Genomic DNA, 115,343 nt, shown 5'->3' with positions numbered 1-115,343 from the left:
TGATAAGCTTTTGAAAGATTTTCGACTTTAATTACCGTGGCCATTATACAGTATCAATAAAGGTGCGTTCAACACGGTTAAAAATTATTATTCCCGCTAAAAGTATACCGACAGTTATTAGTGTGGTGATACCCAGCGATAGCATGGTAAATGTTCCTTTGCCCAAAAAACCGTATCTGAAAGCTTCTATAATAGGCGTCATGGGATTGTACTCTACCAGCCAGGCATATTTGGGGTATTTTGCTTTTACCGCAGATAGTGGGTATATAACCGTAGTTCCATACATCATCAGCTGGATGCCGAAGGTGATCAAAAAGCTCAGGTCGCGGTATTTTGTGGTTAATGCAGATATGATCATCCCAAGTGCCAAGCCCAGCATAGCCATTAACACAAGCAAAAACGGAAACAACAAGAGGTAAATATTAGGATGTACGTTTGAGCCGTGAATAGAATAAAAGATCATGGTTAACAAAAAAAGCACCATTTGAACAGCAAAACGAATGAGGTTAGAAACCACTATGCTTAGTGGAATAATTAACCGGGGAAAGTAAACCTTGCCAAATAAACCAGCATTGGCTACAAACACTGTAGATGTTTTGGTAAGGCAATCGGCAAAATAATTCCACGCGGTAATGCCGGCCATATAAAACAAAGGTTTGTCTAAATTATCGGCAGATATATTGGCCAGGTTTCCAAATACAAAAGTATATATGATAGTGGTAAACACCGGCTGAATAAAAAACCAAAGCGGGCCAAGTATAGTTTGCTTATAAAAAGAAACAAAATCGCGCCGTACCAGCAGTATAAGCAAATCTCGGTAATGCCAAACGTCATTAAGTTTTAAATCGAGTAAGCTGCTGTGCGGGGTTAATTCAATATCCCATTGTTCGTTGGTAGGTGTGCTCATTCGTTTAAAAGTAATAGTAGCTTTTGCATGTAATCTGTTTCGTTAAAATACATCAGGCATTTTTTTTGTAAGTTTTCGCGTTTAAGCGGTGTTAAAGGAGTCTCTAGAAATTCGGTAATACATTTGTATAGCTGGGCAGCGTCATCGGTATTAATGGCTCTGCCCAGTTCGCCGTTTCTGATGGCATCAATGCTGCCATCGGCATTGCCGCAAATAACAGGCAGGCCACATGCCAGCGCTTCAATAAACACAATGCCAAACCCTTCTTTTTTGCTTGGCAGTACAAACATATCAGCAAGTAAAAAATGATCAGCAAGCTCGTGCTCCTCAATAAAACCGGTTAATATTACCTGGTTGGCTACATCATGTTGCTCTATTAGTTTTTTTATCCTGATTTCTTCTTCGTCATCGTATTTTCCTGCCAGGATATATTTAATATCAGGGTAGCTGCTTTTTATTTTACTTACCGCCAATATTACGTGCTCGTAACCCTTGTATTGCTCGGTAGATGCCAGGCGGGTTAGCGTAAAAATTACTGGTTGGGTTGGGTTTAAACTATAACGTGCCAATAAATACTTCGGCTTTTGAAAATTGGCGGGCAATTTCATAAAAGGGTCAATGGCATTATTTAAAACAACGCAAATAGCGGGATTAAGGTTATGCCTTACTATCATTTGCCCACGGGTAAAATTACTTACGCATACTACCTTGTCGCAGCGTTTTAGCAAATATTCTTTAACCAGCGAAAGCGGCCGCCAAACTTCAATGCCATGCGCAATAACCCATACCTTACATTTGGGGTTAATCAACTTTATAAATAAGCCGACAACCGCAAGGTTGATATGGCTTAAAATGATTATATCCGGTTTTACAGATCTGCTTATGGCTTTTAAAACAAAACCTATCCGGTTTACACCAAAGCCTTTAAAAGCACTGGCAGGCAGGTATTGAGGCATCAAATCATCCGGCCTGTCGTACGCCGACCATAATTCAAAATGCAAGTTAATATTTTGCGATAACTGATATAAGGAATGCCCCAATGTACGGGTCATTTTTTGGATACCACCTGTGGTACTAAACGTCTGCAATGTAAATAAGATTACTTTTTTAGACATAAGGTTGTATCTGGTAAAGTGCAAAAGCTTTTGACCAGTGGATTTGGTTGTTGTTAAAGTTTTTTATCGCGTTTTGTGCAAGTTTTCCTTTGTATAACGTACTATCGCTTATTGGCTTATATTCGGCCATCCAGCGTTGTAAAGGAAAACTGAAGCCCATTTTTTGCCTGTTCCAAACGGCCTGTGGCAGCAAATCGTGAAAGCTATCGATGAGTAGCTTTTTGGGTTGTTGCCCGCTAAAGCGCACCGTAGGCGAAATGTGTTCGGCAAGGTTTGTAAAATCCTCATCTAAAAAGGGCACCCTTACTTCAAGGCCATGGTTCATGCTCATTACGTCGGTATCTCTTAATAACTGATTTTGCATGTAAATGTTTGCTTCAAACCATGATGCTTGTTTTGCGTCATAATTATACTCTTTAGGCAAATCGGTACTGCCAAAAAGCACATCTTTTACCTCGTTGGTGCTGATGTCAAGTGCACGGGCGATGTCGGCGGGCGAAAATAGCCCCCTCAACAGAAGATAGTCGGCTATCGGGTGATCATTTGCCAAAAAGGCAAGTTTTTTGTATGGGTCGGGTAGCAAGTCATGACCGGCAGAGAAAAGAATCGGCGGGATCCTTTTTAAGTGTTTTATGTGCCTGATTCTGTTAAATGAAGGATAACCGCCGAAGTATTCATCGGCGCCTACACCCGATAATACTGCTTTTAAACCATCCTCGTGAGCGTATTTACTGATAAACCAGCTATTGATGCCATCTGTAGTTGGCATATCCATAGCGCTGATGATTTGTGGCAGGTGGTTTTCAAAATCCTGTTGCTTTACCAGGTGCGAGAAGTTTTGCCCGCTTACCTTATCCAGCACAAGGCGCTGATAGGCTTGTTCATCATAGCTTTTTTCATTAAAAAAAATAGATATGGTTTTAAGCTGCTCCTTTTTTTCTTTATCTGCCAGTAGCGTAATCAGGCTGGAATCGGTGCCGCCACTTAAAAATACGCCCAATGGAGCATCAGCTATCAGTTGGCGGTATACTCCCTTTATCAAAGCTTTTTTAATCAGGTGCCGTGCTTCGTCAGGATCGGTTATCTGATCTTTAGGTTGTCCTGTTATTTTGTAAGCATTTATAACATGGGTAGCAGACGCGTGGTCCCAGCATAAATAATGGCCTTTGGCAAGGCTGAACACATTTTTTAGGGTAGTATAAGGTTCGGGCACATGACCAAAAGCTAAAAAACGGATTGGCCATGCGGCCTCATTTTCTGTTGCTATGCCTGCAGCAATAAAAGCCCTGGTTTCTGATGCAAAACTTAACTGGCCGGGCCTGGTAAAATAATACAAAGGTTTTATGCCGGCGGTATCACGTACAAGATAAGTAAGCTTTTTAATGCTGTCAAATAATGCAAAAGCAAACATTCCCCTAAACCGCGCAAAGGCATCAGTACCCCATTGCAAGTAGGCGGCTATTATAACCTCGGTATCAGTAGCCGAAGTAAATTGTGCTCCAAGCTTTAAAAGCTCACTCCTCAGTTCAAGATAGTTGTAAATTTCGCCGTTAAAAGTTATCCATGTTTTTTGCTTTACATCGGCCATGGGCTGGTGTCCGTTTGCGCTCAGATCAATAATAGATAACCGGCGGTGACCAAAAACAAGATTGTTTTTTTCGTCAAAAAACATACCCTCATCATCGGGGCCGCCATGTTGCAGTGCCTGGCACATGGCCTTAACCTGCCCTCTGATTAATTGAGGGTGTATATGGTTGTTAATTACTCCTGCTATCCGGCACATTGTTAGTTTGATCTGTTCATAGCTTCGCCCCGTAAGTCACAGGGCATATCTGTAACTTATTATAAAACAGCTGTTTGTTTTTCACTTAATATAAGCGGCCGTTGCCATGTTTACCTGTTTGCAACTGCCGGTTTTACTCTTTATTTAAAAATAAATAATTTCAGTTAAAATCTTTCAATGTATGATGCTGCAACGTGAACTATTATAGAGCAGCCAATGCTTTCGAGCCTTAATATTAATTGCTTTTGAGACCGTTGCGATATTATTTCACCTGTCATCCCTTTTAGCGGCCCGGCTTTTATCATGATTTTTTCCCCGGTCTGCAGGTTCTCCTCGGTTATTTCTAACTCATAAGGGCTGGCCATTAATAACTTTAGCTCGGTTATTTGGCGGTTGGGCATTGATGCAGGCTTCCCCATGAAATATAAAAACCTCGATATACCTTTTGTCATTAATATATCAGCCTGCTCATGTTGGGCAATGTTAACAAATATGTACGATTTAATGAAGGGTTCTTCAACCCATTTTTTGCGGTCGCTCCATTGTTTTAACTGGCGGTGCAACGGTAGGTAGGCTTCAACACCCTTATCGGTTAATGCCTGGAATGCTTTTTTTTCGGCCCGTGGCTGAGTATAAACCGGGTACCAGTTTTTTGTTGAACTTGCATTTAAATTCATCCTTTTTAAATAAGCAAATTTTTATTTAAACCATTGCCGTATATCCCACCATTTATTTTTTTTGTCGTCCACGTAATATCCGGATCCTGAATAGCCATTATAATCCGCATAATAGTAGTATCTGGTTCCCGTATTATCGCCGCCAAATTTGGTCGTATAATATCTTGAATGTAAAAGGTCCTCTTCAAAGGCATTAAGCACTATCACGGTGTTATCAAGGTGATATTCCAACGCAATTCGCTGTGGAACGGTAGCGGCATAAAATTTTGATTTGCCCGACCGGATTACAAAAACATTAATATCGCTTACCCTGATCAACGGGATGGCGTCAGATACCAGGCCAATAGGCGCGGTATCAATCATTATTATATCATATTTTAATTTTAGCTGGCTTATCAGGGTCATCATCCGGTCGCTGTGTAGCAACTCAGACGGATTAGGTGGTACAGGACCCGAAACAATAAAATCAAGATTCTCCTGGTCGGAATGTAAAATAATGTCATCCAACTCACTTTGATGAGCAAGATAGTTGCTTAAGCCCCGGTCATTTGGCACATGGAAAGTTTTATGTAATTGTGATCGTCTTAAATCGGCCCCGATAAGGATTACTTTTTTATCAATAAGAGATAGGGTGCTTGATAAATTTAGCGCTACAAACGATTTGCCCTCGCCGGCAACTTCAGATGTGATGCAAATTACTTTGCTCAGTTTTTCTGAGGCAAGAAAACTCAGGTTAGTACGCACAGAACGTACAGATTCGGCAAAAATAGAACGAGGCTTGCTTAGCGCCAAAATCTGTTTGCTATTTTCATTAATTACTTCGGGATATTTTCTGATAATACCTAATATTGGTATGGCGGTAAGGCTTTCGATGGTTTCCTTGTCATAAATATAAGGATTTAAAACGCGTATCAAAATAATAAGCCCCAGGCCAATTGCCAGGCCAAAAATTATTGCCGACCGATGGATATCATGTTCATTTGGCGATACTGCGTTAAAGTTGGGCTGGGCAAATTCAATTACTGTAGCGCCAGGCAAAATTCCGGCACGGCTTATCTGGGCTTCAAGTTTTTTCTCAGATAAAAAGGAGTATACCTTGTCATTGATTTCAAAATCCCTTTGTAAGCTTACCAGGTCGCGTTGGGCAGCAGGTAAAGCCATTATAGTTTGATTTATCTGCGATAACTGGCTATCCAAATAAACAATGTTTTTTTCAATACTGCCACGAATGCTCTTGATATTATTTAGTGCGGTGAGTTTGGTTTGTAAAATTTGCTGGTTAACGTCCTGTAGTGGCTGCGAGTTTGGGGTGAACGTTTTTAATAAGGTCGATCTTTCTGATATCAGTCCATCTAACTTATTTATGAGCGCATTAAGTGCAGGTAAATCTGTTCCGCCAGCGCTGAAATTTAACGTCACATTATCTTTTTCTTTTGTAATTTGATCTTTAAGCTGATCAAGCGAAATAAGTTGAATTTTTAATAATGATCTGTTCGATTCAATTTCGGCAGCCTTTGTGGCAGACGAAGTTGACGCTGAGTTCACGTCAAGTATCTTATTTTTGTTTTTATACTTTTCTATAGAACTTTCGGACCCCTTTACCTCGTTTGACAGGAATGATAGCTGGCTGTCAATAAAATCGATCATTTGCGAAGCCGATTGCGCTTTTTGGTTACGATCGAAAATTACGTACTCTTTCATGATATTATTAAGTACGTCGGCCGCAAATTGCGGGTTCGAGTCGGTTTCCTGGATAAAAAGTATATTGGTGTTTTTTCCGGTTTCGCCAGCTCTTAAGCCACCCTGCACCCTGCCAATGTAATCCTCCGGAATGTTAAAGTTAAAGATGTAAATGGTGCTATTGTCAATAGCGCCCGGATATTTTATATTGAAGCTTGTATTACCAATTGTAATAGGGCTGTTATACTGGTAGTTGTTTTTTATTTCTTTATCGCCGGCTTTATAACTCAGACTAAATGTTTGCCGGTCAATCGGTTTATAGCTAATTTGTTCATGAAAAAAGTTTAAGCTATCAAATTTGATCAATTGAATGTTAAGGGGTTTGGATGGGTAGGTTTCTGTAGTGCGCACACGGCCCGACAGATAAAAACTTACCCGGTAATCAATGTCCTTAATGGCGCTAAGTATAACGTTGCGGCTTTGCAGTACCGATGTGATGCTTTGTATTTTTGAGGGCCCACGCTCGGGCACTGTCATAACAGTTATAAGGTCAGATACTTCAGATTTTTTTTCTTCAATTTTAAGCGTGCCTGATGTTGCGTAGGTTTTTGGTGTATACCATAAATAGGTATAGGATATAATTACTGCAATACATACAGATGCTGCTATCCAGTACCAGCGGCTAAACAATATTTTGCCGATCTTAAAATAATCAATTTCTTGATTGGGGAGTTTTCTTTGAAATTTTTCTGTCTCTTCCATTAGCGGCGTGAAAGCGATAATATTACTAAGGCCGTATTAAATAAAAGTAATATGGGCTGTACAAGGGTTGATACATTTTGTAGGTTTTCATTGCGTATTGAACGCTTGTTCTGGGATACATAAACAATATCGCCGTTTTGAAGTATGGCTCTGGGGTCGTTTATTGATTGTATATCTCTTAGGTTAATGTAGGTCACCTGCGGATTCAGTTGGTCGCCGCGTATAATTTTTATATTTGTTTCATTCGCCTTGTCTGAAAGGCCCCCCGCTTGTCCAATCATTTCAACCAAAGTAGTCCTGTCTTTTACCAAAGGAAAGTTTCCCTGTCCTTTAAATTCTCCAAGTAAAGTAACCTTCAAATTCGTAATTTTTAATTCAATTATTGGGTCTTTAAGCAGGCTTTTACGGTAAAGGTCCTCAATAAGTTTTGCGGCTTGCACGCGGGTAAGGCCTGCCACAGCTACATGGCCAATAACAGGCAGGGCTACCGAGCCGTCTTCATCTACCTGGTAAACCTGGCCGGTACCGCCGCTTCCGCCACCAGCGCCCGATGTCGACGGGGTTTCATCAACTACATATTTGATGTTTTGCAGGTTTCTGATCTGCAGCATATCCTGTGGTTTTATATGATAGTTAGCCAAATCATTATTCCTGCTTCGCGATGTATCTGTATTAGCCACCTTTTGTTCAAAAAACATCTGATATTGTTTGCCCGAGCATGAGGTTAAAACAAGCGTTATTAAAATGAAATAAAAAAAGTAGATTATTATACGCATCGCGACGATAACTTATGCTTAATATGTTATAATTGTATATAATTTCAAAATTACACAATTTGCGGGTATAACCACGGTGTATTTTTTCAATTTCAGGGTTTGAAGATATCAATAATCACAGTTGTTTATAATGCCCAGGATACAATTGCCAGATGTATCGAATCCGTCATCAGCCAAAAACACTCCGATATTGAATATATAGTCATCGATGGCGGATCAACTGATAATACGCTTCAAATAATCAACCGGTACCGCTCATCAATCAACCTTTTTGTTTCCGAACCGGATAAAGGCATATATGATGCCATTAATAAAGGGATTAAACTGGCTACCGGTCAAATTATAGGAACACTGAACGCCGACGACTGTTTGGCTGATACGGATGTTTTATCGGCAGTATCTCAAGTATTTACAGAGCTTAGCGCGGAAGTAGTTTATGGAAATTTGATATATGTGCATCCCAACGGCACAATTAAACGTAATTGGAATTCTAAACAGTGTAGCGTTAATTCCTTTAATCGGGGATTTATGCCCCCGCATCCTACATTTTATTGCAAAAGGGAATTGTTTGAAAAATTGGGGTTTTACAGTCTTGAATACGGGTCTGCTGCCGATTACGAATTGATGGTAAGGTTTATGCATCAACATAAAACAGAAAGTTTTTTCTTAAATAAAGTGATGGTAGTTATGCAGGATGGGGGCGTAAGTAATAGAAGTTTAAAAAACAGGTTTAAGGCCTGGGGTTTTGATTTAAAAGCCATGAAGAACAATAACATCTTAATTCCCGTGCTTGCGCTTGCATTAAAGCCCCTCCGAAAGATTTATCAATTTTTTTAATTTGAAATTAAACCTTTGTTAGGCGCTTGCGTATAACGGCTTAACAATGAAAATAATAATCAAAATTCCCCTACACAATGATTGAACTTTTACATTCGTCACATCTTATTTACGATATTTTGATAGTTCTGTTTTCAGGATTGATCACACTATTATGTATCCCTTCAATTTTACATGTGGCACGATCAAGGCACCTTTATGACGATGTTGGCCATTTCAGGAAACAGCATGATCATGGTATTCCGCGTTTGGGTGGCGTGGCTATTTTTGTAAGCTTTACCATAACTATCCTGTTATTCAGTGTAATTGATAAAGCGCTGCCCATCAGTTACCTGCTTATTTCCTGCATTATCCTTTTTGCAATGGGGCTTAAGGACGATCTTTCGGGCGTGAATTCAAGTACTAAGTTTTTGATTCAATTTGTGGTAGCGTTTATATTGGTAGTGCTTGGCGATATTCGAATAACTAGTATGTATGGTGTGTTTGGCATTACGCAATTACCATACATACCAAGCGCGGCATTGTCCATACTACTCATTATGCTCATCGTAAATTCTTTTAATTTGATAGACGGAATAGATGGTTTGGCTGCTACTACGGGCATTATTGTAAACAGCGCTTTTGCTTTTTTATTTATGTATATAAGACAATATGAGCTTGCGGCTATTTCGCTGGCTATGGTAGGTGCAATTATTGGATTTTTGAAATATAATATTACTCCTGCTAAGATATTTATGGGAGATACCGGCGCATTGCTCATTGGCTTAATATCGGCGGTAATGGCTATTAAATTTATCGAGGTTACAAAAATTGCGCATATAGGAGTGCCGGCTTTAAGTAGCGCGCCTGCATTAACCATAGCCATATTAATAGGCCCTGTGTTTGATACTTTACGTGTGTTTACGTTGCGTATAGCAGGTGGTAAATCGCCTTTTGAGGCCGACAGAAACCATATTCATCACCGTATATTGAGGTTAGGGCTTAATCACCTGCAGGCAACCTTGTGCTTGTCGGCAATAAATTTATTGTCAATAGGCATGGTGTTTTTGTTCAGTACTGTAAGCAATTCTTTGCTTATAGTTCTAATCCTGTTAATTTCAATAATTGCTAACTGGGTTATTACATTTAGCCTGCGCTCAAAGGAGCGCGAGCATTTTGCCCTTCGCAATTTTTTTGCTTGATTACGCCTGTTGTACCGTCTTTTGTAAAGTAGTTTTAGCGTCACTAAATCGGGGGGGCTATAAATAGCCATTCATCTTCATTAACTTTGCGCCCTTTATAAAACACAAAGAAGATGAAGATTGCTATAAATGGTTTTGGCCGGATCGGGCGTATATTTTTGCGCAACATCCTAAACCGGCCAGGTATTGAGGTTATGGCTATTAATGACCTTACCGATACTGAAACCCTTGCCCACCTATTTAAATATGATTCGGTTCACCGCGGTTTTAAGGGCGAGGTACATTTTGATAGTAGCAATTTGTATATTAATGGTAAAGCCATAAAAGTTTTGGCCCAGAGTGATCCTTTGGCATTACCATGGGAAGACCTGCATATCGATCTTGTAATTGAATCGACGGGTAAATTTACGTCAAAAGATGGCGCGCAAAAGCATATAACTGCGGGCGCAAAACAAGTTATCATATCGGCTCCCCCAACTGGTAAAGGTGTGCCAACAGTGGTATTGGCTGTTAATGATGGCGAGGTTGATTTATCGTCGCCTATATTATCAAATGCTTCATGCACCACCAACAATGTAGCAACCATGGTGAAAATACTCGACGAAAATTGGGGTATTATTGACGGCTATATTACCACAGTACACTCCATGACCGGCGATCAGAATTTACACGATGCGCCACATAAAGATTTAAGGCGCGCCCGCGCAGCATCAGCCTCTATAATTCCAACCACTACTGGCGCAGCCAAAGCAATAACGGCTATATTTCCGCACTTAGACGGTCATTTAGGAGGGGCAGGCATCAGGGTTCCGGTACTTAACGGCTCGTTAACAGATTTTACCTGTAGTTTGAAAGAGCAGCCTACCGTTAGTGAAATTAACCTTGCATTTAAACATGCGGCCGATGGCCCAATGAAAAATGTATTGGAATACACCAACGATCCGATAGTATCAACAGATATATTGGATAATCCTCATAGCTGTATTTTTGATGCCCAACTCACCTCAATAGTAGGAGGGCTGGTAAAGGTTGTGGGTTGGTACGATAATGAAATGGGCTACAGCAGTCGTCTTGCCGATCTGGTTGAAAAAATAGCTCAATTCAAAAAAACATAAGTTGATTTACTTTTTGATACAACAAGGCTGATGGTTGTTGTACATGGTGAAAAATGTACCCTATTGGCACTTATTTTTAAACATGATAAAATTTATTGACGTTGAAGCATTGCTGCCTATCCGGAATGAAATATTGCGTGAAGGGCGCCTTACCCCAGACGAGTGCCGTTTTCCTACCGATAACATAGCAGGGGCTTTTCATTTGGGGTACTATAAAAATGATGAGTTGGCTTGCATTGTATCTTTTCACCCCCAAAATTATGGCGAATTTATTGGCACAGGTTACCAGTTAAGGGGTATGGCTACAATTGAAAAATACAGAGGACAGGGGCTGGGCAACCAACTGGTTAATTTTGCGCTTACCTACCTGCGTGGGCAAAAGGCAAACTATGTTTGGTGCAACGCCCGCAAAAAAGCAGTGCCGTTTTACCATAATACTGGTTTCGAGATTGTTTCGGCCGAGTTTGAGGTACCCGGAATAGGGCCGCATTTTGTGATGTACGTTAAGTTAATGTGAAATATTGGGTGAAATAGACCGGCTTTTTACTTTTTTAGTTAAGAATTTAGAATAAAATGCTGAATTTGCGCGCCTTACCATTAAACGACCCATATAATTATATGAAAACCGTAGATCAAATTAGTTTTGCAGGCAAAAAAGCCCTTATCAGGGTTGATTTTAACGTGCCTTTGGATAAAGATTATAACATTACCGACGATAACCGGATGACGGCAGCATTGCCAACTATAAAAAAGATTTTGAAAGATGGCGGCAGGGTTATCCTGATGTCGCACCTGGGTAGGCCAAAAGATGGTCCGAACGAAAAAGACTCTTTAATACACGTAGTTGCTCACCTTTCTGACCTGTTGGGCCAGCAGGTTCAGTTTGCCAATGATTGTATTGGTGAAGAAGCTGTTAAAAAATCAAAAAACCTGGGCAATGGCGAAGTGCTGCTGTTAGAAAATCTTCGTTTTTATAAAGAAGAGGAAAAAGGTGATGTAGCTTTTGCCGAAAAGCTTTCAAAATTAGGCGATATATATGTAAATGATGCTTTTGGTACAGCTCACCGTGCACACGCTTCAACATCAATCATCGCTCAGTTTTTTCCGGATGCCAAATACTTTGGTTACCTGATGGCAGGCGAATTGGCTAACGCCGAAAAAATCCTGAATGGCGCTGCAAAACCTTTTACGGCTATCATGGGAGGGTCTAAAGTATCTGACAAGATTCAGTTAATTGAAAAACTATTGGATAAAGTGGATAATCTTATCATCGGTGGTGGTATGGCTTACACTTTTGCCAAGGCAGATGGTGGTAATATTGGTACCTCGTTAGTAGAGGCCGATAAACTTGATCTTGCTATCAGCCTGAAACAAAAGGCTAAAGATAAAGGCGTAAATCTTTATTTGCCAGTAGATAACGTTATTGCCGACGCTTTCTCAAACGATGCTAAAACCGGCGTTGCCAAAACCGGCGAAATTCCTGATAAATGGATGGGATTGGATATTGGCCCCGAAACTGTAAAATTATTCAGCAAAGTGGTTGAAGAATCAAAAACCATTTTATGGAATGGCCCGATGGGTGTATTTGAAATGGAAACATTTTTAGTAGGAACCAAAGCTATTGCCGAGGCGGTGGTAAAGGCAACCGAAAACGGTGCGTTCTCCCTGATTGGTGGTGGCGATTCCGCAGCTGCTGTTGCTAAATTTAACCTGACTGATGAAGTTAGCTACGTATCAACCGGTGGTGGCGCATTGCTGGAATACATGGAAGGTAAAGAGTTACCGGGTGTAAAAGCTATCAACGAATAAAAATAAAGAAACATAAAATGAAAAGTTCGGCCGCTAAACGGCCGGACTTTTTGTATTTTAATTAACCATGACTCAATTGGAAGTAAGGGATTTTATAGACGATGACCGCGATACCCTTAGAAACATTTACCTCATAAGCCGAAAACAAACATTTACCTGGTTTGATACCTCTGGATATAGCCTGGATGATTTTGACAGGGATACCGAAGGAGAACAGATCCTGGTAGCCGACTATGAAGGTGCTGTAATTGGTTTTATATCCTACTGGTTCCCCGATAATTTTATTCACCACCTGTTTTTGCATCCTGCTTATACAGGCCATGGTGTAGGCAAAGCATTGTTAAAATCGGTTGTAGAAAAATTGAGTAGGCCTGTTACGCTGAAATGTTTAACCCGTAACGAAAATGCTTTAGCATTTTACAGATCGCAGGGCTGGCAAATTCAGGAGAGGGGAGAAGGTAGGCCGGGAGATTATTTTTTGATGAGCTACAATTAGGTATCTAACAAACGAGCGGGGCTTTTCCAAAAGAAAAGCCCCGCTTTGTTTTTAATTTATCTTAACCGATGATACTACATCATTGGCATTTGGCGATAGGGTTGTAAAGTTGGTGGTATTGGCAGTTATTGTCCACGATGTACCGGCAAAATTATCATTGCTATACATGGTAATAGTCCATCCTGACGGTACTTTTATAGACGATGCCCAGTCGTTTACAAAGCCGTAAGCCTGCAACTGCGCTAAAGTATAATTGCCTTTAGGTATGGCACCTGTTGCAGTACCGGCGTAATTAATATCCTGGTAAAAATTAACGCCTGCCGCAGGCGTTCCGGTATTAAAAGTGGTGGCCTTGCCATAAAGTGCGTTAGATACGCTGGTTAAATAAGTATGTGTATCGGCGTTTGGCAGGTTATAATACAAATAAACGCCATAATTATTATTTACAGTTTGGGTAGCCAATGATGCCGCCGTTGATGCGCTGGTGCTTTGAATGTCAATGGCCGCGGGCCCAAGGTTAGCAGCAGCAAGTCCGGACACGTTGGGTACCGAATAAGTGCCATAAATGGCATTCCAGCTATAATCAACTTTCGACCCTACAGTTACGCCATTAAAGCTCAGTCGAGATGCCGCGGGGCCGTAATCGTAAAAGGAAATGATTTTGTTAGGCATTAGCTGGCGTAAAGCAGTTACCAGGTAAACAAACGAACTTGAATTTGGCTGCCCGGTGTTGTTGGTGCCATAATCGGCATATTCGTCGTCAAAGTCAATTCCATCTAAGCCATAGGTTGTTACAGCATTGCTAAGTATTTGCGCGTAGGCCTGCGCCGAAGCCTGGTCTGGAAAATTGCAGATGCCCGCGCCCTGGTGGTTGCCTAAAATGGATAGTAAAACTTTAATACCCTTGGCCTGGAGTGGTTGTATATAAGTTGCTTTGTTGCTAAGTACATTAGTTACCTGGGTATTAAAAAATAGCTCGGCTTTTTGTGTTGTTGTGTTGTAGTTGATATTGGCCGCAAAAATAATAGCAATATCAAACAACTGTTGCCCGGTTGACAGGTAGTAATTGCCCACATTCCGGATATCATTGTTGTTTACCTCTACATAGCAAACGCCTTTTGGGCCGCTTACGCCTATGGCATTGGTGCCTGTTTTTGAAGCGTTGTTTGATTTTGACGATGCGAGAGGAGCGGGTGCCTGGTCCTTTTTGCAGGCAGCAATCATAAGCATAAGCGAACCGAATAAAACTGTTAAGTTTTTGGTTAGGGACACATTAAAATTTGTTCTCATAGTGTTGTTTTAAATGATGAATAAATAGATATATAAAGGTCTTGTTCCCTCGCCGTGCAGCCAGGAATTAGTGAAATATCAATTTTATTTATCTTATCAGGTTGCCTGTGTATAACCGGGGAATTTATACTTCAGGTTATTGGTTTATAACAAAAGGACAATTTAATTGGCGATATCGCTTACAAATATTGCTTATTATTTTATTAAAATAATATATTGATTAATATAAATTATCTCGATGGTTTAATTCGAAAAAGAGGCATCGCTTTTTGTAACAAATACACGCATTTTATAAAATGCCAGACCGCCGGGTTGCCCAATTTATTTTATTCGACTATTTTAGGGCAACTATTAACATGATATGAAAAAATCTCTCCTCATCGCTTTATGCTTTGTTTTTTCGGCCATTTCGTCGCAAGCCCAGCCAAAAGGCCCCGATGTTGATTATATAAAGGCTAATTATACCAAGTACGAGTACAACGTGCCCATGCGCGACGGCAAAAAGCTGTTTACATCGGTATATGTACCAAAAGATCAAACCCAAAAATACCCCATCATGATGGATAGGACGCCTTACAGTGTAGCGCCTTATGGTGTTGATGCCTACAGGGGCGCCCTTGGTCCGTCGTCGTTATTTGTGCACGATGGTTATATTTTTGTTTACCAGGATGCACGCGGCCGATGGATGAGCGAAGGCATTTTTGAAGAGATGACTCCCGAAAAGGAAGTGCACAAAACCAAAAATGATGTTGATGAAGGTACTGACACCTATGATACTATTGACTGGTTGCTTAAGAACATTAAAAACAACAACGGCAAAGTAGGCGTCTGGGGCATTTCTTACCCCGGGTTTTATACAACGGCAGCATTGTTAAGTCGTCACCCTGCCCTGGTAGCTGCATCGCCGCAGGCGCCAATGGCCGATTTGTACCGCGATGATGCTTTTCATAACGGCGCATTTATGCTTACCGCGAACTTTGGTTTCTACCCATTTTTTACCAACCGCCAGGATGATAAACCTACACAGCGCCGCGGCAACGGATTTAATGCCGGCACAAATGATGGTTACGCCTTTTTTATGAGGATGGGGTCGGTAAAAAACTCCAACGATAAATACTATAAAGATACCATCCGTTTATGGAATGAGATGCTCGATCATCCCAACTATGATCAGCACTGGAAAGATCGTAATGTACTTTACCACCTGCACGATATTAAAACCGCAGTACTGGTAACCGGCGGATGGTACGATGCCGAAGATTTGTACGGCGCTATCAACACATACAAAACACTGGTTAAGGAAAATCCTAAAACCCCGGTTTACTTTACCATGGGCCCCTGGGTGCATGGTGGCTGGGCGCGTGGCGACGGCGATCATTTAGGCGATATCGGTTTTGGCGGCCCTACAGGCCCGTTTTACCGCGAAAAAATTGAATTTGCTTTTTTTAGCCATTACTTAAAAGGTACCGACCTTAAACTGGAACCGGTTTCTACGTTTGAAACGGGTGTAAACCAATGGAAAACTTATAAAACCTGGCCTCCAAAAGAAGCCGTTGATAAAAGCCTGTACCTGCTGCCCGGGGGTAAACTTTCATTTGACGCTCCCGCGGCGGGTGGTAATTTTGATGAGTTTGTATCAGATCCCAATAAACCGGTGCCGTTCATCAGCACGATTGAAAACGACATGAAGCGCGAATACATGACCGCCGACCAGCGCTTTGCAGCGCAACGCCCGGATGTGCTGACTTATGAAACCGATGTGCTTGACAAAGATGTAACCCTTGCAGGCAACATATGGGCCAACCTTAAAGTATCAACCACCGGCACAGATGCCGATTGGATAGTTAAAGTTATTGACGTGTACCCCGATTCAACTAAGAACGACAAGTTTACGGGTAAAGACGTATACCTGGGTGGTTATCAGCAAATGGTACGCAGCGAGGCCATGCGCGGTAAATTCCGTAATGGCTTTGATAAACCCGAGCCCTTTGTACCAGGCAAAGTAACCCCTGTTAATTTTGAACTACAGGATGTGCTGCACACCTTTAAAAAAGGCCACCGCCTGATGGTGCAGGTGCAAAGCAGCTGGTTCCCGCTTATTGACCGTAATACCCAGCAATTTCAGGATATTATGAAAGCTAAGGACACCGATTTTAAAAAGGCAACCCACAAAGTTTATACATCTAAAGATGAACCAAGCTTTTTGAAGGTTAGGGTGATAGAATAATGGCAGAGCTTTTGGTGAAATCGGTATTTACCATTACTTCGAGAAACTTAATTGGCATTATCGGCATACCCCTAAGTGGCGAAATTAAAGTAGGAATGTTTCTTTTTTCCGCGGATGGTATACAGCGTTGTCAAATCGCCACAATTGAGGGAGTAAGATCTGATAATCATGCCGATGTTGGTTTTCTGGTAAAATATGAAAGCCCCGAAAAGCTGATCTACTTAAAAGAAATGGAAAATAAAATTGTCAGAGTTGATATTTTGTCCTGAGAATTGTTTTAAATTTAAAAAAGGCATCTTGTTAATTTCAGCAGGATGCCTTTTTTTTCTGTTGTATCATTTAGTTTTTATCATCCGTAATGCTTTATAAGCAATTTATAAACCGTCATCATGATGAAGCAAATATTACCACTCCTGTTAATCGCATTCTGTTTCTCCTGCAAAAACAACAAGCAAAGCAACGGTTGTGGTATGCAACCCTGTACCGCCAGCTTCGCCTACCTGGGTATCCGGCTTATCGATAACCAAGGCCATGCTGTAACGCCTAAAAATTTTAGCGCTGTTAATTTACGTACCAGCAAAACTTTAACGCCAATGCAATATCCACCGGCCATTGATTTTGTTGCTGGTTTTGTGCTAATAACCTCGGATGCAAACATCAAAGATTTTTCGACCGAAGGCGACGATGTAAAAATTACCGCTACAGATTCCCTTACTAATCAAACTAAAACGACCACTTTAAAAATTGCCGGTGGTTGCAATTGTCATATATCTAAAATATCCGGGCCGGATACAATTGAATTTGATTAAGAGCATTTGCCATCGGCCCTATCGTTTTGTTATAGTGGCAGGTGTGTTGGTTTTAACCTGGTAAAGTACATAATCGCCTTTTTTATCATGCATCAAGCTAACATCAACAGCTTTGCCATTTTGGGTAACTTCGGCATTTTTCCACCCGGAGGGCAAGTAAGTTTTGAGTGTTAGCGGTATATTGTAAAAACGCTTATCAAGCGGGTGGCTTACTTTAATTATCAGTCGGCCATTTTGCACGCCGGTGGTAAGGTTTGCACTTTGGCGTTCGCGCATGTATTTGGTAACGTCACCAAAGGTGGCAATCCAAAGCTTGTCGTCGTGGTTTTTGATGTAGGTAAAATATTCATCCAGCTCGGTAGCCGGCAAGGCCTCCCAACCAATGCCCTGCACACCATGGTGGGTAAGTACCAGCCATGTATCGTGCCTGTTCAGGGTGGTATCAACCCAGGCTTTCATCATGGGCAGGGGCGTTTTGGTGGTGGCGCCGCGCTGATACTGCACATACGCTTTGCCGGTATTACCCGGAGTATCTTTATTACCCCGGCTAATCTCTTTCAGCCACGGTTCGGGCATGCGGTTGCGCAGGGCCGGGTAAATCCTGCTTAGGTACGATACCGCCCGCTCGTTTTCGGTGCCAAAGGGCCCTTCGGCGCTAAAAGTGTATCGCAGGCCAAGCTTATGCAAAATATCGAGCCGGCTTTTCTCCATCTCATAAAGCATATTGGGCTCGTCGAGCGCGGCCAGGCGGGGGTGGGTAACCATGTGGCTGGCAAATTCGTGCCCCTGCGCTGCGTATTGTTTAATTTGGGCCCAGGTGGTGCCATGCGCGTCATTGTATTCGGTATTATGCTCAACGCCCGGTTTAAAATCACCATGCCGCACTTTACTGTATAGTTCGTCTATCACCTTATAGGCCGCTTCGGGTTTATTATCGTCAATTAATGAGCCGGCTTTATAATGATATTCGAGCGTACCAATCAATCCCAGGTGCCCCGCTGCCGATGCACGTTCGTAAAAATTATCCTTGTTGGTAGGTGTTGTGGCGGTTTCGGCAATTATCTGTTTCAAAGGCCTCCCGATAAATTTCGCCTGGTATTGCGACCCGGGTATTTGCCCCGTAATAATAAAAAACGTGCTTTTAATCCCCAGCCTGTTTAAAATGGGCAGCGCAACTTTAAACTGGTTAATGGAGCCATCGTCCCAGGTGATAGATACCGCGCCATTGCGGCCGTATTGCCATTTAGTTATCTCGGTTTTACCCGGCTGCGCCTTTAAACAGTTTATAAACAATGCCATGAGCAACAGGGCAACAACAAGCTTTTTCATTTGAGGAAGGTTTACACCTGCTAATATATGCAGATGCCTGCTCCCTTTGGTGTTGTAACGAAATAGTTATGCGGTTCAGCTCTTGCCTTATTTAAACTAATTCTAAATAAAAGTTGTGAATTAAAATTGAGTTGTTATTTTTGCGCTTAATTAGACTTAATCTAAATAGAATGTTGAATCCTCTACAGAATTACCTGCAAAAATTTACGCTCCTCTTTCTTTTCGTATTTATAAATATTTTAACCCTTAAGGCCGATGATGATGGCAATAGCGGCAAAATTAACGGCTTTGTAAAAACAACGGATGGTAAACCTGCAGCATACGTAACCGTAGCTATCAAAGGCTTAAACAAAAGCACCACTACCATTGATGATGGTTCGTTTACCTTTGTTAACCTTAAGCCGGGAGTATATACTTTAGTTACCAGCTTTATGGGCACTAAAGCCGAGCAGCAAACGGTTACCGTTGTAGCCAATCAAACTACCCAGGTGAATTTTACCTTAAGCGAAACTTCGGCACAACTGGATGAGGTACTTATTTCTTCAACAAAAACCATCAACACCAAAAAGCTTACTATTGGTAAAATGAATGTGGCGCCTATGGATTTGCCGCAGAGTGTTACGGTTATCAGCAGCAATACGCTTGCGCAGCAGCAATCTATCAGGTTAAGTGATGTAATCAGGAATGTTAATGGCGTTTACCTGTATAGCGCCCGCGGCAATACCCAGGAAACTTTTGGTGCGCGTGGCTACAATTTTTCGAGCACCAATATGTTTAAAAACGGTTTCCGGGTAAATTCGGGTGTTGTGCCTGAAGTGAGCTCGCTTGACCGTATCGAAATACTAAAAGGCAGCGCGGCTTTATTATATGGCAACGTAGCACCCGGCGGTATTTTAAACATGGTAACTAAAAAACCATTGTTTGAGGCCGGCGGTAAAGTATCTATGACCTATGGCAGCTATGATTTGTACCGCCCCTCGTTTGATGTTTACGGGCCTATCACCTCAAAACTGGCCTACCGCTTAAACGGTACTTACGAAAAAGCAAACAGTTTCCGCGATAATGTAAAATCCGAAAGGGAGTATATTAACCCATCGTTCCTGTATAAAATAAGCGACAAAACAACTGTTATTGTAGAGGGCGATTACCTGAACTACGATTTTACACCCGATTTTGGAACCGGGCAAATAAACAACGTAATAGCTAATGTGCCGCGCAACCGCTACCTGGGTGCTTCATGGTCAACAGGTAATACCAAGCAGTCAACAGGTACGGTTACCATTAATCATCAAATTAACAGCTTGTGGCAAATAAGCGGCGGCTTAAATTACCAGCATTTTAACAGGCAATACCAAACAACCGAGCGTGTACTACCCAATGCAAACGGCGATTGGGGACGTACGCTTAACCGCGCAAAAACATTGGAAGATTATTACACCGGCCAGTTTAATGTAACCGGCCAGTTTAACACCGGCGCCATAAAGCATAATATTTTGGCCGGTATTGATGCCGACAGGTACAACAACACGGCTTATACCTACGTAGCCACCGTCAATAAGGTATCAAGTTATTGGGATAATGGCACATCATTAAAATCTGCCGTTTACGATACCATCAATATTTTTAATGTAAATAAATACACCCTGCGCAGCGATAAGCCGCAGATGAACCCTTTTTACAGCATCCTTACAAAAACCAACCGCTTTGGGGCTTACTTTAATGATCTGATAAGCATATCAGATAAAGTTAAGGTGTTGGCAGGTATCCGCTGGTCGTACCAATACATTGCGCCAACGCAGGTAACCAATTATTATCTGCCGGCTTTAACCACCCAGGCGGCAGGTAAAGAGGATAAGGCATTTTCGCCCCGCGTTGGTATAGTTTATAAGCCAGCGGCCAATACGGCTTTATTTGCAAGTTATTCCAACTCGTTTATCACCAACACGGGTGTAGATGTTAATAATAAACCGCTTTCGCCATCATTGGTAGATCAGTACGAGGCCGGGGTTAAAAACGATTTCCTGAATGGTAACTTATCGGTAAATGTAACTGCATACCGTATCATTAATAATAACCTGGCCCAAACAGCGCCGTTTTTGGCCGATGGCACCACAGTGAACATTAACACCAATATTAAAGAGCTTGTTGGCCAAACCAAAAGCGATGGTGTTGAACTTGATATTGCGGGCCACCCCGTAAAAGAGCTTGATTTAATGGCGGGTTACAGCTATACCAACGCGCGTTATTCAAAAACGTCAACATCGGTTGGCAGTAATATAGCCGGTCAGCCATTAATTAACGTACCTAAGCACACCGCCAATGCCAGCGCCTTCTACAACTTTTACAATGGCGATTTGAAAGGCTTTAAAGTAGGAGCTTCTGTGTATTACCTGGGTAACCGTACCGCCGGGAATGCCAATACGGTTGGGCAAACCCAAACCATATCAAGGCTGGTTAATGTACCGGGCTTTACCACAGTTGATGCCTCGGTTGGTTACACCTATAAAAAGGTTTCCATTATTGGTAAAATCTCCAATATAGGCAATGTACTTAATTACAATGTGCACGAAAATTACAGTATTAACCCAATAGCGCCAAGGCAGTTTTTAACTACCGTAAGCTATAGCTTTTAATACATTAACGTCGTGTCAACGATAAATTGAAGGATAGTCTTAAGCCTAAAGTTCTAAGTAAAAGAGAAAAAATCAACTTTAGACTTACGACTTGGCACTATTGACTTACTAATACATATTTTAATAAACAAACCGGGATATGCCTTAGTATACCCGGTTTTGTAATGAAAGCCATGAAAGTATTTTTCCGTACCATACATCTTTATTTGAGCCTTGCGGCAGGCATTGTTATTTTTTGCTCGTGCCTCACGGGCACCATGCTGGTTTTTGAAAAAGAAATTGAGCATACCCTGCACCCCAAACTTTATTACGTGCAGGCCGCAGCTACACGGGTACCGCTGGAGCAAATGATTAAGGCAGCCCTTAAACAGGTGCCCAAGGCAAAGCTGGCCTCGGCAATGGTTTATAATGATGTTGCCAGAACGGTTGAGATTGGCTTAATTGTACCCGAGAAGAAAAGTAAAAAAGGTAATATTGCCCAGGCCGAAATGGGCAGGCCCGCAAAGACGCAGGGCGATAAAGATAAAAAAGGTAAGGATGCCGACCGGGCAAATTTAAGCGTGTTTGTAAACCCCTACACCGGCCAGGTAACAGGGCAATACAGCCGCAGGCAATCGTTCCTGTACTCGGCCGAGATGTTTCACCGGTTTTTACTGGCAGGTAAGGATAGCCTGGGCGATTGGGTGGTGTCAATCTCGACACTGCTTTTCCTGTTTATATTAATAACCGGGGTAATACTGTGGTGGCCTAAAACCAAAAACATTATGAAGCAGCGGTTAAAAATAAAATGGGGCGGCAGTACCAAACGGCTGGTACATGATTTGCACCTGGTTACGGGGTTTTACACTTCGATATTTTTAATTGTGATTGCGTTAACGGGTTTAATCATGACGTTTAAGCTGGCTAACCAGGCGTTGTTTGCTATAACCGGTTCAAAGCTGGTAAAAGAGCAGCCTAAAGCACCGCAATCAAAATACCAGGCCGGCGCCGAAGCTTTAAAGGTAGATGCCGCATTGCAGGCGGTAACAACACAAACCGCATTGGCAGATTATTATACAGTAAGGGTGCCTAAAGACTCACTGGCCGTTTACAGCATAAACATTTTACCTAAGGGTGCAGTTGAAACCACCGCCGATACCTATTACGTTGACCAATATAGCGGCGGCATAGCAGGCGCGCAATTGTTTGCCGCCAAAAGCTTAGGCCAGCGGGTAAGGGCTTACGTAAAACCGGTACATACCGGCTCTGTTTACGGCCTGCCTACCAAAATAATCAGTTTTATTGTGTGCCTTTTATCGCTCATATTCCCGGTAACAGGGGTAATGATGTGGCTTAACCGTACCCGTAAAAAAACTAAAACCTATAGGAAGATGGAATTGGTTTAAATTATTTGATAGTTTGTATGTTTACAACTCAGCAAAATAATAAAATATGCCAGCCAGGATCCTCGAAGTATGCGCCTTTACTATTCAAACCTGTATTATAGCCGAACGCGCCGGTGCTGCGCGGGTTGAGTTATGTGACAACCCTATTGAAGGCGGCACCACGCCAGGTTATGGCACCATAAAACAGGTGCGTGATAAAATAGGTATCGATTTGTTCCCCATCATCAGGCCGCGGTCTGGAAACTACTTTTACAACGAGGATGAATACGCTATTATTAAGCACGACATACAAATTTGCCGCGAGCTGGGCTGCAATGGCATTTCTGTGGGTACACAAACCATAGATGCCGAAATTGATACCGAATGGCTGAAACGCATTGTTGAATGGGCCGGGCCAATGAGCGTTACCTGCAACCGTGCGTTTGATGGTACGCCCGATCCTTTTAAATCGTTAGAAGAACTGATAGCTTGCGGATGCCGGCGGGTACTCACCTCCGGCCAAAAAAGCGCGGCGCCTGATGCCGGCCAGTTGTTAGGTAAGCTGGTTAAACAGGCCGCCGGCCGCATTACCATTATGCCCGGCGCCGGTGTTAAATCAACCAATCTGCAAAAGCTGGTAGCCGAAAGTAATGCAACAGAATTCCATTCATCAGCACGCGCTATAGCGCCAAATCCTTTAACTTATATTAATAAAGAAGTAAGCGATTACGGCAATGTATATATTGCCGATGAGGATGAAGTAAGGGCGATGGTGGCAGTTTTGAAGGGAAATTGATTTTAAGTTTACAGAGAAATGTAATAAACTTTGCTTTATTGGGCCATCATTAGTTTCTTAAACGTTCAATAAGCTGCTCTATACCAAGCCTCCAAACAGGATATAATTCTTCATTTTCTGCCCAAAGTTCATTTAATTCTGAATTATCGTTTAAAACTTTTTGTAAAGCCAAAACCGATTTTTCTTTAAGATCTGTAAAATCCAAATCGGGGTGCCTGTTTGGAAACGAGTCTACTTCTAAAGGGTCTTCATCAGCCGGCGACGAAAATTTTGTTCCATTGATTTGTCCATCCACGTAGGCTGCCGAAACAATGACTGCATTTGCTTCAGAAAATTCTAAATAGTCAACACTTATAGCGAAATCAAACGCATCGTTGAAAATTTTCTTGGGATCGTCAGATTCTTCCACTTCCGCCATAAAATCAAAAGCTGTGTCATCTTCAAAATGTCCATGTCCCCAGGTGCCCATAATATTCTGTTTTATTATATGCTAAAGATGGTAACAAAAATTGAAAAAATAGTAAGCAGCATTGATATAAAATAGAGAATATCCATCAATACTTGTTGAATTATATAGTTAATAGTAAACTTTTTTGTTCAATTAAAAGGTCACGCTTAACGACATCAATCCGGCTTTTGAATCTGGATTTTGCCGTTTTGGGATTTGCCGCATAGCGTCAAAAGCCACCAAAAATGTTGAAAACTTTTTGGTGGTAAAAAGTGGTAATTTGTGGTAAAAGAAAATTACTTTTACCTATTAAATTAAGCCATAGTCTTATAATGCCGCATTTAACCGGAGAATTTGAATGTAAACTGGATGCCAAAGGGCGGATGATGATCCCTGCGGGCCTCAAAAAGCAGCTTCCTGAAGCTGACGGCGAGGGCCTTATGATCAATCGCGGCCTGGAGAAGTATCTGGTTATTTACACAAAATCCGAATGGGACAAAAGACTTGACGAATTGAGCAAACTTAACGAATATGACCGGCAAAATCTGCGTTTTATTCGTTATTTCACCGGCGGCGCCACGGCTTTGATGCCCGATTCGGCCGGCAGGGTACTTTTGCCAAAGAGTTTGCTTGATTTTGCCGGCATTGGTAACGATGTTGTTTTAACCTGTGTATTAAACAAGATTGAAGTATGGGATAAGGCTGCCCATACCGAAATGATAAATAATGAGCCTGATAATTTTGCCGAATTGGCCGAAGCGGTAATGGGTAGTAAAGCAAGGAGGATAGATGAGTGAGTACCATACACCGGTTATGCTGCAGGAATGCATTGATGGCCTGGCTATAAAAAAGGATGGCACTTATGTGGATGTAACCTTTGGCGGCGGCGGGCATTCGCGCGAGATTATGAAACATTTGGGGCCCGAAGGTACTTTACTGGCGTTTGACCAGGATACCGATGCGCAGCAAAATATAATTGACGATGAGCGCTTTGTTTTTATAGATCAGAATTTCAGGTACCTGAAAAACTTTGCCCGTTTGCACGGTGCTATCCCGGTTGATGGCATACTGGCCGATTTAGGCGTATCATCATACCAGTTTGACCAGGCCGAGCGTGGTTTTTCAATTCGCTTTGATGCCGAGCTGGATATGCGGATGAACCAGGGCGGCGAGCTTACGGCCAAGGATGTGGTAAACAATTATACAGGTGCCGAACTGCACCGCATTTTTGGCGTTTACGGCGAAATTCAAAACGCCAAATCATTGGCCGAAACTATAGTTACTGCCAGGCTTAATGCCCCGATAGTAACCATAGCCGATTTGAAGAACGCTATTATTAACCGTATCCCGAAGGGGAAAGAAAATAAGTACCTGGCACAGGTTTTCCAGGCGCTGCGCATCGAAGTGAACCAGGAGTTGGAAGCTTTGAAGGAATTTTTGGTACAGAGTGCCGAGGTGCTGGCTGTTGGCGGCAGGCTGGTAGTCATGAGCTACCACTCGCTGGAAGACAGGCTGGTAAAAAACTTCATTGCCAAAGGCAAGTTTAGCGGCGAGGTAGAAAAGGATTTATACGGCAATAATAAAAGGCCGCTTGATGCTGTAAGCCGTGGGGCTATAACCGCATCGGCAGATGAGATAAGTAACAATAACAGGGCACGGAGCGCTAAATTAAGGATAGCTGTAAAGATATGAGCAATCGTTTACGTACAGAAATTCAGGAGGAGGAAGAAGAGGAAGAGCTTATTGTTGAGGATAAACCCCGAAAAAGGGAGATCCCGGATAATTTCTTCACGCAATTTTTCACCAAACGTTTTATTACAAGCGAGAAGGCTACCAACGCCCTGCCTTTTGTGCTGTTCATTGCTTTTTTGGGTATGGTATATATTGGCAATATGCACCTGGCCGAAAAAACCATCCGCGACATTGATGACCTTACTAAAGAAGTAAAAGAACGCAGCTGGGATTTTAAAACCACAAAAGCCGATATGGCTTTTAAAAGTACATTAATTGAAGTGGCCAAACGTGCCGATACCCTTGGAGTGAGGCAAAGCGTTGAGCCGCCAAAAAAGATAACGGTGAAGGAGGATGATGATGAAAATTAGGACTAACATATTGCTTAGGGTATATATTGCCTTTGGCCTTGTTGTGCTTTTTTCGTTCGCGGTTGTGGTACAGCTTTGCCGGGTGCAATTTATACAGGGCGCAAAATGGAAAGCCAAAGCAGTAAACATGACAGCCCAGTTCAGGGATGTAGAGGCCGCGCGGGGTAACATTTTTTCGGTAGATGGCAGCCTGTTGGCAACATCGGTACCCGAGTATGAACTGCACATGGATATGTTGGGTGCCGGCCTTGCCATTGATAGTGTTTTTAATGATAATGTAGAAGTGCTGTCGGCAGGTTTATCGCAGTTATATGGCGATAGAACGCCACGCGAATATGCCAGGTTACTGCGCGATGCCCGTAAAGATGGCTCGCGTTACCAGCTTTTACGCCGCAGGGTAACATACCAGGAATTAAAAAAGATTCGTGAGTTCCCGGTGTTTAAAAACAGGAAAACTAAAAACAGCCTGATTGTATTGCAGCAAAACAAGCGCATTTTGCCTTTTCATGCTTTGGCCGCGCGTACTATTGGTTATAAAAACGAAAACATTAAAAACCCGGTAGGGTTGGAGGGTGCTTACTCGTCATTCATCAATGGCGAAAACGGCAGGCGCTTAATGCAGCGTATTCCGGGCGGAACGTGGATGCCTGTAAATAATGATGAAGACGAGATCCCGGCAAAAGATGGCGCCGATATCATGTCGACCATTAATGTAAATTTCCAGGAGATAGCGCAGGCGGCTTTGTTAAGGCAGCTTGATTCAAGCGCCGCCGATCATGGCTGCGTGGTGTTGATGGAAGTTGCTACCGGCGAGGTGCGTGCTATAGCCAATTTTACCCGTTCAAAAGAAAATACTTTTAAAGAGAGCTTTAATTATGCCATCAGCAATGCAATTGATCCGGGGTCTACCTTCAAGCTGGTATCTTATATGACCCTGCTTGATCAGCATAAACTGGATACCAATACTATAGTGAATGCCGAGGGTGGTAAATACAAGTTCCCAAAGGGGCCAACCATTACCGATACCGAGCATGACAACTATGAAATGACGGTAAAAAAGGCTTTTGAAGAATCATCAAACGTGGCGGCAGCTAAGCTGGTATACGGTCATTATAAAGATAACCCATGGCAGTTTATCAATAAGCTGTACAGCTATCATTTAAATGATAAGCTGGGCTTGCAGATACCCGGTGAAGGAAGGCCTGTTATTAAAAACCCGGCCAACCGCAGCTGGAACAAGTATTATACCCTGCCCGAAATGGCCTACGGTTATGAAATGAACCTTACCCCATTGCAAATGCTGGCGTTTTATAATTCGGTAGCCAACAATGGTAAAATGATAGCGCCCATTTTTGTGCGCGAGATCAGGAGGATGGGCAGCACCATTGAGCAGTTTAACGCCAGGGTGATTAATGAAAAAGTATGCTCGGATGCTACCCTTGGTAAAGTGAAAAGCATGCTCGAGGGTGTTGTACAGGAAGGTAATTGTAAGCGCGTAATTAAAAACCCGCGTTATACGGTGGCCGGCAAAACAGGTACAGCCCAGGTGGCCGATGGTACAAAAGGTTATAAAGTAAAAAAATACCAGGCATCGTTTTGCGGTTATTTTCCGGCCGATCATCCTAAATATTCCATGATCGTGGTGGTAAATAACCCCACCCGCGGATCGTACCTGGCGGCTAAGGTTGCCGGGCCTATTTTCAGGGAGATTGCCGATAAGGTTTATGCCAATGATATGGAGATAAACCAACCGTCGCCGGTAAGCCTGGTTGGCAATACATCAATGCCTAAGGTAAAGCAGGGCAATTTAAAGGCACTAAAACATGTATATGCCAAATTGGGTGTAAAGCCGCTATACGCATCGGCAGATGCTGCCGGCAACGGAGTTGATACCAGTAATGGTATCCCATTTGAGGATACACGATATAAAGAAGGCACTGTTCCAACAGTAACAGGAATGGGCCTGAGCGACGCCCTGTATGTTTTGGGCAATGCAGGCTATAAAGTAACGGTACGCGGCAGCGGCATGGTGACCACACAATCGGTTACCGGCGGCAGCTCAATACCAAAAGGATCACGCATAACAATTGAACTGCAATGAGGTATTTAAGTGATTTAATAGATGGGTTAGCATTTACCGAGTTACAAGGCAGCGCCGATGTAGAAATTACGTCTGTAGCTTTTGATTCGCGCCAGGTAATTCCGGGGTCGATGTTTGTTGCCGTAAAAGGCACACAGGTTGACGGGCACGACTATATTGACCAGGCTATTAAACAGGGTGCCATCGCAGTTATATGCGAAGATTTACCCGCCCACACCGCAGCCGAAGTTGATTTTTTAATGGTAGCCAATTCGGCTAAGGCATTAAGTTTGGTGGCAGCCAATTTTTACGGCAACCCGTCGGCACAGTTAAAGCTGGTTGGCGTTACCGGTACCAACGGCAAAACCACCATCGCTACGCTGCTTTATCAGTTGTTTCGCGATCTGGGGTATAAAGCAGGTTTGCTATCAACTGTCGAAAACCAGATTAATGGCCAGGTGATACCATCAACCCATACCACACCCGATCCTATTGAACTTAACCGTTTGCTGGAAGAGATGGTAACGCAGGGTTGCGATTATTGCTTTATGGAAGTTAGCTCGCATGCGGTTGCGCAGCACCGGGTAGATAACCTGAGTTTTTCGGGTGGAGTGTTTACTAACTTAACGCATGATCATTTGGACTATCATAAAACGTTTGATAGTTATCTGAAGGCCAAAAAAGCCTTTTTTGATGGCTTGCCAAAAAACGCCTTTGCTTTAACCAACAGCGATGATAAGAATGGTAACATCATGCTGCAAAACTCGCAGGCGCACCGTAAAACCTACGGGCTTAAAAGCATGGCCGATTACAAGGCCCGCATCCTGGAAAACCAGTTTGGCGGCCTGTTACTGCATATTGATAACGAAGAAGTATGGTTTAAAATGGTTGGCACCTTTAACGCTTACAACCTGCTGGCTGTGTACGCTACCGCTATGTTGTTAGAGCAGGATAAAGCCAAAACGCTAACCAGCCTGAGCAAACTAACCGGTGCGGAAGGCAGGTTTGAATATATAGTAGCACCAAATAAGGTTATAGGTATAGTTGATTACGCCCATACACCGGATGCCGTGCAAAATGTGCTAAGCACCATTCACGATATCCGCAAAGGTAACGAGAAGGTAATAACTGTAATAGGTTGTGGCGGAGATCGTGACAAAACCAAACGCCCAATTATGGCCCGTGTGGCCAGCGAATGGAGCGATAAAGTGATCCTGACATCAGACAATCCACGCTCGGAAGATCCGGCCCAGATCATCAAAGACATGATTGAAGGCGTTGACCCGGCGTTTAAACGCCATACAGTGAGCATAGTTGACAGGAGAGAGGCAATTAAAACAGCCTGCATGCTGGCAAATCCGGGAGATATAATCCTGGTGGCGGGTAAAGGGCATGAGAAATACCAGGATATCCACGGAGTGAAAAATCATTTTGACGATATGGAGGAATTGGAGGAACAATTTAAACTCTTGGTGTAGGTGGATGTGCAGATTTCAGATGTGCAGATATGCAGATGAGGGAATTGGATGTGCAGATTTCAGATATGCAAATATGCAGACGAGGGAATTAGTGACTGATGAATTGATAAAATAATGAGTGATAGACCTAACCTGATTGTTGATTTGACTTTCGAGTTTTCTTTAAAGGTTATCAGCTTCACCGAGAAGCTGGAAGCGTTAAGGAAATTCAATATGGCTAATCAGTTGTTCAGAAGCGGTACATCGATAGGGGCAAATGTTTGCGAAGCACAAGGGGCGCAAAGTAAAAGCGATTTTAAACATAAATGTAAAGTAGCTTATAAGGAAGCCGAAGAAACCAGGTACTGGTTGTTGTTATGCCAGAAAGCAGAGAGTTACCCATTTGAACAATCGATGCTGGATGATGTACAATCAATAGTAAAGGTTTTAGGAAAATAATTTCCTCGATAAAAGAATAAAACGTAATTAAATAGAACTAAGAAATTAAAACATTAATCGCAAATCTGCTTATCTCGAAATTGCAAATTATTAATCTGCACATCTGAAATCTGCATATCTGCACATCGCAAAGCCAATGTTATATTATTTGTTTAACTATCTAAATAAAAACTACAACATACCGGGACTCGGGGTATTTCAGTATATCACGTTTCGTACGGCTTTGGCTGTAATAACATCGTTGCTGGTTACAACCGTTTACGGTCGTAGGCTGATTGATTACCTGCGTTTTAAACAGGTTGGCGAAACGGTTAGGAATTTAGGTTTGGAAGGCCAGATGCAAAAATCGGGTACACCTACTATGGGCGGGCTAATCATTTTGCTGGGTATCCTGGTGCCTACTTTGTTATTTGCCAAATTGAGTAATGTATACATTATACTGATGATAATTACCACCGTTTGGCTGGGCGCCATTGGTTTTTTAGATGATTATATTAAAGTATTTAAAAAGAATAAGGAGGGCCTGGCAGGTCGTTTTAAAATTGTAGGCCAGGTGGGTTTATCGCTGATTGTGGGCTGGACAATGTATTTCAATACCAATATTGTTATTCGCCAGGAAGTAAAGTTGCCGGTAATAGTTAATGCGCCTGTTGATTTTCACTTGAAAAAGAATGTACCGGTTTATACGCAGGACGTACACTCTACCAAAACTACCATGCCTTTTTATAAAAACAACGAGTTTGATTATGGCAAGGTATTAAAGTTTATTGGTCCTGGGTATGAGTATTATTCGCTGGTGGTGTTCCTGTTTTTTGTGATCATCATCATCACTTTTATATCCAACGGGGCCAATATAACGGATGGTATAGATGGCCTGGCGACGGGTACATCGGCCATTATTGGTATTACACTGGCCATACTGGCCTATGTATCCGGTAATATCGAAATAGCCGACTACCTGAACATCATGTTCATCCCCAACTCGGGCGAGCTGGTGATTTTCGCCGGTGCTTTTGTTGGTGCCTGTGTTGGCTTTTTGTGGTACAACTCCTACCCGGCGCAGGTATTCATGGGCGACACAGGCAGTTTGGCCATAGGCGGTATCATAGCTGTTTTTGCTATCATGATTCGTAAAGAGTTATTGCTGCCGGTATTATGCGGTGTATTTGTGATCGAGAACATGTCGGTAATTATGCAGGTGGGCTGGTTTAAATACACCAAAAAGAAATTTGGCGAGGGCCGCAGGGTGTTTTTAATGGCGCCGTTGCACCACCACTATCAAAAGAAAGGTTTCCACGAAGCCAAAATCGTAACCCGGTTCTGGATCATCGGGATACTGATGGCGATAATAACGATAATAACGTTGAAGCTGAGGTAGGACGCGAAGCCCCCTAACCCCCTGAAGGGGGAACGATAACGGATTCAAAGAGAATAGAATAAAAAAATTAAGTAAGAAATGAGCCAGACAAACAACATACCCAATCAAAAGCACCCCCTTCAGGGGGCGGGGGGGGCTATTGTTGTGCTTGGCGCCGGCGAAAGTGGTGTTGGTGCGGCATACCTGGCGCAAAAGCAGGGGTATGATGTGTTTGTGTCGGATTTTGGAGCCATTGCGGATAAGTACAAAAAACAACTGGAAGACTGGAATATCAGCTTCGAGGAAAAACAACATACCGAGGATTTAATCCTGAACGCGGTTGAGGTGATCAAAAGTCCCGGCATTCCGGATAAAGCGCCGATCATCAAAAAGCTTAAAGAGAAAGGGGTTCCGGTAATATCCGAAATTGAATTTGCGGGCAGGTATTGCAGCGCGAAGATCATCGGCATAACCGGATCAAACGGTAAAACTACTACCAGCAGTTTAATCTATCATATTTTAAAAAATGGTGGTTTAAATGTTGGGCTGGCCGGCAACATAGGTAAAAGCTTTGCTTACCAGGTGGCTACCGAAAACTTTGATTTATACGTGCTGGAACTAAGCAGCTTTATGCTGGATGATATGTTTAAGTTTAAGGTAGATATAGCAGTATTGCTAAACATCACACCCGACCATTTGGACAGATACGATTACAAGCTGGAAAACTATGCGGCATCCAAATTCAGGGTTACGCAGAACCAAACGGCGGCCGACTATTTCATTTACTGCACCGATGACCCGGAAACCATAAAAGGTATGGCCAACCGGAAATTCGACGCTCAACTATTGCCTTTTTCTATTGAAACCAAGATTGAACCGGGAGCATATCTCGAAAACGACAATATTGTCATTAACACAAATCAAGAACATTTTACAATGTCAATTCAAGAACTGGCCTTACAGGGCAAGCACAACATTTACAACTCCATGGCATCAGGTATTGTAGCAAGGGTGCTGGAGTTGCGCGAGGGAACGATAAAAGAGAGCATGGGCAACTTTAAAGCTATTGAACACCGGCTTGAATTTGTAGCCAATATATCGGGCATCCGTTTTATCAACGATTCAAAGGCCACCAATGTTAACTCAACCTGGTACGCATTAGAGAGTATGAGCAGTGAGGTAGTGCTGATACTTGGCGGTGTTGATAAAGGTAACGATTACGGGATGCTTAAAGATTTGGTAAAAAGTAAAGTACGGTCAATAGTGTGTTTGGGTAAAGATAACAAGCGTATACACGATGCTTTTGAAGATGATGTGCATGTTATAGTAAATACATTCTCGGCCCAGGAGGCTGCCCAGGTAGCATTTCACCTGGCCGAAAAAGGAGATACTGTTTTATTATCACCAGCCTGTGCCAGCTTTGATTTGTTTAAAAATTACGAAGACAGGGGAAACCAGTTTAAAGCAGCGGTGAAGGAACTTTAATTTGAAAATTTGAGTATTTGAAGATTTGAAAATGGTGAACGGGTAAAATCGTTGGGGCTGTCTTAAATCGGTGAAATCAATCTAAAAATCAGTGGAATCATAAGCAAAATGCATAGGATATTAAACAACACAAAAGGCGACCGGTGGATATGGCTGATAGTGATATTGCTTTCTGTTATATCCTTGTTGGCTGTATACAGCTCAACGGGTACGCTTGCTTATAAACGTGGCGTTGGTGTCGAGTCGATTTTGATGAAACACCTGGCTATGGTTGTGGGTGGTATTATGCTGATGTATATTTCGCACAAGCTGGATTATAGGTACTATGCCGGCCTGTCTAAAATCATGATGATCGTTACTATTCCGTTGCTCATCTATACCCTGGTATTTGGTAGCCACATCAACAATGCAAGCCGCTGGATTAATATCCCGCTTGTTGGTTTAAGCTTCCAGACATCAGATTTGGCCAAACTCGCCCTGATTACTTACCTGGCGCGCACTTTATCGCGTAAGCAGGAAAATATTAAAGATGTAAAGGAATCATTTTTGCCTATCATGGGCTCCGTTTGTTTGGTTTTTATATTGATCGCTTTAGCCAATTTATCAACCGCGTTGATGCTGTTTGGCGTTAGTATCTTGTTATTAATCATCGGCCGTATCAGCATTAAGCAGATAGCTATTGTATGCGGCGCAGGGTTTATATTATTATTGGGTGTTATATTTTTGGGGCCAAGGCGGCATACCTATGTTTCGCGCGTAAATACTTTCCTGCACCCCGATTCAACCAAAACAGATAAATCATTTCAGGCCGATCATGCAAAGATAGCCATCGCCAGCGGAGGCCTTTTTGGTAAAGGCCCCGGTAACAGCACCGAACGGAATTACCTGCCCGAATCATACTCGGACGAAATTTATGCCATCATTGTTGAAGAGTACGGCCTGGTAGGCGGTTTCGCGCTGGTAGGCATTTACCTGTTTTTGTTGTACAGGTGTATAAAAATTATTACCAAGGCGCCCAAGGCGTTTGGCGCGTTGCTGGCATGTGGCTTAAGTTTTAGCCTGGCAATACAGGCCTTTGCCAATATGGCTGTGGCAGTAGGCCTTGGCCCGGTAACGGGTGTGCCGTTGCCTTTTGTAAGTATGGGTGGTACATCGCTGTTGTTCACCAGTGTGGCCTTCGGAATCATACTATCAGTAAGCAGGGATATTGAAGAACCGAAGAAAGTTGTGGTGGGGGAAATAAGCGTAGCGTAGGCCCCCTAACCCCCTGAAGGGGGAACAATAGTTTAAGAAGTTTATAAAATGAAAAAGGATAGCATACAAGCAAAAGACGCCAATCAAAAGCACCCCCTTCAGGGGGCGGGGGGGGCTTCGCCGCGCATCATCATAAGCGGTGGCGGAACAGGAGGACACATCTTCCCGGCTATTGCTATTGCCAATGCTTTGAAGGCTATCGACCCTAAAACCGAGATCCTGTTTGTGGGAGCCCTTGGTCGTATGGAAATGGAAAAGGTACCCGCTGCCGGGTATAAGATCATCGGCCTGGATATCCGCGGCATTCAGCGCGATTCTGTCTGGAAAAATGTGATGTTCCCGGTTAAACTGGTAGGCAGCGTACGCAAGGCATTGCAAATTATAAAAGATTTTAAACCTGATGCTGCCGTTGGGGTTGGTGGTTATGCCTCGGGGCCGTTGTTGTACGCGGCATCAATGAAAAAAATACCATACCTCATACAGGAACAAAACTCCTATGCGGGTATTACCAATAAGTGGCTGGGTAAAGGAGCACAAAAAATTTGTGTGGCTTTTGATAATATGGAGCAGTTTTTTCCTGCCGATAAAATCATCAAAACAGGCAACCCTATTCGTAAAGATTCGGTAAATATAGCCGGTAAGCACATGCAGGCTTTGGAGTTGTACAAGTTATCAACCTTTAAAAAAACTATACTGATAACCGGGGGCAGCCTTGGCGCGCGTACATTAAATAACAGCATCATGGCTGGTTTGGATAAGCTGATAGCTGCCGATGTGCAGATCATTTGGCAAACCGGTAAGTTTTATTATAAAACAATCATCGAAAAACTGGGCGAAGATTACCACCCGGATGTTAAGATAAGGGAGTTTTTAACCCGGATGGATTTGGCTTACGCAGCTGCCGATGTTATTATATCAAGAGCAGGGGCGGGCACCATTGCCGAATTATGCGTGGTGAAAAAGCCGGTTATCCTGGTGCCATCGCCAAATGTGGCCGAAGACCACCAAACAAAGAACGCGCTGGCACTGGTGCAGGAGGACGCTGCCATTTTTGTAGCCGACAGGGATGCTGAAGCGAAATTGGTGGATAGGGCGATTGAGTTATTGAACGACAAATCATTACAAAAAAAGTTAAGCACTAACATAGGTAAAATGGCTATGCCAAATGCCGATGAAGTGATAGCTAAAGAGCTTTTACAAATAATAAAATAACAATTAAAGTTATGGTCCTCCTTCTCCCAAAAAGGGGAGGACCTTTTTTAAAAACATCAAAATGGAATTACGCGACATACAAAGGGTTTACCTGGTGGGCATAGGCGGCATCGGGATGAGCGGCCTGGCCCGCTATTTCCAGCATCTGGGTTGTATTGTTTGCGGTTACGATAAAACAGTTACCGACCTCACCAACGATTTACACAACGAGGGTATCCAGATTTGTTTTGAGGATAATGCCGATTGTATCCCCATCAGCTTCCAGGCGCCATCTGTAGATACACTCATTATTTATACACCGGCCATCCCTAAGGATTCGGCGGTACTTAACTATTTTAAAAATAAAGGATTTGAGTTATTCAAACGTTCGCAGGTTTTAGGTTTAATCAGCAAAAGCTCGTTCACCATAGCCGTTGCCGGTACACATGGCAAAACCACCACATCAACCATGGTGGCACATTTGTTAAAAGCGTCGGGTAATGATTGTTCGGCTTTTTTGGGCGGCATATCATCCAACTACCAAACCAACGTGCTGTATGGCAAAAACGATGTAATGGTTGTTGAGGCTGATGAGTACGACCGGTCGTTTTTAACACTGTTCCCGGATGTGGCCATCATCACATCCATGGATGCCGATCATTTGGATATTTATGGCGATCATGAACATTTAACAGAATCGTTTAAGCTATTTGCATCGCAGATAAAAAGCGGCGGTACACTGGTACACAAAAAAGGCCTGCCTTTAGATACCGGCTATACCTATGCCCTGGAAGATGCAACGGCCGACGCACATGCGGCAAACATCCGTATTGAGGGTGGCGACTTTTACTTTGATTTTATCAATGCCGATATCAGTATCCCCGATATAAAAATGGGTATTGCAGGTACGCACAATATCGAAAATGCTGTTGCCGCTATCGAAGCTGTTTTAAGATTGGATATCCCGGCCCAATCAATTAAAGATGCGCTTGGGTCGTTCCGCGGTGTTAAACGCAGGTTTGAGTATATCGTGAAAACACCGGGGCATATTTATATTGACGATTACGCGCATCATCCCGAAGAATTGAGGGCGGCCATATCATCTGTAAAAAGGTTATACCCCGATAAAAAGCTGACCGCCATTTTTCAGCCTCACCTGTACACCCGCACCCGCGATTTTGCCGATGGTTTTGCCGAGGTGCTGAGCATGGTTGATGAGCTGATACTGCTGGATATTTACCCGGCCCGCGAGTTGCCTATTGAAGGGGTTACTTCAGGCATGCTGCTTAACAAAATGTCGTTGATCAATAAACGCATACTAAGTAAACAGGAAGCGTTGGACGCTATTAAAAATGAAAAACCCGAACTGCTGTTAACAGTAGGCGCGGGTGATATAGATACACTGGTACATCCCTTGAAGGAGATAATGCAGCATGGATAAAAAACTCATTTGGAAGCGCCTTTTAATAGGATTTGCCTGGGTAATTTGCCTGGGTGGCCTTGTGGTGCTTATGGGTTTTATCGAATCGAAAAAAGCATCGGTGGTTTGCACCGCTGTAAAAGTAAACATTCCGGGCAACCAGTATTTTATAGATAAACAGGAGGTTGACCAGATATTACAAGCCAACAGCCATACGCTGGTAGGGCAAAAGCTGGAAAATATTAATATCCAGGACCTGGAAAACAAACTAAGGGCAAATCCATTTATTGAGTTTGCAAAGGTATACACCGAAATGGATGGGGTGTTGATGGTTGAGGTGAGCCAGCGCCAGCCCATATTAAGGGTAATGAACCATTACGATATGGATTTTTATATCGATCAGCATGGGTTAAAAATTCCGCTGTCGTCAAACTTTACCGCAAGGGTATTGGTTGCCAATGGTTATATCGATGAGTTGTTTACCAATCATGTTGATTCATTGCATACACAGCTTGCAAAAGATTTATATAAAACAGCCGATTTTATCCGTAGGGATTCATTGTGGGATGCACAGATAGCGCAGATATATGTGAATACCGACCGCGAGATTGAATTGATACCAAGGGTAGGCAGCCAGCGAATTTTGATAGGTAATGCCGACTCGTTAAATGTAAAACTAAGGAACCTGCAAGCCTTTTATAAACAGGTGCTGCCACACGTGGGCTGGGATAAGTACCGCACCATTAATATTAAATACACCAACCAGGTAATTGGTGTAAAAAACGAACTGACTAAAGCAGATTCGGCTAAAATGAAAGCATTGAAGCTGGACTCGCTTAAAATGAAAAAGGATACATCTCAAATAAAAATGTAATATGGACAAAAGCTCAACACAAGAAAAAAGTTCACCAATTGTAGTAGGATTGGATATCGGGACTACTAAAATATGCGTCATCGTTGGTCGCAGGAGCAAGAATGGGAAGATTGAGGTATTAGGAATTGGTAAAGCAGAATCTGCGGGCGTAACCCGTGGGATGGTTTCAAATATAGATAAAACCGTACAGGGTATTACCCAGGCGGTTGATATTGCCGGCGCGCAATCAAATGTTGATATTAAAGTGGTATTTGTTGGTATTGCCGGTCAGCACATTAAAAGCTTACAGCACCGCGGCTTAATAACCCGCCGCGATTTACAATCGGAGATAAGCCGCAAGGATATTGATAAACTGATTGAAGATATGTACAACCTGGTAATGCCTCCGGGCGAGGATATTATCCATGTATTGCCGCAGGAGTTTACGGTTGATAATGAGCCGGGAATTAAAGACCCTATTGGCATGGCTGGCGTACGTTTGGAAGCCAACTTCCACATCATATCCGGCCAGGTTACGGCTATTAAAAATATTGTAAAATGTGTTAACAAGGCCAACCTGGATAGCCAGGACCTGATACTGGAGCCATTGGCATCTTCTGAATCTGTTTTGAGTGAAGAGGAAAAAGAAGCCGGTGTAGTGTTGGTTGATATTGGTGGTGGTACTACCGATGTGGCCATTTTCCATGAAGGCATAATCCGCCATACCGCCGTTATCCCTTTTGGTGGTAACAGCGTAACCGAAGATATCCGCGAAGGCTGCTCTGTAATGCGCAACATAGCCGAGCAGTTGAAAGTAAGGTTTGGATCGGCCCTGGCAGATGAGAACAAGGAAAACGAGATTGTTTGTGTACCCGGCTTGCGCGGCCGCGAACCAAAAGAGATCAGCGTTAAAAACCTGGCTTACGTGATACAGGCCCGTATGGAAGAAATTGTGGAGCATGTGTATTACGAGATTAAATCATCGGGCTACGAGAAAAAACTGATTGCCGGTATAGTAATTACAGGTGGTGGTGCGCAGCTTAAACACCTGCGTCAATTGGTAGAATTTGTTACCGGTTTAGATTGCCGCGTAGGCTACCCTACCGAGCATTTGGCCAAGAATGAAGTGCTGCCAAAAAATATTTACGAAGAGCTGCAAAGCCCAACGTTTGCTACCGGTATAGGCCTTTTGATAAAAGGTATCCAGAAAACAGAGTACATGAGTGTAGATGTACCGGTTGAAAAAGCACAGAAGCCCAAGTTTGAGGGCAAAGGAAAAGAGGGTGGTTTATTTGACAGGTTGTTAAAGAAAAGCATCACCTTTATTAAGGATGATATAAATGATGAGGACTTTTTGAAATAATTATACACAACGCTTAAGTTTTTCCACATTGTAGACATTTGTGGAAAACTGTTGTTGAAAAAGTATTATTATTACGATGGTAAAATCTAAATAGTGGTTAAATCACATATACCTGAAAACGAAGATTATGCAGTTTGAGATGTTAAAAGAAAAATCGTCAATCATCAAAGTTATTGGTGTTGGCGGTGGTGGCGGCAACGCGGTGAACCATATGTACAGGCAAGGTATTACCGGTGTCGACTTTATAATTTGTAACACAGATGCCCAGGCGCTGGAACTTAGCCCTATACCCAACAAGGTACAATTGGGTGCCAGCCTTACCGAAGGTATGGGTGCCGGTTCGATTCCCGAAGTTGGTAAAAACTCGGCTATCGAAAATATCGACGATATAAAACAAATGCTAGGCGTTAATACCAAAATGCTGTTTATTACCGCAGGTATGGGCGGTGGTACCGGTACAGGTGCAAGCCCTATTATTGCTAAAGCGGCCCGCGAAATGGATATATTAACCGTGGGTATTATAACTACGCCATTCTCTTTTGAAGGTAAACGCCGCAAAATGCAGGCCGATGCCGGGATGGAAGAACTGCGTAAATACGTTGATTCGTTCCTGGTGATCTCGAACGACAGGCTGCGCCAGATTTTTGGTAACCTTACCATGAGTTCCGCTTTTGGGCAGGCAGATGATATATTAACCACAGCTGCCAAAGGTATCGCCGAGATTATAACCTTACCGGGCTATATCAACGTCGACTTTAAAGATGTGCGCACCGTAATGAAAGATAGCGGTGTATGTATCATGGGCAGCAGCAGCGCCGAAGGCGAAGGCCGTGCCTTAAAGGCAGTTGAAGGTGCTTTAGCATCGCCATTATTAAAAGATAATGAGATAGAAGGTGCACGTTATATTTTGCTTAACATCAGCTCGGGCCTTAAAGAGGTTACCATGGATGAAGTGAGCATTATTACCGATTACATACAGGAAGAAGCCGGTTTGGCCGCCGACCTGATTTGGGGTAACTGCGTTGACGAAAACCTGGAAGATAAACTTTCGGTTACCATTATAGCAACAGGTTTCCAAACCCAGGACGAGCGCGCAAAAGAGCAAAACAACAAAAAGATAGTATCAATGTTGGTTCCCGAGAACGCACCGTTGGTAAAACCTGTAAATGAATTCATAAACCCGGTTAAGGCCAACACGCCTGCTCAGCCATATATTAAACACAAAGAGGAGCCTAAGCAAACCGGTTTGTTTGATATGTTTGGAGCCACCGAAAAAAGGGACGACGATGTAGTTAAGTTTAACCTGCACGAAGAGGAGCAGGAAGAAGAAAACGAGCAGGATATGGCTGGATTCACTTTTAAAATGAGTGAGCCTGAAACTTACAGTGCGCCAGTACAGGAAGCACGCAAGCCCGAGCCTGTGCCAACTCCTGTTCCTGAGCCGGAACCGGTAGCCCTTGCAGGTGCTGATGATAATAAAACAAACGAATCGATAGAGGAGCAGCTGAAGAAATCGCGCGAGCGTATCATGCGCCTTAAAGATTTGAGCATGAAACTACGTACAGGCAACATCCAGGAGCTGGAAAATGTACCTGCTTACAAACGTAAAGAAGTTGCCCTGCAGGATACCCCAAAATCTGACGAAAGCGCCATTTCCCGTTTCAGCCTTATGCCCGATAACGAAGGCAACACCGAGATAAGGAGAAATAACTCGTTTTTGCATGATAATGCAGATTAGTATCAAGTAGTTAGTGTCAAGTAGCAAGATAAAAACGCCGCTATAGAGTATTTACTTTATGGCGGTGTTTTCTTTTTAATATAGTTAAAAAAACTGTTGGCTTTGTCATGACGCCAGCGCCGCTGCATTTGCAGCTGCCAGCCCTGCCTGAAGCGATTGTAGGTTGATTTGTGCTTTATTTAATTGGGCCTGGGCTAGGTTTAGCTGGTTTGTAACTATTGTAAGTGCGTTAAAAGTACGGTCGTACTGCAGGCAACTGTCGTTGTACACTTCATGAAGTAGCGATGGTAAGCTTTGTAATTGCGTAACGGAAACGGAATCAGCGAAATGTTTCGCCTTGGCAGACACCAGTGTCATAGCTGCCAAACTTTCTGTATTGCTCGCCTGCGCTGCAAACGATGTTGTTAATGCTACAAGTGTTAGCGAAATCGCGTTATTGGCATTATTACCCGCCGTGCCCACCATTGTAATTAAATCATCCGATACAAGTGGATTTATGGCTTTTCTCCTGATGATTAAAGCAGATAGCTTATTAACTATCTCCGCGGAATATATGAGTCGGTCAATTAACGTTTTTATCCCTGTAGCTATCTTATCGGTACAAGTGTTTGCAGTCTGCGTTTCTGCCATAGCTATAGCAGAATTGGCCTTTAGTTCAATAACTTTTTGTACAAGCTCATCGACAAGGTTCCGATTGTTTAAGCTCGCGACTTTGTTGTTATCAGCAATACTTAACAATGTTTGTATATTAGCCTGCTTGGCAGCAACTGAATTTACTATTGCTTGGTGGGTATCAACTGCTAATTGAGCATCAAGTACCTGGCTTGTAAGTGAGTCTAATTCTGCTTTTTTCGCTTCGGTAACGCCGTGACTTTTTTGCGAATGAGGGCTTAAATGTATTTTCATCTTTTTTCTTAACGTTAATTATGGCTTGCCAAATACTTAAAGCTTGCTGTGGTATAAAAGTCTGACAGTGTTGGCTTATACCAGGCTTGCTTCTCTGCTTCCCCTCCGCTGTAAACGGCCAATATTGCCGGCACGTACTCATTGTTAATAATTAACCGGTTTCCAAAGTTGTCGGTAGTGGCGGGTGTAATAGCCGTGTTGTAGGTAATTGTTTCATTTGTTGCGCCGGTAGCAGGAACTGCCACGCCGTAGTTGCCGGATGCAATAGCCTCCGCGAGCACATCGTTAAATATAAAGCCGAACGTGTTCTTTTTCAATTTTTCATTCCCGGCTTTTTTTACAGTTAAAAATATGCAGCGATACTCTACAGCTAAGCCGGGTGTATTGGCCGGCAGCGAAAATTTTACTGCTTGCGATATTTGCAGATCGGCAGCGTTTTCAATAATGTTTGAATTATTATCTTCAACCCATATGCTGCTGTTTTCCGGTGTATTTAAAGGGATGGAATATGCAAACGGAGCGGATGGAGCCGAAAGAAAATCATCGAAAGCATTCAGCTCCTTTTTATATCTATCTGTGAATATGGCAAATATAAAGGCAACGTATTGGTTGCCGGGAATGATGGCTTCATCGTCGGCATCCCAGGCCGTTCCTGTACTTATTTGCTGGCTAAGCACTTTATCACTTACAGATTCGGTAACTGCGACACAGCATCGTGCGTTAATAGCGTGCAGTTGTTGAGCCTGAATAATATTAAAAGCTATGGCCTTACTAGTTTTAACCAATAAAATAAAGTACGCTTTAATGGGATTTACGTTGGCTACGTCGTGTTTAAATGGGTTATGCAGGGGAGTGAACGAGATACTGAAATATCCTCCCGGCACATTATTTACCACTACATTTAAATTAAGATTGAGGGTGTTGTTAGTGCTTGTGTAGGCTGCTAACGCTGCTGTTACACTGGTTTCAATATCGGTGTAATTGCCTTCGGCAGTATTCTCCCTGATATCCACTGCAGTTAGACTATCACTGACAGCGTTAACTATTTGTAGGGCAGCATCAAAGTGGGCAGATACTATTTTAAACAAATTACCTGCTGATAAATTTGCATTTTTTGCATCATCGTAAACTGTGGCTGCGGAAACTTCGGCTATTTTCATTGATGCCTCCATGGCATCCTCAGCTAATTGTTCTGCACCATAAGCGGTTTCATTCAACAGCTCGCGCATTTTTTTTGCCAACTCGTATATTTCTGAATCAAAGTCTGCAGCGCTTACAATACTGAAAATCGATCCCGCATCGCTTGCGAGCCTGATAATGGCATTGGCCGCTACTTGTATATTTGCGGCGGCAACCGCCCCGTTTGTAACCGCCTGTTTTACATATTGATTTGCCTGATCGGCACTTGTCAACACATTGGCCGATAAGTTAGTTGCATTATTAGCCAGCTGTTTTATAGGTATATGGTGTGTCGCTAACTGGCTTTTAGCATATACCAGATTTTGCGTGGCTGCAATTTTTGCCCCTTGCGTATAATATAACGTAAACATGGAAGCGGTATGCTGTGCTTTAAGCGTTTTTAATGTCAGGGCCTGGGTTTGCAAAACAGCGCAAACTGCGCTATTTAAATTTTGGTTGTACGGATTCATATTAACTAATTGGCTCAGGGTTTATGCAGAAAGAACGGTAAATTTGCTATTGATGATTAATTGATATAAATGTATCAATTAGTATCAAGTAGTAAGTCGCATGTATCAAGATAAAAATCGCAAAGCCGTTATAAGTAATAGCCCATTCTTACTATCGGCTTTTTTGGTTAAATGAAAATCTACTTTGATGCCTCGATGTCATTAACTTGGTGCCAGGAAAAAATCTTACTACTTGATACTTACTACTTGATACCTCTACCCAGTTATAAGCTATTCTAAAAAGTTATAGCTATTGTATCGGCTTCTATTTACAGCTATATTTGCATATTATTCACGATTAACGGTAAATTATTTTGGATTTATTTGATAAAATAACAAAAAGCTTGGGCGGGCCGCTGGGTCAGCACCAAAAATGGTCACATGGTTATTTTTCATTTCCCAAACTGGAAGGGGAAATTGGGCCGCATATGCAGTTCAATGGGAAAGAGCATTTGGTTTGGAGCCTTAATAACTACCTTGGCCTGGCCAATCATCCCGAAGTAAGGGAAGCTGATGCCAAAGCCGCTGCCGATTACGGCATGGCCTACCCTATGGGAGCCCGTATGATGTCGGGTAACTCCATTCACCACGAAGAATTGGAGAATAACCTGGCGGCGTTTGTAGGTAAAGAAGCCGCGTTTTTATTGAACTATGGTTACCAGGGAATGGTATCTATTATAGATAGCCTGGTTGACAGGAACGATGTTATAGTTTATGATGCCGAATCGCATGCCTGTATTATTGATGGCGTTCGTTTGCATATGGGCAAACGTTTTGTTTACCAGCATAATGATATTGAAAGTTGCAGAAAGCAACTGGAGCGTGCTACCAAACTAACCGAGCAAACCGGCGGTGGTATTTTGTTGATTACCGAAGGTGTTTTTGGTATGTCGGGTGCGCAAGGTAAACTGAAAGAAGTAGTAGATCTGAAAAAAGAGTTCAATTTTCGTTTATTAGTTGATGACGCGCACGGTTTTGGTACCATGGGTAAAACCGGCGCAGGTACGCACGAGGAGCAGGATGTTATTGAAGGTGTGGATGTATACTTTGCCACCTTTGCCAAATCAATGGCAGGTATAGGCGCTTTTGTTGCGGCTGATGAGCAAATAGTACACTTTCTACGTTACAACATGCGCTCGCAGACGTTTGCCAAGGCCTTGCCGATGCCAATGGTGCTAGGCTTAAAAAAACGTTTTGAACTGTTGGTATCGCAGCCTGAACTACGCGAAAAACTCTGGACTGTAGCAACAACACTGCAAAATGGCTTAAAAGAACGCGGCTTTAACCTGGGCGTTACCAATACCATGGTTACCCCCGTATTTTTAGAGGGCGACCTTTACGAAGCCACCAGCCTTACCCGCGACCTGCGCGAAAACTATGGCATCTTCTGCTCAATAGTAATTTACCCGGTTATCCCTAAAGGATTAATATTATTAAGGCTTATCCCAACTGCCGTACACACCTTAGAAGATGTAGAGCGCACCCTAAACGCCTACAGCGAAATGGGCGAAAAACTAAAAGCCGGATATTATAAAGAGAACAAGCTGGAGATAGCATAATCTTGAATTTGAAGATTTAAAAATTTGAGGATTTGAAAATGAAATCCTCAAATGTAATATGAGTTAGAAGGCTTCAGTGATGAGGCCTTTTTTATTACGCCAATAATTAGTGGTCACCAGGCATTCATCTTCAAATTTTCAAATCCTCAAATCAAAAGCTTAGTGCTTAAAAAACGTCAGATACACCTGTTTTACAATATGATAGGCTGCAAACGCGAAAAATAGTATGGCAATGCCTGTATTGATTAACCGGTTGCTAAGGGCAAATTTGCTTTGCATGTACCGGGCAAACTCCGCATACAAAAAGAGGCATAAAAAAGCACCAGCTGCCGAGCCAATACTAAATATCACCAAAGCAACTTTGCCGGTAAGGATCCATTCATGTGTAATAAGGTAGGTGCCGGTTATCATCCAAAACGGCACCTGTACAGGGTTTAAAAAACCCAACAAAATGCCATACTTAATACTATCATGTTCCGACTTGCGGGGTTCTGGTGGTTTTTTACGGTTGGCCCAGGTAATTGCCCCCATAACAGCAAATAAAACAACCATTATCCAGTCTATAATTACGCTTAAATGCATCTGGCTTGACAGCCAGTCGGCGGCGTGCATAATAAAGTACGTAAAAAAAAATTCTACACACGAGAAAGCTATAATAAAGCGCATGGCCTCTTTCATGCCGCGGTTTATAGTAAGTTGCAAAAGTGCCAGGTTGATGTTACCGGGCGGGATGTAACCAATAAAATTGGCGATAAGCCCGATAAAAAAGGTAAGAAATATCATTGGCACAAAGATAGGGTGTAGATGTGCAGATGTGCAAATTATAGATGTGCAGATTTCAGATGTGCAGATTTCAAATGTGCAGATTTCAAATGTGCAAATTCAGATGGGCAAATTTTAATTTGATCTTTGCAAATCAATTTTTTCATCTGCACACCTGCACATCTGAAATCTGCACATCTAATCCATCCATCTTCCGTACATTTGCACATCGATAATCTGCACATCTGAAATAATGTCAACTGATAAAATAGTTTCCCTGCTTCCATCCGCTACCGAAATAATATGTGCCCTGGCGCTTCAGGATAACCTGGTGGGCCGATCGCACGAATGCGATTATCCTGAATTTGTAAAACAGCTGCCGGTTTGTACCGAGGCTAATTTCCCGGATGGGTTAAGCAGTGCCGCTATTGATGTAAAGGTAAAAGAATTACTGGCCGATGCCTTATCCGTTTACACCGTTAAACGCGAAGTGATTAAACAACTGGCCCCTGAAGTAGTAATTACGCAGGACCAGTGCGAGGTTTGCGCGGTATCATTGGCCGATGTTGAACTTGCTTTGGATAATTATCTTGATAAAAAAGCCCGGATAATTTCTTTGCGCCCAAACAGCCTCGGCGATATTTTTAACGATATCGCCACTATTGCCGATGCCCTGGGCGTACCACAGGCAGGCGCCGAACTGCTGGAACTGTTAAATGAGCGGGTAGATATTATTAAACATAAATTGAAATTTGCCGATAGCAAGCCTACTGTGGCCTGTATTGAATGGCTTGAACCTATGATGGTATCCGGTAACTGGGTGCCCGGCCTTGTTAGTATTGCCGGCGGTACCCCCGTATTGGCACAGGACGGAAAGCATTCGCCCTACGTAAGCTGGGACGATATCCGGCTACAGAACCCCGAAATTATAGTAGTGATGCCTTGCGGCTTTTCGATAGAACGTACGTTAAAGGAGATTGATGTTTTAATGCAATTACCCGGCTTTGACGATTTGAAGGCCGTAAAAAACAATCAATTGTACCTAGCCGATGGCAACCAGTATTTTAACCGCCCTGGCCCACGGATTGTGGACTCTATTGAAATCCTGGCCGAAATCATCCGCCCAAAACAATTTGCTTTTGGGTACGAGGGCGAAGGGTGGATTAAGTTTGGGGTATAGGCTGTCGGATTTATTTTAAAGTTGTCGCACATTTTAATCAATGACTTTGATAGTGGAGGTGTACCACCGTGTACCAGGGTATTTTACGTGTACCGGTACACACAGCATACAGTTTGTGAAGGTTTTGAAAAATATAGAGATAATAATATTTCAACTTATTAAAATTATTTAAAAAGTTGCCTATATTTAGCTGCCCTTTATTATCTAACATAATCCTACTATGCGCAAAATCTTTATCCTGATGCTGTTTGCAGCATTTTTTATGAGTACAGCTTTCAAAACTACGGATGGCGTAAAATTTAATGCCGCCGACCTGCGCATCAGTTGGGAGGTGATAGATAACAATTATCAGAATAAAAATGAAGCGCTAACCGTACTGGTAATTACCAATAGTGGTAAAACCGTTTTGCCGGCCGGCGGGTGGAAGTTTTACTTTAACTCGGGCCGTGGTTTTACCGAGAATACGGTAAGCGGCAACGCCAAAATAAACCAGGTAAACGGCGATTTATACAGTATTACCCCAAACGCAGGCTTTAAAGATTTAAAACCAGGCGAATCGGCCCGGATAGAATACGTAAACGACGACCCTGTGGTAAACGTTACCGATGCTCCCGAAGGTATATATATGGTTTGGGATGAGCAGCCCGAAAAAGGTTATAGTATTGGCTCTTTTGATATCAAGCCATACAAGCCGAGCTACGCAGGCCTGGTTACTCCCGAAATTGTTTACGACAGGAATAAAACGGTTACCGATATTCCTGCCGATCAATTGCCTAAAATATTGCCTACGCCGGTAAGCTATACCGAAACCGGTGGTACGTTTACCATCGACGGAAAAACGTTGGTTGTTGCCGATGGTACCTTTGCTAAAGAAGCAGCTTACCTGGCCAACAGCTTTAGTAAAATATTGGGCAGGCCGTTAACTGTTTCGGCAGGCGCAGCGGGTACAGTTATCGCATTAAAAAAAGTTGATGGCATTGCTCCCGAAGGATATGAACTTAAGGTAAGTGCACAAGGTGTTGTCATTAACGCCTCTACAGCTGCCGGTGCCTTTTATGGCATCCAGTCGTTAACAAACCTGGTTTCGCCCGCTGCATGGGTTAAAACCGAAAGGAGTATTAAAATTCCTTGTGTGGATGTAAAGGATGCTCCCCGTTTTGCCCACCGCGCCGTGATGCTGGATGTGGCCCGCAACTTTCAAACACAGAAACAGGTTATTAAATTGATTGAGGCCATGAGCCTTTATAAGCTAAATGTTTTGCACCTGCATTTAACGGATGATGAAGGCTGGCGAGTTGAAATCCCATCATTGCCCGAACTTACTTCGGTTGGTTCAAAACGCGGGCATACGCTGGATAGTAAAAATCATCTGCCTGCATCCCATGGTTCGGGACCTGATGTAAATAATCCATACGGTTCGGGTTTTTATACTAAGGCGGAGTACATTGAAATATTAAAATACGCTACCGATAGGCACATCATCGTAATCCCCGAGATTGAAACACCCGGCCATGCCCGTGCATCTATCAAAGCCATGGATGCCCGCTATGACCGCCTGGTGGCCGAAGGCAAAAAAGACGAAGCCGCCAAATATTTACTGCGCGATTTGGACGATAAATCCGAATACCGGTCTGTACAATATTGGAATGATAACGTGATCAACGTATCCTTGCCATCAACCTATACTTTTGTTGAAAGGGTTGTTGATGATTTGATAGCCATTTACAAAGAAGCCGGTGCGCCATTGCCCGGTATTCACTTTGGCGGCGATGAAGTGCCACCTCATGTTTGGGAAAAATCGCCGGCCTACCTGGCTCTAAAGGTCAGCCACCCCGAAATTCAAAACACAGGCGATTTATGGTATTATTTTTACGGCCGGGTAAACCAGATACTAAAAGTCAAAGGAATTCACCTGGCGGGATGGGAAGAGATGGCCCTGCGCAAAACAAAGATAGATGGTAACGACACCTATGTGCCCAATCCCGATTTTACCGGCGAGCACCTGCAGGCCGATGTATGGAACAACGTGTTAGGTGGCGGACAGGAAGACCTGGCCTACAAACTGGCCAATGGCGGCTACAAGGTGGTGCTTACCTGTGTTACCAACTTGTACTTTGATATGGCCAACTACAAATCATTTGATGAACCAGGCTACTATTGGGGCGCGTTTTTAGGTATCGATAAATTTTACTCCTTTATCCCATATGATTATTTTAAGAATGCAGATGTTGACAAGAACGGGGCACCCATAAATCAAAATATATTTTTAGGCAAGCAACGCCTTACCGATTATGGTAAATCCAACATTATTGGTTTACAGGGCGCGCTATGGGCCGAAACAGTTAAAGGGCCCGAGCGTATGGATTACATGATATTCCCCCGCCTGTTTGGCCTGGCCGAGCGCGCCTGGGCGGCAGACCCAGCCTGGGCTACCGAAAAAGACCCCATAAAAGCAAAGCAAGAGTACGATTTAGCGTGGTCGACATTTTTGAATGTATTGGGTAAACGGGAGTTACCCCGCCTAAGTTATTATAATGGCGGCTATAATTACCGCGTGCCTAAGCCAGGCATCAGCTTGCAGGATGGTAAGTACGCCAGCAATATCGAATTTCCGGGCCTAACCATCCGTTACACCACCAACGGTAAAGACCCTGATGCTAACAGCAAAGTATATACTGCACCGGTTGATTATAAAGGAGGCGAAATTAAATTCCGCGCCTTTGACCCAAAAGGCAGGGGAGGTAACATAGCAACAGGCGGTGAGGCGACAGAAGGAAAAAAACAAGGATCGACGTTGTAAGTCGAAAGTCCGAAGCCCTGAGTCGAAAGTCAAAATAAAAACAAAAAAAATCCGCAGATCAAACAATTGACTGCGGATTTTTTTTGCCACTAATGACTAAACCGCAGGATACCTTCTTCTTAAAAGAGCATAAAATTTCTCGGCTGTGGCAGCTTTGCTTTCCCAGTTGTTTTTGGCAACGTAATTGGTTTTCAGGAAGCGCTCGGCCTCTTCGTAAGTGTTAAAGCGGTTTACTATTTCAATCGCTTCGCTGTAGGCCAGGCTGTAACCGTTAAATAAGTCTTTAATATAAAGTAATTTATCGTTCAGGTTTATGGCCGATTTCAGGTCGGTAACAGGCAATGCATTTACATGTGCCGATAAACCGTTGTCCCGTTCGGTTTTCTGGGCCGACATCTTTTGGTTAAAGGTGAGGATTTCTTCTTTAGCTGTTTCAGTTTTAGCCACCATCGGTTTAAACAATTCGGGCTGTGGCGCAGGTGCCGGTTTTTCAACGGGGGGAGCACTTACTACTATCGGTTCTTCAATCTGCGTTACGGGTTCGGCATCTTTAAAATCCGCTTCAGATTCTTCGGCCTCATCCAAAACTAATTCTTGTTTTAATATTTCGGGCTGTTCTGCTTCAAATGAATCTATGGTGTTATCCGCTTCGGTGTCGATAAACGAGATCGGTTCATCGTTAGCGGCAGTAGGCAATTCTATTTCGGGTTTTACCGGATTATAAGGCACGTGAACAGGCGTTTCGGCTTCTTTACTTAATTCCAGCCTATTTTCAACTACCGGTTTTTGCTGAACTACCGGCTCAAAAAAGCGGCGCTCATGCAAGGGCTCTGGTCTTGATGCCGGTGTTGTTGTAACCGCCGGCCTGGGTTTTTCAATTACTGGTTCCGGCTTCATGGCAACAGGCTCCGGTTTTTCGGCCGGTGTGGTTTTGCGCTCATGTATTTTGCGCAATATTTCGGCATGATCTTTTAAAAAATGGGCATTGGCTACAAAAAGCTCCAGTTCAAGTTCATTCAAATCGCTGCTTTCGGCTTTCAGGTAATCATATTGGTCATTAAGCTCCTGTAAAATACCACCAATCTTTTTAAAAATATCCATTTGCTTCATGGCTTCAATGTTGGGAAAATGCTTACCAAAAATAGGATAAAATTCTGATATTTGGCGCCGTGCTATACTATACACGTTGTATGCTGTAGTTACAATATGAATATCAGTTGCTTTGTTTTACATCTTCCTTTTTTTCTTTTCGGGTTAAGGAGTCAAGAATCTAACATCAAATTTGGCAATTACACCAGGTTTTTGAAATTTAGAGTTTGGGATTTGGGATTTAGAGCTTGGTTTTTAGAATTTGGAGCTTGGTTTTTTTTAGGATTTAGAGTTTAGGATTTAGAATTTATTTAAAGAATGGTTTACCACGAAGATGTTTTCAGGCGTAAAAGCGAATCAGGTGGCAGTATTGAACTGGTATGCGGATCTATGTTTTCGGGTAAAACCGAAGAACTTATCCGCAGGTTAAACCGTGCGCGCATCGCTAAACTAAAAGTGGAGATATTTAGCCCTAAGTCAGATACGCGTTACTGCGAAGATGCCATCGTTTCGCACAATGCCAACAGGTTTAGCTCAACGCCGGTTGATAGTGCTTCGGCTATATTATTGCTCACCAATGATGCCCACGTGATAGGGGTAGATGAAGCCCAATTTTTTGATGATCAGTTGCCCGAAGTATGCACCATACTGGCTAACCGGGGTATTCGTGTAATAGTTGCCGGGTTAGACATGGATTTTAAGGGCCGCCCTTTTGGCCCTATGCCAGCCATTATGGCCATTGCCGAATCGGTTACCAAGCTGCATGCCGTTTGCGTGCAGTGCGGCAACCCAGCTATGTATTCCTATCGCCTTGTACCCGATAATGCCCGCATCCTTTTGGGCGAGAAAGAAAGCTACGAACCCCGCTGCCGCATTTGCTATAATAGCTAAGGTAATAGCCGAAAATATTTTCCTGTATCAGCTTAATTGCCAAAACAAAAAGTGGTCTGTTTGTTATTATAACACCGGACCTGTTTAATTTTAAAATGAATTATAGGAAATTTTTATAATTTTTAATTAAAGTTAACTATATTCGGTATTAACTATCAATACCTTATGGCTAAGAAAATTTTAGTGATCGAAGATGATAAAGACATCAGGGATACTATAGTGTACGTTCTGGAAGAGGAGGGTTACGAAGTTGTAGCCTCGGACAATGCCCGGATATTAAAAAAGCTTTTAGAAATAAACCCTGACCTTATCTTGCTGGATAACTGGCTTACCGACTGGAAAAGCGATGCCAGCGGCCAGGAAATAAGCAAAGGACTTAAAAGCGACCCAACCACAAGCCATATACCGGTTGTCATGATATCGGCCGTAAACAATATTGAAGAAATTACCAAAGCCGGAAGCGCCAACGGTTATTTGAAAAAACCATTCGATTTAACCGAGCTAACCGGAATAGTGAAAAAGTATTTAGAATAATTTGTAAAACGTTTAAACAAAAAGGCCTTCCAGATAATCCCGGAAGGCCTTTTTTATTTACAGCTTAATCCCAAAGCCTACATTAAATATTCGGCCATCTGCCGGTAAAATACCCGGCCCGGGGTACATGTTAATACGCCGGGTATAATATTGGGCATTAAAAAGGTTATTGATACCGGCGCTGATGTGGTAGTTTTTCATGAAGCAGTAGTTGAATGCCCAGTCGGCCACATGATAAGCGGGTACTATTCCTGTAGCGCCGGTCGAGTTAAATACCGTATTATTGGCGTCGCTGTAGCTTTTGCTGGTATAGCTCAACTGCAGGGTGCTGCTCACCGGCCCGCTTAAAAAGGTGAGGCCGGTACGGTTTATCCAATCGGGCACATTTTCAAGGTGGTTGCCCACCAGGCTAATATTTTTACCTGCCTGGTTAATTGCCCCGGTGATGTAGCGACCGTGTGTATAAGCCAGCGAGTTGAACAAGCGGATATCGCTGCCGGCGCGGGCATCAAACGAACGGAGTAATGATACTTCCGTATAAGCCTCGACCCCCTTGGCCACGCCATTGCCAATATTAGTTAAATACAAATGGCTTACATTTTGAGCGTCGGTTTGGGTGAGCGTGCCTGCCCGGTTGTTGTAGCGCACATAAAAACCATTGATGTCATAACTAAATATGGTGCCGATGTTGCCGCGGTAACCCATATCTATATCATATCCCCGGCTATCTTTAATGTTAGGGTCAATAACTGTCAGGTTATCGGCAGGAGTAACGGCTGCATACAGGTAGGGGCGGTAAGCCTGCGAAATATTGCCGTACAACTGGCTGCCATTACCGAACTGGTACTGTAACCCTGTGCCAAACAGCGGGAAGCTGCGGTTCCCTTTGTAGCCAATGGGGAAGGTAGCATTACTGATAACGCCCGAGGTGGTTGATTTGATAACCTCGTACCGTACTCCTGGCGTTACCGTAAATTGTGGCGTAACCTGGAAAATATTCTCGGCGAAGGCTGCATAGTTGATGGAGTGCAGCCTTAAATCTATTCCGTAAGGTTTAACCAGTGTTAAATCAAAATCGGAGGCGATGGTACCTACTCCTTTTTGCTTGCGTTTGGTGGTTTCTTCAAAATATCTTACCCCGGTGGTAAAGGTACTTTTAAGGTAGCCCAATTTGTAGGTATGCAGTAAACGCGCTTCGGTGGTAAAGCCTGCATAATAATCCCTGTCTACCTGGCGTGGGTTAAAAGTTTTCAGGCTGGTGTTAACGGTGTCTTTAATGTTAGGTGTATTGATAAACTGCACGCTGTTACGCTGGCCAAATACCACATGCGATGTAATCTCTAACCGGGTATTGCTGTTAAACGCGTAATTGAATAACAATGCCGGGATATTAATTTCGGGGTTGAAAAAGTTTCTTGCCCTGAATGACTGCCGGTTATCAGCCGCAAATTGAGCATCTGTTAAGCCGCCCGCTATTTGCTGCACATAATCTGATCGTGAAAACTGCAATGCTATGCTGCCTTTGCTATTAAACTGGTATTTGATATTGGCATAGTACGAGTGGTAAGCAAAAGCCGCGTTAGGCCGCCAGCCATCGCCCCGGCGGGTGGAGTAAAACGCGTAGTAGCTTAGTTTGCCAACTTTACCGCCAACGGCGTTGTATGAGTTGAAAAAATTATTTGAACCGGCGGTTTGTTCGCTTTCGAAGCCAAAAACCTTGGTGCTGTCGCCCTCTTTAATTTTGTAGTTTACCATGCCGCCAAACTGGGGCCCAAACTGTAAAGCGGCCGAGCCCCGTACAAACTGTACCTCGCCAATGGCTTGGAAGGGTACGTTATAATGGTTTTCCGGGTACCCAAACGCGTCGGAGTTGGTATTGTATCCGTTTTGCCGCATGTTCATCTCGATAGACCGGTGCGGATCGGTACCCCGGTTGCCTATGTTCAATTGCAAACCGGCGCCATCCATTTCCCAAACATTTAGGCCAGGTACTTTGGCAAACAGCATTCGGGCAGTATTATTGGCCAGGTTTGTTTTGCCGGCATCGGGATAAATTAAATGGGTGCGTTTGCCGGCGAAAATATAAGTGCCCTGTACATTGGGCAGGTATTTTGCCCTGCTTTCTTTAATTATCACACTATCCAGGTGCAGCGTATCTTTAGTGCTTTTTTGCGCATGGGCATAGCCGGATGCCACGATGATTAGTATAAATGGTGTTATTTTATAAAAATTATTCATGAGTTTAAATTGATGATATATGCACATAGCCAGCCCACGGGTAAAATACCCAGGCCTGTTATGCAGCTATTAATGTTGTTATTGATAAATAATATATTGCTTACTAACTTATAAGCTCGGGCGGCCGGGCACTAACCGAAATTAATGGTGGATTTATCTTGATGAAAATAACCCCGCGAGGCTTTTTAACTGCCGATACACCGGGCGTAAACCTATAGGCTATTACCGGGTGATTATATTTATTATCCACCCCGGTTCTTTTGCCCGACGATTCGTGCGCTTTTTTGCTCACCGGGATATCGCTTAGTTGCCGGGCATAAATCACATTCTGACTTAGGAGTTTGGTGGTTTGGTAATTGGGTATACACTGCACAAATACGGTATCGCGCGTTACTTTAAGTTTCACATAGTTATAAGCAACACCCTCCAGTTGAATTTGCCCCGATACCCTGATGTATGATTTCCAATTGCTGATACCAGGCAGGTGCTGCGGAATTTTTATTTCGATGAGGTTTGCGGTATCATACTTGCCTTTGCTTATCTGTTCGCTGGCAAACTTATCCGAGCGATAAACCAAGTATTGGCTCAGCAGCATGTATCCCCCTAAATTAAAAAGGTGGGCAATGAGTAATACGATGGCAAACGCTATTTTCAAGAATGATTCTAAATAAGGACAATGCTAAGCATAATTTTTGTGGATTTATAGGTTTATTTGAAAATATTCATGTTGCTCCGCATCTGGCTCCATTAAAGTTTGCAGGCAACCGTTCTGCTGCGTGGCTTCCTTGCCGCGAAATTCGGTTGTTTGAAAGTGATAGCGCCTATTGTTTCTTAAAACCTAATTATATACTTTTGTAAACGCTTGGTTTTCATAGCATAACCCCAGTTGCTATTTTTGGGAAATTTATTTTGGGTGTTGTTATACTTAAAATAGAAAATTCAGGTTACTTTTATACGGCCAATTTTATAAACACAAAATATATGATAATCAAAAATGTTTACTTTTTGCTGGTCACCTTTTTGGTGATTGGATCTACTTCATGCAAGAAGCCTTCTTCCGGAGATAATTCCGGGAACGTTCCCGGAGATACCACGACGGTGGTTACAGGTGGTAAAGCGTTGCCCTCGGGCGCTGTTGACGGGGTTACTTACATCAACTCGGGCAAGTCGGTTATTTTAAATTTGTACGCGCCATCAAAAACATCGGTAAGCGTTATAGGCGATTTTAATAACTGGACAGCCGATGCCAAGTATGCCATGAACCATACACCCGATGGCAAAAACTGGTGGATACAGATTGATAACCTTGATGCCAATACTGAATATGCCTATCAGTACCTGATTGACGGCACACTTAAGATAGCCGATCCGTACACCCAAAAAGTATTGGACCCTGCCAATGACAGCTATATAGAGGCAACTACCTATCCTGGTTTAAAAGCTTACCCAACCGGCAAAACAACCGGAAATGTTAGCGTGCTGCAGGCCAACCAGCCTGCTTATAGCTGGAAGGTACCAACCTTTGTACGCCCTGAGAAAAAGAACCTGGTGATATATGAACTGCTTGTGCGCGATTTTGTTACCAATCACAATTATCAAACCTTAAAAGATTCATTAAACTACCTGCAAAAACTTGGTGTAAATGCCATTGAGCTGATGCCTATAAATGAATTTGAAGGCAACCTTTCATGGGGATATAACCCTTCATTTTACTTTGCGCCCGATAAATATTATGGCACTAAGAATGCTTTAAAAGCATTTATCGACGAATGCCACTCCAGAGGGATTGCGGTTATTCAGGATATGGTGTTAAATCATTCGTTCGGTCAGTCGCCAATGGTGCAAATGTATTTTAATACCGCCGCGGGCAAGCCGGCGGCAAATAACCCCTGGTACAATGTTGATCCCACGCACCCGTACAATGTAGGCTACCAGTTTAACCACGAAAGCGCCGCTACCAAATACTTTGTAAAAAATGTGCTCAAATTCTGGATGCAGGAGTATAAGATAGATGGTTTCCGGTTTGATCTTTCCAAGGGCTTCACGCAGGTAAATTATGGTACCAGCGATGCCGCGGTAGGTCCCTGGGGGCAGTATGATGCCAGCCGCGTTGCCATCTGGAAGGATTACAACAATTACATCAAAAGTATCGACAATAATAATTTTTATGTGATATTGGAACATTTTGCAGCCAACCAGGAAGAAAAAGAACTATCCGGCGAGGGCATGATGCTTTGGAACAACCTGAATTACGCAGCCAACCAGGCCACCATGGGCTACATTACTGGCTGGGATTTTAAAGGGATCTTTTACGATCAGCATACTTTTACCCTGCCATACCAACTGGTGGGTTATTTTGAAAGCCATGACGAGGAGCGCCTGATGTTTAAAAATGAAAGCTACGGAAACGCATCGGGTGGTTATAATGTTAAGGATATTACAACCGGCCTGAAACGCGAAGAAATTGCGGCGGCATTCCTGTTCTCGGTACCGGGCCCTAAAATGTTATGGCAGTTTGGCGAATTAGGTTACGATAAATCTATCGACTTGAACGGCCGCACAGGTAATAAACCTATTTTGTGGAACTATTTTGCCGATGCCCAGCGGGTGCAGCTATATAAAGTTTATTCGGCAATGATTAACCTGCATAAAAAGAACGCGGTATTTGCATCAACAAATTATGTGTACGATTTATCAGGTTATATTAAAAGCATCCAGTTAAAAGATGCCAGCGCCAATGTGGAAGTAGTAGGAAACTTTGATGTGGTGACGCAAACCGCTAATATTACCTTCCCGTCAACAGGTACCTATACCGACGCATTAACAGGGGCAACCTTAAATGTTACCTCGGCAACCATGCCGGTAACACTTGCGCCAGGCGAGTATCATGTGTACAGCAGCGCCGCTTTAACACACTAATAACAGGCTAACATGCTAATAATAAAGGCCCCGCGGTAACCCCGGGGCCTTTGTTATTTAAAGTTTTTTTATGTGGTAAAACTTTAATTGCCTTATTTATAACAGATTGTTAATTATTTAACTGTACATTCGCCTAATTAAATAAAAATATAATGCAAGGAACAGTAAAATTTTTCAATGAAAGCAAAGGATTCGGATTTATCGTACCAACAAATGGTGGTGCCGAAGTTTTTGTACATGCCTCAGGCCTTATCGACACTATCCGTGAAAACGATAGCGTTACCTACGATGTAGAACAAGGTAAAAAAGGCTTAAATGCGGTAAATGTAAAAGTAGGTTAATAAATAAACTATTATTATAATCGTACAAGCATCTGTTCTTAAAGGGCAGATGCTTTTTTTGTGGGGTAAAGTTTTGTATCAAAAAAAAGGCTGTCATGCTGAGGAACGAAGCATCTATTCGCGAACTGTGCCAGACCAATATTGCACGGCGTGCAGATGCTTCGTTCCTCAGCATGACAGGAGGGGGAATTGTGGCACAAAAAAAACGCGAATAATTTTCATCATCCGCGTTTCTTATAATCTGTAAGATCGTTTCTTAGTTCAAATACGATTGTAAAAGATTTGATTTTGAGTTGTGGCGTAAACGCATCAACGCTTTATCTTTTAACTGGCGTACACGCTCGCGGGTAAGGTTAAATTTCTCGCCAATTTCTTCTAACGAATGGGCAGCATAACCACCTAAACCAAAGAAAAGGATAATAACCTCACGGTCGCGTTCGGCAAGGATACCTAATGAGCGCTTGATCTCTTGTGACAATGAATCCATCATCAGTTCGGTATCGGTTGCTGCATCGGTACTTTGCAAAACATCAAGCAAGGTATTTTCTTCGCCCTGTATAAACGGAGCGTCCATAGATACCTGGCGGCCTGCATTGCTTAATGAATCGGCAATTTTATCAACAGATATTTCAAGATCCTCGGCCAGTTCTTCTGGAGTTGGTTGTCTTTCAAATTCCTGCTCTAATTTTGAAGCTGCTTTATGAATTTTGCTTAATGAACCAATTTGGTTCAAAGGTAAACGCACAATACGTGACTGCTCGGCAACGGCAGATAATATAGACTGGCGAATCCACCATACTGCGTATGAAATGAATTTAAAGCCTTTTGTTTCGTCAAAACGTTTAGCCGCTTTAATTAAACCTAAGTTACCTTCGTTAATTAAATCGCCAAGGGTTAAACCCTGATTTTGGTATTGCTTTGCCACAGATACCACAAAACGAAGGTTTGTTTTTGTCAAACGCTCTAATGCGGCCTGGTCGCCCTCACGGATCTTTTGCGCCAGGATCACTTCTTCCTGGGCAGATATTAAATCTACTTTACCTATCTCGTGAAGGTATTTTTCAAGTGATTGAGATTCACGATTGGTAATGGATTGGGATATTTTGAGTTGTCTCATTTTATTGAATAGATTTATTTCAGCTAATTATATGTCCGATAAGAATTTACACGGTTGGTTTAACCTGCTTTACAAAAAATATGATCATTAACGGTGCTCCTAATTTTTTTCTGAACCCGGGATACTGATGATGCAGGGGTTGACTTTTTGATACTATTGCAGTAGGATGCGCGGTGTTTACCGTATTGAAATATGTTGCAGTTACCGGTAAGTGTTTAATCAAACGTGATCTCTCTTTAATGGATGCACAAAGATACGCATTCAATTGCTATTATTGTGTCAAAAATACATCTATTTTATTTGTTATAAATGAGGCACATATCGTGCCGTTTTTATAATTGTCAGTAGCCCGTTTTTTCATCGGTGTTTTCTGTTTTTTTGTCATCTTTTTTGTCTTTATCGTGGTTTTTGTTCCACTTGATTTTTATTTTGCCATCATCGCCATCGGCGGCCAAAATGTGCAATACTATTCCCTTCATACGCTTTTTATTACGTTCGGTTGCGTCAATTATTGCAGTATCGCCTTTTGGGTTACGTAAAGGTATATCCAACGCTATATTTGTGCCCCTTGATAAGGAGTAAACGCCGGCTACATTCATGTTAATGGCGCTTGAATTAATTTGCATCGGGCTGATGTTTATTTTATCGCCATCAATATCAAACTTCATATTAAGCGTTTGAAAGCGGATATTCTTTAAATCCCTGAACGGAAAAGCGAATTTACCTACGCTTGTAATGGGTTTAAAGTTTAGCAATGCACCCTCTTTTAAATCAACAGTTGTTAAGCCCTTTAAACTGCCGGGTACAATATTGCCGGCACCGTTAATTTTGCCCGTAAGGTGGGCCTGAGCCGATAAAAAACCACTTAGGTTTTTAGATGTAAAACTATCCATCCCAAAATTATTAAACGCAGCAAAAAAGGCGCTGGTATTTACGTTATCAACTTTAGTATTTACGGTAAAATCATTCAGCTTGCCGCTTTGTACAAAGTTGCCGTTTAGCTTTAGTGAACCACCTGCATGTTTAACGCTTACATTGTTAACCCTGATGCTATTATCGGCCATTAAAAAGTCGGCAGTGGCATCGGTGGCCAAAAAGTTTTTGTAGTATACCTTATCAACCTTTAAATGAATTTCGGCCTTGCCTTTCTGAAAAGCGGTACTTAAAGCGTCATTAATATTGGTTTTTTTGCCTTTGGTTTTCACCTCTTCAACGGGTTGGGTACTATTTAAAAAGCCCAGGAACTCGGCCAAATGCAATTGCGGGCTATGTACCTGCCACTTTAATATTATTTTTTCGGGCGCTGTATAGTACAGGTTTAAAAAGTTATTTACCCGGCCATCCATATAAACAATGCTGCGACCCGATTGCATGCGAATGTTGTTCAGTAATAAATCGTTACCGGCAAATTTGATGGTGATTGCGCTGTTTTTAAAATTAAGGTCGCGCGGTACGTAACTTACATCGGCGTTTTTGATGTTGATAGTGCCACCAAGCTGAGGTTTCGAGATTCTGTAATTTACCAGGTCGGCTTTGTAAGCAAGCTTAACGTCGGCATAACCTTTGGTAAAACGCAGGTCGTCATCGCCAATGGCGCCGTTAAGTTTGGCAATATCAAAACTCGATTTAAATATTCCCGTTGCCACCGGGGTATTCAGGTTGTTGATGAAAGCGGTATCGATAGTAAACGGCACTTTTTTATAGGTACCATTAAAATGGTAGAGTTTGATAACGGAGTTTGCATCATTATAGCCTTTGCCATTAATATAGTTATTTGAAAACACACCATTAAAAGTGCAGTTTTCAATTTTTACACCAGGGGTGGTAACCACGTTATCCATCACTTTGGCGGTAACAAATATTGATGGGTCGCCACCACCGCCAAACGCTCCGGCAATATCGCAGGTTACGGCTATCGGTTCATCAATGTTGAACATCCTGAGGCTTTTGGTAATATTTGGCGACAATAGATTTGATGCGTTTACCCACAAAATTTTATCGTTCACAATGTTCAATACAAAATTAACATTGGGTTTGCCCAGGTCAAACTTGCCGCCTATGGTAAACGCTTCGCCGCCGATATTCAAAACTTTAGGGGCTACAGTAATTAGTTTTGATGGCTCATTATAAGTGATGTCAAAATCGCCATCGAGCAATTTCTCTTTCATGAAGCTGCCTTGCCTGGTATTAAAGGAAAAACTTTTAACCATCGTTTTTAGGCTAATATTGGCATGCCAGCCGGTTGATGGCCATTGCATGCGTCCATCAACGTCCTGTACTTCAAACTTAAAAAGCTTATAAGCCTTGCGGTCATCAACAGTAAAGTTTACATTGCTTAGCCCAAAGCGTTTGAGCTGGGTAGATGGGCTGGTGTTTTTCTCAACCTTAACAGAATCTTTTGGCTTGCTTTTAAAAACGGAGGCGTTGCTATAACCACTGCTATCGGTAAACAGGTCAATTGCGGCATCGCTGATATCTATTTTGTTAATCTCCACGCTGCCATGCAGTAATGCGGCAGCATTTACCGATACATCAAAGTTTTTGGCCTCCAGCAGGGTATGATGATGAACCGGCCATTGCTTATCTTTTATAACCACATCCTTAAGGCTTACCGAAACACCAGGAAAGCCCTTGAAAAATGTGGGATCGAGTTTGGCTATGGTAATTGTGCCGTTTAGGTTTTTATTCAATTCGGCTGTCATCATTTTCAGCACTTTCTCTTTATTGAAAATGATATACATAGAAATACCCGCAAAGGCGATGATTACAACACCTATTAACGCCACGAATATTCTCGATATTATTTTAATCCACTTAGGCATTGCTAACTATTTTATCTAAAAAGCACTGATGTGATTAATTGTTTGATAGCTACAGATTTAAACAGTAAAGTTGTTACAATTGGAGTCTGTGGTCTGGCTTCTGTGTTCTGGGGGGTGAGGACTGAGGTCTGAAGTACTCGAAGGTAAAAGTCCGGCTCACACTATAGGCTACTCACCTCAGATCTCACACCACAGACCACAGATGTCACAATTACCTGTTGCGCTCACTTAGCCAGTGAAACTGCCGTTCGGTCAGCTGGAAGTGGCGGTTTGTCCGTTTCAGTACTACATAAAGGCTATCGTTACGCAATTTGCCCCATAACTTTATGGTTGTGCTATCCGGCTGTTCATACCTGAAAGTGGCCATCCATAGGCTATCATCGGCCAGTTTTTTTATTTTGAAAATATGTTTTGCCTCATCAGTTGTATAGGCAAAATACCCCCTTTTATAGCGCTGCCTAAAAGCGGTGTCGGCGGTTTTGATACTGCCTGCGCCGTTTTCTAAAACGAAGTCGTGCCATCGTAAAGTATCTGCAACAGACAAGGGGATGTCTTTTTTATTTACCGAGTAAATGGCAACTTCATACACCCCATTTTTGAGATATTGCTTAGCTGGCGCTGCATTTGTTTCCTGGTAGTATTGCCAGTTGTTTACAATTTCCATAAACACTGCCAGTATTATAAATACGCATTTGACTACAATGCGGCCAATGCGCATCCATTTTTGGGTATATTTAAAATGATAAGTTTCGGCAATAGGAGCCGGCTTATTGAGTACAAAAAAATAATAGAGCCGGCTGGCTTCGTTAGCCAGTAAAAACAAACTTACAAAAGTAAGCTCGATAGCAAATAGCTTAACGGGGATATCATAACTCAGGTTAAGCATCATTACATTGGCAAATACGCCTGCCGCCATAAATATGCCGAGTGTAGCCGTACGACGGTTAATCAGCAGCAGGCCTACCAATGTTTCCATAATGCCCGAAAATACCTGGTAGGTTTTGGAGTAACCAATAAACATCCACGATAAACGCATGGGCAATAAATCGCCTAACGGGGTGGCCAGCTGATGCAGGTTAGGAAAGGGCATTTGCAAAGCATATATTTTAAGTATGCCATAACTGAAGGCAAAAAAGGCGAGGTAATAACGGGCTGCCARGCAAAGCCAGTAGTTAAGGTGGGTGTAGCTGGTCCGCTTACGGTCAAGTACCGACCATAGCAGGCAGCCAATGACCGCTACAGACAACATTGCCCACAGTTGCGCCCAGGCCCATGATGTATCGCCGCTGCCGTTTGGATGCACCAATACTTCGCGAACATGAAAAAATAGCTTGTTGGATGTGTTTACAGCCCAATCAACAAAGGAATAGTAAAAAGACAATAATTTACCGACTCCCGGGATTTCGCCCAGCCAGGCCAGCGGGGCTATCTGCAAGGTAAGGTAAATAAAAAAAAATCGGAAGGCTATCAGCCTCCATATTGGCCATGGTGCATTGGTTTGGGTAGGTGTCATTTACAGGCAATAAGGTTGATGTTGTACTAAATCAAAAGCAAAAACCAATATAAGTTATTTCGTTGGTATTTGCATTTAATTGCAGATAAAGTGCTGGTTTTGAATTATTTTTAATCGCCTGTATCGCTGCGGGTGGTGCAACCGTATTAATAATAAAACTAACCATGAAATTGCTTGCTATCATCTTTTGTTTAGGGTTGCTATTTGCATCCTGTAAAAAGAATAACGAAACCCCGTATCGAAGCGATGGGGTTTTAACAGGCTATGACCTCCGTATGTGCCCTTCGCTTTTATGTGGCGGCCTGCTCATTACCATTAAAAACGACACTGCAAAAAATCCACCTTCCTATTATCATATCAACTCCTCGCTGGCCCAATTGGGGATTAATGAAAATACCCGATTCCCAATAAACGTTAATTTAAATTACAAAAAAGATACAGGCATTTTTGCTACATACAATTATATCATAGTCACTAAAATTAGGGTGGTGAAATAATTGCGGTACGCTAAAAATCATGGCCTGTCAAAGTAGGTATACGTAACACAATCGCGTAATTATACGCGCCAATATTAGTACCGGCACTCATCATAAAAAAGCTGTTTATGGCCAATTTTACTGCAGCAAAGCATTAAAATTAAAGTGATGATTTACCAGGCAGTAAAACTTTTGGCCCAGCAATTAAACAATAACTTGAAAACAGAAACCGGCGATGGCGGCATGCCCGATGATTTTGTTCAGCTGCGCAACGTTGCGCATTTAACGGGCGAAGAAATTAACAGGCTAAACAACGTGCTTATTACCCTAGTAATTGCATCTGAAGATAATCCTGTAAAGCACTTTCCGGATAATACACACAATATTGGCCGGGTGGCATCCCGCCATCTGAGCCTTTATGTGCTGATATCGTCGTGCGTTTATCATTCGTACGATCAGTCGTTATTAAATCTTTCGCACATCATAAACTTTTTTGACAGCAACAACGTCTTTACCTGGCCTGCTAAGCCCGGCAAGGAAACTGGTACAGAGGGGTTTAGGCTCACTGTCGAAAATTACTCGCCCGGTTTTGATGAAACCAGTAACCTGTGGACTACCATGGGCGGCAGGCAGTTTCCGCATATGGTATACCGTGTACGAATGGCAGAGCTCCCGAGACAAAACCCTATGGAAAGACGCGGCATTATTAAACAGTTTGAGGCACGCGAGCGGATGAGCTGAAGAAAGTATTTTTAATCAAGATTTGCTTTTTACCATTTGTTAAGTGGATGGGCCGCCATCGTGCCGAATTTTGTGCCATCAAAATTTAAAAACGATGAACAGTCAATCATTAGTAAATAGAAGAGTAATATTATTGGGGGCCAGCAGCGGCCTGGGCCTGGCAACAGCCGTAGCGGCGGCAGCCGAGGGTGCCAAAGTGGTTATAGTATCCAGTAACCAGGCGCGCGTTGATAAAGCATTGGAGCAGCTGCCTCCGGGCAGCGAAGGTTATGCTGTAGATTTAAGTATAGAAGAAAACATTAAAGCCTTTTTTGAAAAAGTGGGCCGGTTTGATCACCTCGTATATACTGCCGGCGAAAACCTTAACCTCAGCAGTATCAGTAATACAGTTGTTAATGAAGCCATAGTTTTTTTTAACCTCCGTTTCTGGAGCGCGTTTGCCGCTGTGAAGTATGGCGCGCCTTACATTAACGAAGGTGGCTCTGTATCGCTTACCAGCGGCACTGCCAGTCAAAGACCTGGCGCGGGCTGGTCGGTTGCATCGGCTATTTGTGGTGCCACGGAGGGCTTTGTAAGGGCCATGGCTGTCGAGCTGGCGCCTATCCGTGTAAATTGCGTGGTGCCCGGTGTTATTAAAACCAACCTTTGGGATTCCATGACCGACGAGCAGCGCGGTGGTATGTATCAATACCTGCAAAATAGCCTGCTACTGAAAAGAGTAGGGGAGGCAGACGATGTAGCCTTAGGCTTTATTTACCTGATGAAACAACAATACGGAACAGGCCGGAGCCTGGTAATTGACGGGGGGACGGTACTGGTGTAAGGTAGCTGTATTAATATCTTGTTTCCCTGGATACCGGTATTTAAGCCTGCAAAATTTAACAACTTTTATATTTTGCAGGCTTACAATAACACTGATAATTATTGCTTAAATTAAGGCAATATTTCTTTTAGCATGTCCCGCCTTTTTACAAGCCTTATTTTCATTTGCCTGCTGACTTACGCCTGCTCAAACGCTCAAAAAAAGCCAGCCAGTACGCAGCCGGTTAGGATTGTTTCTTTAAAAAATGAGCAATTAAAAGATAAAACGGGTAACGTAAAACCTCCGAAGCCCGTTTGGGGTTACCGTTTTGTAATCACCGGCGATTTTGATGGAGATGACAAAAAAGACACCCTTACCGAACATTTTGTTAGCGGCATAGATCATAAAGAAACCAATAAGTTTTATGAGAATGTAGATTATGATGGTATGGTTGATTCGGTTATCAAGAAGAAACCAATATCAGTCTTAATGTGTAATAACAAGAATATAAGCAAATTACAATTTGCGTCGAAAGATAATTTTGGATTGACTTTCTTAAAAAATGAAGGCGATTTAAATGGCGACGGCACCGATGAGATATCTTTTGTAATAGACAATGCTGATTGGTCGAGCCTAAACTCATATACCATAATGACTTTCAAAGGTCATAAATGGCGGCAGCTGTATTCCTTCCCGATTTGGGAGTGGCAATTGCCGCCATTGCCAACAACAGCAAGTCAATATGGTTTATTTGGGCTGGATAAGAAAGTCAATATAAAAAACGATACCCTCAACCGGAGGATAGAACACGAGCTAAAAGCGTTTAGCGGACTTGTACAAAAAGTAGCCAATAATAAAATCAGAATAAAATTCCGTGATGATATCGATTTTACGAGAGGCACCAAACTGGTAACCTTAAAGCATTTAAATAAACGGCGATAGGGATGTTTATAAGATACAATTGTTAAATGTGATCCTTTGAGAGAGGAATTGTTGTGTCGTCGCAGGGTACATTCTTCAAAATTTAAGTTGTAAGGTGTAATCCGTAAATTATACAATTACTACCTTGCATGCAGGAATTTTAGGCATGAAAAACATCTTCGATAATTTTATTCAAAAAAAGGGTTTCGTTGTACTTGATGGAGCAATGGCAACTGAGCTGGAAGCAAGGGGCGCTAACCTTAATCATAGTTTATGGTCGGCAAAGTTGCTGAGCGAAAATCCGGAACTGATTAAGCAGGTGCACTATGACTATTTAGTGGCCGGCGCCGATGTTATAACAACAGCCAGCTACCAGGCCAGCTTTGAAGGTTTTGCAAAACACGGATATACCGACGACGAAGCCTTTGCCCTGATGCAACTAAGTGTACAGTTGGCTTTCGATGCGCGTGACGAGTTTATGAAGGCGTTCCCCGGACGCGAAAAGCCTGTTGTAGCGGCCTCTGTTGGTCCTTATGGGGCTTCATTGGCCGATGGATCTGAATACAGGGGCAATTATGGGGTAAGTATCCAGGATTTGAAAACATTCCACCGCCGCCGGATGCAGGTGCTGATTGAAACCGGGGCGGATGTACTGGCCTGCGAAACCATCCCTTGCATAGATGAGGCCGTAGCTTTGCAGGAATTACTGGCGGAATTTCCTGGTGTACAAGGCTGGATAAGTTTTAGCTGTAAAGATGAAACTCAGCTGAGCAGCGGCGAAGATTTTGCCGAAGCCATAAAATTATTAAATCAATCGGCACAGGTTGTGGCTGTTGGGGTTAATTGCACCGCTCCGCAGCACATCGCATCGCTGGTAAAAATAGCTGCCGAAAATACAGATAAGTACATCCTGGTTTATCCCAATAAAGGCGAGGTTTGGGATGCGGCAAATAAATGTTGGCTACCGGCCAATGCCGGTGATAGCCATTTTTATGATGGTGCAAAAAGCTGGTATTTAGCGGGCGCCAAAATTATTGGCGGCTGTTGCAGAACAACGCCCGAAGATATAAGGCAATTGCAGCAGTTGGGCTAAGTCAAAAGTCAAAAAGGGGCTTGGTTTTATATCGGAATGATCGTTTCGATATAAAACAATCGGGCCTGTTGTTTTATTATACTTGGGTGGACAACTATAATTTATTTTACGCAGGTACAAGTGGTTTACAAATTCCCATACCCAAGCGCGATTTTCCGGCAAAATTTCAACATTTAAGCCGGTTAGGTTTTTACGCAACGTTGTTCAATTCTATCGAGATTAATAGCTCGTTTTATAAATTGCCCATAGGTAAAACCGTTGCCAAATGGGCTGCCGAGGTGCCGGATAATTTCAGGTTTACTTATAAATTATGGCGGGAGATAACACACAATAAAAACCTGGCTTTTAAACCAGAGGATGTTGAGCGCTTTATGCAAGCTATAAACAACGCCTCCAATAAAAAAGGCTGCCTGCTGGTGCAGTTTCCGGCCAGTATACAGGTGAGCAACTTGCACGCATTTGAGCAACTGATTAGCATTATTCGCCTGAATGACCCGGGTAATAAATGGGCAGTAGCGGTTGAGTTTAGGCACCGGAGCTGGTACCATGATGATGTTTATGAGCTACTAAGGCAATATAATATGGGCATGGTACTGCATGATATGCCTGCATCAGCCAGCCCGTTAATTGCGGTTAACGATGATATAGTTTATCTGCGGTTCCATGGGCCCGATGGCGGATACCGTGGCAGCTATGCCGATGACTTTTTATTTGAGTATGCGCAATACATAAAAGAATGGGAGGCAGAGGGTAAAACAGTTTACGCGTATTTTAACAATACCATGGGCGATGCTTTAAACAACCTGCAATTACTGAATAAGTATGCCCACTGAGACAGAAGGGCTCTTAGGTAAATTTACTTTTATATAAGGTGTAACCTTGATTGCATAACACGGGTCATATCCGGCAAACCGTTATTATGAAGCCTAAACCGCAATTATTTATTCAGCTTACCTTTAAAAATCTGCTGGTATTTGTATTTTTTTTCTTTGCGATGCATGAACTGCATGAGCAGGCTCATATTATTACAGGCAGGCTTATTTGTGGTTGCTGGGGCAAAAGAGATTTTAACGTTTGGGATGTATGCTCCAACTGCCTGGAGCAACATCCGGCAGCTATACTCGCTACTTTTGCTGGTCCGGTTTTTACATTTATAATGCTTTGGCTCGGCCGGTACATGGTAAAGTTTGGTCAATCAGCACAACATCAGTCGTTAGGATTGGTGCTGATTTTAGGAAATATGCAGTTTGGGCGCATGTACATGGCCGCTGTGGGTTCTGGAGATGAGCAGTGGGGGCTTCGTCAGGTATTTTTAAACCACGACCATTCCAATGCCTTGCTGATAAAGATAATTGGGTTTTTAGCTGTTTCGGTTATTTGTTTACCACCACTTATAACTGCAGGCAAAGCCATCGCCAATAAACGAAAGTTATTGGTTTTCATAAGCTTCCTTATTGCACCGCTGATTTTGGATACCGTGGTTATATTGATACTGCTAAACGGAATCCTCCAGAAAGGAGTATTAAACATGGTATTGATGCCTGGTACGCCTTTACTAATTACACTGTGGTTTGTTTTTTGCCTTGCGGTGGTGGCTGCAAATTTTAAAGTAATTGCGCATTTTGCTTTGAAAAGCAGCTAATTTAACATCAGGCAATACTTTTAAAATGTTCTGCATACTCCATTAACAGGGTTCAGGGTTGATGGGCGGCAATGGCTTTAATCCATTGCTATATAAATATATAGGTTGGTATAAATATAGGATGATGTAGCATTTGCGTTAACCTTCACGTATAGTCATATTCCAATACTTATTAAACCATGATAAAATACCTTTACCCTATCAGTCTTTTAGCTTTAATAGTTATAGGCTTATCAGCCTGCGGAAAAAACGACAACCAAAACGTTGGTGTTACAGGCAAGTGGCAGCTGCTTAGCGATTCATCTTCATTAGCCGGTGGAGGCCCCTTTAAAGGCGGTGGTAGTAAATACATTGGCGAAGCTGCAGATACTTATGAATTTACAGCAAATGGCCGGCTGGTTGCCCATGTAAAAAGCCTGGTAGATTCGGCTACCTATAATTTTCGTGGCGACGGTAAAGTGGTAATTGATTATTCTGTTGTGCATGCCGGGAGTGCTACTATTCGCGGTTCCGAAACCATTTATGATGTTACCCGTCCCGATAGCCACACGGCCATTTTAAGCGCTGGCGGTTTAACTCCCGAAGGTTGGTATGCCAGGATCATCACACTTAAAAAGTGACGATTAACCGTTAATCTGATTGACGCGGTTATACTTTATTTTTTTGCTTTTTCCAGGTTTCGCTTTACCAGGAATTTCGTGATCCTGCCTATCAGGTCCAATGGCATAGGTTGATCAATGGGAAACTGAACAGACCCTTTTGCACCTTTGTATTTGGCAAGGTCATCTTTAAACTCGTCTATCCCCGCTGGCGTTGGGTAAAGCCCAATGTGGCTTTTATAACCTGCAAAGTAAATCAGGTTACCATGCAAAGTAAAGGCAGGCATGGCATAACTTATTTTTTCTTCCGCTTCCGGGGCCGCCTGCCTGATGGTAGCGCGTACCTGTTGTAATATTTGTTGAACATCCTCAGGAAAGCCTGCAATGTAATCGTCGATAGAGGCTGGTTTGGTTGTTGTCATAACATTGGTTTTAAGTATTTGGTTGCCAGGGTCATAAATAGATAGAGCGCCTAAATATACAAAACCTATATTACGCGCGCTAAGTGATATAGGTTTTGTGTAACAATTTTTTGTATCGCTGGATAGAGAATAAATAGAAAGGTACGGCGGTCCAGGGGGCAGTTTAAATGGGTTATGGTAAAAATAATGGCCTTTATTACAGTGTGTTGGATGCTTTTTAAAAACTATTTTTAAAAAATAATTTCCAAACACAAAAAAAAAGCTACATTTGCACTCCCCAAAAGGAGGTATCATAGCTCAGTCGGTAGAGCAAAGGACTGAAAATCCTTGTGTCGCTGGTTCGATCCCAGCTGATACCACAAACAAAAAAGGTCATTTTCAAATTGGAAATGGCCTTTTTTAATAAAAAAGCCTATTTTGCTAATTCTTCTATGGTAACCCGATCAGGTGTCTTTGCAATTCAGCAAAAAAGTTTGTCGAACTGGGTCTAAAAAAATTGATAAATAATTGATAATGGAATTTATCGGTTTTTATAATGCTTAGAATCAAATTTACCCAAAAAACCTAAAATTCATTCTGATATCACTTAGCCGGGGCATATATCGACTGACTTTCGAGTCTTGGAGGTGGCGTAATACATTTTACAACATATTAATTGTCGAGGTTTGCAAATGTACTTTTGTTCACCTTCTTTAAGTAAACATCATGAGTGCAAATTTTAGTTACTTTACTATTTGAAAAAGCCAAGGAGTTATAAATAAATCAGGCCCGATGCTGGTTTGTTTAAGGATCACGGTCAACGGAAAACCATCAGAATGTGCCGTTGAAAGAGAAATTGAATCTTCCGAATGGGGTAATGAGCGCAAAAAAGCCAAAGGGTTTTAACCAGCAAGCCAGGCAATTAAACAGTCACCTGATTAGTGTTTCAACCAACGTGAAAAACGTCCACACCCGATGATCGACACCGCACATCAATTACGTCAGGATAGCTGCAACCTGGGTTAAAAAACACACTGGTCAAAAAGCGCGACACCTATATCCGTTTTATCCGCGCACAGGAAGAAAAGTTGCTCATCCCGAGAAAAGCAGAAGTTGACCGGATGATCAGATCGCAGTTAAAGATTGTTAATCGTTTTAATGAACATTCATGGATCGCCTTTATCCTGTACGGCGAGCAAAAACAGGCGGCTATCACAGCCATGCACAATCACCGCACAACCCGCCATGCGGTTCCGGAATGCAAAGGGATTTTTCTTTCAGCCGGAGCGGGAGTTTTATGTTAAATTTAAAACCAACTTTTCAAAAGCTTAATACCACGCTGTAACATATATTTTAAGATAAAACTAAATCCTTGGTATTGATTGTTTTTTTTGGGAGATTTGTAAAAGGTTAATTAATAAATAATATATAATTAATCTTCTGCAAGATACGCATGACCAATTTTACTAAGTTTGATGAGGAGCAATTGATTAGTCTGATGCAACAAGATTCTCTTGGCGCATTTAAGGAGATTTATCAACGTTACTGGAAAGCATTATATGCAGAAGCATACAAACGTTTGAAGGACAAGGAGGCTTCGGAAGAAATTGTGCAGGAATTGTTTACTGCTTTTTGGCATAAGCGGCATGCGTTAAATATCCATCAAACCATAGGGGGATACCTTTATAAAAGCGTTGGCTACCGCGTAATTGATCATTTTCGGAAAGAACTTACCCGGCAAACACACCAGGAATCTTTCAAGCTTGGTTACACCGAGGCCGACCATTCTACCGAACAAGCCATCATGCTTAAAGATCTGCAACTGAATATAACCCATGTGGTAAACCAGTTACCAGATAAATGCAGGTCTGTTTACGAGTTGAGCAGGGTTAGCCATAAAACCAACAAAGAAATTGCCACCGAGCTTGGCATATCAGAAAAAACCGTCGAAAATCACTTGACAAAAGCCCTTAACAAACTTCGCCTTAGTCTTAATAACTACCTTCTCCTGCTGATAGTTCTTCTGCTAAAATAATTTTGGTTCTGTAATCCAGGTATTTTTAATTTGTTCAACCATATATTAGCATGGCTCATATGTCCCGAACCTATGGTTTTCAATCGCTCTCTTCATTTTTTTTCCCGGGTTAAACCCGCGGCTACAAGATTGACCGAGGCTACGCCTCTAAGACGTGTTGAACAAGCCCCCCGATGTGTCAACAAAATATATCCTTAGACGCTAATCAGCATCCCATCTGCCTTACCCACACAAAACGGCATAGAGCCATAAAATATTTTTTTATTAACGCGTAGGGGATGTGCTCTTTTCAAACGTCAATTATTTATAAACCGCTAATATTTTAGTTTTCATGAAACCACTTATACCCGTAGAATTACTGGAAAAGTATTTGAATGGTAATTGCACAGAAGAAGAGATAGCATTGATTAAGCAATGGTATCATTCTTTTGAGGATGACTATGATTATATCTCGGGCGCAAGCGAAGCCGATGAAAAAGAAATAGAAGAGCGGATATATAACCGGATTACCGAAAATATTGAAGTTGATAATATCCCGGGACAGACAGGTAATGTACGATACCTCGGTATATTAAAATGGTCTGCCGCCGCGGCCGTTGCTGCGTTTTTACTGGGTGCTTTTTATTGGGTTAATAACACAAAAAGCCCATCATCACAAGTAGCACAAGTTGCCCCTCAACAGGTAGAACAGGTTGATATCACCAACAATTCAAATCAAATTTACAAAGCAGTATTGCCCGATAGCAGCACCATTTGGCTAAGTCCGGGAGGCAACATAAGATATCCTAAAACATTTGCAAAAAATGTCCGGATCATATCCATGTACGGCGAAGGCTTTTTTGAGATAACTAAAAACCCCAGGCGACCTTTTATTATCAACGGCCGAACTATAATTACCAAGGTTTGGGGCACCAGTTTTTTAATACGTGATAATTATCGCAGCAACACTGCCGATGTATCGGTTGTAACTGGCAAGGTATCGGTAAGTATTAAAAACAACGATCAGGATAACAACGTGAACACCAATTTAGAAAAGCACGAGCTGATGCTTTATCCCAACCAAAAGGCAGTTTACCTGGTAGATAAACATTTATTGAAACCGGCAGGCATAGTAAATCAGCCGGCATTAAAAATATGGAGCCAGGTTAATCTTTCATTTGATAACAAACCCCTGCGCGAAATTATCCCGGTGCTTAATGCTACTTATGGAGTACATATAAAGGTAGCTAATGACAGGTTGAACCATTATATGCTTAATGCCGATTTTGCAGGCTTTAACCTGCCGGATGTGTTGGCGGCCCTAAAAAAATCTATCAATGTAAATTACCAGATAAAGGACAATAACACTATTGAACTTAATTAAACCAATTAATTACTAACCCAAATTAACCTGATAAGCCTATGAAAAGTAAGATACCCACTTAAAAAAGCACCTCAGTTCCTGAGGTTGCAAATTCACCCGTAAAATAAAAAAGCTTAGAAGTGTTGCGACCACTCCTAAGCTCGAAAAGCCCAATACTGATGCACCATAAAATGGTGTAGCGGGCATTTAATTGTCTCATTTTTAACAAAGAAACATTACAAATATATGAAATTTCGTTTGCGAAAGCCTATTCCCTGGTCTAAAATCATGAAGATTACATTTAGTCAAATATTGATAGCGGCTTTGCTAAGCACCTTAGCTTATTCAAGCCCGTTAAGGGCGCAAAGCGTACTTGACAAAACGGTTAGCCTGTCGTTTAAACAGGTTACCGTACAAGAGGTTTTAAACTACCTGCAAAAAGACAACGACATCAAATTTATCTACAGTAAAAACTCGATAAACCTGTCGCAAAAAGTTACTGTGAATTTTGAGAACAAAAGTTTAAAAAGCGTCCTTGACCAGTTGCTAAAAAGCAATGGCATTGACTACGAGGTTTTAAAAGACAGAATAGTACTGGGAAAACCTGCCGATATTAAAGCAGCTGAAGGTACTGCTACCTCTGCCGACAAATCCGCTGAGCTTAACCAGGCAATAGCCGGTATCGTGGTAGCAGGTAAAGTAGTTGATGAAAAAGGCTTGCCGTTGCCTGGTGCAAGCGTACGTGAAAAAGGAACGCAAAACGGTGTACAAACAGATGTAAATGGCAACTTTAAGTTGAACGTTAGCAGCGAGAACGCGGTTTTGGCTGTCGATTTTATCAGCTACCGCTCTACCGAAGTTAATGTTGGTAAACAAACCTTTATCACCATAACCCTCATCGAAGATATAAAAGGATTAAACGAAGTAGTGATTGTAGGTTATGGCACACAAAAAAAGAGTGTAACTACCGGTGCAATATCTGGCGTTACCGCCAAAGAATTTGAAGACCTGCCGGTTACACGCGTAGAGCAAATATTGCAGGGCCGCACCTCTGGTTTAACCATTGCCGCAAACAATGGCCAGCCGGGCGAGGGCGCTACCGTACGTGTAAGGGGTATCACCTCATTTAACAATAACGACCCGCTTTGGGTGGTTGATGGTGTTGTGGTTGATAATGGCGGTATTGGCTACCTTAACCAATCAGATATCGAATCGATTGAAGTGTTAAAAGATGCTGCATCCCAAGCAATTTACGGTACACGTGCAGCTGCCGGGGTAATTTTGGTAACCACCAAAAAAGGGCGCGAAGGTAAGCCTCAGATAAATTATTCCGGTTATTATGGCACATCTAAACCAGCGCGCACAATTGATTTATTAAATGCCCAGCAATATGCTACCTTACGTAACGAAGCAAGTGTTGCTGGCGGCGGCGCCATTGTATATCCCAATCCGGCATCGTTAGGTGTTGGAACCGACTGGCAATCCGTTATTTTCAACAACAGCGCTAAACGCCAAAATCACGAGCTAAGCGTTAGCGGCGGTAACGATAAATCTACCTACTATACATCCTTTGGTTATTTACAGCAGGATGGTATTGTTGCCACAGATATATCAAAATACAAACGCGTCAATTTTAGGGTTAACCAAACCTACAAGCCTGCAAAATGGATAAACTTTGGCGAAAACCTTGGCTATACTTATAACAAATCAATCGGCCTGGGTAATACCAACAGCGAGTTTGGCGGCCCTATCAGTTCGGCTTTAAACCTCGATCCTATTACGGTTCCGGTTGTAACCGACCAAACTGCTGCTTCGGCCCCTGTATACGCCAATAACCCTGTGCGCAGAAATTCGTTGGGCTATCCTTACGGTATATCAAATATAGTAGGCCAGGAAATTACCAACCCGCTTGCATATATATCAACCCATTTAGGTAACTATAGCTGGGCGCATAACATTGTAGGCAATGTATACGGCGAGTTAGAACCTATAAAGGGCCTTAAACTACGCTCGACAGTAGGCACCAAGATTGCTTTTTATGGCGGCGAATCGTTTAACCCGGTAGCCTACCTCAATTCATCTACCATAACCTCGCAAAACAGCTACAACCGCGAAAGTAACAGGTTGTTTAACTGGAACATTGAAAACACCGCATCGTATAATCGCACAATAGGTAAACATAGCGCCACCGTGCTGGTTGGCCAGGGAGCTTATTCAGAAAACAACCGCTATACTGATGGCGTAACTTATTACAACTTGCCGGTTGATAACTTCCAGGACGCATCTTTAAATTACAGCATACCAGCCGCTAACAGAATTGGTTACGGCAGCGAAGGGCAGGCACACACCATCAGCTCGTTATTTGCCCGTGTTAACTACAACTATGATGAGCGTTATATCATAGAGGGCGTTATCCGCCGCGATGGTTCATCAAGGTTTGGAGCTAACTTTAAGTACGGTACTTTCCCGTCATTTTCTTTGGGTTGGGTGCCTTCAAAAGAAGCGTTTTGGCCTAAAAACGAAACTGTTAACTTCTTAAAATTCCGTGGCGGTTACGGTGTGGTTGGTAGCGATGCCATTGCAGACAATGCCTTCCTTTCAACTATTGGCGGTGGCCGTAACTATAGTTTTGGCACCGGCGATACCTACATAAGCGGTTACAGCCCTAATGCGCCATCAAACCCTAACCTTCGCTGGGAAGAAACAGCACAAACCAACGTGGGTTTTGATGCCGTACTATTTAACGACTTTAACCTAACCTTTGAATGGTTTAAAAAGAAAACCAGCGGCATTTTACAATACCCGCCAATCCCGTTATATGTGGGCGCTATATCAAACCCTGCTGCTAACATTGGCGATATGGAGAACAAAGGCCTTGAGTTAGAATTGGGTTACCGCAAAAAAATAGGCGAATTTAACTTAAACGTTAATGCCAACGTCACGCACATCACCAACAAGGTTACCTATTTAGGTAACGGTCAAAAATTCCTTGATGGCGCGGGTTTCCAGGGAGTTGAAGGAGGTATTACACGTACCACTGTTGGCCAGGCTTACAATTCTTTTTACGGGTACCAGAACATGGGTATTTTCCAAACACAGGCAGAGATTGACAGCTATGTATCGGCAAGCGGCCATAAAATACAGCCAAATGCCAAACCCGGCGATTTTAAATGGGCCGACCTTGATGGTAACGGAACTATTAATGATCAGGACCGTACCTACATTGGCAACCCTACGCCATCGTGGATATATGGTTTAACCTTTAATGCATCGTACAAAAACTTCGATATCGTTGTGTTTGGACAAGGCCAGGCAGGTAACATGATTTTCCAGGGCTTACACCGTTTAGATATCGGTAACTCCAACTTCACCACCAAACGTTTAGACAGATGGGTTGGCCCGGGCACGTCAAACACCGAGCCCCGTGTAGTTGATGGCGACCCCAACCATAACACCACCTATAACTCTAAATACTACCTTGAAAAAGGCGATTACTTCCGCATCAAAAACCTGCAGTTAGGATATAGCCTCCCTAAAAATCTGATTAGCAAAATTGGTATGCGAAGGGCGAGAATATATGTAACCGGCGAGAACCTGTTCACCTTTACCAAATACTCTGGTTACGATCCGGAGATTGGCGGCGGCAGCTACAGTATCGATCGTGGTTTTTATATGCAGGCAAAATCATACATGCTGGGTGTAAGTGTTGGATTTTAATAATTAATGAAATGAAGAAGAGTATAAAATATTTATCATTTTTTCTGGCGGCGTCATTTGCGGTAACCGCCTGTAAAAAAAGTTTTCTGGATGTAAAGCCTAAAGGCACCAATCTGGAATCGAGCTATTACCGTAACCAAACCGAGGCCTATAATGGGCTTACAGCTGTTTACGATGTTGTTGGATGGCAAGGCGGCGGTTTTGTAACCAAAGAAGGCGCCATGGATGCCGGTTCTGACGATCATTATGCAGGTGGTGGTAACGCTACCGATATTAACGATTTGCAGGTATTTTCAAACTACACGCTATCCCCATCGGTGGGCCCGTCATACGAGTTATGGAAAGCCGGCTTTTCCGGAGTATTCCGCGCAAACGTGCTGATCCAGAAATTGCCAAACGTTCCGATGGACGAGGGCTTGAAAAGCAGGTACAAATCTGAAGCTACCGCGTTGCGCGCTTATTTCTATTTTGACCTGGTAAGGCTATTTAAATATGTGCCTTTATTAACCGAGTCGATACCGGCCGACCAGATTTACAATGTAGAGCAAGCTACCCCTGCAGCAGTGTATAAGCAAATTGAAACCGATTTGAAAGCAGCAATAGCCGACGGAAATATCCCCGATAAAATAGACATAACAATAGATGGGGGCCGCCTTACAAAAGGCGCTATACATGCGTTATTGGGTAAGGTTTACCTTTATGAGCAAAAATGGACGGAAGCAGCGGCAGAGTTTGCAGAAGTAAATGGCGCAACGCCTGGCCAGGCAAACACAAAATATGGTTACAAACTGCTTGCAAATTTTGCCGACCTGTGGAAAACACAAAATAAATTTAACAGCGAGTCGATACTCGAGGTTGGTCACTCATCAAAATCAGGAGGCGATTGGTCATGCATTGCCTGTACCGAGGGTAACGTTTTAAATATTATTGTTGGCCCCAGAGATTATAAGGCCCTTAAACCCGGAGCGCCGGATTATATTTCAGGATACAGCTTTTTGCCTATCACCAAAAACTTATTCGATGCCATACATTTCGATCCGCGTAACAAGGCAACTGTGGCAAATTTAGACAGTTTAAAAGCAAACGGCATTGCCGACTATACTCCGGGATATATGAACACCGGCTATTTCCTGGGCAAATTTGCCGGGCATGTTGCCGATAAAACTACCGGCGGCGGTGCTCCCGAACTAAATTATCCGCAAAATTTATACGAAATACGGTTAGCCGATACCTACCTGATGGAAGCCGAGGCGCTTATTCGTGGTGCAGGCAACACGGCACGTGCAACAGCGTTAATGACCGCCGTACACACCCGGGCTTATAACGACGGTGTAACGCACGGAATGGCTGCCACCTTCGAAAATTTGAAAAGGGAACGCCGCCTTGAACTTGCCGGTGAAGGGCACCGCTGGTTTGATCTGGTACGCTGGGGCGATGCTGCAACAGTGTTGGGTTCAAGAGGCTTTACTGCCGGTAAAAATGAAATTTTACCTATCCCGCTTAATGATTTAAACAACACCAAGCTTAAGCAAGGTAAAGAGTGGGGTGGTACGTTATAATTAATTTATTGAAATAATTATGAAATTAAACATTATTAAAGCCTGTGCCCTGGGGGTACTTGCTATTGGAATGTACGAAGGCTGCAGGCCAGAAAAATATGATGGTAATGGCTTAACCTCTACCGACCTTAAAGCTACATTCACCGTAACGCCGGTAAGCGGCAAAGCAAACTATTACGTATTAAATGCCGATACGAAAGGCGTATTAGCTGTAAAATGGGACTTGGGCGATGGCGCTGCAATAAGCAAACCTACCGACACTGTTTTCTTCCCCGATGCGGGCAAATACACCGTTACCCTTACTGCAATAGGTAAAGGCGGCGAAACAAAAACCGCTTCCCAGGATATTAGCGTAGCCACCTCTGATCCATCTGCCGGAAACCTGGTGCTGGGATCAAATATGGCTGCAAGCGATGATGCTTTCTGGAACCATATAACCATATCAAACGGTGTTACCTTTGCTATAGATAATGGCAAAATGGTTGCAAAAGGCGGTGGCTATGGTCATGCCGGCATTTGGCAGGCAATAAACGTTGTTGCTGGGCGCAGATATCAAATAGATATGAACGTTGATGGCAGCGGCGCATCTGACACCTGGTTTGAAGTTTACTTTGGCACAAAACAACCTGTTAACGGATCAGATTACAGCGATGGTGGTGCACGCCTTGCTATAAACACCTGGACGGGGTGTGGTAAAACACCATTTAATGGTAAACTATCTGCCATACAATGCGCCGGGAGTGGTAATGTTGTTACTGCTGCCGCAACAGGTAAAATGTATTTACTTATTAAAAGCGGAGGTAATAACCTTGGCTTAACCGGCATCGAGTTTACCAAGGTAACACTTCGCGGGGTTCAATAATTTATAACAGAACAAGGTTGCATGAGCTCATGCAGCCTTGTTCTTACTCTTATCAAAACATGAAAAAGCTAATATTTGCTATATATCCCTTGCTCGTTTTAGCTGCACCATCGTGCTCAAAAAAGAGCAGTTCGACGATGGAGCCCTTTAAACAAATAGAACAGCCTGTTAAAACATACGGCTTTGAAAATGCCGTCACCTGGGCTGATGAATTTGATACCAACGGTGCACCCGACCCTGCAAAATGGACCTACGATGTTGGCGGAAGCGGCTGGGGTAATAACGAACTGGAGTATTATACAAACACCATCAACAATGCGGTTATTAAAGATGGCGTACTAACAATTACCGCCAAAAAAGAAAGCCTGAACGGAATGAATTATACCTCATCAAGGATGGTTTCAAAAAATGGCAGCGATATGCTTTACGGCCGCGTAGAGGTGAAAGCCAAACTGCCTGCCGGCAGAGGCACCTGGCCTGCAATATGGATGTTGCCAAACGATTATGCTTACGGCGCGTGGCCAAACTCCGGCGAAATAGATATTATGGAACATGTGGGCTACGATCCGAACAAGGTTCATTTTAGTGTACACAACCAGCTATATAACGGCGGCAATGCAAAAACAAGTACTTTAGAAATTCCTACTGCGTTTACCGAGTATCATTTGTACCGTGCCGATTGGACACCAACATCTATAAAAGGTTATTACGATGATCAGCTGGTATTTACTTATACCAATGATGGTAAAGGATCTGCAGGTTGGCCTTTTGATAAACCTTTCCACGTATTACTAAACCTTGCCATTGGCGGTAACTGGGGCGGTGTACAAGGGGTCGACGATAGTATTTTCCCCGTTTCAATGCAGGTAGATTACGTGCGTTTTTACAAAATGAATACAACAAACTAGTGTCGTGTCGACGATAAATTGACGGATTTTCTTTAGCCTAAAGTCTTAAGTTCTAAGTCGAAAAAGAGAAAATTCAACTTTAGACTTACGACTTAATACTACTGACTTAACACTAAAAAAAACGATAAATATTATCTGTGGTTTTGCATCGGCGTTAAACCGGTTTTGAATCCCTTTTTCCTATAATTTGCGCTAAGTATTCTAAAAATATGAAAAAACATTCGCGATACCTGCTTGGTATTTTAGCCATTGGTTTGGCCGTAACTCAATATAGCTGCAGCAAATCATCAACCGGCGGCAATGATACACCAACCACACCAACTAAGCCGGTTGATCCCGTAACTCCTGTTACTACCGATGTAAACATGTGGCTTACCACGGCAGATCAGGCGGTTTTGTTTAAGCAGCAAAATATCTCGCTGGTGTTTAATACCAACACCAGTACCAACCCTACCATTAACGTAGATGATTCAAAAGTGTACCAGCCTATTGATGGATTTGGTTTTGCACTTACCGGGGGCAGTGCTTCGCTTATCAACTCGTTAAGCGAGGCCAATAAAACTGCGCTGTTGAATGAACTGTTTAAAACCGATGGAACCAATATAGGTATAAGTTATTTGCGTATAACGCTTGGCGCATCTGACCTTAGCGCGGCACCTTTTAGTTATGACGATGTAAGCGGAGACGTAGCCCTTACTAATTTTAACCTTGATAAAGAAAAGGTGGATCTTTTGCCAATACTTAAAAGGATATTAGCCATAAACCCCGATATAAAAATACTTTCGTGCCCCTGGAGCGCCCCCGCATGGATGAAAGATAATAATAGCTTTTATGGCGGCAGCTTAAACCCCGAATATTTTGATACCTATGCCAAATACTTTGTAAAATACATTCAGGCGATGAAGGCCGAGGGCATAACCATTGATGCTATTACCCCGCAAAACGAGCCGCTTAACGCCTATAATAACCCCAGCATGTTAATGCTATCGGCAGATGAGGGTAAGTTTGTAAAAAACAATTTAGGGCCTGCATTTAAAACAGCCGGAATTGCAACCAAAATAATAGTTTATGACCACAACGCCGATCACCCGGAGTATGCTACAGATATTTTTGCAGATAAAGCAGCAGCCGATTTTGTTGACGGCGCGGCATTTCACCTTTACGGCGGGTTCATCAACGCACTTGGCACCGTGCATGACCAATACCCTGCAAAAAACATCTACTTTACAGAACAGGCAACCTTTGCCGGCGGCAACTTTGGCAGCGATTTAGCTTACCATGTAAGCAACCTTATCATTGGTGCTACCCGTAACTGGAGCCGTAATGTTATCGAGTGGAACCTGGCCTCAGATCCTAACCAAAACCCGCATACCGTAGGCGGCTGTACATCATGTTTAGGCGCAATTACCGTTGGTACCAGCGTATCCCGTAACGTATCTTACTATATTATTGCACATGCATCAAAATTTGTAAGGCCTGGCGCAGTTAGGATAGCATCCGATTTGGTAAGCAATGTACTAACCGTAGCTTTTAAAAATACCGATGGCACCAAAGTGCTGGTTGCTTTAAATGCCGGAACTGCCGACCAGCCTTTTAATATTAGTTATAAATCAAAAATGATTAACACATCGTTAAAAGCCGGAGCCGTGGCCACCTATATTTGGCAGTAACCTGTTAACTCAACATAAAAAGCAAAAGTTGGATGCTATATTTTTTAATACTGTCTCCCCCCCCCCTTATTGTTGCCCTCACGCAGTGCATCGGCCTGCTGTGTGTGCTAACCTGCGTGGGGGAAATTTACGTGGGGCAGCAAACCTATAATAATGCCATGCTCAGATCTATAGATATTACTTATATGCAAAGAATGGGATTAGTAAAGTTGGCAATATCTATCAGCGATTAATTCGGGCCATTGGTGATACAGGAGCAAACTGCCAAACTCAACAGGCCCTGCCGGATTTCTTTCTGAACTAATCGTATCAATGGCGGTGGTAACCTTTTGAAACATGTAAATACTTACCGAAATTGACAATCAGATTTTTAGCTGTTCATAACATACTGTAGTCTCTCCCTGTTTTGAGCCATATTGCCAATACCATTACAGCCGGTAATATGGATGAAATATTTATAGCGGCGTAACCGACAATTTATAAATCCAAATCGGCGATTAACGCAAATCAGACAGGAAATAGTTCGAGATTTGTACAGTAGTCACCACAATTCAAAAGCTTCTTAGTTAATTCTAGGAGGCTTTTTTTGGAGAAATCTCAACCGCATTTTTACGGGATTCTGAAAACTTGTTTCATTATGTGTTTAGATGAAGTGAATGGACGAATTACGAAACCCTCCGCGCTTATAGCAATCAGGTACAAGGACGAGCGTAATAAATACTTCCCTGATTATCTTCTATGATGATATACGGTGTCATGAACAGCAATTATAATCAACACTATGGTTGCTATCCCCCCAAATGGTATAGTAATTATAGATAGCCAGAAAAGAGATCCAATAGGATTAAATATTTTTCCAAAGGCAATTCCCGCTCTCACGCAATCGTCGGTTCCTGCTTCGTTGATTTGACAACCCAAACAGTAGCCTATAAAACCGGCCAACATCGATATCAATATCGGGGATAAAGCTATTATCAGAATGTAAAGATGATATAGCAGTACTTTTTTGATGCTAACTGTTTCCGGGAATAGGTAAGGCTTCATAATTAGCAAGATAAAATAATTTTCGTATGGCCTTGTGCTTTCCTTCTTAAAACACATTTTAAACTGGTACAGTAGAGGAGTGAAAGTCCTTTTGTTGCTGGTTCGATCTCTGCTGATACTACAAATCAAAAACTTCTGAATGAATCGGAGGCTTTGCAACACTGAATCTTCTACGAAAATCAAAATAATTTTACCTGGCAGAATTTTCCAGAAATGTTGTGGGGAATATCTATTATCTAATAAATATAATTAATTAATGACTTTTGATTGTTATTTCTTTTAAATTAAAAATAAGCATAATTTCTAATTTTATTTTTTATTTGATTCGGTTTTCCACCGCATAGCTTGCGTAAAAATACGTTCCTGAACACGTACAAACCCTATTGTTATACAGTGTATTAGCAGATAATTTTACCCTCATAGGTATTCGGAAAATAACACGGCCCCTGATCCGTACGTTCCCGATATCTCGCCCCAATTATTCTAAAGATTAAACATTTGTTAACTAATAGATATTGAATGCTTATTGTAATAAGTAACAAAATACTATTGTGCAAATATTAAAAAGTTCCTGAACTAATAAAAACCTTTATCTGCCTTACTATATGATCCGTACCGCACTTCAATTTATACAAAGCGAACTTGAAGCCTACATGGTTAACCGGGAGAATGATCCCGGCAGCTATAAAACAGGCAACGTGGTTGATTTGAAACCCATTGTTTTACCTAATGGTAATGTCAATATTACAGATTCGACGCATGTTACTATTATGCTGGTGAATATTGAGGAGGAACGCAGGGAAGGTAAGCAAGCCTACTATTTACCAACACCCGATAAAAAGTATTTAAGGCTTAATCCTCCGGTTGAAATTGATTTGTTTCTGCTGTTTGTTGCAAATAATTCCGACTACCCAACCGCATTGCGTAATCTATCGGATGTTATCGGCTTTTTTCAATCACATTCCGTGTTTGATAGCCAGGGTTACCCTTCTCTTAACGCCTCGGTAACCGATGCCGTTAATAAACCCTGGCAACTGATAGACAGGCTGAGTTTCAAATTGGTTAGCCTGACGTTTGAGCAGCAAAATAACCTTTGGGGCATGTTAAGTTCAAAATATATGCCAAGTGCGGTTTACCGGGTTAAGCTCCTTACCGCGTTTGAAACCAAGGGCAATGATGTGGTTACTTCGGTTAGTGAACTTGATTTTGTTGAAAACTAATTAAAATTATGGCAACGCTAACAGTAAAATATTCGCAACTGCTCACCTTGTCGGTAATGCAACAGTTTTATAGAAACGGCATTTGCGCGGCGTACACCACTGCCCCCAAATTGGATTTCACTATAGTGCCAACTGATGAATGCCTTACTTTTTTGAAAGCAAAAAATATGGTATTTAAAAATACTGATACCACCGGTGGTTTTACCATCATGGCACGTACCCAGGGTCCCAATCTTTCAGGTAATCCCCTTTTGAAAAACAGGGTTACCAATGCGGATAAACTTACTTTTTTTATGCTGCTGAATAATCCTAACGCGGTAAATTTTGATTTGCTGCCAACACAACTGACGGCCGGCAATATCTATTATTTCAGCAACCAGGTAGTTGATAATGCTGCCTTGCGTACCAATCTGCATTTATCAAAAAATAAACTTGGCGTTGATGGAAACAACGACCAGGTAAAAAAAGCGGATGCCAATTATAAGTACAGTTTTGCTGGCGTTGTAACAACTGCCCAGGCAGTAGTTAAACACCTTTTAACGGGCGTAACCGTTAATGCCACATCGGTTATTATGCAAGGTACAAACTCAATGTTATCGTTTAACCTTTCAGCATTGCCGTCGGGTCGCTGCCAGTTACTGATCAGCAATGTGCTTACCGATTCATTTTATTTTTTGGGTACTATGGCCAGTCAGCCTGTGTTCGGCATTATCGAACTTATCCTCGCTGCAACATTAGCTGCCAATTATAGGATAATTGAAGCCGATCAATCGTTACTGCCCGCACGGCCCAACTATACTGTTTTGTTTAAAAATCGGCCAACCTTTTGGCGTTACAATATTCAACTGCAAACTACCAGTCCTATTTACCTGGAGATGGCTAAGTTAACTCCAGCACAAAAAACAGACTATATCAATCAGCTCAGTATTACCTGTAATGATGCCAGTATCAAATTCAAGTTGGCTTCAAATACCGATCTGAGTTTTGTGTTTGTATCGCTGGCTAATATTCCACTGCAGGAAAGGTATATCCTGTCGTCAAGCGCCACCGGTGCCCCGCTCGTTTTTACACTATACAAACACATTACAACCAATAAAACCGAGATAAAATCAAACCTGGCGTACCCGTCAACAGGCGTCATTAATGCAAGCAGCCCTCCAGTTATTTACTCAGACATATTTATATCACTTTAAAAAACACTTTAAAAAACAATAAAAATGGCAAATTACAGATCTCCAGGTGTATATGTAGAAGAAATATCCACCTTACCACCTTCAATTGCAGAAGTAGAATCTGCTGTACCCGCTTTTATAGGCTATACACAGATAGCTACTAACCTGGCAACAGACGATCTGGCCGGGGTGCCCACGCCCATCAACAGCATGGCCGATTATATTCAACTTTTTGGGGGGGCGGATGTTGAAAGCGCAGCAAACCTGGCAATAGCGGTTGACGAGCAGCAATCAGGAGGCAAAACAACTGGTTACACCGCTAAACTGACGTTTGCTAACTCGGGCATGAGCAAGCATATTTTGTACCATGCGGTAAAACTTTATTTTGCAAACGGAGGTACACGCTGCTATATCGTTTCAGTCGGGAAATACAGTGGAAGCATTTCGGAGACCGATCTGGAAGCGGGCCTTACAACTTTGGGCACAACAGAAGGACCTACCATTTTATTGTGCCCGGAGGCTATATCATCGGCTACGCCCAACACCTTTAACCAGGCTATGCTTTTACAGGCATCAACCCTGGGCGATAGGTTTGCCATTATTGATACCGCGATAACAACTGTACCTAAAAGTACAAGTTCGGTAGCCTCGGATACCAGCGCTACCATTACCCCTTTACCAGCCGGGCAGCCCGAAAGTTCATACGGAGCAGTGTATTATCCATTCCTGCAAACATCTTATAATCATAATTTTAATTTTGATGCACTTACCATAACCACTTACACCGTTAACGGAGCAGTGCCAAACCCTGCAAGCCCCAACGCCGGTGTAGCGCTTGGATCACTTAAAACTACCGTTTCGTTATTATACAACGCTATTCTTGCTCAATACCAGGGCTATTTTATTACACTGCCTCCTTCGGCAGCAATAGCAGGTGTTTATTGCAATGTAGATGCAACCAGGGGTGTTTGGAAAGCGCCCGCAAATATTTCTTTAAACGCGGTAAACAAGGCCGTAGTATCGGTAACGCGCGGCGAACAGGACCTGCTGAACATAAACGATCAAAGTGGAAAATCGGTTAACGCGATTTTGAACTCACCTAATTTTGGCACATTGGTTATGGGCGCCCGCACCCTGGACGGAAACGATAATGAATGGAAATATATTAACGTTCGCCGCTTTTTTATAACTGTTGAACAGTCTATTAAAAACTCCACTGCATCGTTTGTATTTGAACCAAATACTTCAACAACCTGGGTTAAGGTACAGGCAATGATATCAAATTACCTGTTTTTAAAATGGCGCGATGGCGCACTTGCCGGAGCTAAACCCGACCAGGCCTATTTTGTAAACGTAGGTTTGGGCAGCACCATGACATCGCTTGATATCCTTGAAGGGCGAATGATCATTGAAATTGGAATGGCTGTAGCGCGACCTGCCGAGTTTGTAGTGCTCCGTTTCGAACAAATGCTGCAAACATCCTAATGGCATGTCAACGATAAATTGACGAATAGTCTTTAGCCCAAAGCCTTAAGTTCTAAGCCAAAAAATGAAAAAAATCAACTTTAGACTTACGACTTAATACTCTTGACTTAGCACTAATCGCAAAAAACAAGTATTTAACTGTATTATAAAAACATCAACAACAATATAAAATGGCAAATTACCCAATTCCAGTCTTCCATTTCAGTGTTTCATTGGGGGGCGGAGCACCTATCGGTTTTTCAGAAGTAAGCGGACTTACGCAAGAGGTACAGGCAATAGATTACCGTGATGGCTTAATGTCATACACCACCTTGCCGCTTAAAAGACCGGGCCTTAAAAAAGCAAGCAATATCACTTTGAAAAAAGGATACATTGAAAAAGATAACAATTTTTATAACTGGCTCAACAACAGTGGTAACCCGGGCGTTGATCGTCGCGACCTGACAATTACGCTGTTGAATGACGAAAACAATCCGGTTTTTGTTTGGAGTGTAACACAGGCATGGCCGGTTAAAATTGAAGGCCCGGGTTTAAAAGCAAGCGGTAACGAAATAGCAATCGAATCGATTGAAATAGTGCACGAGGGAATAGTAGTAGCAGCAATTTAAAATGGCAACCTATTATCCACCGGGTGGCTTTTACTTTAAAGTGGAATTTGTTGGGGTAAGCGGTGCCGATAGCGATACCGAACAACGTTTCCAGGAAGTTAGCGGTTTGACGGTCGAAGTTGAAGTGGAGGAGTTGCGCGAAGGAGGCGAGAACAGGTTTGTTTACAAATTCCCAAAACGGGCCAAGTATCCAAACCTGGTTTTAAAAAGAGGATTGTTAAAAGGCACCAAATTGCTTGATTGGTTTCACTCTGCCATGAATACCTATTTTACAGTAGTTGTTTATGACTTTAAACCGGCTGATATGCTGATAACACTGATGGACGAAGCAGGCCAGCCCTATGCCGTCTGGAACGTGGTACAAGCGTATCCGCTAAAGTGGTCTACTTCCGATTTCAAAGCTACAGATAACTCTGTTGTTGTGGAAACGATAGAGCTCGCTTATCAATATTTTGAACGAAAAATGTAAAAAGCTATGCCTGTACAGATAAACGAAGTAATCATCCGGACGATAGTTGATACAGCGCCGGTAGGCCAGGGAGGTCAGCCGGCGCCGGCGGCAAATAACAATAGCTCGGAATACGAAGCAATTGAAAAAGTACTTGAAATAATTAAAGAAAAAAACGAACGCTGATGGATACGCAAAGCGCGGCAATGTTGCCCTTTAACCTTAAGATAATATCGACCGATGAGAATGGTATACCCAGTTTAGGCGTGCCCTTTTTGGCCATGTTTAATCCTGAAAACATAGCCATTAATGAAACCATTGACTGGAATGAAAAGAAGCCGGTAGGCCAGGCAGGCACCGACCCAACTTTTATTGGCATACAACCCCGCACCTTTACCATTGACCTGACTCTTGACGGAACCGGGGTAAATACCAACGGTGTAAAAATTCCGGTTACAGCGCAGGTGCTTCTCTTCCGGGCGGCTACAACCACTGTTAATGGCTTAATTCATAAACCTAATTACTTACTGATTCAGTATGGGTTGTTTATCTGCAATTGTTCTTTAAAATCATCAACGGTTACTTATACCATGTTTGATATGTTCGGTTTGCCAATACGGGCAAAAATAAGCGCCACCTTTACCGAACGGACGCCACAGGCATTGGGCGGCATATTAAGCATGCTGTCGTCGCCCGATCTTACGCATACCGTACAGGTAAAGCAGTGGGACCTGCTGCCTTTGTTAACCTACCGGATATATAAAGATCAAAGCTATTATTTGCAGGTAGCAAAGGTTAACAAGCTTAAAAATTTCAGGAAGCTCACGGCAGGCAGTTCGCTCATTTTTCCGCCGATTTCAAACAAATAAAAACCCCAATTTAATCAGCTAAGTTATGTTAGATAGTTTACCACCGGGTGCTGCACATGCAACAGATTTGGTTACCCAAAAGGTTCTTATAAACGGGACTGCATTGAGCACCAGTGTTTTGCTTTCGCGGATTTTGGTAAATAAAACTTTTAATAAAGTTTCATACGCTAAAATTGTGTTTTTGGATGGATCGGCCTCTGATGCCGACTTCCCGCTTAGCGATGACGATACCTACAAGCCGGGCAATACGGTGGAAATACAATTAGGCTATCACGGGCAAACCGACACTGTATTTAAGGGGATTATTGTAAAACATGCTATTAAGGCAAAGCAAAACGGCGCTTCGTTGCTTACCATTGAAGCAAAGGATAAGGCAATAACACTAACGGCAAACCGAAACAGCGCGTACTACATTAATCAAAAAGACAGTGATGTAATCACCACGCTGGCCGGCAGCTTGGATACCGATATTGACGACACCGGTGTAACCCAGCCCCAATTGGTACAGTTTGACGCCACCAACTGGGATTTTATACTAACCCGCGCCGAAGCAAATGGCATGCTGGTACTTGCCGACGATGGCAAGCTGGTTGTTAAAAAACCAACCACAAGCGGCCCGCCGGTATTAACCGCAACTTATGGGCAAAGTATTTTTGAGTTTGAAGCCGAAATGGACGCTCGTCGCCAGTTTTCTTCAGTTTCGAGTATTTCATGGGATTATACACAGCAACAGCTTGAAAAATCAGGCCCTGGTAGCACTTCATTCGGCGACAATGGCAATATCCAGGTTTCTGACCTTGCTACGGTGTTGAACGCTCAGGTGCAACTGAACCACCCGGGACATTTAACCCAGTCGCAGTTGCAAAACTGGTCCGATTCGTACGAGATGCGGAACCATCTTTCTAAAAATGTTGGCCGTGTGCGCATCCAGGGAAATGCCAAGGTAAAACCAGGCACCATGATAACCCTTGCCGGTGTTGGCGACCGTTTTAACGGCAACGTGTTTGTAAGCGGCATTATGCACGTTTTTGACGGCTTTTGGTCAACCGACGTTCAGTTTGGCTGGAGTGAAGACTGGTTTTATAAAAAAGAAGATGTGATGAACAAGCCTACCTCCGGATTATTACCCGGCGTTAATGGCTTGCTTATCGGCACCGTGCTGGATGTTAACGACACCGATCAAAGTCAATACCGCGTGAAGGTACAGGTGCCAACTATTACTTCGGGCAGCGACGGCATTTGGGCCAGGGTGGCCACGCTTGATGCAGGTGCCAATCGCGGAACTTATTTTCGTCCGCAGGCTACTGACGAAGTGATCCTGGGTTTTTTAAACGACGATCCGCGTGAGCCTGTTATACTGGGATACCTGCACAGCAGCAGCTCAAAAAAATCGCCCTTACCGGTAGATAGCGGCGCCGAGCAATATGGCTTTGTAAGCAAACAGGGCATAAAGCTCATCTTCGACGATACCAATAGCCGGCTTACACTGTCGGTAACCACGCCAACGGGGCAAAAATCCATCATCCTTAATGATTCTTCGGGCGCTTTTGCAATGACTGATGAAAATCAAAATAGTATTAAAATGGACCCGAGCGGCATTACCATACAAGCAGGTACCGGCAATGTTATCATCAAAGGTACTACCGTAATGATTAATTAAAGTTTAACAATAAACAATATCAATATGCCACCAGCTGCCCGCGTTTCTGACAATCATGTTTGCCCCATGGTAAATCCCGGCGGTGTGCCCCATGTAGGTGGGCCGATACTGCCGCCCGGTGCGCCCACCGTATTAATTGGCGGTACGCCGGCCGCAACGGTTGGCAGCATGTGCACATGTACCGGGCCGCCCGACAGTATTATAATGGGATCATCAACAGTGCTTATAGGCGGTACGCCGGCCGCGCGACTGGGCGATTCAACGGCGCACGGCGGCACCATAGTTTTAGGTTGCCCCACCGTACTAATTGGGGGTTGATTAAAAAAAAAATTGAAAAATGGCTATTACAAACCAAACTTTTTTAGGAACAGGGTGGAGCTTTCCGCTAACATTTCGCAGGGAAACGGCAACCGTAGATATGCTGACTAATGAAGCTGACGTGCAAAGCAGCATCCAGATCATAATATCAACCATAAATGGCGAGCGGGTGATGCTGCCCAATTTTGGATGCAATTTGCAACCCCACGTTTTCGATGTTATGAATGTACCCACCATCGCCATGATACAAAAAATAGTAAACGATGCACTGGTTTACAACGAACCAAGGATCATCGTGGAAAGTGTTATAGCAACGCCCGACGAGGTAAATGGCGTATTGAACATCAATGTGCAGTATAGCATTATAACAACCAATACGCGGTATAACTATGTGTATCCATTTTATATTAACGAGGCCACCAATATTGCTACATAATACCTATCTGCCAATAAAATAGATTTTTTACACCAATGGCCCTTAAAGCCAGGACATCAAAATACTCTTAAAAATGGAAAACTGTAATTGCCATACCGAAATAATACTGAAGGGTTCGGGCCGGTTGGAGCGTTATCTCGAAGCCCTCGACCCATCCTATGTGTCGATTGATGGCAGGAGCTTTGAGGATTTGCTATCATTTGCCGCGGCTTATGCCGATCAGATCAGGTTTTATGATATGCCCGGCGATGAGGTAAATGACACTACGCCGGCAGCAAAAGTTAGCTGGGCTGAATTTTTTAAAAGAGATATGGCTGTAATTGCAGCATCGGTTGCATCTGTCAATCTTGATAAAATCAAGAACGATTACGAAAGCATCAGCGAACGGATATTGCTTGACCCTTCGGCCGAGTTATATACCGATTTGCTTAACCAAATAGTAACCATTGCCGCGCAAATTGACCAATGGTATACTGCTGCCATTCCTCAAAATCCCTTACACACCGATATTGACCTGGCAGTTAAATCATCGTTGAGTGCACAGCTAAAAAAATTAATTGCTTACGAGGAAGGCTTTATAGTAGTTGATTCAAAAACGGTTTTAAATATTGATTTTTCAAAACTGCAAAATAAGGAGGAGTGGGGTTTAAATGCTGCTGTTAACCCCGAGTTTGATATTTACCTGGGCACGACACCCGAAGCCCGGATATTAAATGCGGTGCCATATGTTGATGATATTTTCCAGGCATTTTTTAGTGTTATCAGTAACATTGTTGATGACGCACCAGGCTACCTTACTTTTGCCATTACGAAATATCCTTCGCACCAGCCTTATATGGCGCTGTATATTGCATTTCTGCAATTATTTGCCCTTGCGCAGGAGCAGATGAACGGACTCACCGGCCGCATGCTCGATTTTTATTACCGTGATGTATTGCGCCTTGCCCCAAAAGCAGCAGTGCCCGATAAAGTATTTGTAATATTTCAATTGGCCCAAAACGTTGCCGAATATGATTTGCCACAGGGCACATCGTTATCTGCAGGAAAAGATGCATCCGGCGTAGACCAGGTTTACCAGACAGAAGCCGATTTTGTTATTAACCAGGCCAATGTAAGGGAGCTTAAAAATATATTCATACAAAAAACACCTGTTACTGCCGATGAAGCCAACAAAACAGTTGCCGCAGTTTATGCCAATCCGGTAGCAAATTCAATGGATGGTGAAGGTGCAAAATTCACCATTCCAAATTCAAAATGGCCAACCTTCGGGTCGGGAGGCGTTATGCGAACTGCCCCCAAAAATATTTGCGAATATATCAGCCAAAAGCAGGCCGCGCTAACCCCGCCAAATAATACCGAAATAGGTTTCGCCGTCGCATCGCCCCAGTTGGTATTGCAGGGAGGTACGCGGCTTATAAAATGCAGCATGCCGTTTGATTTTTCCAAATTCCCGGTGAATGCGAACATGTTGAAGAGCCTTAATTTGCAGGTAGTATTAACCGGCGAAAAGAGTTGGCTAAACATCAGCCGGCAAATGGACAAGAAAGAGGCTGAAGCTATTAAACAGGTAATGGACTTCGGTTTATTTCCTGCTCCCGATCCAACCAATGGCTTCCTTTCAGAAAGCGGCTTTTTCCTTGCCCAGGAAGAGGATACTAACGGCAAACCAGTAACGGGTGTATTGTACATTTTTATGCCGATATCCGAACAAGGTATTGTGCCGTTTAATGCCAAAACGCACACCGGCAACTACCAAACGGCCTATCCTGTTATGCAGATTTTAATGGGGTCGGGGCTTGGTTTCCCGGCAAGCTTTTTCCACGGCCTAAAGGTTGACAGCCTGTCGATAGCTGTGCAGGTGGGGTCCATTAATGACATAAAAAATAAGAGCCAGGATATTAATAATGATGGCTTAAAGAAGGTTAACATTCAAACCGATACCGGCCTGGTAACGCCTGGTAAACCGTTTGATCCGTTTACTAAAGTACCTTACCAGGGCATGTCGTTTTATATTGAAAGCGATGAAGTGTTTAATAAGCCGCTGGGGCAGCTGTCAGTAAATATAACCAAGTCTATTCCCGAGGAGAAGGATTCCGATTACTCATTTCCATATAATGTGAGTGTACTCGCCCGAAATAATTGGAAACAATTAATTGATTATAGGGGTGGCGATTTCTCGACCTATAGCCTCACGTTTAATATATTAAACGTGGCTAACCAATCAGACGCCGGCCAGGTTGTTGAATTTACTGGAGTAATTAACGAGGCGGCAAGCACCGCTTATCATTTTCCGATAAGCCTTAACCGTTCGCCAATTGAATATTATACCGGTTATGATATAAGTGCCTATAAAAATTTTATCAGGATTGATAACCAGGCCAACTTTGATGATGATATTCAATCATTAATACGGGATGCGCCTAAATTCCAGATACAGGGGCTCTCGCTGAGCTACCAATCGGTATTAACCGCGCTCGACCCTAAAATCGACCAGTTTTTTCATATTTATCCATTTGGCACTGTTGAAACTTATATTACCCCTCCAGGTACCGAAACTGTAAACAAACAATTGATATTGCAGCAAAAACCGTTGATGGTCGACGCAAAAAACATCCTTTTGCCACAGTTTACCTTTTTAAACCCCACAGCGGTTTACAAAGACGTTGTGTCGCGTAAGGGTTCAAAGATACATACAGAGCTACTCATTAAATCGGCCAAATATTCAGGCGACGAGACACTCGACAGATTAATATATGACGCCAGTGGTTTAAACAGGATAATTAAAGGTGGCAATAACCAATATTCCGACACCGTACAGGAAGAAGGGTTGCTATTTATCGGTGTGGAAAAATTACAACCGCTGCAAACGCTCTCCTTACTTTTTGAATTTGCACCGGGAAGCGCTATAAATGAAGATGACGACCCACCAATCATCAATTGGTCGTACCTGATATATAACGAATGGCGGCCGCTTGAGGCCGAGTGCCTGATATCCGACAGTACCTATGGCTTCCAGACCACCGGTATTGTCAAGCTGAGCGTTCCTGCTGATGCCAACGACAGCCATACGATAGTTACTAATGGCTTGTACTGGTTTTGTGCAAGTGTAACCAGCGAGTCGGATCGCATTCCGGAACTGATCGATATAATTGCACAGGCTACCGAAGTTGTTTTTTATGACCAGGCGAACAGTCCTTCGCATTATAATAATGCACTGCCTGCCGGCAGTATCAGTAAATTATCAGTTGCAGTTTCGCAGGTAAAGGGTGTAACACAGCCGTACGCCTCGTTTGATGGTAAACACAAAGAGGAAGGAAAAGAATATTATACCCGCGTAAGCGAAAGGCTAAGGCACAAAAGGCGTGCAGTTACCCCATGGGATTATGAGCGCCTGGTGTTGGAACAGTTTCCTGAAGTGTTTAAAGTGAAATGTATCACTAACGTCGACCCCGGATGCCTGTGCCCGGATCCTCCATCTTTATTGGAAACGCGGGATACTAACCTGCTGACAAGCCCCAAATGCTGCGGACCGGTTAAATCATCCGGCAACGTTTTAATTGTGCCTGTTCCTAATCTTAAGAACAATAACGCCGAAAACCCGCTTCAGCCTAAAACAAGCCGGTTAACCCTCATCGAGATAGTAAACTATTTAACCCCCTTAACTTCACCATTTGTAACGGTGCATGCTAAAAATCCGGTTTATGAGCAGGTGATTGTGTTTTTCAGGGTGAAATTTTTAAGCGGGATAGACAAGGGATATCATCTGCAAAAGCTGAACGAAGAAATTGTTCAATACCTTACGCCCTGGGCATTTAATGCTGAAATTGAAGCTGATTTTGGCAAAAAAATATACGCGTCGTCTATAATCAACTTTATACAACAACGCAGCTACGTTGATTTTATCACCGACTTTTTAATGGGCGTTTGCCGCGACGAATGCTGCGTACCCGAAACGCCGGATACAACCACGGTTACCGCAGAAAACTTTGTGACTGCCTTAAACCAGGTATCGGGTTGTAACGATATTGAAGCATTTTTGAAAAATCAGGGTTATTTTATCGGCGATGTAATTGCAGAGCCGTCAACCCAGAGGTCGCTGCTGGTATCTGCGCCAAAACATATTATCCTGCTTTATGAAGCCCCGAAGGAATTAACCGTTTGCGAAAAGCTGCAAAAAGCAGTACCGCTGCCAGTTCATTTTCCAACTCCGGTTGTTGTTGAAACCCCAGTCGAACAAACGCCCGCACCGGCACCAGCGCCATTTGCTGCACCTGAGGAGGCGGCAGCGGCCCCTGCAACTAAAGAGGTAAAACCGGCAGCAACCGACCTGGAGAATAAGCGTAACGCCGGTGAAATAAAAGAGCTTGCTCCGCAGGAAGCCGCTGTTGCAGTAGAAAAACACAATGTGGTAGAAGAAACCATTGAAAATTTTGATAAGGCCTTGGGTGCCCAAACCAAAAACATTGCCGAAAAGGGCAAGGCGGCGGTTAAGAAAGCAGAAGATTTTATTAAAAACGTGGTTAAGGGTAAATCTTCGGGCCCGGAGCAAATTGATCCGGCGTCAGACACTAAAGCGTTGCCTCCGGCAGATGATCAATCTTCAAATAGTAACAAGTTAAAATAATAACCAATCGATCCGTAATCATCTATATAAAATCTATTCCTATGCTTACTCCAGTTTCATTAATAAAGGCAAATCCGCTTCTTCCTGCCGAAGATTACCAGGCATTGCGTTCACAGGGGATTAAACTGATTGAACAATTGGGCAGCGATATCTGGACAAACTATAACTATTCGGATCCGGGTATCACCATTTTGGAAGCTGTATGCTACGCTATAACCGACCTATCATATCGGACTGACTTTGATATTAAAGACCTGCTGGCTCCGGAGCAATTGACCAACAATACCTGGAAAGAGATTTTTTATACCGCCAAGCATATTTTGCACAACAGCGCGCTTACAATTAATGATTATCGTAAACTAATCATTGATATTGAAGGTGTGCGCAATGCATGGCTTACTATGAGCAAAGATTACGAGGTGCCTATTTGGATTGACTATAACAGTTTTGAAAAAAGGGTGAATTATGATTGCGACTGTGAAGACAAGGAAGAGGAGGTTTGCTACGGGAAACTGGGCCTTAACCAGGTAACCGTTCCAGCCGCAAAAACCGCACGCGAGGCAAAACTAACACAGCTGGAAGCTATCTTGACTAAACTACAGGCAAATTTGGATAAAAAAACCGCCGCGCTGAATGCCTTGCCGCCGCCGCCTGATACGGACTATATAGCTTTAGATAAATTAACAGCCGAAATAGCCCGGTTAACCGACGAAAGAAACATTTTGCTGGAGGAAATAGCCGATGCAAAAAATCCAACGTTTGTACGTCCCGAAATTTTGGAAATGGAAGGCTTGTACAATGTAATGGTTGAATATGAGGAGGATGTTATTGATGCCGGCAAACGCGAAGAGGTACGGCAATTGGTTATTGACAAACTGGCTGCAAACCGCAACTTGTGCGAAGACTTTTTAAGCATCGACGCGGTGGAATACGAAGATTTTGGGATAGGAGCCTCAATAGTGCTGGAAGAAAATGCCGACCCGGACCTGGTTTTGGCGCAGATGTTTTTTACCATTTATAAATATTTTACGCCCTCGGTGCCTTTTCACACCATACAGCAAATGCTGGACAAAAATTACGAGGTGGATGAAATATTTGAGGGGCCTGCATTGGAACACGGATTTATTGATTCGACGGATTTGGAGAAAACAGACTTGTTCCGCAATATTATGTTATCTGAATTAATATCCGATATCGCCAATATTCCGGGCATTAAGGGAATTACTTATCTGCACCTGCCATTTACCGGCGCGGCCGATACCGATACATCCGGCAATCTGTATTTTGATGCCTGGGCTGATAACCTGCAAAGCGAACGTAAAATTGCACGTATCCAACCTGCCAAATCCCAGGTATTGTTTTGCAAAGAACGCCAGTTTATTACCTACTACGCAGGTAGCAACAGCGACCGCAAACCCGATAAAATGCTTCGGCTTTTTACCAATATGAAAGCCGTTGAACGTAAATATAAACTGATAGGCGCCGAACTGGATTTTGCTGTACCTAACGGCGAATACGTGAACCTTGAAGACTATTACCCGGTTACTTACTCGTTGCCGGTTACTTACGGTGTCAGCGAGCGTGGCGGTCTTCCGGCCAACGCCGATTCTGGTCGCACGGCACAGGCGCTGCAACTTGGCGGCTACCTGCTTTTTTTTGAACAGGTATTAAAAGATTACCTGGTGCAACTAAACCACCTGCGCGAGCTGTTTAGGTTTGATGACGAACCACGGCACACCTATTTTACTACCGCGCTTACTGAAATTGAGAATTTAAACCAGTTGCTGATTGATAAAAACAACCACGGCCCTCAAAACTTCGACTTGGTAGTAAAGGATTTTGAAAAAGTGATTAAAGGCCTTACCGAAAACCACGATTTATTCCGCAACCGGCGCAACGGTTTCCTTGATCATATGCTGGCCCGTTTTAGCGAAGACCTGACCGACTATGAGGCCTTGATGAAATGGATGGATCCGAAAAATGCAGATGCAAGGTTAATTGGCGATAAAACCCGCATACTCAAACAAGGAGAGTATGAACGCATCAGCAGCGATAGGGCCCAGGCATATAATTATGCACTCCCTAATACCTGGGATTCGGGCAATGTATCGGGCGCCGAGCGCCGCATAGGGCGGCTTTTGGGTTTCGAAAATGTAAAACGCCGCTCGCTTGTTCCTTCATTCCTGATGAGCGAAGCGCTGTTGGTGCAGGACGATCCTTCCTCGCCGCCTAAACAAAAACTAACAAAAACGGGAGTGCCCTTAAATGTTATTAAAATAGTCGATCCGCTGGAAAGTGAAACCGTAATTTTTACAAGTGTTGAAGTAATGCAGGGCTGCTGTACCGAATTGTTGATGGAAGATATTTTGGAGCATGCCGATGACCGTGCCTATTTTAAATTCAGCGACGAGGTAAAAACACGCAGCCGCAGATCTGCCGGGTTGGTAGGTAAATTCTGGTTCGAATTGTATGACAGTACCGACCCTGCAACCGCAGTACTGCTGGGCACCAGCGAAATGTTTTCGAAAAAAAGCGACCGCGACGAGGCCTTTACCAAACTGGAGAAGTTAATGAAGCACATTAACGCCAACGAAGGGATGCACATGATTGAGCATATTTTGCTGCGCCCTAAATTAGATGAGGTAGTTGATGAAACCGGAAGCGACCAGGCAGTTAGTCTTTTGGATATTTGCCTCAATAGCTGCGATTTAAACGCAAGCGATGATGAACAAATTACCGAGCCGCCTTACATCAAAAAAATAACCCGGGTCCCTGCCGCAAAATGTTACGATAGTATGCCATGGGTATTGCAATATATAAGGTCGGCCACTGAGGACAATGTTACACAGCCGGGCGAAGACCTGCCTGCCAGATCTATACTTTATCAGAAAGTTTACCTGGACGGCACCAACCCGATGCTGCTGAAATTCAGGAAATACGAAGATATGGTTCAGCGCATCAAGGATTTGAATGAATTTGGGTCAGAACGGATAAATTATCAGATAGTTGCCGATAATGGAAACCCGGCCAAATATGGGTTTATCATCAATGGTACAAACGGGGTGGTTTTGGCACAAAGCCTTTACCTGTTCAACAAAAGCACCGATACCACCGATACCTTTGATATTGAAAAGGAGATTGCTGTATTGATGGAGTATTTTGGCTACCGGCTTTACCTGTATTGCAATTCCTATCCCTGCGATGCCTCAACCGATCCGTATTCATTCCATACTACCGTTGTTTTGCCTTGCTGGCCAAAGCGCCTCCGCAATCCATCGTTCAGGAACCTGGTCGAAAAAACCATCATATCCGAATCGCCCGCGCATGTTATTACACGCGTGATGTGGATAGGTATTGAAGAAATGCAGCGTTTTGAAAAAGCTTACGCCGCTTGGCTGGTTGAGATGGCACAAACAGAAGTGCCCGAATACGATGTGGTAAACCCGTTGGTTGATGTACTTAACTCATTGGTGCCCTGCGGCGTTTGTGCCGACGACTGCACGCACGAAAATGTGCCTAATGTAAATGCTGATAAATGACACATGTAGTTAACCGGCTGCAATTTGAGGTAGTATGTTCTGATGAAGAGCTATCGCTAAACCTGCGTCAAAATTTTGCGCAAACGGTTCAGCAGGAGATCGCACAGATTATTGACGAAGTATGTTCTGAAAGTGTGGGAGAGGATGAATCGATAAAAATTGACAGGATAGAACTGGACATGGGGTCTTTCAGCCGGCATACATTCGGAACTGATTTCAGAACCGTGTTTCGCCAGAAACTGCGGGCCGAATTGGCCAAACAGCTGGCAGCCATTCCCCCGCAAAGCAGGCAGATTTCGCGATTACTATCGGATACCGAAATGCTTTTGTATTTCCTGTCCAACGGCTCCCTGCCCTGGTTTGCAGACGAAGGTGGCATCAACCTCGACGAAATATTCCGCAACGTGGCCCTTAATCACGCCGAAGTGCTAAAAAGCTTTTTTGCACATGTAAAATCAAACGAAAACATCTGGAAAAGGCTGGCCTGGCAATTTAATGCATCATCAAAAGAAGTAATTATAAGTTTATCGGCTGAACTTAAAAAGGCTCAGGAGGTATTTTTAAACTGGGTAACACAAATTGTAAGTAAGATAACTGCTCCCGGCAGTTCCAAGGTTGATTTTGCCGGTACAGATATACAAAAAGAATTTAGCGATATAAATGCTATCATCATCAAAAATGCACCGGCAATATTTGCCTACAGTAGCAGTATTAATGTTTTGCAGCAGGTATTTCAATCGCACATAGACGAAGTTTTTAAGGCAAATCAGGCCCTTGCAGATGAGGCCACAGCCGAGCTATCCGTTATTACCGGCATTAGCCAGCCCGAGATCGGAGTTTTGGCAGAAGCTAAACGGCCTACACAAGACGATCCTGTAATAGCATCCTCTTCGACCGGAGCCGCGGCAGATGATGTTCAAAAATATTCAGTTAAATACGCAGGCATTGTATTGCTTGCTCCTTTTTTTAAGCCATTTTTTACTCAATTAAATTTGCTCGACGGCAAGGAATGGAAGAGCACAGAATCGGCATTCAGGGCGGTGCACCTGTTGAAATTTCTGGCGACCGGGCAAAAGAAAGTGCCGGAATACGCTCTTGTATTCGAAAAAATACTATGCGGTTTGCCGGCAGATATGCCCGTACCCCTTGATGTAATTTTAACTGATGAAGAGATAGCCGAATCGGAATCACTTTTAAAAGCGGTAATAACCCATTGGAACGTACTCAAAAACACGAGTACTGATGGCCTGCGCGAAAGTTTTATAAAACGCGACGGATTGCTGACCCGAAAGGAAAATGGCTGGCTTTTACAGGTAGAAAGAAAAACGCTTGATGTACTGCTGGACAGTATACCCTGGGGCTTTTCGACCATAAGTTTAGTATGGACCCGCGATTTGATTTTTGTTGAATGGTAATATAATGATATGGCGAAGACAAAAAAAAATATTGAGCCAACACCCGCTGAAGCCGAACAGGCAAAGCCCGAAGTAAGCATTCTTAACCGTAACGCCGACACGCTCACGCGCGAAATTACCTGGTTTGCAAATCTGGTGAACAAAAGTCTCCAGGATTTTTTTCCGCGCGACAAAGCGGGCGAAAGTTCGCAAGACCCCATTGCCGGTGCGGGCTATATTTTAGCTGATGCCCCGGTTCCTGATCTTACCAACGACCACTCCGTTTATGCCGATTTTGTAAACTACTATAAATTAAATACCGACGAAAGGCTGTTGCTGATACTGGCACTTATTCCGTATGTGCAACCCAATTTTCTGGATCCCTTTTTTTCGGTAAACAAAGCGCTCGGGCGTGGTTATACCGAATTTGGCGGCGTAAAAGGCAGCCGCCACAGCGGCTTTATACCTACCATTGAAACAGCCATGTTTTTATTGGCAGGGAATGACCTGGCGCATCGTTTTAAACTGAGCCGTTTGTTTGAGACTGATCACGTTTTGCTGGCCCACAATATATTGCAACTGGATCAGGGCAGCAGTTCCGAACCTTTTTACAGTAGCACCATAACCGTTACCGACGAATATGTTGATTTTTTTACCTCGGGTAACTTGCGTAAGCCCCAGTTTAGCCCCGATTTTCCGGCAAAAAGATTGACAACAGGGATGGAATGGAGCGACCTGGTGGTTGATGAGTACACGATGCAGCAGTTGGACGAGATACGCATCTGGCTTCAATATGGATCAATCCTGCAAACCGAATGGGGGATGAATAAAAAGTTGAAACCAGGCTACAAAGCGTTGTTTCATGGTTCGCCAGGTACAGGCAAAACGCTAACTGCTATGCTTTTAGGGAAGTTATTTGGTTTGGATGTGTACAGGATTGATCTATCCATGGTGGTATCGAAATACATTGGTGAAACCGAGAAAAACCTGGAGAAGGTTTTTAAAAAAGCCGAGAATAAAAACTGGATATTATTTTTTGATGAGGCCGATTCGCTGTTTAGTAAACGAACCTCGATATCCGACTCGAACGACAAATACGCCAACCAGGAAGTAGCCTACCTTTTACAACGACTGGAGGATTATCCGGGCCTGGTGATATTGGCCAGCAATATGCGCAACAACGTAGACGAAGCTTTTACGCGCCGCTTAAATTCAATTATTCATTTTCAGAAACCGCAAAGCCGGGAAAGGCACATGATCTGGAAAAACGCCTTTAGTAAGGTATGCACACCGCCCGATGAAAATCATTTGGAACAAATAGCACGGCAGCATGAACTTTCGGGCGGTTCCATCATGAATGTTGTTCATTACTCGTCGTTGATGGCTTTAAACAGGGGCGATAAAATAATTGCAGTCGACGACATTTTGCAGGGAATAAAAAAAGAATTCAAAAAAGAGGGAAAAACTATTTGAGACAATGCAGAAGTTGAATTTCAATATGGAAGAATACCCCTGATTTTTTAATAAGAACAGAAAACGACTAAACGATGAAACGGTACAGACACAGGTCATCAGGCGGCAACCGGGCAATCGCATCTTCCGGTGCGGTAAATATACAGCGTAAGCTTACAGTTGGCGAAACAAACGACCCAATGGAGCATGAGGCAGATGATATGGCCGATAAAATAATGCGCACGCCCGAAAGACCGTTGGTTCAGCGTCAGACCGATGATATGGATGATGAAGATATCAAACGCAAGCCGTTATCTGGCCAAATAACTCCTTTTATCCAAGCAAAAGGCGATGGTGGCGGTGTGGTTGCCAGCCCTGCCGTTGCAAACGGTATTCAAGCCACCCATGACGGCGGTAAATCAATGGACAGCAGCACGAAAAGTTTTATGGAAAGCCGTTTTGGCACTGGTTTCAACGATGTGAAAATACACAACGGAGCCGAACCGGCCCAGTTAAGCCAGACCCTGAATGCCAAAGCATTTACCGTAGGCAATAACATATACTTTAATGATGGCCAATACAGGCCGGAAACTCCTGAGGGCAAACACTTGCTGGCTCATGAGCTAACACATACTTTGCAACAAGGCACAGCTATTAAACGCAAGCCCGCTAAAACAAACTCCCAGGCAACTACCAACAACACGCCCACGGCGCCACCTAAACAAACCGGGCTGAACAGAACTTTATATGTAGTTCAAAATGACGTATGGAGAAGCTTGCCCGCTGCAGTCAGAACGGGTGCCGAAAATGAATTGAACAGGGTGTTTGCTTTTGTTGGAAAAACGGCAGGCGAAAAACCTTTTAGCATTAAAATTTTGAGCTCCGATCAACTTCACGAACAATTCGACTTTTCGGAATCAATCGTTTCGGTAATTCAGGAAGATGTGGGCGCGTATCTCGACAATGCTTTTGCACTGCAGCAAAAACAAATTGACGATTGGCTCACCACTCAAAAAGTACCCGTTGGCAAAGCGGCCAGCCAATCCCGCGAAGCGCGATCGCCCGAATTGATAGGACGGGGCGGCCAGTCAAAACATATAATCAAAGAAGGTGCAAATTCATTTGCCATACCACAAATGGCAGGTGCCGTTGACATGCGCGAAGTGGTGAAATCGTTTTTAGAAAACATTGATTCGCTTTTGGCCGATCAAATGGTCAAACTCCCTGGTAACGGAACCGACATTGCTAAATGGCCGGCTACCGTAACATCCAAAAAAGGAACAACAAGCTGGAACCCTTTAGATATGCTGGGCCCGGCGCTTGGCAGGGCCATAGCTCATGAAGCAAGGCACGAATATATCGGAGGCTCGCATTCCGAAACGGGACTGGGTAAAGACAGCGCGTTTATTATCGGAGAAAAAAACTCCGAAAATTTTTCAGACGAGGATCAGAAAGCTATCATAGCAAAAATACATGGGCTGGAAAAAGATCAGGGCAATACAACTGTTGTGCCTACATTTCCCCGAAGCTCAAGGTCAAAAAAAGATCAATTCCCATTTTAAAAATGAAAGCCCAATAAAATTAATAACAGGATAATTTAAACGATATGCACGAAACCGCTTCAATAGCTCATCAACCGCAAAGCAGCCCGGCTGCTTCGGCCGTTGAAGTTGCCCCGGTAAAGGAGCAACACTTTGAAAAAGAAGAACTGCTTATTGATAGGTATCCTATTCAGCTAAAACTTTCTGTTGGTGCGCCAAATGATCCGTTTGAGCACGAGGCCGATGAAATGGCCGATAAAGTTATGCGGATGCCCGAAAGCCGGGACGTACAGCGTAAACCAGCAGATGCTGCGGACACTTTTGATGACGACCAGCTAAGCCTTAAACCGCTGGCTGACCAGGTAACACCCTTTCTGCAACGATGCAATTCGTGCAGCAGTCACGATGATGAGCATGTGCAGCTTAAGCCAATACCCCCGGTTGTGCCATTTGGCTATCATAAATCAATGCCATCCTGTGTTGATGATTATGACGATGAGCACGTTCAGCTTAAACCACTATCAACCCCAATAGCACCATTTATACAACGCTGCGGTTCCTGTGGCGATTATGATGATGAACATGTGCGGCTTAAACCAATAGAGCCCGTTGCGCCATTTGGCTATCATAAATCCACAGGACCTGATGTAGTTGACGATGATGAAGATGAGCGCATTCAGCTTAAACCATTATCCAGCCAAATTACGCCGTTTATACAACGATGCGGATGTGGCGGTTATGACGATGAACATGTGCGTCTTAAAGAGGAATCCGCTCCGCAAACCCAACCCGCGGTCAGCAAAAAAAGTGATGGGTCGGGCACAGTTGATGATACGCTATCTAACCGGATAACATCAAGTATGGGCGCCGGCAAACCAATGGAGGCCGGTACAAGAGCTTTTATGGAAAATCGTTTCGGAACCGATTTTGGAGATGTTAAGATTCATAACGGCGACGAATCGGCTCAGATGAGCAAGGCTTTAAATGCGAAGGCGTTTACCATAAAAAATAATATTTACTTCAACAATGGGCATTATCAGCCAGAAACGGATACCGGCAAACATTTGCTGGCGCATGAACTAACGCATGTAGTGCAGCAAAACGGTTCTGTACAATTAAAGCGCGAAACGGATGAGGGAGTAAATAATAAGTTTGATAAAACAGGTACAACGGTTATTCAGCGTGATACAAACGGACAGGCAGCACCTGTTGCGCCGCAAAGCGCCAATAATAACCCTGCGTCGGCTCCGGCCGCTCCGGCTAATAATAGCGGAGCTTCTGTAGTACCAGGTACGGCAACCGCTGCGCCGCAAAACACAGTTAAAGCATCACCTTTAAAAGCGTCGGCACCTGCGGCAACAGCTTCAAACGCTGCCGGTGCGCCAAATGCAAAAACAAATGGCGCTGATAAACCCGGTAAAATGGAAGCTCCGCCGATAACGGCCACCGGCAATCCTGCCGATGTACTTGAAGCATTGCAAAAAACTCCGGTTACCGAAATTGCCCAGGCATTTAACACGGCTAAGGATGCAGGAGCGCAAAGTGAGGAGATGCAAAAGGATGATTCAGTAAAACAAATACCAATAGTTCCGGAAGCGAACGGCAGTCCCTATGGTGGGAAAAATGGCAGTAAAAAGAAATATTCGATAAGCAAGGAATCCGCTTCTGCAAAAAATACTTACGAGGGTAAGGGAGGATGGAGCCCGCCGGCCAAAACGGAGGTTGCGGTTCCACCTGTGCCGGCATTTGTTCCGTCGAAACTGCAAACGCAACCTACTACGGAAGAGCCTAACCAGGTTGATCCTGCCAGCGCCGAAAATGCACTCGACGGCGTATCATTTGACGACAGCGCAATACCTGACAAACTGGACAATGCCCCGGTTGTGCCGTTAACCGGCGAAGCCGACGCCAATAACATTAACGATGAAACTAAGGCGCAGGCAGACGAAGTAGCTACAAAGAAGGCTGCAGCAGCCATGGAGATAAACAATGATTTTGGCGAAAATAATGTAATACCAAAACCATCGGCCAATAACATAAAAACCAAACGCACATTTAAGGTCAGTGCAGGCAGGGGCTCTACCTTGAACGGCGGCAACGCGGTACCGGCTGAGCTTAAAGACAAGATCGATGCATCGGCAGCCGGCCACATCAATACAAAAATTGGCGAACAAACACAGAAATACGCGCAGGAAGAAATTTTATACCGCAATAAAATAAGCGTGGGTAAAACGGATGCGGACAAGCAAATAAATACCGAGACCGCCAAATCAAACCAATTGCAAAACAAGGCGCAGGACGATGCTCAAAGCCATGTAGGAGCCTCGCGCATTGAATGGCAAAAACGGCTTGATGAAACGGAACTAACTTTTCAAACCAAGGCCGGCGAGGCAGCGCAAGGCCATATCGACAAGGTAAATACAGAATCTAAAAAAGGAAATGATGAAGCCAAAAAGCATTACGACGATGCTAATGACAAAGTAGCTAAAAAGAAGGCCGAGGCAAAAAAAGAAGCCGACGATAAAAAGAACGAAGCCCGAAATGAAAGTAAAGGATTTTTAGGCTGGCTTGCTGATAAAGCCTCGGCCTTGATAGACGGTTTAAAGAAAGCGGTTAACTTTATTTTTGATAAGCTACGCGCTGCAGTTAAATGGGCTTTTGAGAAGGCCAAGGAACTCGCCATGGCGGCAATTGAGCTGGCCCGCAAGGTGGTAGTAGGCCTTATTAAGGAGTTTGGCGAAATATTGAAAGGCTTTGTCGACGTTGTATTTGCCGCATTCCCTGAAATACGCGACGAATTAAACGCGAAAATTGATGCAGCGGTTAATGATGCAGTATCCTTTGCCAACCAGGCATTTGATATTTTTAAAGAGGTAGTAGCTGCGATAATTGATACTTATGCCGCCATTGTTGATACAGCGCTGGCCATTGTGCAAAAGGCCTGGGATATCACCTTAACGGTTACAGAAGCAGTTGTGGTGGCATCGTTGAAGATCTTGGACTTCCTATTAGATATTGAAAAGCAATATAAGCTTTTCAAGGCCATGATTGACGGCTTTATGTTGATATGGAATAATCCGCAAATATTAGAAGATAAGGCCAAAGAGTTTTTACAACCTCACATACAGGAAATACCAGGCAGCGCCCAGGGCGCAGTTGAAAAAGCGCTTGCAGTAGCCGGTTTGTCGGCCGCTAAGCACCTTACCGGTATCATGAAATACCTTACCCCAACTGTAAACGCTTTGGTAGCTGATTGGTGGGGACAGGCTAAAAACATGATCTGGTTCCTGATCTGGCCGTTTGCGAAAGGTAGCCCGCTGTATGAGGACGGACCTAAATTGTGGCACCTGATACCACAAATGTGGACGGATTTTAAAGCCGGAGAGTATAGCAAAGTTACCGACGAAGGCCTGGAATGGATGCAGGCGCTGAACAATACAGTTGGTGCATTTGCCGGCTGGATAGCCATAGGCGGTGCTGTAGTAGGCGCGATATTGGGTGCCATATTTGGAGGTGGTGTAGGCGCTATTCCGGGTGCCGGTGCAGGTTTTGAAGTCGGTGTGGCCATTGGCGAAGGTATTATGGCTTCAATGGTAGCAACTGAAACCCTGGTCATCACCAAGGCTGTTTATGATCTATCGGTAACCGATGATGACGGAAAAGAATCGCCCGCGCCGCCACCTGAGCCGAAAAAGGTTGAACCCCCCAGTGATTCTGAAACCAGGAATGAGGCGCCGCCGTCAGGCGAAGGTGCCGAAAAACAAGGCCCGCGTATGTACACCGCCTCGCAGGTTAAAACCGGGCGAGACAGGATACTATTTGCTTATCAACGCATTGCCAACAGCGGCTTAACGCTGGGCATTATGCTCGCGTTGTTCTTGCTGGGCGCTATAGGCGGAAAAATTGCCGAAGCATTGTCGGCCGGTTTAAAGAAACTTGGCGGTATATTATCCGAAGCGATGCCTGAGCTTACCGAATCAATGAAAAGCCTTGCAAAAGGCGTAAAAGAAAGCAAGCCCGTACAGGCAATTGATAGCGCATTAAAGGGTATAAAGGAAAGTAAAACAGGTCAAAAACTCAGCGAAGCCAAAACCTCTTTTAATGAAGGCAGGGCCGGAATGAAGAAGAAGATTAACGCGGCGAAAAGAAAAATAGGATTGGGCGAGCCGGAAAAACCTGTTGTTGAAAGAGGAACCGAAAAACCGGGAGAAAATACCGGAACAAAAGTTGAAGAAACAAAAGAAGGGGTAACGCAGCATCCCGAGAATGAAACACCAAAAACAAAGGAGAAAGCGGTAGAAAACGAAAAACCGGTAGAAAAAGTAGGGAATACTGAAAATCCGGAAGCTGCTAAAACTGCAAAAACGCCTGGCGAACGCGAGTCGGGTAACCGTGTACCCGATCCAGAGGGCGAATTTTATGAATTTGAGCCTGGCGATGTGATGATGGCCGGAGATGCAACATCAGAAGTGGATGCTGCCAGGATGTATAGAAGCTCAATAAACGAAACTCCTGGCCGGGAAGTAGGAATTTATCGAAATACCGAAACCGGAGAATTTGTGGTGATCCAGGGGAATGAGGATAACGTACACGTTAAAGGGCCGGCCGGCGAAATAGAAGGGCCTACACCTGGCCGGGCTCAAAAATGGAAGGAAATTCTTGATGATCAATCCAAAGATAAGTTTGAGCTGGTATCCCATTACCACCCCGTTGGCGAAAATGGCTTTGTAATGCCCCAGGACAGGCTGCCAAGTGGCTCGGCAGGAGATTTTGGTTTAATAAGGGATCAATCCGTAGGCGCGGGCAATAAACCAGTGACCTCAAAAATTGATTTCAAAACACCACGAGGGAATGAATTTACCCTATTCTCCTATGAACCGGGGGTTGAAAAACCATATAAGATAGACTATCCGGACCCTGTTAGTATGAAGAGGGAAAAACTGGAGTTTAGCACTTTGCAGGAATACCACGATTGGATGAAGAATAATCATGGGATTGATATGGGCCCTGCTGGTTCTGAATTGCCTGCACCATCTGGCGGCACCGCTGCTAAACCGTCAAATCCAGCTAAAATTTCCGAAAATCCTTCAGGCGAGCGGAAGGTAACCCACGAGACCGTAACACCCGAAAATACAGGCAAAGGAGCTACTGTAGTTGATGAACCAGCAGAAGTAAAAACCGGTATAGAAGGCGATACGAACGAAGTGCCCGGAAAATCGCCCGAAGAACTGCCGGAAACATTTCCTGAGGAAGCGACTGAAGTTTCGCCGGAAGAAATTGGGGAAGTATCATCCGAAGGACTCCCGGAAGAGGCTACTAAGGAGCCCTCAGAACTACCGGTTGAAGAGCCCACCGAAACACCAACTGCGGATACTGCCGAAGAAAAAAATGCACAGGAATTTGCTGAGAAGGCCCAGAATGATGAAGGCGTGGTAGCCAAGGATAAAACCGAAGACGGCCACGATTTAAAAGTTGACAAAGATGGGAACGCGGCCAAATGTACAACCTGCGCAGCCCTTGAGGTTAAATACAAAAAAGCGCTTAAGGATAATCCTGATTTAAAGGCTGAGTTGAAAAAGGTAAAAGCTAAGCTGAAGAAAAGTCCGAAAAGCAAAGCTGCCCTAAAAGAGTTGAAGACCCTTGAAGCAAAGTTGAAAGAAGCGGAAAACTTTGCAAAAGTTCAGAAAAACTTGCTGGGCAACCCCAAAAAAATTAAAAAGTTTTATGACGGATACAAAGCAAAAAAGAAGGCAGCTGGGCAAAAACCACGTAATTTTAACAATTGGTTCGATGGTAAGTATAACAACAAAACAAAGTTAAGGAAAGGCGGCTTTAAAAACACGTTAAAGGGAAGATTGGGAGAGTACCAGGCAGATTTGCATTTAAAAAATGCGGGTTTCGAAAAATTAAACAACGGAGGTAAACTGATAGATTATAATAAGCCACCGCAGGGAAAAGGGTTAGATGGTGTATGGAAGAAAAATGGCAAGATTTATGTAACAGAAACCAAATATGGAACTGCACAGTTAAAGCCTGGCCAAATGTCGGATAAATGGATAAGAGGTTATCTTGAAACATTGGATAAGGCAACAAGGGATGAAATTAAGGCCGCTATGAAAAATAAAACGCTTGGAAAACTGCTTGTAAAAGTTGATGAACGGGGAATAGTGACATTAGTACCAATTGCACCATGATGAAACGAGAGCCATTGCTAAACCTGGAACACCTGAAAAGCTGTTGTACTGAGTTTGAAAGCGAAATTAATGAGAATAAAGAGCAGATTGCTACCAGGCCACCGGAGATAAAAAGCTGGGATACGGTTTACGCGTTTCTTTATGATGCACAGTTGAACTACGCAATTTATAAATACTCGGCGGGGAACAGTATAACAGAACTGGTGCCGTTGGTAACAGAAGCGACTGAAAATTATATTACCTATCAAAATTACCCGCCCGAAGACGATACTTCGATGAAAGATTTATTTTTGGTGTACCAGGAATACCTGACAATCTTATCGTTAAATATACTTGTTAAAAGCGGCCGCGGCCTGATGGAAAAACTGGCAGCGGTTTGCGATACTTTGGGAAGCGATAAACTGACAGACAGGATGATATCATACGTGATACCCGGAAGAAAAATGAGCAGTAAACTGCTTTGGCCAAAATCATTCGAGAAACTGTATGCTGTTTTTGATGCGAAAAGTGAGCAACAGCCCGATATTATTGCAGAATACCTGTCGGGCTGGTATAAAAGCATGAGTAAAGCTCCCTGGTACAATTCGCATAAAAATACCGAAAACGAATGCGCCTTTAATGGTTATTGGAGTTTTGAGTTGGCTGCTGTAGTTTGCTTATTAAATATTGATGACACATTATTCAGGGACAAACTTTTTTATCCAAAGGATTTTGTAGATTTTAACCGAAACTTGTGATCATATAAAAACCATTATGGATGCGAAATCAAATACAGGCAAATTTAGCAGTGAATACATAGCCAGTGAATATGCTAAGCTGCTTGAAGATGTAACTGATATTGACAACCGGTTGAAAGATTTTAAAGCTCTTTTAAAAAAAACGGTGGAGTATAAAACCGATTATTCACTGGAAGGGCTAAAGTACGTTGAGCTGTTGCTAATGCATTTAAACCCATCTTTTGAAGAGGATAGCGATCTGTTACTCGAAGCCGCCTATTATATTGGCGAAACCGTTAAAAGAACGTTCAATGGCACTTGGAGTATATCCGATGATGAAGAGAATTTTCCAGATGGATACGGCCAACCTATCATTACAGGCTATAACGCTTACGGGGATTTTTATCCTTTTATAGAGATGAAAAATTTTATAGCCAATCCATCCATCGGCTACTTTAAAAAAGTTATTAAATAGCTGTCAGGCAACCTGGGCATGGAGTTTTAATGGATGAAGATTGCGAAATAAACAACTTATAATTGGTTTACCTCCACGCTCGAGCCGCTAATTTAAAAGCTTTATGTAGTTTCGAATGTTGCAGATATTCTTCGCTTTTTAAAAACGTAAAGCTGAATTTGTAAATCCAAATCAGCCATTAAACTTCAATTACCCAGCAGGGAACTTGCAATTTGTACAATAGCCACAGCACTTTTGTGCATAAATTTAATGGTGCGACGGAAGGTTTCATTCATCCTTGTATATTTGATACACCAATACCCCCATACCCATATATGAAAAAGCTCATCCTTTTAGTAGCAGCAATTGCTGCATTAAGTTTCAACTGCTTTGCCCAAAAAACAACAAAGCCTGCTTACGATGCCGCCCTTGCCAAAAAATTGGGTGCCGATAAATATGGGATGAAAAAGTATGTAATGGCTTTTTTAAAGGAAGGGCCTACCCGCCTTACAGATTCGGCAGCGCGTATGCAATTGCAAATGGCCCACTTAAAAAATATCTCAAAACTGGCCGATGAAGGCAAGTTGGTTGTTGCCGGCCCGTTTTTAGATGACCAGCCCGTTAAAGGCATTTTCATTTTCAATGTAGAAACCATTGAAGAAGCAAAAAAGCTTACCGAAACCGATCCGGCCATAAAAGCAGGTTCGTTAATAATGGAATTGCACCCCTTTTATTGCTCGGCCGCATTAATGGAGGTGGTGAAAATTCACCACACACTTGAGAGCGCAAGTTTTTCTGATTAAGGCGATGGACGTTAACCTGGTTATAGACCTGCTTAGGCAACAGGCCAGTCCCTCTTATTTGGCCGGCATGCAGCGTTTCGGCATTAATAACTCCAGGGCGCTTGGCGTTAAACTCCCGGATTTGCGTAAACTAGCCAAAAGCATAAAAAAAGATCACCTGCTGGCACAGCAACTTTGGGATACGGGTATCCACGAAGCCCGAATTATGGCATCATTGGTTGACGATCCTATGATGGTTACCGAGCAGCAAATAGATAGCTGGACAAACGACTTTTACTCATGGGATCTATGCGACCAGGTATGTGGTAATCTTTTTGACCGTACCCCCTTTGCCATAGCCAAAGCCATTGAATTTAGCGCGCGGGACGAAGAATATGTTAAGCGTGCAGGTTTTGTTTTAATGGCCGAATACGCTATACACAACAAGTTGGCTGCCGACGATATTTTTATCCCCTTTTTTGCCTTGATGGAACGTGAGGCCTGGGATAACCGCAATTTTGTAAAAAAGGCGGTAAATTGGGCATTACGACAGATAGGTAAGCGAAACAGCACCCTGAAAATGGAAGCGATTGCAACTGCCAACCGTATTTTAACGCAAAATTACAAATCGGCTAAATGGATTGCCTCTAATGCATTGACCGAGTTGGCAAGCCATAAAAACTCCTTTTAAAATCGTAAAACGCTCTAAAAAAAGAACTTATCAGTCATAAAAAAGTACTTTTTTGTCATTTTAAAGGTTTTTTGCTACTTATTTAAATGTACAATCCTTAAAAGTATTATTTCAGTGCCTTTTTTTGTATAAAGCTTTAAAAATCAGATTTTAACTCATAGCAATTGGCATTATTTATTAAGATTTTTTAATAAACGCCTGAATTACAAGTCGGTAATTTATTTTTTTGTAATTGTCAGTATTAGAGTGGTTTATATCATTCCAAACATTATATTTGGAATCCCATAATTAATAAAAAAATAACAAGTTTAGTTTAAACATAAACAACCAGAGGTTGTAATTTAATTGATTTTGTAGTTGTGGCACATATTTTACTAAGAGCATAAGGGATTTAGCTAAGTAAATGAGGTTATTTAAGGTATGAGTTTTTCTGAAGGGCACAAATTTTCTGACGATAGCAAGCAACATCTTGCTCAAATCATCGATAATATAAACGCCGGTATTTGGGAATATAACGTTACAAGTAAAAATATTAAATGGTCTGTTGGCTTTTATACCGTTTTGGGGTATGAGCCCGACGAAATAGAATGCTCCAACCACGTATTTTTCGAACACATACTATATCACGCTGATAAAACTGCTTTTTTGGCCGCCCTGAATGGCCAGCCGTCAAACGCTGTCGCGCCCCTATATATAAGGTTGCTTACCAAAGCATCTGGTTATCATTGGTTTGAGAGTACAGTAAAAAGATACAACGATGAAACCGGGCAAATAATTTACGGGTCAATCATTAATGTTAACAAATATAAGCAGGCCCAGATTAAGGCTGCGCATGATGACCTGTTTTATAACGAGACCCTTAAAATTGCCAAATTGGGAGGGTGGGAGCTAAATACAAGTACCATGGTTCTAACTTTATCAAAGCAAGTGTATGATATTTATGAGCTGCAAAATCATGTAATACTTTCGCTTGATGAAGCTATTAGCTTTTTTGAGCCACCATATCGCCCGGTAATCAAAAACGCTATTGATAATGCCAGGGATTATTGTCAGCCTTATGAGCTGGAATTGCTTTTCAGAACGGCAAAAAATAATGTAAAATGGGTAAAGGCAAAGGGGATACCTGTTATTGACGATTTTGGAAAATGTATTACCATAAGGGGTATTATACAAGATATTGACAATAAAAAGCGAAAAAACCTGGCATTGGAATCGTCGTTAAATTTATTGACCGATCAAAATCGTCGTCTTCAAAATTTCGCTTACATTGTATCACATAACCTTCGGTCGCACACGGGCAATCTGCAATTTATGGTAAAGTTGTACGATGAAACAGAATTGCCCGATGACAGGGCCGAAATTTTGTCGCACATTAAATCCATTAGTGATAGTCTCAGTTCAACAATTGAGCATTTAAACGAGATAGTTCAGATTCATACTGAAATTACAAATGAACGCACGGAGATTGACTTTGAGACGCGCTTTAAAAATATCATATCGGCACTAAAAAGCAATATTGAAGCGCTTGATGCCACCATAGAGTATGATTTTAGCAGGTGTCCGCAGGTAAATTATATTCCGGCTTATATGGATAGTATTTTGCAAAATCTGCTTACCAATTCGCTCAAATACAGTTCGCCAGATAGGAAGCCGGTTATAAAATGCTATACCTTAAAAGAGCGCACCCGTATTTACCTGATTTTTGAAGATAATGGGGTTGGTATTGATATGGAGCGGTTTGGCGATAAAATATTTGGCATGTACAAAACCTTTCATCAAAACCCCGATGCAAAAGGTATTGGGCTATTTATTACCCGTAACCAGATAGAAGCACTGGGCGGCACCATTAAAGTAGACAGTACCGTAAATATTGGCACAAAATTTACTATTAGGCTGGTATAAATATTGCCAATTTAATATAAAGCAGATGATAGCAGAGCAGGATACCGTGAGGGTGTGCTTAATTGACGACGACCAGGTTTATACTTTCGGGTTCAAAAAAATGATTAGTTTAAAGGGGATTAATAGCCGGGTAATTAATTTTGGCGACGGATACCAGGCTATTAACTGGCTAAATAACCCGTTGAACGTTCAAAATTTGCCCGATGTAATATTCCTTGATATTAATATGCCTAATATGGACGGCTGGGAATTTCTGCATGAATTTGCGGAAATAAAATCCCAGCTGGGCAAAAAAATCACAATTTATATGCTCAGTTCATCTATTTACCTGAACGATATTTATCGGTCAAAAAATATTGCTGATGTTGAGGATTATATTTTTAAGCCTATCAATGAACACCAGCTTAACAGCATATTTGATTATATACGCCATCAAATTGACAACCGAAGGTTTAAAAACGAGACTAATTGAGCCCCGTTTAAAAGTGTTCTATTGTTTTACGTATGTTGATATTGCTACACTTCCAATTGATTTGATAGTGTCTTTGAATACTATCTGGATACTGCCTCCTACATCACTTATTTGTCCGTAGGAGGTAGCTGTATATGGTGTCAGCACGTTCAACTTTATCAGGTTGCCTTTTTGCAACCATGCACTCGTTGTGGATTGCCCTTTTATCCCGATGATTAAAGACGAAAAGGCCGCCTTTTTAACATAACAACTATCGGTTCCACTGTATACCGAACTTGAAGTACCATCACCTTTAAATGTTGTTTTGTTATTGGCAAGGCAAGGCGTAAGTAAACTGGTAAAAGTTTCAGATCCGGTACTTGTAAGGTTAGTATTAACTACTGATACAAGGCTGTAAGTACC

92 protein-coding genes and 1 tRNA gene (2 of these 93 running past the window's edge) are annotated in these 115,343 nt (G+C 43.0%); 72 read left to right on the top strand and 21 right to left on the bottom strand.

Features of this window, described 5'->3' with window-relative positions:
• The 7 genes from AC1DU2_RS01530 to AC1DU2_RS01500 all read right to left on the bottom strand — a co-directional run.
• Positions 1 to 44 carry the 5' portion of an ABC transporter ATP-binding protein gene (locus AC1DU2_RS01530; protein WP_477382455.1) on the bottom strand. 1,249 nt of this gene lie to the left of the window's left edge, so the window shows 44 of its 1,293 coding nt (coding positions 1-44); its start codon is at positions 42 to 44; its stop codon lies beyond the left edge, outside the window.
• The gene (locus AC1DU2_RS01525; RefSeq protein WP_477357477.1) at positions 44 to 907 is read right to left on the bottom strand and encodes an ABC transporter permease; all 864 of its coding nucleotides are present in this window, start codon (positions 905 to 907) and stop codon (positions 44 to 46) included. The genes AC1DU2_RS01530 and AC1DU2_RS01525 overlap by 1 nt, the downstream gene beginning before the upstream one ends.
• Entirely contained in the window at positions 904 to 2,022 is a 1,119-nt protein-coding gene (locus AC1DU2_RS01520) for a glycosyltransferase family 4 protein (RefSeq protein ID WP_477357475.1), read from the bottom strand. Before AC1DU2_RS01520 ends, AC1DU2_RS01525 begins: the two co-directional genes overlap by 4 nt.
• The gene (gene asnB, locus AC1DU2_RS01515; protein ID WP_477382454.1) at positions 2,015 to 3,805 is read right to left on the bottom strand and encodes an asparagine synthase (glutamine-hydrolyzing); all 1,791 of its coding nucleotides are present in this window, start codon (positions 3,803 to 3,805) and stop codon (positions 2,015 to 2,017) included. The genes AC1DU2_RS01520 and asnB overlap by 8 nt, the downstream gene beginning before the upstream one ends.
• 164 nt (positions 3,806 to 3,969) lie before the next feature.
• Positions 3,970 to 4,482 (bottom strand): UpxY family transcription antiterminator, encoded by a 513-nt coding sequence (locus AC1DU2_RS01510; protein WP_477382453.1) that lies wholly within the window; start codon positions 4,480 to 4,482, stop codon positions 3,970 to 3,972.
• A gap of 21 nt (positions 4,483 to 4,503) precedes the next feature.
• A complete protein-coding gene (locus tag AC1DU2_RS01505; protein WP_477357469.1) occupies positions 4,504 to 6,924 on the bottom strand; it encodes a GumC family protein in 2,421 nt (806 codons plus the stop codon).
• Positions 6,924 to 7,622 carry a polysaccharide biosynthesis/export family protein gene (locus AC1DU2_RS01500; protein WP_477382451.1) on the bottom strand — a complete coding sequence of 233 codons (699 nt, stop codon included), beginning with the start codon at positions 7,620 to 7,622 and terminating at the stop codon, positions 6,924 to 6,926. Before AC1DU2_RS01500 ends, AC1DU2_RS01505 begins: the two co-directional genes overlap by 1 nt.
• Before the next feature lie 177 nt (positions 7,623 to 7,799).
• Between AC1DU2_RS01500 and AC1DU2_RS01495 the strand changes: the two genes are divergently transcribed.
• From AC1DU2_RS01495 to AC1DU2_RS01470, 6 genes are all read left to right on the top strand, one after another.
• Positions 7,800 to 8,537, top strand: coding sequence for a glycosyltransferase family 2 protein (locus AC1DU2_RS01495; RefSeq protein ID WP_477382450.1), 738 nt, complete (start codon positions 7,800 to 7,802; stop codon positions 8,535 to 8,537).
• 77 nt (positions 8,538 to 8,614) lie between these two features.
• On the top strand, positions 8,615 to 9,718 hold the full coding sequence (locus tag AC1DU2_RS01490; protein WP_477382449.1) for an MraY family glycosyltransferase: 1,104 nt from the start codon (positions 8,615 to 8,617) through the stop codon (positions 9,716 to 9,718).
• Positions 9,719 to 9,831: 113 nt separating this feature from the next.
• A complete protein-coding gene (gene gap / locus AC1DU2_RS01485; protein ID WP_477382448.1) occupies positions 9,832 to 10,833 on the top strand; it encodes a type I glyceraldehyde-3-phosphate dehydrogenase in 1,002 nt (333 codons plus the stop codon).
• A gap of 82 nt (positions 10,834 to 10,915) precedes the next feature.
• Positions 10,916 to 11,350, top strand: coding sequence for a GNAT family N-acetyltransferase (locus tag AC1DU2_RS01480; protein ID WP_477382447.1), 435 nt, complete (start codon positions 10,916 to 10,918; stop codon positions 11,348 to 11,350).
• A 101-nt stretch (positions 11,351 to 11,451) separates the two neighbouring features.
• Positions 11,452 to 12,642: a phosphoglycerate kinase gene (locus AC1DU2_RS01475; RefSeq protein ID WP_477382446.1), complete on the top strand. Its 1,191-nt coding sequence runs from the start codon at positions 11,452 to 11,454 to the stop codon at positions 12,640 to 12,642.
• 67 nt (positions 12,643 to 12,709) lie between these two features.
• Positions 12,710 to 13,138: an N-acetyltransferase family protein gene (locus AC1DU2_RS01470; protein WP_477357454.1), complete on the top strand. Its 429-nt coding sequence runs from the start codon at positions 12,710 to 12,712 to the stop codon at positions 13,136 to 13,138.
• A gap of 51 nt (positions 13,139 to 13,189) precedes the next feature.
• On the opposite strand, the gene AC1DU2_RS01465 is transcribed toward AC1DU2_RS01470, so the two are convergent.
• Positions 13,190 to 14,428 carry an endo-beta-N-acetylglucosaminidase H gene (locus AC1DU2_RS01465; protein WP_477382445.1) on the bottom strand — a complete coding sequence of 413 codons (1,239 nt, stop codon included), beginning with the start codon at positions 14,426 to 14,428 and terminating at the stop codon, positions 13,190 to 13,192.
• Between the two features lie 361 nt (positions 14,429 to 14,789).
• Here AC1DU2_RS01465 and AC1DU2_RS01460 point away from each other — a divergent pair, with 361 nt between their 5' ends.
• The 3 genes from AC1DU2_RS01460 to AC1DU2_RS01450 all read left to right on the top strand — a co-directional run bounded on the left by AC1DU2_RS01460 (position 14,790) and on the right by AC1DU2_RS01450 (position 17,464).
• Positions 14,790 to 16,655, top strand: coding sequence for a CocE/NonD family hydrolase (locus AC1DU2_RS01460; protein WP_477382444.1), 1,866 nt, complete (start codon positions 14,790 to 14,792; stop codon positions 16,653 to 16,655).
• Complete coding sequence (locus tag AC1DU2_RS01455) at positions 16,655 to 16,924, top strand: hypothetical protein (protein WP_477357448.1); 270 nt, start codon at positions 16,655 to 16,657, stop codon at positions 16,922 to 16,924. Before AC1DU2_RS01460 ends, AC1DU2_RS01455 begins: the two co-directional genes overlap by 1 nt.
• A 120-nt stretch (positions 16,925 to 17,044) precedes the next feature.
• The gene (locus AC1DU2_RS01450; RefSeq protein ID WP_477357446.1) at positions 17,045 to 17,464 is read left to right on the top strand and encodes a hypothetical protein; all 420 of its coding nucleotides are present in this window, start codon (positions 17,045 to 17,047) and stop codon (positions 17,462 to 17,464) included.
• 18 nt (positions 17,465 to 17,482) lie between these two features.
• Here AC1DU2_RS01450 and AC1DU2_RS01445 read toward each other — a convergent pair whose 3' ends face one another.
• Positions 17,483 to 18,793: a polysaccharide deacetylase family protein gene (locus AC1DU2_RS01445; protein ID WP_477382443.1), complete on the bottom strand. Its 1,311-nt coding sequence runs from the start codon at positions 18,791 to 18,793 to the stop codon at positions 17,483 to 17,485.
• Positions 18,794 to 18,963: 170 nt separating this feature from the next.
• Here AC1DU2_RS01445 and AC1DU2_RS01440 point away from each other — a divergent pair, with 170 nt between their 5' ends.
• From AC1DU2_RS01440 to AC1DU2_RS01430, 3 genes are all read left to right on the top strand, one after another.
• Positions 18,964 to 21,426, top strand: coding sequence for a TonB-dependent siderophore receptor (locus tag AC1DU2_RS01440; RefSeq protein WP_477382442.1), 2,463 nt, complete (start codon positions 18,964 to 18,966; stop codon positions 21,424 to 21,426).
• 173 nt (positions 21,427 to 21,599) lie between these two features.
• A complete protein-coding gene (locus AC1DU2_RS01435) occupies positions 21,600 to 22,811 on the top strand; it encodes a PepSY-associated TM helix domain-containing protein (RefSeq protein WP_477382441.1) in 1,212 nt (403 codons plus the stop codon).
• A gap of 46 nt (positions 22,812 to 22,857) precedes the next feature.
• Positions 22,858 to 23,586, top strand: coding sequence for a copper homeostasis protein CutC (locus AC1DU2_RS01430; protein WP_477382440.1), 729 nt, complete (start codon positions 22,858 to 22,860; stop codon positions 23,584 to 23,586).
• 49 nt (positions 23,587 to 23,635) lie between these two features.
• Here the strand turns inward: AC1DU2_RS01430 and AC1DU2_RS01425 are convergent, their stop codons facing one another.
• The gene (locus tag AC1DU2_RS01425) at positions 23,636 to 24,055 is read right to left on the bottom strand and encodes a DUF4259 domain-containing protein (RefSeq protein WP_477357436.1); all 420 of its coding nucleotides are present in this window, start codon (positions 24,053 to 24,055) and stop codon (positions 23,636 to 23,638) included.
• Between the two features lie 311 nt (positions 24,056 to 24,366).
• Here AC1DU2_RS01425 and mraZ point away from each other — a divergent pair, with 311 nt between their 5' ends.
• The 14 genes from mraZ to ftsZ all read left to right on the top strand — a co-directional run bounded on the left by mraZ (position 24,367) and on the right by ftsZ (position 40,793).
• On the top strand, positions 24,367 to 24,831 hold the full coding sequence (mraZ, locus tag AC1DU2_RS01420) for a division/cell wall cluster transcriptional repressor MraZ (RefSeq protein WP_090652428.1): 465 nt from the start codon (positions 24,367 to 24,369) through the stop codon (positions 24,829 to 24,831).
• On the top strand, positions 24,824 to 25,726 hold the full coding sequence (rsmH, locus tag AC1DU2_RS01415) for a 16S rRNA (cytosine(1402)-N(4))-methyltransferase RsmH (RefSeq protein ID WP_147056124.1): 903 nt from the start codon (positions 24,824 to 24,826) through the stop codon (positions 25,724 to 25,726). The genes mraZ and rsmH overlap by 8 nt, the downstream gene beginning before the upstream one ends.
• Positions 25,723 to 26,136 carry an FtsL-like putative cell division protein gene (locus tag AC1DU2_RS01410; RefSeq protein ID WP_477382439.1) on the top strand — a complete coding sequence of 138 codons (414 nt, stop codon included), beginning with the start codon at positions 25,723 to 25,725 and terminating at the stop codon, positions 26,134 to 26,136. The genes rsmH and AC1DU2_RS01410 overlap by 4 nt, the downstream gene beginning before the upstream one ends.
• Positions 26,120 to 28,237 carry a penicillin-binding protein gene (locus AC1DU2_RS01405; protein ID WP_477382438.1) on the top strand — a complete coding sequence of 706 codons (2,118 nt, stop codon included), beginning with the start codon at positions 26,120 to 26,122 and terminating at the stop codon, positions 28,235 to 28,237. The genes AC1DU2_RS01410 and AC1DU2_RS01405 overlap by 17 nt, the downstream gene beginning before the upstream one ends.
• A complete protein-coding gene (locus AC1DU2_RS01400; RefSeq protein WP_477382437.1) occupies positions 28,234 to 29,694 on the top strand; it encodes a UDP-N-acetylmuramoyl-L-alanyl-D-glutamate--2,6-diaminopimelate ligase in 1,461 nt (486 codons plus the stop codon). The genes AC1DU2_RS01405 and AC1DU2_RS01400 overlap by 4 nt, the downstream gene beginning before the upstream one ends.
• 114 nt (positions 29,695 to 29,808) lie before the next feature.
• Positions 29,809 to 30,132 (top strand): four helix bundle protein, encoded by a 324-nt coding sequence (locus tag AC1DU2_RS01395; RefSeq protein ID WP_477382436.1) that lies wholly within the window; start codon positions 29,809 to 29,811, stop codon positions 30,130 to 30,132.
• 136 nt (positions 30,133 to 30,268) lie between these two features.
• Positions 30,269 to 31,510, top strand: a complete 1,242-nt coding sequence (gene mraY, locus AC1DU2_RS01390) for a phospho-N-acetylmuramoyl-pentapeptide-transferase (RefSeq protein ID WP_477357430.1) — start codon at positions 30,269 to 30,271, stop codon at positions 31,508 to 31,510.
• Between the two features lie 78 nt (positions 31,511 to 31,588).
• Positions 31,589 to 32,974 (top strand): UDP-N-acetylmuramoyl-L-alanine--D-glutamate ligase, encoded by a 1,386-nt coding sequence (gene murD / locus AC1DU2_RS01385; RefSeq protein ID WP_477382435.1) that lies wholly within the window; start codon positions 31,589 to 31,591, stop codon positions 32,972 to 32,974.
• 108 nt (positions 32,975 to 33,082) lie between these two features.
• Positions 33,083 to 34,228: an FtsW/RodA/SpoVE family cell cycle protein gene (locus tag AC1DU2_RS01380; protein WP_090652420.1), complete on the top strand. Its 1,146-nt coding sequence runs from the start codon at positions 33,083 to 33,085 to the stop codon at positions 34,226 to 34,228.
• A 48-nt stretch (positions 34,229 to 34,276) separates the two neighbouring features.
• A complete protein-coding gene (gene murG, locus AC1DU2_RS01375) occupies positions 34,277 to 35,440 on the top strand; it encodes an undecaprenyldiphospho-muramoylpentapeptide beta-N-acetylglucosaminyltransferase (protein ID WP_477382434.1) in 1,164 nt (387 codons plus the stop codon).
• Between the two features lie 61 nt (positions 35,441 to 35,501).
• Positions 35,502 to 36,860 (top strand): UDP-N-acetylmuramate--L-alanine ligase, encoded by a 1,359-nt coding sequence (gene murC / locus AC1DU2_RS01370; protein WP_477382433.1) that lies wholly within the window; start codon positions 35,502 to 35,504, stop codon positions 36,858 to 36,860.
• Complete coding sequence (locus tag AC1DU2_RS01365) at positions 36,853 to 37,713, top strand: cell division protein FtsQ/DivIB (protein ID WP_477382432.1); 861 nt, start codon at positions 36,853 to 36,855, stop codon at positions 37,711 to 37,713. The genes murC and AC1DU2_RS01365 overlap by 8 nt, the downstream gene beginning before the upstream one ends.
• Position 37,714: 1 nt before the next feature.
• Positions 37,715 to 39,055 carry a cell division protein FtsA gene (gene ftsA, locus AC1DU2_RS01360; protein WP_147056140.1) on the top strand — a complete coding sequence of 447 codons (1,341 nt, stop codon included), beginning with the start codon at positions 37,715 to 37,717 and terminating at the stop codon, positions 39,053 to 39,055.
• A 127-nt stretch (positions 39,056 to 39,182) separates the two neighbouring features.
• Positions 39,183 to 40,793, top strand: coding sequence for a cell division protein FtsZ (gene ftsZ / locus AC1DU2_RS01355; RefSeq protein ID WP_477382431.1), 1,611 nt, complete (start codon positions 39,183 to 39,185; stop codon positions 40,791 to 40,793).
• A 105-nt stretch (positions 40,794 to 40,898) separates the two neighbouring features.
• Here the strand turns inward: ftsZ and AC1DU2_RS01350 are convergent, their stop codons facing one another.
• Positions 40,899 to 41,699, bottom strand: coding sequence for a hypothetical protein (locus AC1DU2_RS01350; RefSeq protein ID WP_477357418.1), 801 nt, complete (start codon positions 41,697 to 41,699; stop codon positions 40,899 to 40,901).
• A gap of 14 nt (positions 41,700 to 41,713) precedes the next feature.
• Entirely contained in the window at positions 41,714 to 43,348 is a 1,635-nt protein-coding gene (locus tag AC1DU2_RS01345; RefSeq protein WP_477357416.1) for a hypothetical protein, read from the bottom strand.
• 353 nt (positions 43,349 to 43,701) lie between these two features.
• Between AC1DU2_RS01345 and AC1DU2_RS01340 the strand changes: the two genes are divergently transcribed.
• Positions 43,702 to 44,946: an aminotransferase class I/II-fold pyridoxal phosphate-dependent enzyme gene (locus AC1DU2_RS01340; RefSeq protein ID WP_477357414.1), complete on the top strand. Its 1,245-nt coding sequence runs from the start codon at positions 43,702 to 43,704 to the stop codon at positions 44,944 to 44,946.
• A gap of 159 nt (positions 44,947 to 45,105) precedes the next feature.
• Here AC1DU2_RS01340 and AC1DU2_RS01335 read toward each other — a convergent pair whose 3' ends face one another.
• A complete protein-coding gene (locus AC1DU2_RS01335; RefSeq protein WP_477382430.1) occupies positions 45,106 to 45,729 on the bottom strand; it encodes a LysE family transporter in 624 nt (207 codons plus the stop codon).
• A gap of 232 nt (positions 45,730 to 45,961) precedes the next feature.
• Here AC1DU2_RS01335 and AC1DU2_RS01330 point away from each other — a divergent pair, with 232 nt between their 5' ends.
• A complete protein-coding gene (locus tag AC1DU2_RS01330) occupies positions 45,962 to 46,888 on the top strand; it encodes a cobalamin-binding protein (RefSeq protein ID WP_477382429.1) in 927 nt (308 codons plus the stop codon).
• A gap of 220 nt (positions 46,889 to 47,108) precedes the next feature.
• Positions 47,109 to 49,688 (top strand): family 20 glycosylhydrolase, encoded by a 2,580-nt coding sequence (locus AC1DU2_RS01325; RefSeq protein ID WP_477382428.1) that lies wholly within the window; start codon positions 47,109 to 47,111, stop codon positions 49,686 to 49,688.
• A 96-nt stretch (positions 49,689 to 49,784) separates the two neighbouring features.
• On the opposite strand, the gene AC1DU2_RS01320 is transcribed toward AC1DU2_RS01325, so the two are convergent.
• Positions 49,785 to 50,798 (bottom strand): hypothetical protein, encoded by a 1,014-nt coding sequence (locus AC1DU2_RS01320; RefSeq protein WP_477382427.1) that lies wholly within the window; start codon positions 50,796 to 50,798, stop codon positions 49,785 to 49,787.
• 297 nt (positions 50,799 to 51,095) lie between these two features.
• Between AC1DU2_RS01320 and AC1DU2_RS01315 the strand changes: the two genes are divergently transcribed.
• The gene (locus tag AC1DU2_RS01315) at positions 51,096 to 51,668 is read left to right on the top strand and encodes a thymidine kinase (RefSeq protein ID WP_477382426.1); all 573 of its coding nucleotides are present in this window, start codon (positions 51,096 to 51,098) and stop codon (positions 51,666 to 51,668) included.
• A 165-nt stretch (positions 51,669 to 51,833) separates the two neighbouring features.
• A complete protein-coding gene (locus AC1DU2_RS01310) occupies positions 51,834 to 52,202 on the top strand; it encodes a response regulator (protein ID WP_477357402.1) in 369 nt (122 codons plus the stop codon).
• Between the two features lie 57 nt (positions 52,203 to 52,259).
• Here the strand turns inward: AC1DU2_RS01310 and AC1DU2_RS01305 are convergent, their stop codons facing one another.
• Both AC1DU2_RS01305 and AC1DU2_RS01300 read right to left on the bottom strand, forming a co-directional pair.
• On the bottom strand, positions 52,260 to 54,440 hold the full coding sequence (locus AC1DU2_RS01305; RefSeq protein WP_477382424.1) for a TonB-dependent receptor family protein: 2,181 nt from the start codon (positions 54,438 to 54,440) through the stop codon (positions 52,260 to 52,262).
• Positions 54,441 to 54,543: 103 nt separating this feature from the next.
• Positions 54,544 to 55,095: a hypothetical protein gene (locus AC1DU2_RS01300; protein ID WP_477382423.1), complete on the bottom strand. Its 552-nt coding sequence runs from the start codon at positions 55,093 to 55,095 to the stop codon at positions 54,544 to 54,546.
• A gap of 326 nt (positions 55,096 to 55,421) precedes the next feature.
• On the opposite strand from AC1DU2_RS01300, the gene AC1DU2_RS01295 reads away from it, so the two are divergent.
• Together AC1DU2_RS01295 and AC1DU2_RS01290 are read left to right on the top strand one after the other, a co-directional pair.
• Entirely contained in the window at positions 55,422 to 57,359 is a 1,938-nt protein-coding gene (locus AC1DU2_RS01295) for an alpha-amylase family glycosyl hydrolase (RefSeq protein ID WP_477382422.1), read from the top strand.
• A 149-nt stretch (positions 57,360 to 57,508) separates the two neighbouring features.
• Positions 57,509 to 57,700: a cold-shock protein gene (locus AC1DU2_RS01290; protein WP_090652398.1), complete on the top strand. Its 192-nt coding sequence runs from the start codon at positions 57,509 to 57,511 to the stop codon at positions 57,698 to 57,700.
• Positions 57,701 to 57,956: 256 nt separating this feature from the next.
• On the opposite strand, the gene AC1DU2_RS01285 is transcribed toward AC1DU2_RS01290, so the two are convergent.
• From AC1DU2_RS01285 to AC1DU2_RS01275, 3 genes are all read right to left on the bottom strand, one after another.
• Positions 57,957 to 58,817: a sigma-70 family RNA polymerase sigma factor gene (locus AC1DU2_RS01285; protein ID WP_090652399.1), complete on the bottom strand. Its 861-nt coding sequence runs from the start codon at positions 58,815 to 58,817 to the stop codon at positions 57,957 to 57,959.
• A 341-nt stretch (positions 58,818 to 59,158) separates the two neighbouring features.
• Positions 59,159 to 61,639 (bottom strand): AsmA family protein, encoded by a 2,481-nt coding sequence (locus tag AC1DU2_RS01280; RefSeq protein ID WP_477382421.1) that lies wholly within the window; start codon positions 61,637 to 61,639, stop codon positions 59,159 to 59,161.
• A gap of 211 nt (positions 61,640 to 61,850) precedes the next feature.
• The gene (locus AC1DU2_RS01275; RefSeq protein ID WP_477382420.1) at positions 61,851 to 63,152 is read right to left on the bottom strand and encodes a hypothetical protein; all 1,302 of its coding nucleotides are present in this window, start codon (positions 63,150 to 63,152) and stop codon (positions 61,851 to 61,853) included.
• A gap of 164 nt (positions 63,153 to 63,316) precedes the next feature.
• Between AC1DU2_RS01275 and AC1DU2_RS01270 the strand changes: the two genes are divergently transcribed.
• From AC1DU2_RS01270 to AC1DU2_RS01235, 8 genes are all read left to right on the top strand, one after another.
• Positions 63,317 to 63,649 carry a hypothetical protein gene (locus tag AC1DU2_RS01270; RefSeq protein WP_477382419.1) on the top strand — a complete coding sequence of 111 codons (333 nt, stop codon included), beginning with the start codon at positions 63,317 to 63,319 and terminating at the stop codon, positions 63,647 to 63,649.
• 147 nt (positions 63,650 to 63,796) lie between these two features.
• Complete coding sequence (locus AC1DU2_RS01265; protein ID WP_477382418.1) at positions 63,797 to 64,369, top strand: Pvc16 family protein; 573 nt, start codon at positions 63,797 to 63,799, stop codon at positions 64,367 to 64,369.
• A 43-nt stretch (positions 64,370 to 64,412) separates the two neighbouring features.
• Positions 64,413 to 65,192 carry an SDR family oxidoreductase gene (locus tag AC1DU2_RS01260; RefSeq protein WP_477382417.1) on the top strand — a complete coding sequence of 260 codons (780 nt, stop codon included), beginning with the start codon at positions 64,413 to 64,415 and terminating at the stop codon, positions 65,190 to 65,192.
• Positions 65,193 to 65,324: 132 nt separating this feature from the next.
• Positions 65,325 to 66,113, top strand: a complete 789-nt coding sequence (locus AC1DU2_RS01255) for a hypothetical protein (protein ID WP_477382416.1) — start codon at positions 65,325 to 65,327, stop codon at positions 66,111 to 66,113.
• Positions 66,114 to 66,258: 145 nt separating this feature from the next.
• Positions 66,259 to 67,185, top strand: a complete 927-nt coding sequence (gene mmuM, locus AC1DU2_RS01250) for a homocysteine S-methyltransferase (RefSeq protein ID WP_477382414.1) — start codon at positions 66,259 to 66,261, stop codon at positions 67,183 to 67,185.
• 86 nt (positions 67,186 to 67,271) lie between these two features.
• Positions 67,272 to 68,018: a DUF72 domain-containing protein gene (locus AC1DU2_RS01245; protein WP_477382412.1), complete on the top strand. Its 747-nt coding sequence runs from the start codon at positions 67,272 to 67,274 to the stop codon at positions 68,016 to 68,018.
• An 86-nt stretch (positions 68,019 to 68,104) separates the two neighbouring features.
• Positions 68,105 to 68,827 (top strand): hypothetical protein, encoded by a 723-nt coding sequence (locus tag AC1DU2_RS01240; RefSeq protein WP_477382411.1) that lies wholly within the window; start codon positions 68,105 to 68,107, stop codon positions 68,825 to 68,827.
• Between the two features lie 179 nt (positions 68,828 to 69,006).
• The gene (locus AC1DU2_RS01235) at positions 69,007 to 69,447 is read left to right on the top strand and encodes a hypothetical protein (protein ID WP_477382410.1); all 441 of its coding nucleotides are present in this window, start codon (positions 69,007 to 69,009) and stop codon (positions 69,445 to 69,447) included.
• A 35-nt stretch (positions 69,448 to 69,482) separates the two neighbouring features.
• Here AC1DU2_RS01235 and AC1DU2_RS01230 read toward each other — a convergent pair whose 3' ends face one another.
• Positions 69,483 to 69,848: an iron chaperone gene (locus AC1DU2_RS01230; protein ID WP_477382409.1), complete on the bottom strand. Its 366-nt coding sequence runs from the start codon at positions 69,846 to 69,848 to the stop codon at positions 69,483 to 69,485.
• A gap of 286 nt (positions 69,849 to 70,134) precedes the next feature.
• Between AC1DU2_RS01230 and AC1DU2_RS01225 the strand changes: the two genes are divergently transcribed.
• From AC1DU2_RS01225 to AC1DU2_RS01075, 31 genes are all read left to right on the top strand, one after another.
• Positions 70,135 to 70,207 (top strand) — tRNA-Phe (locus tag AC1DU2_RS01225).
• A 394-nt stretch (positions 70,208 to 70,601) separates the two neighbouring features.
• Positions 70,602 to 70,733 (top strand): hypothetical protein, encoded by a 132-nt coding sequence (locus AC1DU2_RS01220; RefSeq protein WP_477357649.1) that lies wholly within the window; start codon positions 70,602 to 70,604, stop codon positions 70,731 to 70,733.
• 547 nt (positions 70,734 to 71,280) lie between these two features.
• Positions 71,281 to 71,862: an RNA polymerase sigma-70 factor gene (locus AC1DU2_RS01215; RefSeq protein WP_477357372.1), complete on the top strand. Its 582-nt coding sequence runs from the start codon at positions 71,281 to 71,283 to the stop codon at positions 71,860 to 71,862.
• A gap of 331 nt (positions 71,863 to 72,193) precedes the next feature.
• On the top strand, positions 72,194 to 73,225 hold the full coding sequence (locus tag AC1DU2_RS01210) for a FecR family protein (protein WP_477382408.1): 1,032 nt from the start codon (positions 72,194 to 72,196) through the stop codon (positions 73,223 to 73,225).
• A 267-nt stretch (positions 73,226 to 73,492) separates the two neighbouring features.
• Entirely contained in the window at positions 73,493 to 76,921 is a 3,429-nt protein-coding gene (locus tag AC1DU2_RS01205; RefSeq protein WP_477382407.1) for a TonB-dependent receptor, read from the top strand.
• A gap of 11 nt (positions 76,922 to 76,932) precedes the next feature.
• A complete protein-coding gene (locus AC1DU2_RS01200) occupies positions 76,933 to 78,480 on the top strand; it encodes a RagB/SusD family nutrient uptake outer membrane protein (protein ID WP_477382406.1) in 1,548 nt (515 codons plus the stop codon).
• Between the two features lie 19 nt (positions 78,481 to 78,499).
• Positions 78,500 to 79,342 carry a PKD domain-containing protein gene (locus AC1DU2_RS01195; protein WP_477382405.1) on the top strand — a complete coding sequence of 281 codons (843 nt, stop codon included), beginning with the start codon at positions 78,500 to 78,502 and terminating at the stop codon, positions 79,340 to 79,342.
• A gap of 59 nt (positions 79,343 to 79,401) precedes the next feature.
• Positions 79,402 to 80,250 carry a glycoside hydrolase family 16 protein gene (locus AC1DU2_RS01190; protein ID WP_477382404.1) on the top strand — a complete coding sequence of 283 codons (849 nt, stop codon included), beginning with the start codon at positions 79,402 to 79,404 and terminating at the stop codon, positions 80,248 to 80,250.
• Positions 80,251 to 80,459: 209 nt separating this feature from the next.
• On the top strand, positions 80,460 to 81,920 hold the full coding sequence (locus AC1DU2_RS01185) for a glycoside hydrolase family 30 protein (protein WP_477382403.1): 1,461 nt from the start codon (positions 80,460 to 80,462) through the stop codon (positions 81,918 to 81,920).
• 1,649 nt (positions 81,921 to 83,569) lie between these two features.
• Positions 83,570 to 84,184, top strand: a complete 615-nt coding sequence (locus tag AC1DU2_RS01180; RefSeq protein ID WP_477382402.1) for a Pvc16 family protein — start codon at positions 83,570 to 83,572, stop codon at positions 84,182 to 84,184.
• Positions 84,185 to 84,192: 8 nt separating this feature from the next.
• Positions 84,193 to 85,377 (top strand): hypothetical protein, encoded by a 1,185-nt coding sequence (locus tag AC1DU2_RS01175; RefSeq protein WP_477382401.1) that lies wholly within the window; start codon positions 84,193 to 84,195, stop codon positions 85,375 to 85,377.
• Between the two features lie 24 nt (positions 85,378 to 85,401).
• Positions 85,402 to 86,841 (top strand): phage tail sheath family protein, encoded by a 1,440-nt coding sequence (locus AC1DU2_RS01170; RefSeq protein WP_477382400.1) that lies wholly within the window; start codon positions 85,402 to 85,404, stop codon positions 86,839 to 86,841.
• A 170-nt stretch (positions 86,842 to 87,011) separates the two neighbouring features.
• Positions 87,012 to 87,449: a phage tail protein gene (locus tag AC1DU2_RS01165; protein ID WP_477382399.1), complete on the top strand. Its 438-nt coding sequence runs from the start codon at positions 87,012 to 87,014 to the stop codon at positions 87,447 to 87,449.
• A 1-nt stretch (position 87,450) separates the two neighbouring features.
• Complete coding sequence (locus AC1DU2_RS01160; RefSeq protein ID WP_147056196.1) at positions 87,451 to 87,918, top strand: phage tail protein; 468 nt, start codon at positions 87,451 to 87,453, stop codon at positions 87,916 to 87,918.
• Positions 87,919 to 87,924: 6 nt separating this feature from the next.
• Positions 87,925 to 88,083: a DUF5908 family protein gene (locus AC1DU2_RS01155; RefSeq protein WP_477382398.1), complete on the top strand. Its 159-nt coding sequence runs from the start codon at positions 87,925 to 87,927 to the stop codon at positions 88,081 to 88,083.
• Positions 88,083 to 88,766, top strand: a complete 684-nt coding sequence (locus AC1DU2_RS01150) for a CIS tube protein (RefSeq protein ID WP_477357347.1) — start codon at positions 88,083 to 88,085, stop codon at positions 88,764 to 88,766. Before AC1DU2_RS01155 ends, AC1DU2_RS01150 begins: the two co-directional genes overlap by 1 nt.
• 25 nt (positions 88,767 to 88,791) lie before the next feature.
• A complete protein-coding gene (gene vgrG, locus AC1DU2_RS01145; RefSeq protein ID WP_477382397.1) occupies positions 88,792 to 90,426 on the top strand; it encodes a type VI secretion system tip protein VgrG in 1,635 nt (544 codons plus the stop codon).
• A gap of 24 nt (positions 90,427 to 90,450) precedes the next feature.
• Complete coding sequence (locus AC1DU2_RS01140) at positions 90,451 to 90,744, top strand: PAAR domain-containing protein (RefSeq protein ID WP_477357343.1); 294 nt, start codon at positions 90,451 to 90,453, stop codon at positions 90,742 to 90,744.
• Between the two features lie 19 nt (positions 90,745 to 90,763).
• Positions 90,764 to 91,180: a GPW/gp25 family protein gene (locus AC1DU2_RS01135; RefSeq protein ID WP_477357341.1), complete on the top strand. Its 417-nt coding sequence runs from the start codon at positions 90,764 to 90,766 to the stop codon at positions 91,178 to 91,180.
• 73 nt (positions 91,181 to 91,253) lie between these two features.
• Positions 91,254 to 95,804, top strand: a complete 4,551-nt coding sequence (locus tag AC1DU2_RS01130; protein ID WP_477357339.1) for an antitoxin — start codon at positions 91,254 to 91,256, stop codon at positions 95,802 to 95,804.
• Between the two features lie 41 nt (positions 95,805 to 95,845).
• A complete protein-coding gene (locus tag AC1DU2_RS01125; RefSeq protein WP_477382396.1) occupies positions 95,846 to 99,343 on the top strand; it encodes a hypothetical protein in 3,498 nt (1,165 codons plus the stop codon).
• A complete protein-coding gene (locus AC1DU2_RS01120) occupies positions 99,340 to 100,758 on the top strand; it encodes a contractile injection system tape measure protein (RefSeq protein WP_477357334.1) in 1,419 nt (472 codons plus the stop codon). Before AC1DU2_RS01125 ends, AC1DU2_RS01120 begins: the two co-directional genes overlap by 4 nt.
• A gap of 9 nt (positions 100,759 to 100,767) precedes the next feature.
• The gene (locus AC1DU2_RS01115) at positions 100,768 to 102,210 is read left to right on the top strand and encodes an ATP-binding protein (RefSeq protein WP_477357332.1); all 1,443 of its coding nucleotides are present in this window, start codon (positions 100,768 to 100,770) and stop codon (positions 102,208 to 102,210) included.
• A gap of 74 nt (positions 102,211 to 102,284) precedes the next feature.
• Complete coding sequence (locus tag AC1DU2_RS01110) at positions 102,285 to 103,751, top strand: eCIS core domain-containing protein (protein WP_477382395.1); 1,467 nt, start codon at positions 102,285 to 102,287, stop codon at positions 103,749 to 103,751.
• A gap of 44 nt (positions 103,752 to 103,795) precedes the next feature.
• Positions 103,796 to 109,924: an eCIS core domain-containing protein gene (locus AC1DU2_RS01105; RefSeq protein ID WP_477382394.1), complete on the top strand. Its 6,129-nt coding sequence runs from the start codon at positions 103,796 to 103,798 to the stop codon at positions 109,922 to 109,924.
• Complete coding sequence (locus AC1DU2_RS01100; protein ID WP_477382392.1) at positions 109,921 to 110,661, top strand: PoNe immunity protein domain-containing protein; 741 nt, start codon at positions 109,921 to 109,923, stop codon at positions 110,659 to 110,661. The genes AC1DU2_RS01105 and AC1DU2_RS01100 overlap by 4 nt, the downstream gene beginning before the upstream one ends.
• 16 nt (positions 110,662 to 110,677) lie before the next feature.
• Entirely contained in the window at positions 110,678 to 111,115 is a 438-nt protein-coding gene (locus AC1DU2_RS01095; protein ID WP_477382390.1) for a hypothetical protein, read from the top strand.
• A 314-nt stretch (positions 111,116 to 111,429) separates the two neighbouring features.
• Positions 111,430 to 111,897: a YciI family protein gene (locus AC1DU2_RS01090; RefSeq protein WP_477382389.1), complete on the top strand. Its 468-nt coding sequence runs from the start codon at positions 111,430 to 111,432 to the stop codon at positions 111,895 to 111,897.
• Positions 111,872 to 112,567 (top strand): DNA alkylation repair protein, encoded by a 696-nt coding sequence (locus AC1DU2_RS01085; protein ID WP_477382388.1) that lies wholly within the window; start codon positions 111,872 to 111,874, stop codon positions 112,565 to 112,567. Before AC1DU2_RS01090 ends, AC1DU2_RS01085 begins: the two co-directional genes overlap by 26 nt.
• 420 nt (positions 112,568 to 112,987) lie before the next feature.
• Positions 112,988 to 114,469 (top strand): PAS domain-containing sensor histidine kinase, encoded by a 1,482-nt coding sequence (locus tag AC1DU2_RS01080; protein ID WP_477357318.1) that lies wholly within the window; start codon positions 112,988 to 112,990, stop codon positions 114,467 to 114,469.
• Positions 114,470 to 114,494: 25 nt separating this feature from the next.
• On the top strand, positions 114,495 to 114,941 hold the full coding sequence (locus AC1DU2_RS01075; protein WP_477357316.1) for a response regulator: 447 nt from the start codon (positions 114,495 to 114,497) through the stop codon (positions 114,939 to 114,941).
• Between the two features lie 18 nt (positions 114,942 to 114,959).
• Here AC1DU2_RS01075 and AC1DU2_RS01070 read toward each other — a convergent pair whose 3' ends face one another.
• A protein-coding gene (locus AC1DU2_RS01070) for a hypothetical protein (RefSeq protein WP_477357314.1) crosses the window boundary here: on the bottom strand, positions 114,960 to 115,343 show its 3' portion. Its footprint extends 108 nt past the window's final position; the window shows 384 of its 492 coding nt (coding positions 109-492); its start codon lies beyond the right edge, outside the window; it ends in the stop codon at positions 114,960 to 114,962.

The organism is Mucilaginibacter sp. P4_C11 (genome assembly GCF_056402115.1).
Note: the sequence above shows the minus strand (reverse complement) of the source record. Positions and strands in the feature narration are given on the sequence as shown.

Excerpts from the sequence above, each read along its gene's own strand:
- murG (WP_477382434.1), top strand. The coding sequence starts at position 34,277 with ATGAAAAAGGATAGCATACAAGCAAAAGACGCCAATCAAAAGCACCCC.
- AC1DU2_RS01480 (WP_477382447.1), top strand. The coding sequence starts at position 10,916 with ATGATAAAATTTATTGACGTTGAAGCATTGCTGCCTATCCGGAATGAA.
- rsmH (WP_147056124.1), top strand. The coding sequence starts at position 24,824 with ATGAGTGAGTACCATACACCGGTTATGCTGCAGGAATGCATTGATGGC.
- vgrG (WP_477382397.1), top strand. The coding sequence starts at position 88,792 with ATGTTAGATAGTTTACCACCGGGTGCTGCACATGCAACAGATTTGGTT.
- AC1DU2_RS01430 (WP_477382440.1), top strand. The coding sequence starts at position 22,858 with ATGCCAGCCAGGATCCTCGAAGTATGCGCCTTTACTATTCAAACCTGT.
- AC1DU2_RS01405 (WP_477382438.1), top strand. The coding sequence starts at position 26,120 with ATGATGATGAAAATTAGGACTAACATATTGCTTAGGGTATATATTGCC.
- asnB (WP_477382454.1), bottom strand. The coding sequence starts at position 3,805 with ATGTGCCGGATAGCAGGAGTAATTAACAACCATATACACCCTCAATTA.
- AC1DU2_RS01155 (WP_477382398.1), top strand. The coding sequence starts at position 87,925 with ATGCCTGTACAGATAAACGAAGTAATCATCCGGACGATAGTTGATACA.
- AC1DU2_RS01305 (WP_477382424.1), bottom strand. The coding sequence starts at position 54,440 with ATGAATAATTTTTATAAAATAACACCATTTATACTAATCATCGTGGCA.
- AC1DU2_RS01490 (WP_477382449.1), top strand. The coding sequence starts at position 8,615 with ATGATTGAACTTTTACATTCGTCACATCTTATTTACGATATTTTGATA.
- AC1DU2_RS01510 (WP_477382453.1), bottom strand. The coding sequence starts at position 4,482 with ATGAATTTAAATGCAAGTTCAACAAAAAACTGGTACCCGGTTTATACT.
- mraZ (WP_090652428.1), top strand. The coding sequence starts at position 24,367 with ATGCCGCATTTAACCGGAGAATTTGAATGTAAACTGGATGCCAAAGGG.
- AC1DU2_RS01100 (WP_477382392.1), top strand. The coding sequence starts at position 109,921 with ATGATGAAACGAGAGCCATTGCTAAACCTGGAACACCTGAAAAGCTGT.
- AC1DU2_RS01465 (WP_477382445.1), bottom strand. The coding sequence starts at position 14,428 with ATGAGAACAAATTTTAATGTGTCCCTAACCAAAAACTTAACAGTTTTA.
- AC1DU2_RS01330 (WP_477382429.1), top strand. The coding sequence starts at position 45,962 with ATGTCAACTGATAAAATAGTTTCCCTGCTTCCATCCGCTACCGAAATA.
- murC (WP_477382433.1), top strand. The coding sequence starts at position 35,502 with ATGGAATTACGCGACATACAAAGGGTTTACCTGGTGGGCATAGGCGGC.
- AC1DU2_RS01265 (WP_477382418.1), top strand. The coding sequence starts at position 63,797 with ATGATTTACCAGGCAGTAAAACTTTTGGCCCAGCAATTAAACAATAAC.
- AC1DU2_RS01335 (WP_477382430.1), bottom strand. The coding sequence starts at position 45,729 with ATGATATTTCTTACCTTTTTTATCGGGCTTATCGCCAATTTTATTGGT.
- AC1DU2_RS01105 (WP_477382394.1), top strand. The coding sequence starts at position 103,796 with ATGCACGAAACCGCTTCAATAGCTCATCAACCGCAAAGCAGCCCGGCT.
- AC1DU2_RS01320 (WP_477382427.1), bottom strand. The coding sequence starts at position 50,798 with ATGAAGCAAATGGATATTTTTAAAAAGATTGGTGGTATTTTACAGGAG.
- AC1DU2_RS01525 (WP_477357477.1), bottom strand. The coding sequence starts at position 907 with ATGAGCACACCTACCAACGAACAATGGGATATTGAATTAACCCCGCAC.
- AC1DU2_RS01080 (WP_477357318.1), top strand. The coding sequence starts at position 112,988 with ATGAGTTTTTCTGAAGGGCACAAATTTTCTGACGATAGCAAGCAACAT.
- AC1DU2_RS01460 (WP_477382444.1), top strand. The coding sequence starts at position 14,790 with ATGAAAAAATCTCTCCTCATCGCTTTATGCTTTGTTTTTTCGGCCATT.
- AC1DU2_RS01315 (WP_477382426.1), top strand. The coding sequence starts at position 51,096 with ATGGTTTACCACGAAGATGTTTTCAGGCGTAAAAGCGAATCAGGTGGC.
- AC1DU2_RS01090 (WP_477382389.1), top strand. The coding sequence starts at position 111,430 with ATGAAAAAGCTCATCCTTTTAGTAGCAGCAATTGCTGCATTAAGTTTC.
- AC1DU2_RS01130 (WP_477357339.1), top strand. The coding sequence starts at position 91,254 with ATGGAAAACTGTAATTGCCATACCGAAATAATACTGAAGGGTTCGGGC.
- AC1DU2_RS01210 (WP_477382408.1), top strand. The coding sequence starts at position 72,194 with ATGAAACCACTTATACCCGTAGAATTACTGGAAAAGTATTTGAATGGT.
- ftsA (WP_147056140.1), top strand. The coding sequence starts at position 37,715 with ATGGACAAAAGCTCAACACAAGAAAAAAGTTCACCAATTGTAGTAGGA.
- AC1DU2_RS01135 (WP_477357341.1), top strand. The coding sequence starts at position 90,764 with ATGGCTATTACAAACCAAACTTTTTTAGGAACAGGGTGGAGCTTTCCG.
- AC1DU2_RS01170 (WP_477382400.1), top strand. The coding sequence starts at position 85,402 with ATGGCAAATTACAGATCTCCAGGTGTATATGTAGAAGAAATATCCACC.
- murD (WP_477382435.1), top strand. The coding sequence starts at position 31,589 with ATGAGCCAGACAAACAACATACCCAATCAAAAGCACCCCCTTCAGGGG.
- AC1DU2_RS01180 (WP_477382402.1), top strand. The coding sequence starts at position 83,570 with ATGATCCGTACCGCACTTCAATTTATACAAAGCGAACTTGAAGCCTAC.
- AC1DU2_RS01400 (WP_477382437.1), top strand. The coding sequence starts at position 28,234 with ATGAGGTATTTAAGTGATTTAATAGATGGGTTAGCATTTACCGAGTTA.
- AC1DU2_RS01255 (WP_477382416.1), top strand. The coding sequence starts at position 65,325 with ATGTCCCGCCTTTTTACAAGCCTTATTTTCATTTGCCTGCTGACTTAC.
- AC1DU2_RS01455 (WP_477357448.1), top strand. The coding sequence starts at position 16,655 with ATGGCAGAGCTTTTGGTGAAATCGGTATTTACCATTACTTCGAGAAAC.
- AC1DU2_RS01445 (WP_477382443.1), bottom strand. The coding sequence starts at position 18,793 with ATGAAAAAGCTTGTTGTTGCCCTGTTGCTCATGGCATTGTTTATAAAC.
- AC1DU2_RS01270 (WP_477382419.1), top strand. The coding sequence starts at position 63,317 with ATGAAATTGCTTGCTATCATCTTTTGTTTAGGGTTGCTATTTGCATCC.
- AC1DU2_RS01205 (WP_477382407.1), top strand. The coding sequence starts at position 73,493 with ATGAAGATTACATTTAGTCAAATATTGATAGCGGCTTTGCTAAGCACC.
- AC1DU2_RS01120 (WP_477357334.1), top strand. The coding sequence starts at position 99,340 with ATGACACATGTAGTTAACCGGCTGCAATTTGAGGTAGTATGTTCTGAT.
- AC1DU2_RS01295 (WP_477382422.1), top strand. The coding sequence starts at position 55,422 with ATGATAATCAAAAATGTTTACTTTTTGCTGGTCACCTTTTTGGTGATT.
- AC1DU2_RS01435 (WP_477382441.1), top strand. The coding sequence starts at position 21,600 with ATGAAAGTATTTTTCCGTACCATACATCTTTATTTGAGCCTTGCGGCA.
- AC1DU2_RS01110 (WP_477382395.1), top strand. The coding sequence starts at position 102,285 with ATGAAACGGTACAGACACAGGTCATCAGGCGGCAACCGGGCAATCGCA.
- AC1DU2_RS01475 (WP_477382446.1), top strand. The coding sequence starts at position 11,452 with ATGAAAACCGTAGATCAAATTAGTTTTGCAGGCAAAAAAGCCCTTATC.
- AC1DU2_RS01450 (WP_477357446.1), top strand. The coding sequence starts at position 17,045 with ATGATGAAGCAAATATTACCACTCCTGTTAATCGCATTCTGTTTCTCC.
- AC1DU2_RS01500 (WP_477382451.1), bottom strand. The coding sequence starts at position 7,622 with ATGTTTTTTGAACAAAAGGTGGCTAATACAGATACATCGCGAAGCAGG.
- AC1DU2_RS01075 (WP_477357316.1), top strand. The coding sequence starts at position 114,495 with ATGATAGCAGAGCAGGATACCGTGAGGGTGTGCTTAATTGACGACGAC.
- AC1DU2_RS01505 (WP_477357469.1), bottom strand. The coding sequence starts at position 6,924 with ATGGAAGAGACAGAAAAATTTCAAAGAAAACTCCCCAATCAAGAAATT.
- AC1DU2_RS01285 (WP_090652399.1), bottom strand. The coding sequence starts at position 58,817 with ATGAGACAACTCAAAATATCCCAATCCATTACCAATCGTGAATCTCAA.
- gap (WP_477382448.1), top strand. The coding sequence starts at position 9,832 with ATGAAGATTGCTATAAATGGTTTTGGCCGGATCGGGCGTATATTTTTG.
- AC1DU2_RS01140 (WP_477357343.1), top strand. The coding sequence starts at position 90,451 with ATGCCACCAGCTGCCCGCGTTTCTGACAATCATGTTTGCCCCATGGTA.
- AC1DU2_RS01425 (WP_477357436.1), bottom strand. The coding sequence starts at position 24,055 with ATGGGCACCTGGGGACATGGACATTTTGAAGATGACACAGCTTTTGAT.
- AC1DU2_RS01185 (WP_477382403.1), top strand. The coding sequence starts at position 80,460 with ATGAAAAAACATTCGCGATACCTGCTTGGTATTTTAGCCATTGGTTTG.
- AC1DU2_RS01240 (WP_477382411.1), top strand. The coding sequence starts at position 68,105 with ATGAAGCCTAAACCGCAATTATTTATTCAGCTTACCTTTAAAAATCTG.
- AC1DU2_RS01310 (WP_477357402.1), top strand. The coding sequence starts at position 51,834 with ATGGCTAAGAAAATTTTAGTGATCGAAGATGATAAAGACATCAGGGAT.
- AC1DU2_RS01095 (WP_477382390.1), top strand. The coding sequence starts at position 110,678 with ATGGATGCGAAATCAAATACAGGCAAATTTAGCAGTGAATACATAGCC.
- AC1DU2_RS01520 (WP_477357475.1), bottom strand. The coding sequence starts at position 2,022 with ATGTCTAAAAAAGTAATCTTATTTACATTGCAGACGTTTAGTACCACA.
- AC1DU2_RS01395 (WP_477382436.1), top strand. The coding sequence starts at position 29,809 with ATGAGTGATAGACCTAACCTGATTGTTGATTTGACTTTCGAGTTTTCT.
- AC1DU2_RS01325 (WP_477382428.1), top strand. The coding sequence starts at position 47,109 with ATGCGCAAAATCTTTATCCTGATGCTGTTTGCAGCATTTTTTATGAGT.
- AC1DU2_RS01115 (WP_477357332.1), top strand. The coding sequence starts at position 100,768 with ATGGCGAAGACAAAAAAAAATATTGAGCCAACACCCGCTGAAGCCGAA.
- ftsZ (WP_477382431.1), top strand. The coding sequence starts at position 39,183 with ATGCAGTTTGAGATGTTAAAAGAAAAATCGTCAATCATCAAAGTTATT.
- mraY (WP_477357430.1), top strand. The coding sequence starts at position 30,269 with ATGTTATATTATTTGTTTAACTATCTAAATAAAAACTACAACATACCG.
- AC1DU2_RS01350 (WP_477357418.1), bottom strand. The coding sequence starts at position 41,699 with ATGAAAATACATTTAAGCCCTCATTCGCAAAAAAGTCACGGCGTTACC.
- AC1DU2_RS01230 (WP_477382409.1), bottom strand. The coding sequence starts at position 69,848 with ATGACAACAACCAAACCAGCCTCTATCGACGATTACATTGCAGGCTTT.
- AC1DU2_RS01150 (WP_477357347.1), top strand. The coding sequence starts at position 88,083 with ATGGATACGCAAAGCGCGGCAATGTTGCCCTTTAACCTTAAGATAATA.
- AC1DU2_RS01160 (WP_147056196.1), top strand. The coding sequence starts at position 87,451 with ATGGCAACCTATTATCCACCGGGTGGCTTTTACTTTAAAGTGGAATTT.
- AC1DU2_RS01380 (WP_090652420.1), top strand. The coding sequence starts at position 33,083 with ATGCATAGGATATTAAACAACACAAAAGGCGACCGGTGGATATGGCTG.
- AC1DU2_RS01190 (WP_477382404.1), top strand. The coding sequence starts at position 79,402 with ATGAAAAAGCTAATATTTGCTATATATCCCTTGCTCGTTTTAGCTGCA.
- AC1DU2_RS01125 (WP_477382396.1), top strand. The coding sequence starts at position 95,846 with ATGCTTACTCCAGTTTCATTAATAAAGGCAAATCCGCTTCTTCCTGCC.
- AC1DU2_RS01440 (WP_477382442.1), top strand. The coding sequence starts at position 18,964 with ATGTTGAATCCTCTACAGAATTACCTGCAAAAATTTACGCTCCTCTTT.
- AC1DU2_RS01345 (WP_477357416.1), bottom strand. The coding sequence starts at position 43,348 with ATGAATCCGTACAACCAAAATTTAAATAGCGCAGTTTGCGCTGTTTTG.
- AC1DU2_RS01470 (WP_477357454.1), top strand. The coding sequence starts at position 12,710 with ATGACTCAATTGGAAGTAAGGGATTTTATAGACGATGACCGCGATACC.
- AC1DU2_RS01175 (WP_477382401.1), top strand. The coding sequence starts at position 84,193 with ATGGCAACGCTAACAGTAAAATATTCGCAACTGCTCACCTTGTCGGTA.
- mmuM (WP_477382414.1), top strand. The coding sequence starts at position 66,259 with ATGAAAAACATCTTCGATAATTTTATTCAAAAAAAGGGTTTCGTTGTA.
- AC1DU2_RS01365 (WP_477382432.1), top strand. The coding sequence starts at position 36,853 with ATGGATAAAAAACTCATTTGGAAGCGCCTTTTAATAGGATTTGCCTGG.
- AC1DU2_RS01215 (WP_477357372.1), top strand. The coding sequence starts at position 71,281 with ATGACCAATTTTACTAAGTTTGATGAGGAGCAATTGATTAGTCTGATG.
- AC1DU2_RS01195 (WP_477382405.1), top strand. The coding sequence starts at position 78,500 with ATGAAATTAAACATTATTAAAGCCTGTGCCCTGGGGGTACTTGCTATT.
- AC1DU2_RS01165 (WP_477382399.1), top strand. The coding sequence starts at position 87,012 with ATGGCAAATTACCCAATTCCAGTCTTCCATTTCAGTGTTTCATTGGGG.
- AC1DU2_RS01280 (WP_477382421.1), bottom strand. The coding sequence starts at position 61,639 with ATGCCTAAGTGGATTAAAATAATATCGAGAATATTCGTGGCGTTAATA.
- AC1DU2_RS01235 (WP_477382410.1), top strand. The coding sequence starts at position 69,007 with ATGATAAAATACCTTTACCCTATCAGTCTTTTAGCTTTAATAGTTATA.
- AC1DU2_RS01410 (WP_477382439.1), top strand. The coding sequence starts at position 25,723 with ATGAGCAATCGTTTACGTACAGAAATTCAGGAGGAGGAAGAAGAGGAA.
- AC1DU2_RS01200 (WP_477382406.1), top strand. The coding sequence starts at position 76,933 with ATGAAGAAGAGTATAAAATATTTATCATTTTTTCTGGCGGCGTCATTT.